The organism is Propioniciclava soli (assembly GCF_038502305.1).
Lineage (GTDB): Bacteria > Actinomycetota > Actinomycetes > Propionibacteriales > Propionibacteriaceae > Propioniciclava > Propioniciclava soli.
Map to the genome: position 1 here is coordinate 3,321,678 of NZ_CP115965.1, position 113,511 is coordinate 3,435,188.

The 113,511-nt window shown below is 72.4% G+C and carries 102 protein-coding genes, 3 tRNA genes and 1 pseudogene (2 of these 106 running past the window's edge); 50 read left to right on the plus strand and 56 right to left on the minus strand.

All coding sequences use genetic code 11. The features are described 5' to 3' along the window. Positions 1–594: the 3' end of an MFS transporter gene (locus PCC79_RS15005; RefSeq protein WP_342372306.1), read on the plus strand. It extends 924 nt beyond the left edge of the window; 594 of the gene's 1,518 nt are visible here — the last part of the coding sequence; its start codon lies off the left edge, out of view; the stop codon is at positions 592–594. 9 nt (positions 595–603) lie between these two features. Here the strand turns inward: PCC79_RS15005 and PCC79_RS15010 are convergent, their stop codons facing one another. Next, positions 604–3,210 carry a sucrose phosphorylase gene (locus PCC79_RS15010; RefSeq protein ID WP_342372307.1) on the minus strand — a complete coding sequence of 869 codons (2,607 nt, stop codon included), beginning with the start codon at positions 3,208–3,210 and terminating at the stop codon, positions 604–606. A gap of 81 nt (positions 3,211–3,291) precedes the next feature. On the opposite strand from PCC79_RS15010, the gene PCC79_RS15015 reads away from it, so the two are divergent. Next, a complete protein-coding gene (locus PCC79_RS15015) occupies positions 3,292–4,065 on the plus strand; it encodes a tyrosine-protein phosphatase (protein ID WP_342372308.1) in 774 nt (257 codons plus the stop codon). Positions 4,066–4,071: 6 nt separating this feature from the next. On the opposite strand, the gene PCC79_RS15020 is transcribed toward PCC79_RS15015, so the two are convergent. Beyond that, complete coding sequence (locus tag PCC79_RS15020; RefSeq protein ID WP_342372309.1) at positions 4,072–5,016, minus strand: nitronate monooxygenase family protein; 945 nt, start codon at positions 5,014–5,016, stop codon at positions 4,072–4,074. Positions 5,017–5,057: 41 nt separating this feature from the next. Here PCC79_RS15020 and PCC79_RS15025 point away from each other — a divergent pair, with 41 nt between their 5' ends. From PCC79_RS15025 to mmuM, 3 genes are read left to right on the plus strand one after another with little or no spacing between them, the layout of a single operon-like run. Further along, positions 5,058–5,363: a GNAT family N-acetyltransferase gene (locus tag PCC79_RS15025; RefSeq protein WP_232547268.1), complete on the plus strand. Its 306-nt coding sequence runs from the start codon at positions 5,058–5,060 to the stop codon at positions 5,361–5,363. After that, a complete protein-coding gene (locus PCC79_RS15030) occupies positions 5,363–6,016 on the plus strand; it encodes an SIMPL domain-containing protein (protein WP_342372310.1) in 654 nt (217 codons plus the stop codon). The genes PCC79_RS15025 and PCC79_RS15030 overlap by 1 nt, the downstream gene beginning before the upstream one ends. Continuing rightward, on the plus strand, positions 6,013–6,927 hold the full coding sequence (mmuM, locus tag PCC79_RS15035) for a homocysteine S-methyltransferase (protein ID WP_232547266.1): 915 nt from the start codon (positions 6,013–6,015) through the stop codon (positions 6,925–6,927). The genes PCC79_RS15030 and mmuM overlap by 4 nt, the downstream gene beginning before the upstream one ends. Positions 6,928–6,937: 10 nt before the next feature. On the opposite strand, the gene PCC79_RS15040 is transcribed toward mmuM, so the two are convergent. Further along, positions 6,938–7,762, minus strand: coding sequence for an exodeoxyribonuclease III (locus PCC79_RS15040; protein WP_232547265.1), 825 nt, complete (start codon positions 7,760–7,762; stop codon positions 6,938–6,940). Between the two features lie 34 nt (positions 7,763–7,796). Between PCC79_RS15040 and PCC79_RS15045 the strand changes: the two genes are divergently transcribed. After that, positions 7,797–10,268 carry a glycosyl hydrolase gene (locus PCC79_RS15045; protein ID WP_342372311.1) on the plus strand — a complete coding sequence of 824 codons (2,472 nt, stop codon included), beginning with the start codon at positions 7,797–7,799 and terminating at the stop codon, positions 10,266–10,268. A gap of 1 nt (position 10,269) precedes the next feature. On the opposite strand, the gene PCC79_RS15050 is transcribed toward PCC79_RS15045, so the two are convergent. Then, positions 10,270–11,310 carry a hypothetical protein gene (locus PCC79_RS15050; RefSeq protein WP_342372312.1) on the minus strand — a complete coding sequence of 347 codons (1,041 nt, stop codon included), beginning with the start codon at positions 11,308–11,310 and terminating at the stop codon, positions 10,270–10,272. Between the two features lie 50 nt (positions 11,311–11,360). On the opposite strand from PCC79_RS15050, the gene PCC79_RS15055 reads away from it, so the two are divergent. The 6 genes from PCC79_RS15055 to PCC79_RS15080 are packed head-to-tail and all read left to right on the plus strand — an operon-like array spanning position 11,361 to position 18,751. Then, on the plus strand, positions 11,361–12,266 hold the full coding sequence (locus PCC79_RS15055; protein WP_342372313.1) for a DMT family transporter: 906 nt from the start codon (positions 11,361–11,363) through the stop codon (positions 12,264–12,266). A gap of 10 nt (positions 12,267–12,276) precedes the next feature. Further along, positions 12,277–14,088 carry a sugar-binding domain-containing protein gene (locus PCC79_RS15060; protein ID WP_342372314.1) on the plus strand — a complete coding sequence of 604 codons (1,812 nt, stop codon included), beginning with the start codon at positions 12,277–12,279 and terminating at the stop codon, positions 14,086–14,088. A 34-nt stretch (positions 14,089–14,122) separates the two neighbouring features. Then, on the plus strand, positions 14,123–15,859 hold the full coding sequence (locus PCC79_RS15065) for a glycoside hydrolase family 13 protein (RefSeq protein WP_342372315.1): 1,737 nt from the start codon (positions 14,123–14,125) through the stop codon (positions 15,857–15,859). A gap of 14 nt (positions 15,860–15,873) precedes the next feature. Beyond that, on the plus strand, positions 15,874–16,638 hold the full coding sequence (locus PCC79_RS15070) for an alpha/beta fold hydrolase (protein WP_342372316.1): 765 nt from the start codon (positions 15,874–15,876) through the stop codon (positions 16,636–16,638). Positions 16,639–16,692: 54 nt separating this feature from the next. Then, the gene (locus PCC79_RS15075; protein WP_342372317.1) at positions 16,693–18,162 is read left to right on the plus strand and encodes an MDR family MFS transporter; all 1,470 of its coding nucleotides are present in this window, start codon (positions 16,693–16,695) and stop codon (positions 18,160–18,162) included. A gap of 1 nt (position 18,163) precedes the next feature. Next, the gene (locus PCC79_RS15080) at positions 18,164–18,751 is read left to right on the plus strand and encodes an HAD hydrolase family protein (RefSeq protein WP_232547256.1); all 588 of its coding nucleotides are present in this window, start codon (positions 18,164–18,166) and stop codon (positions 18,749–18,751) included. Positions 18,752–18,758: 7 nt separating this feature from the next. On the opposite strand, the gene PCC79_RS15085 is transcribed toward PCC79_RS15080, so the two are convergent. Then, the gene (locus PCC79_RS15085) at positions 18,759–19,574 is read right to left on the minus strand and encodes a uracil-DNA glycosylase (RefSeq protein ID WP_332836128.1); all 816 of its coding nucleotides are present in this window, start codon (positions 19,572–19,574) and stop codon (positions 18,759–18,761) included. Positions 19,575–19,655: 81 nt separating this feature from the next. Here PCC79_RS15085 and PCC79_RS15090 point away from each other — a divergent pair, with 81 nt between their 5' ends. Continuing rightward, positions 19,656–20,198 (plus strand): type 1 glutamine amidotransferase domain-containing protein, encoded by a 543-nt coding sequence (locus PCC79_RS15090; protein ID WP_232547254.1) that lies wholly within the window; start codon positions 19,656–19,658, stop codon positions 20,196–20,198. Here PCC79_RS15090 and hisC read toward each other — a convergent pair. Genes hisC through PCC79_RS15105 form a run of 3 tightly spaced genes read right to left on the minus strand, consistent with a single transcriptional unit; the run spans position 20,189 to position 22,856 of the window. Next, positions 20,189–21,292, minus strand: a complete 1,104-nt coding sequence (gene hisC / locus PCC79_RS15095) for a histidinol-phosphate transaminase (RefSeq protein ID WP_232547253.1) — start codon at positions 21,290–21,292, stop codon at positions 20,189–20,191. The two genes, PCC79_RS15090 and hisC, sit on opposite strands and share 10 nt — an antisense overlap. 10 nt (positions 21,293–21,302) lie before the next feature. Continuing rightward, positions 21,303–21,695, minus strand: a complete 393-nt coding sequence (locus PCC79_RS15100; RefSeq protein ID WP_232547252.1) for an MmcQ/YjbR family DNA-binding protein — start codon at positions 21,693–21,695, stop codon at positions 21,303–21,305. A gap of 3 nt (positions 21,696–21,698) precedes the next feature. Beyond that, complete coding sequence (locus tag PCC79_RS15105; RefSeq protein ID WP_342372318.1) at positions 21,699–22,856, minus strand: VanZ family protein; 1,158 nt, start codon at positions 22,854–22,856, stop codon at positions 21,699–21,701. Between the two features lie 380 nt (positions 22,857–23,236). Between PCC79_RS15105 and PCC79_RS15110 the strand changes: the two genes are divergently transcribed. From PCC79_RS15110 to PCC79_RS15125, 4 genes are read left to right on the plus strand one after another with little or no spacing between them, the layout of a single operon-like run. Next, positions 23,237–23,464, plus strand: coding sequence for a ribbon-helix-helix protein, CopG family (locus PCC79_RS15110; protein ID WP_232547250.1), 228 nt, complete (start codon positions 23,237–23,239; stop codon positions 23,462–23,464). After that, on the plus strand, positions 23,464–23,811 hold the full coding sequence (locus PCC79_RS15115) for a type II toxin-antitoxin system PemK/MazF family toxin (protein WP_269778961.1): 348 nt from the start codon (positions 23,464–23,466) through the stop codon (positions 23,809–23,811). Before PCC79_RS15110 ends, PCC79_RS15115 begins: the two co-directional genes overlap by 1 nt. 36 nt (positions 23,812–23,847) lie before the next feature. Next, positions 23,848–24,180, plus strand: coding sequence for a hypothetical protein (locus tag PCC79_RS15120; RefSeq protein WP_232547249.1), 333 nt, complete (start codon positions 23,848–23,850; stop codon positions 24,178–24,180). A gap of 16 nt (positions 24,181–24,196) precedes the next feature. Next, positions 24,197–24,871: an aspartate/glutamate racemase family protein gene (locus tag PCC79_RS15125; protein ID WP_342372319.1), complete on the plus strand. Its 675-nt coding sequence runs from the start codon at positions 24,197–24,199 to the stop codon at positions 24,869–24,871. Between the two features lie 79 nt (positions 24,872–24,950). Here the strand turns inward: PCC79_RS15125 and PCC79_RS15130 are convergent, their stop codons facing one another. The 5 genes and pseudogenes from PCC79_RS15130 to xylA form a co-directional block, all read right to left on the minus strand. Then, positions 24,951–26,543 (minus strand): DUF222 domain-containing protein, encoded by a 1,593-nt coding sequence (locus tag PCC79_RS15130; protein ID WP_342372320.1) that lies wholly within the window; start codon positions 26,541–26,543, stop codon positions 24,951–24,953. Between the two features lie 192 nt (positions 26,544–26,735). Then, positions 26,736–27,455, minus strand: a pseudogene (locus tag PCC79_RS15135) (ABC transporter ATP-binding protein); the annotation flags it as partial. Between the two features lie 26 nt (positions 27,456–27,481). Further along, positions 27,482–30,169 (minus strand): FtsX-like permease family protein, encoded by a 2,688-nt coding sequence (locus tag PCC79_RS15140; protein ID WP_342372321.1) that lies wholly within the window; start codon positions 30,167–30,169, stop codon positions 27,482–27,484. A gap of 12 nt (positions 30,170–30,181) precedes the next feature. Next, positions 30,182–31,588: a xylulokinase gene (gene xylB / locus PCC79_RS15145; protein ID WP_232547245.1), complete on the minus strand. Its 1,407-nt coding sequence runs from the start codon at positions 31,586–31,588 to the stop codon at positions 30,182–30,184. Between the two features lie 4 nt (positions 31,589–31,592). Further along, a complete protein-coding gene (xylA, locus tag PCC79_RS15150) occupies positions 31,593–32,765 on the minus strand; it encodes a xylose isomerase (protein ID WP_232547244.1) in 1,173 nt (390 codons plus the stop codon). 136 nt (positions 32,766–32,901) lie between these two features. Here xylA and PCC79_RS15155 point away from each other — a divergent pair, with 136 nt between their 5' ends. The 3 genes from PCC79_RS15155 to cobA are packed head-to-tail and all read left to right on the plus strand — an operon-like array spanning position 32,902 to position 35,520. Further along, entirely contained in the window at positions 32,902–34,077 is a 1,176-nt protein-coding gene (locus PCC79_RS15155) for an ROK family transcriptional regulator (protein ID WP_232547462.1), read from the plus strand. A gap of 2 nt (positions 34,078–34,079) precedes the next feature. Next, on the plus strand, positions 34,080–34,715 hold the full coding sequence (locus PCC79_RS15160; RefSeq protein WP_342372322.1) for an IMPACT family protein: 636 nt from the start codon (positions 34,080–34,082) through the stop codon (positions 34,713–34,715). Between the two features lie 58 nt (positions 34,716–34,773). After that, complete coding sequence (gene cobA, locus PCC79_RS15165) at positions 34,774–35,520, plus strand: uroporphyrinogen-III C-methyltransferase (protein ID WP_342372323.1); 747 nt, start codon at positions 34,774–34,776, stop codon at positions 35,518–35,520. On the opposite strand, the gene yaaA is transcribed toward cobA, so the two are convergent. Further along, positions 35,517–36,320 carry a peroxide stress protein YaaA gene (gene yaaA, locus PCC79_RS15170; RefSeq protein WP_342372324.1) on the minus strand — a complete coding sequence of 268 codons (804 nt, stop codon included), beginning with the start codon at positions 36,318–36,320 and terminating at the stop codon, positions 35,517–35,519. The two genes, cobA and yaaA, sit on opposite strands and share 4 nt — an antisense overlap. A 53-nt stretch (positions 36,321–36,373) precedes the next feature. On the opposite strand from yaaA, the gene PCC79_RS15175 reads away from it, so the two are divergent. Continuing rightward, a complete protein-coding gene (locus PCC79_RS15175; RefSeq protein ID WP_342372325.1) occupies positions 36,374–37,942 on the plus strand; it encodes an S-layer homology domain-containing protein in 1,569 nt (522 codons plus the stop codon). A gap of 1 nt (position 37,943) precedes the next feature. Here PCC79_RS15175 and PCC79_RS15180 read toward each other — a convergent pair whose 3' ends face one another. Further along, positions 37,944–38,693, minus strand: a complete 750-nt coding sequence (locus PCC79_RS15180; RefSeq protein ID WP_232547239.1) for a DUF3152 domain-containing protein — start codon at positions 38,691–38,693, stop codon at positions 37,944–37,946. Positions 38,694–38,759: 66 nt separating this feature from the next. Here PCC79_RS15180 and PCC79_RS15185 point away from each other — a divergent pair, with 66 nt between their 5' ends. Then, on the plus strand, positions 38,760–39,785 hold the full coding sequence (locus PCC79_RS15185) for a ketopantoate reductase family protein (protein ID WP_232547238.1): 1,026 nt from the start codon (positions 38,760–38,762) through the stop codon (positions 39,783–39,785). Positions 39,786–39,803: 18 nt separating this feature from the next. Here PCC79_RS15185 and PCC79_RS15190 read toward each other — a convergent pair whose 3' ends face one another. Beyond that, positions 39,804–40,853 carry a Gfo/Idh/MocA family protein gene (locus tag PCC79_RS15190; protein WP_232547237.1) on the minus strand — a complete coding sequence of 350 codons (1,050 nt, stop codon included), beginning with the start codon at positions 40,851–40,853 and terminating at the stop codon, positions 39,804–39,806. A gap of 68 nt (positions 40,854–40,921) precedes the next feature. Here PCC79_RS15190 and PCC79_RS15195 point away from each other — a divergent pair, with 68 nt between their 5' ends. The 4 genes from PCC79_RS15195 (at position 40,922) to PCC79_RS15210 (ending at position 46,794) form a co-directional block, all read left to right on the plus strand. Next, positions 40,922–43,042 carry a glycoside hydrolase family 3 N-terminal domain-containing protein gene (locus PCC79_RS15195; protein WP_232547236.1) on the plus strand — a complete coding sequence of 707 codons (2,121 nt, stop codon included), beginning with the start codon at positions 40,922–40,924 and terminating at the stop codon, positions 43,040–43,042. 5 nt (positions 43,043–43,047) lie between these two features. Then, the gene (locus PCC79_RS15200) at positions 43,048–43,752 is read left to right on the plus strand and encodes a cytochrome b5-like heme/steroid binding domain-containing protein (RefSeq protein ID WP_342372326.1); all 705 of its coding nucleotides are present in this window, start codon (positions 43,048–43,050) and stop codon (positions 43,750–43,752) included. A 33-nt stretch (positions 43,753–43,785) separates the two neighbouring features. Next, complete coding sequence (locus PCC79_RS15205; RefSeq protein WP_232547234.1) at positions 43,786–45,474, plus strand: glutamine--tRNA ligase/YqeY domain fusion protein; 1,689 nt, start codon at positions 43,786–43,788, stop codon at positions 45,472–45,474. A 132-nt stretch (positions 45,475–45,606) separates the two neighbouring features. Continuing rightward, a complete protein-coding gene (locus tag PCC79_RS15210; protein WP_232547233.1) occupies positions 45,607–46,794 on the plus strand; it encodes an MFS transporter in 1,188 nt (395 codons plus the stop codon). A gap of 10 nt (positions 46,795–46,804) precedes the next feature. Here PCC79_RS15210 and PCC79_RS15215 read toward each other — a convergent pair whose 3' ends face one another. Continuing rightward, a complete protein-coding gene (locus PCC79_RS15215; RefSeq protein WP_342372327.1) occupies positions 46,805–48,007 on the minus strand; it encodes a DUF480 domain-containing protein in 1,203 nt (400 codons plus the stop codon). Positions 48,008–48,505: 498 nt separating this feature from the next. Between PCC79_RS15215 and PCC79_RS15220 the strand changes: the two genes are divergently transcribed. From PCC79_RS15220 to PCC79_RS15240, 5 genes are all read left to right on the plus strand, one after another. Then, positions 48,506–51,616 (plus strand): S8 family peptidase, encoded by a 3,111-nt coding sequence (locus PCC79_RS15220; RefSeq protein WP_342372328.1) that lies wholly within the window; start codon positions 48,506–48,508, stop codon positions 51,614–51,616. 125 nt (positions 51,617–51,741) lie between these two features. After that, complete coding sequence (locus tag PCC79_RS15225) at positions 51,742–52,179, plus strand: hypothetical protein (RefSeq protein ID WP_342372329.1); 438 nt, start codon at positions 51,742–51,744, stop codon at positions 52,177–52,179. 6 nt (positions 52,180–52,185) lie between these two features. Beyond that, positions 52,186–52,542: an iron chaperone gene (locus PCC79_RS15230; protein WP_342372330.1), complete on the plus strand. Its 357-nt coding sequence runs from the start codon at positions 52,186–52,188 to the stop codon at positions 52,540–52,542. A 44-nt stretch (positions 52,543–52,586) separates the two neighbouring features. Continuing rightward, positions 52,587–53,630 (plus strand): glycerophosphoryl diester phosphodiesterase membrane domain-containing protein, encoded by a 1,044-nt coding sequence (locus tag PCC79_RS15235; RefSeq protein WP_342372331.1) that lies wholly within the window; start codon positions 52,587–52,589, stop codon positions 53,628–53,630. A gap of 48 nt (positions 53,631–53,678) precedes the next feature. Beyond that, the gene (locus tag PCC79_RS15240) at positions 53,679–54,188 is read left to right on the plus strand and encodes a GNAT family N-acetyltransferase (protein ID WP_232547227.1); all 510 of its coding nucleotides are present in this window, start codon (positions 53,679–53,681) and stop codon (positions 54,186–54,188) included. 25 nt (positions 54,189–54,213) lie between these two features. On the opposite strand, the gene PCC79_RS15245 is transcribed toward PCC79_RS15240, so the two are convergent. From PCC79_RS15245 to PCC79_RS15260, 4 genes are all read right to left on the minus strand, one after another. Beyond that, positions 54,214–55,635: a TIGR01777 family oxidoreductase gene (locus PCC79_RS15245; protein WP_342372332.1), complete on the minus strand. Its 1,422-nt coding sequence runs from the start codon at positions 55,633–55,635 to the stop codon at positions 54,214–54,216. Between the two features lie 25 nt (positions 55,636–55,660). After that, on the minus strand, positions 55,661–57,409 hold the full coding sequence (locus PCC79_RS15250) for a DEAD/DEAH box helicase (protein WP_342372333.1): 1,749 nt from the start codon (positions 57,407–57,409) through the stop codon (positions 55,661–55,663). Positions 57,410–57,579: 170 nt separating this feature from the next. After that, positions 57,580–58,203, minus strand: a complete 624-nt coding sequence (locus tag PCC79_RS15255; RefSeq protein ID WP_342372334.1) for a DUF305 domain-containing protein — start codon at positions 58,201–58,203, stop codon at positions 57,580–57,582. Between the two features lie 50 nt (positions 58,204–58,253). After that, the gene (locus PCC79_RS15260) at positions 58,254–58,718 is read right to left on the minus strand and encodes an NUDIX domain-containing protein (protein WP_232547223.1); all 465 of its coding nucleotides are present in this window, start codon (positions 58,716–58,718) and stop codon (positions 58,254–58,256) included. 78 nt (positions 58,719–58,796) lie between these two features. Between PCC79_RS15260 and PCC79_RS15265 the strand changes: the two genes are divergently transcribed. Next, positions 58,797–59,009, plus strand: coding sequence for a DUF5302 domain-containing protein (locus PCC79_RS15265; protein ID WP_342372335.1), 213 nt, complete (start codon positions 58,797–58,799; stop codon positions 59,007–59,009). 53 nt (positions 59,010–59,062) lie between these two features. Here PCC79_RS15265 and PCC79_RS15270 read toward each other — a convergent pair whose 3' ends face one another. The 4 genes from PCC79_RS15270 to PCC79_RS15285 all read right to left on the minus strand — a co-directional run bounded on the left by PCC79_RS15270 (position 59,063) and on the right by PCC79_RS15285 (position 60,775). Beyond that, a complete protein-coding gene (locus tag PCC79_RS15270) occupies positions 59,063–59,287 on the minus strand; it encodes a hypothetical protein (RefSeq protein ID WP_232547221.1) in 225 nt (74 codons plus the stop codon). A 95-nt stretch (positions 59,288–59,382) separates the two neighbouring features. Continuing rightward, a complete protein-coding gene (locus tag PCC79_RS15275; RefSeq protein ID WP_232547220.1) occupies positions 59,383–59,838 on the minus strand; it encodes a hypothetical protein in 456 nt (151 codons plus the stop codon). Between the two features lie 128 nt (positions 59,839–59,966). Beyond that, positions 59,967–60,428: an adenylyltransferase/cytidyltransferase family protein gene (locus PCC79_RS15280; protein WP_342372336.1), complete on the minus strand. Its 462-nt coding sequence runs from the start codon at positions 60,426–60,428 to the stop codon at positions 59,967–59,969. Further along, the gene (locus PCC79_RS15285) at positions 60,395–60,775 is read right to left on the minus strand and encodes a hypothetical protein (RefSeq protein ID WP_232547218.1); all 381 of its coding nucleotides are present in this window, start codon (positions 60,773–60,775) and stop codon (positions 60,395–60,397) included. Before PCC79_RS15285 ends, PCC79_RS15280 begins: the two co-directional genes overlap by 34 nt. Before the next feature lie 289 nt (positions 60,776–61,064). Between PCC79_RS15285 and PCC79_RS15290 the strand changes: the two genes are divergently transcribed. After that, positions 61,065–61,607, plus strand: a complete 543-nt coding sequence (locus PCC79_RS15290; RefSeq protein WP_342372337.1) for a sigma-70 family RNA polymerase sigma factor — start codon at positions 61,065–61,067, stop codon at positions 61,605–61,607. Beyond that, the gene (locus PCC79_RS15295; protein ID WP_232547216.1) at positions 61,604–62,689 is read left to right on the plus strand and encodes a hypothetical protein; all 1,086 of its coding nucleotides are present in this window, start codon (positions 61,604–61,606) and stop codon (positions 62,687–62,689) included. Before PCC79_RS15290 ends, PCC79_RS15295 begins: the two co-directional genes overlap by 4 nt. Positions 62,690–62,799: 110 nt before the next feature. Here PCC79_RS15295 and PCC79_RS15300 read toward each other — a convergent pair whose 3' ends face one another. Further along, on the minus strand, positions 62,800–63,927 hold the full coding sequence (locus PCC79_RS15300; protein WP_342372338.1) for a ScyD/ScyE family protein: 1,128 nt from the start codon (positions 63,925–63,927) through the stop codon (positions 62,800–62,802). 215 nt (positions 63,928–64,142) lie between these two features. Between PCC79_RS15300 and PCC79_RS15305 the strand changes: the two genes are divergently transcribed. The 3 genes from PCC79_RS15305 (at position 64,143) to PCC79_RS15315 (ending at position 65,334) form a co-directional block, all read left to right on the plus strand. Continuing rightward, positions 64,143–64,637: a VOC family protein gene (locus PCC79_RS15305; protein WP_232547214.1), complete on the plus strand. Its 495-nt coding sequence runs from the start codon at positions 64,143–64,145 to the stop codon at positions 64,635–64,637. A gap of 80 nt (positions 64,638–64,717) precedes the next feature. Then, on the plus strand, positions 64,718–64,945 hold the full coding sequence (locus tag PCC79_RS15310) for a FitA-like ribbon-helix-helix domain-containing protein (RefSeq protein ID WP_232547213.1): 228 nt from the start codon (positions 64,718–64,720) through the stop codon (positions 64,943–64,945). Continuing rightward, on the plus strand, positions 64,942–65,334 hold the full coding sequence (locus tag PCC79_RS15315) for a type II toxin-antitoxin system VapC family toxin (protein ID WP_342372339.1): 393 nt from the start codon (positions 64,942–64,944) through the stop codon (positions 65,332–65,334). The genes PCC79_RS15310 and PCC79_RS15315 overlap by 4 nt, the downstream gene beginning before the upstream one ends. 168 nt (positions 65,335–65,502) lie before the next feature. Here PCC79_RS15315 and PCC79_RS15320 read toward each other — a convergent pair whose 3' ends face one another. Continuing rightward, positions 65,503–67,212 carry a hypothetical protein gene (locus tag PCC79_RS15320; RefSeq protein ID WP_342372340.1) on the minus strand — a complete coding sequence of 570 codons (1,710 nt, stop codon included), beginning with the start codon at positions 67,210–67,212 and terminating at the stop codon, positions 65,503–65,505. 111 nt (positions 67,213–67,323) lie between these two features. After that, positions 67,324–67,917, minus strand: a complete 594-nt coding sequence (locus PCC79_RS15325) for a TetR/AcrR family transcriptional regulator (RefSeq protein WP_342372341.1) — start codon at positions 67,915–67,917, stop codon at positions 67,324–67,326. 149 nt (positions 67,918–68,066) lie between these two features. Here PCC79_RS15325 and PCC79_RS15330 point away from each other — a divergent pair, with 149 nt between their 5' ends. After that, positions 68,067–69,770 carry a 3-ketosteroid-delta-1-dehydrogenase gene (locus tag PCC79_RS15330; RefSeq protein WP_342372342.1) on the plus strand — a complete coding sequence of 568 codons (1,704 nt, stop codon included), beginning with the start codon at positions 68,067–68,069 and terminating at the stop codon, positions 69,768–69,770. Between the two features lie 347 nt (positions 69,771–70,117). Then, positions 70,118–71,656 carry a hypothetical protein gene (locus PCC79_RS15335; protein ID WP_342372343.1) on the plus strand — a complete coding sequence of 513 codons (1,539 nt, stop codon included), beginning with the start codon at positions 70,118–70,120 and terminating at the stop codon, positions 71,654–71,656. Between the two features lie 204 nt (positions 71,657–71,860). On the opposite strand, the gene PCC79_RS15340 is transcribed toward PCC79_RS15335, so the two are convergent. After that, positions 71,861–71,933: transfer RNA gene (locus PCC79_RS15340), tRNA-Arg, on the minus strand. Between the two features lie 197 nt (positions 71,934–72,130). On the opposite strand from PCC79_RS15340, the gene PCC79_RS15345 reads away from it, so the two are divergent. The 4 genes from PCC79_RS15345 to PCC79_RS15360 all read left to right on the plus strand — a co-directional run bounded on the left by PCC79_RS15345 (position 72,131) and on the right by PCC79_RS15360 (position 77,329). After that, positions 72,131–72,859 (plus strand): class I SAM-dependent methyltransferase, encoded by a 729-nt coding sequence (locus PCC79_RS15345; protein WP_342372344.1) that lies wholly within the window; start codon positions 72,131–72,133, stop codon positions 72,857–72,859. After that, entirely contained in the window at positions 72,856–74,061 is a 1,206-nt protein-coding gene (locus PCC79_RS15350; protein ID WP_342372345.1) for an FAD-dependent oxidoreductase, read from the plus strand. The genes PCC79_RS15345 and PCC79_RS15350 overlap by 4 nt, the downstream gene beginning before the upstream one ends. A gap of 145 nt (positions 74,062–74,206) precedes the next feature. Further along, positions 74,207–76,075, plus strand: coding sequence for a phosphoenolpyruvate carboxykinase (GTP) (locus PCC79_RS15355; protein ID WP_342372346.1), 1,869 nt, complete (start codon positions 74,207–74,209; stop codon positions 76,073–76,075). Positions 76,076–76,132: 57 nt separating this feature from the next. After that, a complete protein-coding gene (locus PCC79_RS15360) occupies positions 76,133–77,329 on the plus strand; it encodes a hypothetical protein (protein WP_232547204.1) in 1,197 nt (398 codons plus the stop codon). A gap of 88 nt (positions 77,330–77,417) precedes the next feature. On the opposite strand, the gene PCC79_RS15365 is transcribed toward PCC79_RS15360, so the two are convergent. Together PCC79_RS15365 and PCC79_RS15370 are read right to left on the minus strand one after the other, a co-directional pair. Next, entirely contained in the window at positions 77,418–77,675 is a 258-nt protein-coding gene (locus PCC79_RS15365) for a hypothetical protein (protein WP_232547203.1), read from the minus strand. A 232-nt stretch (positions 77,676–77,907) separates the two neighbouring features. Further along, a tRNA-Ser gene (locus PCC79_RS15370) sits at positions 77,908–77,997 on the minus strand. Positions 77,998–78,101: 104 nt separating this feature from the next. On the opposite strand from PCC79_RS15370, the gene PCC79_RS15375 reads away from it, so the two are divergent. Beyond that, complete coding sequence (locus PCC79_RS15375) at positions 78,102–79,769, plus strand: LCP family protein (RefSeq protein ID WP_342372347.1); 1,668 nt, start codon at positions 78,102–78,104, stop codon at positions 79,767–79,769. 21 nt (positions 79,770–79,790) lie between these two features. Here PCC79_RS15375 and PCC79_RS15380 read toward each other — a convergent pair whose 3' ends face one another. Both PCC79_RS15380 and PCC79_RS15385 read right to left on the minus strand, forming a co-directional pair. Further along, the gene (locus tag PCC79_RS15380; RefSeq protein WP_342372348.1) at positions 79,791–80,237 is read right to left on the minus strand and encodes a hypothetical protein; all 447 of its coding nucleotides are present in this window, start codon (positions 80,235–80,237) and stop codon (positions 79,791–79,793) included. 1 nt (position 80,238) lies between these two features. Beyond that, a tRNA-Ser gene (locus PCC79_RS15385) sits at positions 80,239–80,323 on the minus strand. Between the two features lie 44 nt (positions 80,324–80,367). On the opposite strand from PCC79_RS15385, the gene PCC79_RS15390 reads away from it, so the two are divergent. Genes PCC79_RS15390 through PCC79_RS15400 form a run of 3 tightly spaced genes read left to right on the plus strand, consistent with a single transcriptional unit; the run spans position 80,368 to position 83,306 of the window. Further along, the gene (locus PCC79_RS15390; protein WP_342372349.1) at positions 80,368–81,339 is read left to right on the plus strand and encodes an NAD(P)H-quinone oxidoreductase; all 972 of its coding nucleotides are present in this window, start codon (positions 80,368–80,370) and stop codon (positions 81,337–81,339) included. A gap of 42 nt (positions 81,340–81,381) precedes the next feature. Then, complete coding sequence (locus tag PCC79_RS15395; RefSeq protein ID WP_342372350.1) at positions 81,382–82,611, plus strand: MFS transporter; 1,230 nt, start codon at positions 81,382–81,384, stop codon at positions 82,609–82,611. Further along, positions 82,608–83,306 (plus strand): hypothetical protein, encoded by a 699-nt coding sequence (locus PCC79_RS15400; protein ID WP_342372351.1) that lies wholly within the window; start codon positions 82,608–82,610, stop codon positions 83,304–83,306. Before PCC79_RS15395 ends, PCC79_RS15400 begins: the two co-directional genes overlap by 4 nt. A 13-nt stretch (positions 83,307–83,319) precedes the next feature. Here the strand turns inward: PCC79_RS15400 and PCC79_RS15405 are convergent, their stop codons facing one another. The 5 genes from PCC79_RS15405 to PCC79_RS15425 all read right to left on the minus strand — a co-directional run bounded on the left by PCC79_RS15405 (position 83,320) and on the right by PCC79_RS15425 (position 87,901). Beyond that, positions 83,320–84,174: an ABC transporter permease gene (locus PCC79_RS15405; protein ID WP_232547197.1), complete on the minus strand. Its 855-nt coding sequence runs from the start codon at positions 84,172–84,174 to the stop codon at positions 83,320–83,322. Then, positions 84,174–85,028: an ABC transporter permease gene (locus PCC79_RS15410; RefSeq protein ID WP_342372352.1), complete on the minus strand. Its 855-nt coding sequence runs from the start codon at positions 85,026–85,028 to the stop codon at positions 84,174–84,176. Before PCC79_RS15410 ends, PCC79_RS15405 begins: the two co-directional genes overlap by 1 nt. Further along, positions 85,021–85,962: an ABC transporter ATP-binding protein gene (locus PCC79_RS15415; protein ID WP_425325642.1), complete on the minus strand. Its 942-nt coding sequence runs from the start codon at positions 85,960–85,962 to the stop codon at positions 85,021–85,023. The genes PCC79_RS15410 and PCC79_RS15415 overlap by 8 nt, the downstream gene beginning before the upstream one ends. A 79-nt stretch (positions 85,963–86,041) precedes the next feature. Beyond that, positions 86,042–86,500 (minus strand): DUF1707 domain-containing protein, encoded by a 459-nt coding sequence (locus PCC79_RS15420; protein ID WP_342372354.1) that lies wholly within the window; start codon positions 86,498–86,500, stop codon positions 86,042–86,044. A gap of 63 nt (positions 86,501–86,563) precedes the next feature. Further along, complete coding sequence (locus PCC79_RS15425; protein WP_342372355.1) at positions 86,564–87,901, minus strand: DUF4921 family protein; 1,338 nt, start codon at positions 87,899–87,901, stop codon at positions 86,564–86,566. A gap of 115 nt (positions 87,902–88,016) precedes the next feature. On the opposite strand from PCC79_RS15425, the gene PCC79_RS15430 reads away from it, so the two are divergent. Continuing rightward, on the plus strand, positions 88,017–88,988 hold the full coding sequence (locus PCC79_RS15430) for a magnesium transporter CorA family protein (protein WP_342372356.1): 972 nt from the start codon (positions 88,017–88,019) through the stop codon (positions 88,986–88,988). Positions 88,989–89,111: 123 nt separating this feature from the next. Here PCC79_RS15430 and PCC79_RS15435 read toward each other — a convergent pair whose 3' ends face one another. Next, positions 89,112–90,629 (minus strand): DUF222 domain-containing protein, encoded by a 1,518-nt coding sequence (locus PCC79_RS15435; RefSeq protein ID WP_342372357.1) that lies wholly within the window; start codon positions 90,627–90,629, stop codon positions 89,112–89,114. Between the two features lie 484 nt (positions 90,630–91,113). Continuing rightward, the gene (gene serS / locus PCC79_RS15440; protein WP_232547190.1) at positions 91,114–92,388 is read right to left on the minus strand and encodes a serine--tRNA ligase; all 1,275 of its coding nucleotides are present in this window, start codon (positions 92,386–92,388) and stop codon (positions 91,114–91,116) included. A gap of 94 nt (positions 92,389–92,482) precedes the next feature. Here serS and PCC79_RS15445 point away from each other — a divergent pair, with 94 nt between their 5' ends. Then, a complete protein-coding gene (locus PCC79_RS15445; RefSeq protein ID WP_342372358.1) occupies positions 92,483–94,054 on the plus strand; it encodes a diacylglycerol kinase family protein in 1,572 nt (523 codons plus the stop codon). 4 nt (positions 94,055–94,058) lie between these two features. On the opposite strand, the gene pheA is transcribed toward PCC79_RS15445, so the two are convergent. From pheA to aat, 7 genes are all read right to left on the minus strand, one after another. After that, on the minus strand, positions 94,059–94,976 hold the full coding sequence (pheA, locus tag PCC79_RS15450) for a prephenate dehydratase (protein ID WP_342372359.1): 918 nt from the start codon (positions 94,974–94,976) through the stop codon (positions 94,059–94,061). 9 nt (positions 94,977–94,985) lie between these two features. Then, complete coding sequence (locus PCC79_RS15455; RefSeq protein ID WP_342372360.1) at positions 94,986–96,602, minus strand: hypothetical protein; 1,617 nt, start codon at positions 96,600–96,602, stop codon at positions 94,986–94,988. Then, positions 96,599–98,947 carry a polysaccharide pyruvyl transferase family protein gene (locus tag PCC79_RS15460; protein WP_342372361.1) on the minus strand — a complete coding sequence of 783 codons (2,349 nt, stop codon included), beginning with the start codon at positions 98,945–98,947 and terminating at the stop codon, positions 96,599–96,601. Before PCC79_RS15460 ends, PCC79_RS15455 begins: the two co-directional genes overlap by 4 nt. Before the next feature lie 52 nt (positions 98,948–98,999). Next, complete coding sequence (locus tag PCC79_RS15465) at positions 99,000–101,936, minus strand: pectinesterase family protein (RefSeq protein ID WP_342372362.1); 2,937 nt, start codon at positions 101,934–101,936, stop codon at positions 99,000–99,002. A gap of 114 nt (positions 101,937–102,050) precedes the next feature. Next, positions 102,051–102,977, minus strand: a complete 927-nt coding sequence (locus tag PCC79_RS15470; protein WP_342372363.1) for an S-layer homology domain-containing protein — start codon at positions 102,975–102,977, stop codon at positions 102,051–102,053. 135 nt (positions 102,978–103,112) lie between these two features. After that, a complete protein-coding gene (locus PCC79_RS15475; RefSeq protein ID WP_269778998.1) occupies positions 103,113–103,967 on the minus strand; it encodes a DNA-formamidopyrimidine glycosylase family protein in 855 nt (284 codons plus the stop codon). Between the two features lie 45 nt (positions 103,968–104,012). Continuing rightward, positions 104,013–104,690 (minus strand): leucyl/phenylalanyl-tRNA--protein transferase, encoded by a 678-nt coding sequence (aat, locus tag PCC79_RS15480; protein WP_232547181.1) that lies wholly within the window; start codon positions 104,688–104,690, stop codon positions 104,013–104,015. 82 nt (positions 104,691–104,772) lie between these two features. On the opposite strand from aat, the gene PCC79_RS15485 reads away from it, so the two are divergent. Continuing rightward, positions 104,773–105,447, plus strand: a complete 675-nt coding sequence (locus tag PCC79_RS15485) for an EcsC family protein (protein ID WP_232547180.1) — start codon at positions 104,773–104,775, stop codon at positions 105,445–105,447. A gap of 17 nt (positions 105,448–105,464) precedes the next feature. On the opposite strand, the gene PCC79_RS15490 is transcribed toward PCC79_RS15485, so the two are convergent. The 9 genes from PCC79_RS15490 to cls all read right to left on the minus strand — a co-directional run. Next, positions 105,465–105,683 carry a PF20097 family protein gene (locus tag PCC79_RS15490; RefSeq protein WP_232547179.1) on the minus strand — a complete coding sequence of 73 codons (219 nt, stop codon included), beginning with the start codon at positions 105,681–105,683 and terminating at the stop codon, positions 105,465–105,467. A gap of 39 nt (positions 105,684–105,722) precedes the next feature. Further along, positions 105,723–106,349 carry a metalloregulator ArsR/SmtB family transcription factor gene (locus tag PCC79_RS15495; RefSeq protein ID WP_232547178.1) on the minus strand — a complete coding sequence of 209 codons (627 nt, stop codon included), beginning with the start codon at positions 106,347–106,349 and terminating at the stop codon, positions 105,723–105,725. A 123-nt stretch (positions 106,350–106,472) separates the two neighbouring features. Continuing rightward, positions 106,473–107,642 carry an alanine racemase gene (gene alr, locus PCC79_RS15500; protein ID WP_425325643.1) on the minus strand — a complete coding sequence of 390 codons (1,170 nt, stop codon included), beginning with the start codon at positions 107,640–107,642 and terminating at the stop codon, positions 106,473–106,475. Continuing rightward, a complete protein-coding gene (locus tag PCC79_RS15505) occupies positions 107,620–108,270 on the minus strand; it encodes a DUF4282 domain-containing protein (RefSeq protein ID WP_342372364.1) in 651 nt (216 codons plus the stop codon). The genes alr and PCC79_RS15505 overlap by 23 nt, the downstream gene beginning before the upstream one ends. 20 nt (positions 108,271–108,290) lie before the next feature. After that, on the minus strand, positions 108,291–108,737 hold the full coding sequence (locus PCC79_RS15510) for a hypothetical protein (protein WP_232547171.1): 447 nt from the start codon (positions 108,735–108,737) through the stop codon (positions 108,291–108,293). A 166-nt stretch (positions 108,738–108,903) separates the two neighbouring features. After that, entirely contained in the window at positions 108,904–110,388 is a 1,485-nt protein-coding gene (locus tag PCC79_RS15515) for a dihydrolipoamide acetyltransferase family protein (protein WP_342372365.1), read from the minus strand. Positions 110,389–110,398: 10 nt separating this feature from the next. Beyond that, positions 110,399–111,376: an alpha-ketoacid dehydrogenase subunit beta gene (locus tag PCC79_RS15520; protein ID WP_342372366.1), complete on the minus strand. Its 978-nt coding sequence runs from the start codon at positions 111,374–111,376 to the stop codon at positions 110,399–110,401. Further along, positions 111,376–112,491: a pyruvate dehydrogenase (acetyl-transferring) E1 component subunit alpha gene (pdhA, locus tag PCC79_RS15525; RefSeq protein ID WP_342372367.1), complete on the minus strand. Its 1,116-nt coding sequence runs from the start codon at positions 112,489–112,491 to the stop codon at positions 111,376–111,378. The genes PCC79_RS15520 and pdhA overlap by 1 nt, the downstream gene beginning before the upstream one ends. An 88-nt stretch (positions 112,492–112,579) precedes the next feature. Next, positions 112,580–113,511, minus strand: the 3' portion of a protein-coding gene (cls, locus tag PCC79_RS15530; RefSeq protein ID WP_232547167.1) for a cardiolipin synthase. It continues 535 nt past the right edge of the window; only the last 932 of its 1,467 coding nucleotides appear in the window; its start codon lies off the right edge, out of view; the stop codon is at positions 112,580–112,582.

Consider the following 113,511-nt stretch of genomic DNA (forward strand, 5'->3'; position numbering starts at 1 on the left):
GCCGCGGTGGCGCTGGTGGCGACCCTGCTGGTCCGGTCGATTCCGCTGCGCGACTCCTTCTCCTCACCCGAGCGCACGGGCCGGGAGATGCTCGACTCGACCGCCCTGTCGGCCACCGACCGGGAGATGACGCTGCTCACCCCCCGCGAGTTCCACGAGCGCAGCAAGGAGCGGCTGCTGGCCGCCCACCTGTTCCTGCTCGCCGAGCAGGTCGGGCGCGGCGAGAACGACCTCCTCCGGGCCGCGGTCACCGATTTCGGCGACGGCGACCTGGAGCGCGGCCTGCAGCTGATGCGCTCCACCAGCGTCATGCTCGAATCGGAGGATCCGTCGGTGATCGACGCCCACGAGGGCTACGCGGTCGAGCTCTCCGAGCGCGGCAAGCGCCGCGCCATGCTGTCGGACGCCCTCACGGCCCGCCTGCACGACGTCGCCTCCCGGGTGGCCGAACAGCCGACCGGGCCGCCCACCAAGCCGCACCTGGCCTCGGCCCAGGGCATCGACTCCGCAGCGCTGAGCCGCGCGGTCGACATGCTCAACGTGGCCCTGATCGCCGATCTCGCGAACCGTCGCTGGCCGGACGCAGACGACTGACCGGTCGTCTCAAGCCTGCGTGTGGCTGAACGTCTCGGCGCCGTCGGCGTCCGTGGCGCGGACGGTGAACGCGCAGGTGGTCAGGTCGGCGTCCAACACCGCCGTGTGGCCCGCCCGGGTCCAGGTGATCGAGAGCTTGTCGGGGTCGGTGTCGGCCACCGAGCAGGTCGCGTCGAAGCCGAACGCCGGGCTGGTGTTGCGGAACCGCAACAGGGCGAGCTGGTCGCGCACGACCGGCTTGCCGAGGCCGTCCACGATGTCGGCGTAGGAGAGGTTGGTCCGGTTGATCTCCTTGTGGGCGTCCTGGCCGAGTGCCTCGACCGCCGCGGTGTCGTTCTCACCGGCGAACAGGTCGAGGTACCAGACCTGCGGCTTGCCGGGCATGAACAGCTGGATGGCGCGGGCCAACACCATGCGGGCGTCGTCGGCGCCGAGGGCTGAGTAATAGGTCGCGTTGACCTGGTAGTAGATGTTCTTGGCGCCGTGCAGATCCTTGACGCGGCCGCCGCGGCCTTTGACCGTCTCGATGACCGCCTCGATCCGCTCGTCGCTCAACAGCCCCTTGAGATCGAGCAGCGGGATGCCGTCATGGCAGCCGAGCATGTTCACCGTGACGATGCCCCGGTCGGTCATCTCGCCGATCCAGCGGCGCAGCACGGTGGTGTCGCGCCGGTCGAAGGCGTCGATCAACAGGCCGGGCAGGAAGAAGTCATAGGTCATGAACCCCTTCTCGGCGAGGGTCTCGTGGATGCGCTCCTCGTAGCGGGAGTGGATTTCGGGCAGCAGCGAAACCCCGTGACGGTCGGCGAGCCCCTTCACGCGGTCCAGCAGCTCCCAGGTGCCCGGGTCGTTGAGGAAGTTCTTCTCCCCCGGCTCCTTGGGGGCGTAGGCGAAGGCGTCCAACCGCACGATCGTCGCGCCGTACCCGGCCAGGCGGGCGAGGGTGTCGGCGTAGAAGTCCCACACCTTCTCCGAGCGGATGTTCAGGTCCATCTGCCCGAGATAGCGGCGTCGGGACTCGTAGGCGGCCACGATCGCGGTCTGCGCGTCGGCGAGACCGGTGAAATCTGCGGACGCCGGCCGCCCACCCGCGTCGAGGGCCGCGTTGACGCGGGCCGCGGCCAACAGGGCCGCCCCGTACTGCAGGCCGGCGGCGGCCATGAGGTCCTGGGCGTCGAGACGCGGGTAGGAGACGTGCTGGTAGAACGTGTTCCAGTAGGGCTTTTCCGTGCCGTCAGGCAGCCGGACCATCAGGATCGGCAGCCCCGGCTTGCGGAAGAACATGTTCTTGATGAGCTCGGGATCGGGCTGGATGTAGCCCTCCTCGGTCATCGTGCCGTGGCCGGCCCAGAACTTGTTCCAGTCGATGAAGAAATCGGCGTACGCGGACGCCTCGCCGTGGGCCAGGATGTCCTGGAACTGCGGCGACAACACCGAGGCGTGGTTGAGGATGAAGTCGAACTTCAGGTCGATGCCGAGCTCCGACAGCGCGGCGAGGTCCGCCGGGGTGGCGTACACGTCGCTCAGGTCGTAGCTGATCACCGAGAAGCCCCGGTCGAGGTCGGTGTTGAACACGCTCGGCAACAGGTAGGCCGAGCTGAACACGCCGTTGAGGGCCGGCGCGCGGAGGAAGTCGACCAGATCGGCCAGCGTGCCGCCGAGGCTGTCGGGGTAGGCGTTCAGCATGGGGCCGGCGTCCGGGCCGGCGTGGCCCATGCGGCGCAGGTAGGCGGCGTGGTCGATGAGCTCGCCCGACTTGGCGAGGATGATCCGGGCGCGGGAGGACTGCGCGTGCAGCTTGGCCTGCTCCAGCGCGAGCACCAGCGAGGTGAACGGGCTGTCGACCGCCCCGTCCCGGGCGCGCGAGCGGCGGTGGGCGAGCGTCTCCTCCGGGGTGCTGTTGAGCAGGATCGGGATGTCCACGCCCTCGACGAGCTCGTTGTTGCCGTGCGTCCACTCCACGACGAGCACGCGGACGTCGGAGACGTCGACCAGGTCGTACCAGAGGTCGCCCTCTTCGCGGCCCATGCGCTTGAGCGTCAGCACCGGCTCGCCGGCCTTGAACGCGGCGAGGATGCCGTTGATCTCGTCGAAGTCGATCTCGCGCTTGCTGCCGAGGTACGCCGCGAGCGTGCGGCGTCCGGCGTCGAGGTAGGCCGCGAGCCACGGGTGCTCGGCCACCTGGCCGGCGTCGGCGTCCAGATCGGCCGCCTGCAGGTCCGCCAGCTCCTGGCGCACCTGCGGGTCGTACTGCCCGGACTTCACGAGCCCCTGCACGGCGCCGTTGCGGAACTGGCGCAGCCGCTCGGCGTCGTTGGCCGCCGGGACGCGGCGCGGGTAGTTGTCGCCGGAGAGGATGTAGGCGCCGACGCCGTTGTGGTTGAGGTAGTGCGCCAGCAGCGAGCCGGTCTCGGACTTGCCGACGCCCGACCCGCCGTGGACGGCCACGACCGCCTTGCCACCGTCGGCGAGCAGCGGGGTCAGCTGGTCCCACAACACCGGGAAGATCGCCTGCGCCCCGCGCACGTGCCCCTCGGTGATGTGCACCTTGTCGCCCGGCATGTCCCCCACGGGAACGGTCGAGACGTCGTCGATGACGGGCAGGGTGGGCTTCACGCGTCCTCCTCGTGGGTGCTGGGCGCTCCAAGGCTAACGGGCAACGCGCTCGCACGGGGCAGCTCAGCCTAGGCTGGAGCCATGACCCTGCGCGTCGACGGCCTGCTGAACCTGCGTGACCTGGGCGGCATGCCCACCGGCACCGGAGCGACGGTGCAACCGGGGCGGCTGTGGCGCTCGGAGAACCAGACGCTGCTCACGCCGGCCGCGCTGGACGCGCTGGTCGAGCAGGGTCTGAGCGACGTCATCGACCTGCGGACGGACTTCGAGGTGAACGGCTCCCCCTCCCCGTTCGCCGAGCGCGCGGGGGTGGCCTACCACCACCTCAGCTACTTCCCCACCGCGGCCGACGACGACGCCGACGTGCTCGACCAGGCGTTGCCCTGGGTCGACAACGAGCTGAAGGTGACGCCGGTCACCGGCAACGAGCACGCCGACGGTTACCTCATGTTCCTCGCCATGCGCCCGGACTCGGTGATCGCCGCCCTGCGCGCGATCGCCGGCGCCGAGGGCGCGGCGCTCGTGCACTGCGCCGTCGGGCGCGACCGGACGGGCTTCACGGTCGCCCTGGCCCTCGCCCTGGTCGGGGTCGCCGACGACGTCATCGCCGCCGACTACGCGCGCACCGCGGACGCCATCGTCGACGTCATCGCGAACCTGTGGAAGGACCCGACCTACGAGGCCGAGGCAGGCGGCCGCATCGACCCGGACGCCGTCCGCCCCACCCCCGAGCCGATGCTCGCGATCCTCGACCACCTGACGCGCACCCACGGCAGCGTCCGCGCCGCGCTCACCCCGTTGGGCTGGACCGACGCCGACCAGGCCGCTCTCGAACGCCACCTGTTGGACGCCTGAGCGCCCTCAGCCGGACGCCAGCCGCGCCAGCGCGGCGTCGTACTCGCGCTCCAGCCGAGTGACGAGCTCGGCGACGCTCGGCACGTCGTCGATGCCCGCCACGCCCTGCCCGGCCGACCAGATGTCGCGCCACGCCTTGGCGTCGTCGGGGGTGGGGTCGGTCAGGTGGGTGAGGTCGGGGCGCTCGGGGGTGGGCAGGGCGTCCGGATCGAGACCGGCCGCGACGAGGCTCGCGCGCAGGAAGTTCGCCGGCACGGTGCTGACCCCGGGGGTCAGCACCACGTCCTCGGCGCCGGCCGCGACGAGCATCTGCCGGTAGGCGTCGGACGCCATCGACTCGGTGGTGGCGATGAAGCGGGTGCCGAGGTGGGCCAGGTCGGCACCCATCGCGCGGGCGGCCAGCACGTCGGCGCCGGTGCTGAGGCCGCCGGCGAGCAGCAGCGTGCCGGAGAAGTGGCGCCGCACCTCGGCGAGCAGCGCGAACGGGTTGACCGCGCCGGCGTGCCCCCCGGCCCCGGCCGCGACGCACACCAGGCCGTCGACGCCGGCGTCCGCCGCCTTGGCCGCGTGGCGGGCGTTCGTGACGTCGTGGAACACCACCCCGCCGTAGGCGTGCACCGCCGCGACCACCTCCGTGGCCGCCCCGAGCGAGGTGAACACCACCGGCACCCGGTGGGCGGCGATCACGGCCAGGTCGTCGGCCAGGCGCCGGTTCGAGGAGTGCACCACGAGGTTGACGCCGTGGGGGGCGTCGTTCGGGCCCTGGGCGTCCTCGATCTGCGTGAGCCAGTCGTCCAGGCCGGCCGTCGTGCGCTGGTTGAGCGCCGGGAAGCTACCCAGGACGCCCGCGCGGCAGCACGCCACGACGAGGTCGGGGCCGGAGACGAGGAACATGGGCGCCGCCACCACCGGCAGGCGGAGGCGACCCTCGAGCGACGCGGGCAGAGCCATGCGGGCAGTCTGGCAGGTCGGGCGTGGCTACGCTGGCGGGCATGGAGCTTGAGGTCGTCGACAACGAGGAGCGAGAGCGCTTCGAGATGCGCTCAGGGCGCAAGGTGATCGGCTGGGCCGCCTACCAGGAGACCGCCGAGCTGATCGTCTTCACCCACACCCACGTGGACCCGGAGTGGGAGGGCCAGGGCATCGGCGGCCGCCTCGTGCAGGCGACGCTCGACCACGTCCGCAGCCAGGGCATGCCCGTGCTGTCGACGTGCTCGTTCGTGACGGCGTGGCTGGACCAGCACCCCGACTACGCGGACCTGCGCTACCGGGCGCCGCAGAGCCAGGTGACCGACTGATGGAGATCACCGTCACCGGGCGCCACAGCTATCGCGTCCCGCCCGAGACCGGGCTGGTGTCCCTCGGCCTGGTCGCGGAGGCCCCCGCCGCCCGCGAGGCCGCCGACACCGTGTCGGCGTTGGCCCGCGAGCTGGCCGAGGAACTCGCCGGGCTGGCCGGCCCGGGCGGCCCGGTCACCTGGCACACCGTCGGAGCGATGACCACCTCGTCGTGGCGCCGGTACGACCCCGACGGCGCGCCGCTCGCGCCGCGGCACTCCGCGTCGGTGACTGTGCGCGCCCGGTTCGCCGACCTGCCCGCCCTGGCCGCCTTCGTGTCGGCGTGGGCCCTGCGCGACGCCTGCCAGCTCAACGGCGTCGACTGGGAACTCAGCGACGCCACCCGCGCGGAGTTGGAGGACGCCGCCCTCGCCGCGGCGGTCGCCGACGCGCGCCGGCGGGCCACGGTGATCGCCGAGGCCGCCGGCGCCGGCGCGGTGCGGCCGGTGTCGTTCCGCGACCCGCGCCCCGACCACACGCCCGGCTTTTTCGCGTATGCGCCGATGCCCGCCAGCCTCGGTGCGCCCGACGGCCCGAGCCCGCTGGTGGTCAACGACATCGAGGGCGCCGTCGCCGTGGAGGCCACGTTCGCGGCCGATACCGTGGCGTCATGACCCACGGACCGCTCTCCCGCGCCCTCGCCGACGGCCCCGTCATCCTCGACGGCGGGCTGGCCACCCTGTTGGAGGCCCGGGGCCACGACCTCGGCTCGGCGCTGTGGTCGGCCCGGCTGCTCATCGACGACCCCGGCGCGATCGTCGCCGCCCACGCCGCCTACTTCGAGGCCGGCGCGCAGGTGGCGACGGCGGCGTCCTACCAGGCGTCCCACGACGGGTTCGCCGCGCTGGGGCTCGACCGCACCGAGGCCAACCGCATGCTGCGGCGCTCGGTGAAGCTCGCCCGCACGGCGCGCGACGAGGCGCAGCGCGGTGGCTGGGTGGCGGCGTCCGTCGGGCCCTACGGCGCCGTGCTCGCCGACGGCTCGGAGTACCGCGGCGACTACGGGCTGACGGTCACCGAGCTCCGCGACTTCCACCGCCCGCGGCTGGCCGTGCTGGCCGACGCCGAGCCCGACGTCCTCGCCCTGGAGACCCTGCCCTGCCTGGCCGAGGTGGAGGCCGTCCTCGCTGAGACCGCACAGCTCGGCATCCCGGCTTGGCTGTCCGTGACGGTCGCGAACGGCCGGCTGCGCTCCGGGGAGTCCGTGGCCGAGGCGTTCGCCCTGGCCGCCGATGCGCCCCACGTGCTGGCCGTGGGCGTCAACTGCTCCGCGCCCGGCGAGGTGCTGGGCGTCGTCGAGCAGGCCGTCGCCGTCCGTCCGGGCGTCGCCTACCCGAACTCCGGGCAGCAGTGGGACGCCACCGCCCGCGCCTGGGTGGGGGCGTCCGCCTTCGACCCGGCCCTCGTGCGGGGGTGGGTGGACGCCGGCGCCCGCCTGGTCGGCGGCTGCTGCCGGGTGGGGCCGGCCGAGATCCGGGCCATCGCCGACGCCCTGCACGCCGGCGAGGCCGGCTTCGACATCTGAGCCGGACGCCTCAGCGCGCCGACGGCGGCGGCACCATCGGGCCGAGGTCGCCGTCGGGGGCGTCGTCGAGATCCACCATCACGGGCGCGTGGTCGCTCGGGCCGGTGCCCTTGCGGGCCTCCCGGTCGATCCAGGCCGCCGCGACGCGTCCGGCCACCCCTGCCGACGCGAGCACCAGGTCGATCCGCATGCCGCGGTTCTTGTGGAACATGCCGGCGCGGTAGTCCCAGTAGGAGAACACGCGCTCGTCGGGCCAGCGCTCCCGCACGACGTCGGTCAGCCCGAGGTCGAGGAGCGCGCCGAGGGCCGCCCGCTCCGGCGGCGTCACGTGGGTGTGGCCCACGAAGGCGGCCGGGTCGAAGACGTCGGCGTCGGTGGGCGCGATGTTGAGGTCGCCGCAGAGCGCCACGTCGGCCGGTCCGGCGGCCACGGCGTCCCGCAGCGCCGCCAGCCAGGCGAGCTTGTAGCGGTAGTGGTCGGAGTCCGGCTCGCGTCCGTTCGGCACATAGAGGCTGTGCACGCGGACGCCGCCGCACGTCGCGCTGATCGCACGGGCCTCTGCGGTGGCGAAGTCGGGCTGGTCTGCGAAGCCGCGCTCCACGGCGTCCAGCCCCACCCGCGAGAGCAGCGCCACGCCGTTCCACTGCCCCTGCCCGTGGCTGGCGAACGCGTAGCCCAGCGCGTCCAGTTCGGCCGCGAAGAGGTCGGCGAACGCGGCGTCGGTGAGCTTGGTCTCCTGCAGGCAGACCACGTCCGGACGCCGCTGCTCCAGCCACGCCAGCAGCCGCGGCGCGCGCTGTTTGGCCGAGTTCACGTTCCAGGTGGCGATCCTCACCCCGCGAGAGTAGCCGCCTCCTAAGCTGGGCGAGGTGGCACCCCTGACGCCTGAATCGCCCGGCCTCGCCGCCCTGCGCGCGGGGTTCGCCGACCCGCCGCGCGCCGCAGCACCGATGATGCGCTGGTGGTGGTTCGGGCCCGACATCACCACCGAGGGGGTCGAGCGCGACCTGACCGCGATGGCCGAGGCCGGCCTGGGCGGCGCCGAGATCGCCTTCGTGTACCCGATGCGGGTGCTCGAGGAGGAGGCACCCTTCCTCTCCCCCCGCTTCCTGGCCGCGCTCGACCATGCCGTCCGCTTCGGGGCCGCGCTGGGGCTGCGCATGGATCTCACGCTGGGCAGCGGCTGGTCCTTCGGCGGCCCCCACGTCACCGACGACCTCGCCGCCCGCACGCTGGTGTGGGAGCGCCGCCTGCTGCCGCCCGGCGCCCACCGCGTCCCCGTCTCCCCCACCTTTCCCGGTGACGTCGTCGTCGGCGGTTACCTGACCCCGCTCGAGGGGCCGGCCGAGCCCGTCCACCTGCCGGTGGTCGACGGCCACCTCGACGTGCCCGACACCCCCGGCCCGCGCCAGCTCCTGCTCGCCACCACCCGGCGGACCGGCCAGAACGTCAAGCGCGCCGCGGCCGGTGCGGAGGGTCCGGTGCTCGACCACTACGACGCCGAGGCCGTCCGCACCCACCTGCGCGCCGTGGGCGACGTGCTGCTCGACGCCGTCGATGCGAGCCTGCTGGGCGCGGTGTTCTGCGACAGCCTCGAGGTCTACGACGCGAACTGGACGCCCGCGCTGCCGGCCGAGTTCGCCGCCCGGCGGGGCTATGCGTTGGTGCCCCGGCTGGCCGAGCTGGTGGTGGACACCCCCGGCAGCGACTCGTTCCGTGCCGACGTCCACCGCACCCTCACCGAGCTGTACGAGGAGCACTTCGTCGACGTGGTGTGCGCCTGGGCCGATGATCGCGGCGTCGCGTTCCGGCTGCAGGGCTACGGGGTGCCACCGGCGTCGGTCTCCAGCTACCGCGACGTCGCGATGATCGAGGGCGAGGGCTGGGGCTGGCGGGAGCTGACGTCGGCGAAATGGGCCAGCTCGGCGGCCCACGAACGCGGCACGCCGGTGGTGTCCGCCGAGGCGTGGACGTGGGTGAACAGCCCGTCGTTCCGCGCCACCCCGCTCGATCTGGCCGGCGAGGCCCACGAGCACCTGCTGGCCGGCGTCAACCACGTCGTCGGCCACGGCTGGCCGCACTCCCCCGCGGACGCCCCCGGCCTGGGCTGGATCTTCTACGCCTCCGGCGCCCTCGACGACCGCAACGCCTGGTGGCCCGCCGCGCCCGCGCTGTGGCGCTACCTCGCGCGGCTGGGGTGGCTGCTGCGCCAGGGCGAGCCCGTGCGCGAGGTGACGCTGTTCGTGCCCGGGCACGACGTGTACGCCCAGCTCGCCCCGGAGCTGGATCTCTTTCGCGCCGTCCGCCGCCACGTCGGCGTCGCGCTGACCGCCGCCCTGCGCACCGCGGGGCACGACTACGTGCTCGTCGACGACGCCGTGCTGGACGCCGCCCCCCGCCCCCGCCCGGTCATCGTCGTGGCCGGCACCACCGACGCCCGGGCCGAGTCGTGGCTCGCCGAGCAGGCCGCCGTCGGCAGCCGGGTGCTGCGCGCCGCCGAGGTGGTCGCGGATCCGGACCTGGTGGGCGATCCCGACGTGGGCATCGAGGGCGGCGAGGGGGACGTCGGCGCCGTGCACCGCCGGATCGACGGCGTCGACGTGTGGTTCGTCGCCAACACGGCCCCCCGCGAGCGCCGCGTCCGCGTCCGGCCCCGGGACGCCGCGCCCGGGCTGGAACGCTGGGACGCCCACACCGGTCGGGTCAGCGCGACGTGGGAGACCCCGTTCGCCGACCTCGCGCTGGCCCCCTACGAGGCGGCGGTGCTGGTGGGCTCCTCGGCGCCCGCCACGCGGCTCACCCTGGCCGACTGGACGCTGCGCGCCGGCGTCCACGGCCCCGCCGCGCGGGAACGTCCGGTCACCCTGCCGCACGTGTGGGAGGACGACCCCGAGCTCGCCCGCTTCTGCGGCAGCGTGACCTACACGGCGACCGTCGCGCTGGACGCGGCGCCCGCGCGCGCCGAGCTGGACTTCGGCTCGTCGGCCCCCAGCGACGGGGCCTTCGCCGGCGACTCGGGGCTGCCGTCGTTCCGCGCCGCGGTCGAGCCCCCGGTCGGCGCGGTGGTGCAGGTGCGGGTCAACGGCACTGACTGCGGCGTCCTGTGGGCCCCGCCGTTCCGCCTCGACATCGCGCCGGCCCTGCGCGCGGGGGTCAACGAGCTGACGCTGGTCGTGTCCAGCACCTCGGCCCACGCGCTGGCCGACGACACCCACCTCGGCGAGGCGGTGGCCGCCGTCGCGCGCCGCTACGGGTGCCGGTTCGTGTTGCAGGACCTCGACCAGGCCGACGCGGCCGTCCGCTCGGGGCTGCTGGCGACGCCCACGCTGCGGCTGAGCTGACTCACCACCACGGCTCGTCGGTGAGGCGCACCGCCTCGCCGCCGGCCGCTCCGCGCTCGATGGCGAAGCCGATGGCCGCGTCCTGGCAGCCCTCGCGCAGCGGGTAGGGCTCCTTGCCCTCGCCGTCGGCCCAGCGCGCCGTCGCGGCGAGGAGGTCGGCGGTCGCGAGCTGGTCGTCGGACCAGGCCTTGCCCGGCCACGGGTTGCGCCACAGCACGTCGGCGCCGTGAGCGAGCGTGCGGGTGGCGAAGCCGGACATGTCGAGGTCGTGGCCGGCCTGGCGCCGCTCAATGCGGCTGGTGAGCACCGTCTCGGGGCCGCCCCAGGCGACGACGTCCTCGCCGTCCAGCTCGCCGTGGGTGCCGCGGACGACCAGGCGGCGGACGCGGAGCAGGTTGCGGGTCTGGTTGTCGGTGAAGTCGTACACACCGCTGCGGCCGTCCTTGAGGTCGATCACGGCGTGCGTCGTGGTGGCCGGCTCCGGCTCGGTGGCGCCCGTCCAGCCGGCGCGGGTGAGGGGCTGCAGCAGCGGCGCGGTGGTCGTGGTGGCGCGCACGGTGGCCGGCCCGGGAGCGACGCCGAGGTGGAACCGCATCAGCGCGGCGGCGTGGTGAAGCTGGGTGGATGACACCTGGGCCTGGGTCGGCGTCCCGATGATCCCGGACGCGACCAGCGCCCGGCGGGCCGCGTGGGAGGGGTAGCGGGGGTATTGCTCGGCCACCTGGACCAGGTCGCTGGCGCCCACGTCGGCCCACAGAGCGCGCAGGCGGTCGGGGTCGGCGGCGGGCGGGGTCTCGGTGAGCACCCCGACGCCGGCCGCCACACAGGCCCGGACCACGTCGGGCGCGGCGGCGGCGTCCACCGAGGCGACGACGAACCGCGCCCCGGTGGCGGCGAGGGCGTCTTCGAGCGAGGTGAACGTGGGCGCAGGGGTGGGCCGCGGCGTCCGGACGACGACGCCGAGGCACTCCACCCCGGTGCCGCGGGCAGCCTCCCACCAGGCGCGCGAGCGGTAACCCCAGCCGACGAGGAGGAATCCCATGCCGCCAGCGTAGGGCGGCCGGACGGCGGCCGCGTGGGAGACTGGGCGCCGTGCGCTCCGCCCCTGCCCCCGGCCTCGGGTGGCTCGTCCTCGCCGGGCTCACGTGGGGCACCTCGGGCACGATCGGCACCTTCCTCCGCGCCGAGACGGGCTTGGCCTTCCTTGCCGTCGCCGGCTACCGCATCTTCGTGGGCGGGCTGCTGGTGCTCGCGTTCGTCTGCGCCACCCGCAGCGCCCGCTGGCCCCGCACCCGGGCCGGCTGGCGGCGGGTGGCGGCCATCGCCGCCGCATCGGCGCTGTTCCAGTTCGGGTTCTTCTCGGCGCTGGAGTTCGTCGGGGTCGCGGTCGCCACCCTCGTGGTGATCGGCGCCACGCCGCTGGTCGTCATCGCCGTCGAGGCGGCCACGGGCCACCTGCGCCCCACCGCGCGGCTGGGGCTCACGCTCGCCCTCGCGTTGGCCGGGCTGGCCCTGTTGGCCGGCGCGCCCGCGCCCACCGGGGCGGACGCCGGCCGCACCCTGACCGGGCTGGCGCTGGCGCTGCTGGCGTCCGCGAGCTTCGCCGCGATCAGCCTGCTGGGCGCCCGGCCAGTGGCCGACTACGACGACGCGACCGGCACCGCGGGCGCGTTCCTCGCCGGCGGCACCGCTGTGCTGGGCGTGGCCGCCGCCACCGGCGGCATCGCGTTCACGCCCACCCCCGCCGCCCTCGCCTGGCTGCTCGCGCTCGGCCTCGTCCCGTCGGCCGTCGCGTACCTCGCCTATTTCCGCGGCCTGCGGACCCAGTCGAGCACCACCGGGGCGCTGGTCTCGCTGCTCGAACCGGTCACCGCGACGGTGCTGGCCACCGTGGTGCTCGGCGAGCGGCTGGCGCCCAGCGGGTGGGTGGGGGCCGGCCTGCTGGTGCTCGCCGTCGCGCTCACGACGCTCGCCCCCCGGGACGTGCGGGGCGGCTAGGGTCGGCACCATGCGCAGCACCGCCGACGCCGACGACCGCGCGTCCCTCCTCCGCTCCCACCCCCGCCCCACCCTGGCCCGACCGGGCTGGGCCAGCCTCGACGGCGACTGGGAGTTCACCACCGGCGCCCCCGGCGACAACCCCGCCGACCTGACGTTCGACCAGAGCATCGTCGTGCCGTTCCCGCCCGAGTCGGCGGCGTCCGGCCTCGGCGTCGACACCTGCGAGGAGCCGCGCTACCGGCGCACGTTCACCGCCGACCCCGCCCCCGGCCACCACGTGCTGCTCCACTTCGAGGGGGTCGACCACGACGCCCGCGTGTGGGTCAACGGCCACCTCGTCGGCGGCCACGCTGGCGGGTACACCCCGTTCGCCCTCGACGTGACCGACGCGCTGCGCCACGGCGAGGGCGACACCCACACCCTGGTCGTCGCGGCGTCCGACGACGCGCGCGACCTGGAGCTGCCGCGCGGCAAGCAGGCCTGGACGGCCGACCCGGAGGTGATCTGGTACCGGCGCAGCTCCGGCATCTGGCGCAGCGTGTGGCTGGAGGAGGTGCCGGCGCTGCGGATCGCGTCGGTCGCCTGGACGCCGCTCGACACCGATGGCACGCTGGCCGGCAGCATCGCGCTGGCCGGGCTGCCGCGCGGGGCGTCCGGGAGGCACAGCGTGGAGGCGACGTTCACCCACGACGGGGTGCTGCTGGCCCGCATCACGCTGCAGGCCACCGGGCCGAAGGTCGAGTTCCAGGTGCGGCTCGGTGACGCCCGCACCGTGCCCATCGAGCGGTTGCTGTGGACGCCCGAGCACCCGCGCCTCATCGACGTCGACGTGAAGCTGGTCAGCGACGGCGCGGTGGCCGACGAGGTCGCCTCCTACACCGGCCTGCGCACCGTGCGGGCCGTGCGCGGCGCCGTCCGCATCAACGAGCGGCCCACGTTCCTGCGGCTCGTGCTCGAGCAGGCGTACTGGCCGGACTCCCAGTTCACCGCCCCCTCCCTGGAGGCGCTGCGCGCCGAGGCGCAGCTCATCGCCGACCTGGGTTTCAACGGGCTGCGGATGCACCAGATGTCGGCCGACCCGCGGTTCCTGCGCGCCTGCGACGAGCTCGGCCTGCTCGTGTGGGCCGACCTGCCAGCCGCCCAGCTCTTCACGCCGGCCGCGCTGGAGCGGACGACGGCCAACCTCACCGAGCTGGTGGCGCGCGACCGCAACCACCCCAGCCTCATCGCGTGGGTGCCGTTCAACGAGAGCTGGGGCATCCCGCGCGTGGCGCGCGAGTTGCGGCAGCAGAACGCCGTCGTCGCGCTGCAGGCCCTGGCCAAGGCGCTCGACCCGACGCGGCTCGCGCTCGGCAACGACGGCTGGGAGCACGTCACCGGCGACGTCATCGGCGTCCACGACTACTCCCACGAGCCGGCCAAGCTCAAGCGCCGCTACCTGCCGGGCGTGATCGCCGCGACGCTCGCGTGGCGCCGGCCGGGTGCCCGCCGGCTGGTCGTCGGCGCGCCCCGCCGCCTGGGCCGCACCCTGGCCCTGGAGGGCACCCCGGTGGTGCTCAGCGAGTTCGGCGGGGTGTCGCTGGACAGCGACCAGGCGGCGTGGCGCGGGTACGGACGCGTGCGCTCGGCGTCCGCGCTGGTGGAACGGGTCAGCGCACTGGTGGACGCCGTGGGACCCGACTCGGGTTTGGCCGGCTGGTGCTGGACGCAGCTCACCGACACCCTGCAGGAGCAGAACGGCCTCACCTGGCCCGACCGGACGCCCAAGGCGCCGATCGCCGACCTGCGCGCGGCGATCACCGAGAGCGCGCAGGCTTGACCTGACCGCCGCGGCGGTGGTGGGCTGGTGGCACGTGACCGACTCTGCCGCCGCGCCGCCGAACCCGCACTTCCTCGCCGCCGACTGGTGGCGCCACGCCGTGGTGTACCAGATCTACCCGCGCTCGTTCGCCGACGCGAACAACGACGGCACGGGCGACGTCGCCGGCATGATCGACCGGCTCGACCACCTGGCCGATCTGGGCGTCGACGCGGTCTGGGTGAGCCCGTGGTACCCGTCGCCGCTGCTCGACGGCGGCTACGACGTGGCCGACTACCGTGACATCTCCCCTGACTTCGGCACGCTCGCCGACGCCGACGCGTTCATCGCCGGCGCCCACGCGCGCGGCCTGCGCGTGCTCATCGACCTGGTGCCCAACCACGCGAGCTGGGACCACCCGTGGTTCCGCGCCGCGCTGGCCGCGACGCCGGGCTCGCCCGAGCGGGCGCTGTACCTGTTCCGCGACGGCCGCGGCCCCGGGGGCGACCAGGCTCCCAACAACTGGGGCTCGCTGTTCGGTGGCCCCGCCTGGACGCGGACGACCAACCCCGACGGCACGCCCGGTCAGTGGTACCTGCACCTGTTCGACACCTCCCAGCCCGACTGGAACTGGGAGAACGAGGCCGTCCGCGCCGAGATCGACTCCGTGCTGCGCTTCTGGTTCGACCGGGGCATCGACGGCTTCCGCATCGACGTGGCCGACTCGATGGTGAAGGATCCGGCGCTGCCGGACGCCCCGCTCGACCCGGCCACCGGGTACGGCACGAACACCAAGCGCCCCGGCATGCCGCACTGGGACGTCCCGGGCCTGGACGACGTGCAGCGCCGCTGGCGCCGCGTGGCGGACGCCTACGCCGACACCGAACTGGGCGGGCGCGTGTTCGTTGCCGAGGCCTACCTCGACCCGATCGAACGCCTCGTCTCCTACGTCGAGCCTGATCGGCTGCACACCACCTTCAACTTCGATGCGCTCATCTCGGAGTGGTCGGCCGCCTCGCAGCGCACCGTGATCGCCACGACGCTGGCCGCGCACGCCGAGGTCGGCGCGCCCACCACCTGGGTGCTCGGCAACCACGACAACACGCGCGTGGCCACCCGCTACGGCAAGCCGGTCACCGGGCGCGACTTCACCCAACCCAGCGATGCCGCCGGCGATCCGATCGACCTCACCGCACAGTTGCTGGCGTTGCCCACCGACATCGAACGGGGACGCCGCCGCGCCCGCGCCGCCGCGCTGCTGGAGCTGGGGCTGCCCGGCGGGGCCTACATCTACCAGGGCGAGGAGCTGGGGCTCGACGAGGTCGAGGACCTGCCCGAGGCCGTGCTGCAGGACCCGGTGTGGGAGCGCTCGGGCCACACGATCCGCGGTCGCGACGGCTGCCGGGTGCCGCTGCCGTGGTCGGGTGACGCCGCCCCGTTCGGGTTCAGCGCGGACGCCGACCCGTGGCTGCCCATGCCTGCGCACTGGGCCGAGCTGACCGTCGAGCGCCAGGCCGCCGACCCCGCCTCGACGCTGAACCTCTACCGCCGCGCGCTGCACCTGCGCCGCGACCTGCCCGACCTGCGCACCGACGCCTTCGCCTGGCACGCCCTCGACGGCGGCGAGGTGCTGGCGTTCACCCGCGGCGCGGTGGTGGTCGTGGTCAACTTCGGCGCCGAGCCGGTCGAGCTGCCCGCCGGCGAGGTGCTGGTGGCGTCCGCGGAGCTGACCGACGGCCGATTGGGCACCGACGCGGCCGCGTGGGTGGGCCTCGACGGCGTGACCGGCTGACTACGCTGCCAGGCGTGCCGAAGAAACGCTCCGGGGGCCTGCGCCTGGCCCTCCTCGTCGTGCTGGTGGGCCTGCTGGGGTACGGCATCGGCATCCTGCAACCCCTCGTCGTCCGCGCGCCCCTCGTCGTGGGGCAGGACGCGGTGGTGGCGGACGCCGCCCCCTCCCGGGCACGGCTCGCCGACGCCGGCGGCACCGTACTGGTCGTCGAGCCCACCGACCGCCCGGCCACCCTGGCGTTCGTGCTCTACCCCGGCGCGCTCGTGCGGCCCCAGGCCTACGAGTGGATCGGCCACGCGCTGGCGTCCGGGGGCGTGACGACGCTCATCCCCGAGTTCGGCGCCGACCTGGCCTTCACCGGCATCGACCGCGCCGAGACGGTCGCCGCCTCGCTGGCGCCGGGGCTGCGCGTCGTGGTCGGCGGGCACTCCCTCGGCGGCGCCATGGCGGCGCAGTACGCGGCCGGCCACAAGGACGCCGTCGCCGGGCTCGTGCTGCTGGGCGCCTACCCCGGCAACGGCGTCGACCTGCGCGACGCCGCCTTCCCCGCCCTGACGTTGCTCGCCGAGCACGACGGCGTCATCAATCCCGAGGGCCTCGAGGCCGGGCGCGACCGGCTCCCGCCCGTCCACGAGGAGGTCGTGGTGGCCGGGGCCGTCCACGCCTTCTTCGGGCGCTACGGGCCGCAGGCCGACGACGGCGTCCCCACCGTCACGCGCGCCGAGGCCGAGCGCCAAATCACGGCAACACTGTTACGTTTCACCGGCGGCGTGGCCTAACCTGAATCGTGGCCGCTTCCGGCCGCTTCCCGTTTTCGTCTCGAAGGGACGCCCATGTCCGCCGCCCCCACGCTCAGCGACGCCCCGGCCCCCACGGCGTCCGGCAACCGCTCGATCATCGCGATCCTGCTGGTGGCGGCCTTCACCGTCATCCTCAACGAGACCACCATGAACGTCGCCCTGCCCGCGATCATGGCGTATTTCGACGTCACCGAGCGGATCGCGCAGTGGCTCACCACCGCGTTCATGCTCACCATGGCCGTCGTCATCCCGATCACCGGGTGGCTCATCGACCGCTTCACCACGCGCCAGGTGTTCGTCACCGCGATGGTGCTGTTCTGCCTCGGCACGCTGGTGTGCGCCGTGGCGCCCTCGTTCGCGCTGCTGCTCACCGGCCGCATCGTGCAGGCGTCCGGCACCGCGATGATGATGCCGCTGCTCATGACCACGATCATGAACCTCGTGCCGCCCCACAGCCGCGGTGCGGTCATGGGCAACATCTCGCTCGTGATCGCCGTGGCCCCCGCGGTGGGCCCCACGCTGTCGGGCTTCCTGCTGCAGCTCGGCTCGTGGCACTTCATCTTCCTCACCGTGCTGCCCATCGCGCTGCTGATGCTCGCGCTCGGCGTCTGGAAGCTCCGCAACACCGGCGACCACCGCCTCACTCCCCTCGACCCCGCCTCGATCGCCCTGACCGCGCTCGGCTTCGGGCCGCTGATCTTCGGCATGAGCATGCTCGGTGAAGGCGGCGGCGGTGAGGGGGGCGCCGCCTGGGAGGCCCCCGTGGCCCTCGTCGCTGGCCTGGTGTTCCTGGCCCTGTTCGTGTGGCGTCAGCTCCGGCTGCAGCGCACCGACACCGCCCTGCTCGACCTGCGCGTCTTCCGCCACGGCACCTTCACCGTCGCGCTCACGATGATGGCGCTGGGCATGATGGCGCTGTTCGGCTCGGTCATCATGCTGCCGCTGCTGCTGCAGCGCAGCTTCGGGCTCGAGCCGATCCAGGTCGGGCTCATGATGCTGCCGGGCGGCATCATGATGGGCCTCATCGGGCCGATCGCCGGACGCCTCTACGACCGCTTCGGCCCGCGCGTGCTCGTCATTCCCGCCAGCTTCGTCGTGCTCGGGGTGTTCTGGTTCTTCTTGACGCTCACGCTGGCGACGCCGTGGTGGGCCGTCATGCTGGGCCACATGACGCTGAGCACGTCGTTCGCGTTCGTGTTCACGCCGCTGTTCACCGTCGCGCTCGGCTCGCTGCCGCGTCCGCTCTACTCCCACGGCTCGGCCGTGGTCGGCACCATCCAGCAGGTCGCCGGCGCCGCGGGCACCGCCTTGTTCGTCACGGTGTTCTCCACGATGTCGGACGCCGCCCTCGCCCAGGGCCTGCCGGACGCCGCCGCCCTGCTCTCCGGCTCCCACTGGGCGTTCCTGTTCGCCGGGGGCGTCTGGGTGCTGGCCGTCGTCGCGAGCTTCTTCGTCCGCAAGCCGGCCGATGTCGACGGCGACCTGCCGGTCGGCGTCCACTGACATGGCCCGCCGCATCCTGTTCCTGGATGTCGACGGCACGCTGGTCGACTACCACAACGACCTGCCGGCCTCCGCGGTCGCCGCGATCAGGCAGGCGCGCGCGGCGGGGCACCTGGTGTACCTCTGCAGCGGACGCGCCAAGCCCGAGGTGTCGGCCGACCGCGTCGTGCTGCACGGCATGGTGTTCGGCGGCGAGCTGTACCGCGCCGACGCGATGAAGGTCAGCTACCTCCTGGGCTCCCCGGACGACCACACCGCCTGCGTGGCCGCCTTCGGCCACCTGCAGCACGGCACCTGGGGCGGCCGGGGCGCCGAGGCGCTGTTCGGCGACGTCGGCGTCACGGGTGTCACCAAGGCGTACGCCGTGGACGCCCTCCTGACCCACCTGGGTGCCGACCGGGCCGACACCGTCGCCTTCGGCGACGCCACCGTCGACCTGCCGATGTTCGCCGCCTGCGGCACGGCCGTCGCCATGGGCAACGCGAGCCCCGACGTGCAGTCCGCCGCCGATCTGGTCACCGACGACGTCGAGGCCGACGGCCTCGCGCACGCCTTCGCGCGGCTGGGCCTGCTGGGCCCGCCCCGCTGACTGCGGCTCACACCAGGGCGAACACCGCGTCCAGCATGGCCTCGGTGAGCCGGCCGGTGAACGTGTTCTGCTGGCTGACGTGGTAGCTGCCGACCAGCCGGACGCCGCGTCCGGTGGGCGTGGCCACCTCGGCGACCGCGCCGTGGCCGAACCGCGGCTTGGGGCGGGGCACCTCCCACCCGCCGCGGCGCAGGGCGACCAGCGCCGCGTCCCAGCCGATCGAGCCCAGGCACAGGATCGAGCGCAGCTGCGGTTCGAGGAGCTGCAGTTCCCGGTCGAGCCATGGGCCGCAGGTGGCCCGCTCGGCCGTGGTCGGCTGGTTGGCCGGCGGGGCGCAGTGCACGGCCGCGGCAATGCGGACGCCGCGCAGTTGCATCCCATCGCCGGTGTGCGTGGCGCGCGCCTGGGACGCGAAGCCCGCGCGGTGGAGGGCGGCGTACAGCCAGTCGCCGGAGCGGTCGCCGGTGAACATGCGGCCCGTCCGGTTGGCGCCGTGCGCCGCCGGGGCGAGCCCGACGATCAGCACCGACGCCGCCGGGTCACCGAAGCTGGGCGCGGGGCGTCCCCAGTAGGGCTCGCCTGCGTAGGCGGCCCGCTTGGTCGCCGCCACGGACTCGCGCCATTCCACCAGCCGGGGGCACGCGCGGCAGACCGACACGGCGGCGTCCAAGGCCTGCGTGCTGGCGGCGGCTGCGGCGAGCGCGGCCACCCCGGCCGCGTCGTGGGCGACGGGGGTGGCGGCGTCCGCCGGGTCGCCGGGCCAGCCCGCCCCGGGCGGCACGGGCGAGCCGAACGGCTGGCCGGTGATCGGATGGGGGTGCACGCCGGCAACCTACCCCACCTGCGGGTGGTGTCCGCCGACCGCGGACGACCTACGGTGGAGGAAGACGAAGGGAGCACCACCATGTCCGACCTGTCCGGAAAGAAGATCGCGTTCCTCGCCAACCGCGGCGTCGAGCAGCCCGAGCTGACCGACCCGTGGAAGGCCGTCAAGGACGCCGGCGGCGAGCCGGTGCTGGTCAGCAAGAAGCCCGGCACGATCACGGCGCTGAAGGGCGACTGGGACCGCGGCGACGACTTCGACGTCGACGTGACCCTGGCCGACGCCGACGCGGCCGACTACGACGCGCTCGTGCTGCCCGGCGGCACCATCAACGCCGACGACCTGCGGGTGGATGCCGACGCGCAGAAGTTCGTCACGGCCTTCATGAGCGCCGGCAAGCCGGTCGCCCCGATCTGCCACGGCGCCTGGATCCTGGTCAACGCCGGTCTGGTGGAGGGGCGCACCCTCACCTCGGTGGAGAACATCAAGGCCGATCTCGTGAACGCGGGCGCCACGTGGGTGGACGAGGAGTTCCACGCCGACGGCAACCTGCTCTCGAGCCGGACGCCGGATGATCTGCCCGCGTTCAACGCCGGGATCGTGAAGGCGTTCGCTCAGGCCTGAGCTCGTTCGCCGGCCCTGAGGCCGTTGGTCAGACCCGAGGCGGCGAGTTCGGCCGCGGCGGCCAGGATGGCCTCGCTCGCCTCGGGTTCGGCAATCGTGACGCGCAACCCCTCGCCGGGGAAGGCGCGCACGATCAGGCCGTGGCGCGCGAACACCTCGTTGGCGGCCAGCGTGTCCTCACCCAGGCCGAACCAGATGAAGTTGGTCTGCGAATCCGGGAGGCGCCAGCCGTCGGCGGCGAGCGCGTCGGTCACCCTGGTGCGCTCGGCGACGATCCCGCGGACGCGCTCGTCCAGTTCGTCCTGGGCCGCGAGGGACGCGAGCGCCGCGACCTGAGCGAGGGTGGTCACCGCGAACGGCATCGCCACCTTGCGGAGCGTCTCGGCGACCTGGGGATCGGCCAGCGCGTAGCCCACGCGCAGCCCCGCCAGCCCGTGCGCCTTGGAGAACGTGTGGGCCACGATGACGTTCGGGTGGCGGCGCAGCAGCGCGACGCCGGGGTCGGCGTCCAGGCCCCGCTGGAAGTGGAGGTAGGCCTCGTCGATGAGGACCGCCACGTCGTCGGGGATTGAGGCGACGAAGTCGGCCAGCTCGGACGGCGCGATGGCGGGGCCGGTGGGGTTGTTGGGGGTGCAGAGGATCACCAGGCGCGTCCGGTCGGTGATCGCCGCCCGCAGCGCCGACAGGTCGTGGCGGCCGTCCTCGGTGAGCGGCACCGGCACCGGCGTCGCCCCCGCGCCGACCACGAGCAGCGGGTAGGCCTCGAACGAGCGCCACGCGTACACCACCTCGTCACCGGGGCCGGCGACGGCCCGGATCACCTGCGACACGCTCTCCACCGAGCCGCCGCCGAACACGACGTGCTCCGGGGTGAGCCCGTGGCGCTGCGCCACCGCGTCGGCCAGGGCGGACGCCGCCGCCTCCGGGTACCGGTTCACCTCGGCCGCGGCCGCGGCGATGGCGTCCACCACGCTGGGCAGCGGGCCGTGGGGGCTCTCGTTGGAGGACAGCTTGAAGACCCGCTCGGTTGTGTCGGGGATGCGGCCCTGCTTGTAGGCGGGCAGCGCGGCGAGGTCGGGGCGCAGACGGATCACGGAGCCGATCCTAGGCCTCGAGCTCGCGCACCAGTGCCGGGGGTGCCGTCATGCGGAAGGACTCCTCCAGCAGGTCCCGCACCTCCTCGGCGCTCGGCTCCCACGTGTCGAGCGCGAGGGCCAGCCAGCCGTACGGACCGTCGTAGGCGGGCACGACGAAGCGCTCATCGCGGAGCAGGAGGTCGCGGTGGTCGGCGTCGGGCTTGAAGAGCAGGGCCCGGCTGAGCGAGGTGTCGCCGTGCGATCCCTTCACGTGCCCGCCGTAGGACGCGAACGTCTTGCGCGTGAACCACACCGGACGCCCGTGGCTCACCTTCTCCTGCGCACCGGGGAAGGACAGGGCGAGGTTGCGCAGGCCAGCCAGGAGGGCATCGTCGTCGTCGAACATCTGCGGGTGCGTCATGGTTCAAGCGTGCCCCTCGTCGGGGAGGTCGTCCGGGATGTCGTCCAGCGTGCGGAGGTCGACCATCTCGGCGCGGGTGAGAACGCCGCTGAGGGAGCGTCGGGTCCGGGTGAAGGGGACGAGGAGGACGGCTGCGGCGACGACGAGCACCCACAGGAGGCTCCACCCCGGCCCCAGACCCAGCCCTTCGTCGAGCACCAGCGTCACCAGCATCGGCCCCGGCACGACGTGCGCCCGCGCGAGACGCCGGGCGAGCGTGCCGCGGGTCAGGTTGCCGGTCGAGTCACGCCACAGGGGGGTGAGCCACACGGCGTACTGCCCGCCGGAGGCCGCATGACCGCCCCAGGGCGGGATGACGAAGCAGACGATCCAGGGCACCCCGACCGTGATGGCAAAGCCCAGCCAGCCGAGCGAGGCGATGCCGGCGTCCGTCTCGATGCCGAGCACCAGCGCGCCGACCAGCGTCAGCACCGAGAGGATCGCCGACAGCACCATGAACGCGAACGCGTCGGTGAGCATGCCGAGCCAGCGTCTCGGCGCCGTGACCGGGCGCGGGACGTGCCGGTGGGCCGCGAGCTCCCGCGCCCGCGGCATCCAGGCCAACAGGAGCGGCGCGACCAGCGCGCCGAGAAAGGCACCGAGGGTGTTCGTGATGAGGTCGTCCACGTCGAACGTCCGGTAGGCGCAGGGGTAGATGCCGAACAGACCGGTCAGCTGGGCCGATTCGATGAACGCGGACGCCGCCAGCCCGCTCAGCGTCGCGGCGAGGATGCTGCGGTGGAGGAACCGGCGAACGATGACGCCCCACGGCACGAAGAGGATCACGTTGAGCACCACCTGGAGCACCGTGAACGACCACAGCCCCTCCGGCAGCCCCACCTCGGACACCGCCCGTTCGATGTCGTCGACGAACGCGAACGGGACGAACCGCGGGCGCGGCGCCGCCGAGCACACGAGGCTGTCACGCTCGGGCAGCGGAAGCCAGGTGTAGGTGAGCAACGCGGTGGTGTAGGACGCCAGCGCGAACGCCCCCAACAGCCGCGCCGCGTTGGGGCGGCCGTAGCGGCGGTACTGCCACGTCACGACCGGCACGAACGTGACGACGAACACGATCAGGGCGTTGATCAGCGCGAGCTGGCCCTGGGCGATCCAGGTGGACACGCTTCGCCTCCTCGGGGGTGAACGGTCCCCGAGCGTAGTGGTGTCCTGGGCAGGGTGGGGTCAAGGCCAGGGTCAGCGCACTGGGGGTCGTCACGAGTGTCGTGTCGGGGGTCGTGTCGGGTGGGGTGGCGGGGATCGTGCTGTTCGGGCGGGCCGGTTCGTCAACCCCCGGCATCGGCTGCTCAACCCGCCCGACGCGGTCGTCGCGGCGGTGAAGCTCGCCTCGGACCGGTCCCGTGACGTGATCGTGCGGCTCTACGAGAGCTCGGGCGGACGGTCGGCGACCGTGGTCACCCCCGGTTTCGCGGCGTCCGGCGTCGAGGTGATGAACCGGGAAAGTGGTACTACCGTGGTAGGAACATCCGGAGTACCCTCGTGGCATGAGCCAGGTGAAGTTGAGCGTGAGCCTCTCCGAGAGCGACGTCGCGGCGCTGGACAAGTACGCCGCTGCGGCTGGCATCACGTCCCGATCCGCCGCCATCAAGCAGGCGATCAGACTGCTCAGGGATGCCGAACTCCAATCCGCCTACGAAACGGCGTGGGCGGAGTGGGAGAGCTCAGCGGACGCCGACGCGTGGGAGTCCGTCACCATGGATGGTCTGGCCTGATGCTGCGCGGTGAGATCAGGCTGGTCGATCTGGAGCCCGCTCGACCGGGCGAGGCCAACAAGCGCCGGCCGGCCGTGATCGTGAGCAATGACAACGCCAACGCCACGGCCGCGCGGCTGGGACGCGGCGTCGTCACCGTTGTGCCCGTGACGAGCAATATCGCGCGCATCTTCCCCTTCCAGGTGCTGCTTCCGGCCCACGAGACAGGCATCCACGCCGACTCGAAGGCCCAGGGCGAGCAGGTTCGCGCGGTTTCGTTGGAGCGGCTCGGTGCGACCGTCGGGCGGCTCCCGACACACCTCATGGCCCAACTGGACGACGCGCTGCGGCTCCACCTGCACCTCTGAATTCGCTGCTCCCGGAGATAATCAGGCGCCGCGGCGGTGAATCTGGGCCCGCGCCCCCTCATCGACGCCCAGGCAGGTTTGGCCGGCGGACGGGTCGGGGGGCTCACGCTCATCGGCCAGCTGCTGCGCCGCACCCGGTGTTGGGCGCGCATCAAGGCCACCCTCGCGGACGTCCAGACCCGGGACGGGAACGCCGCCGAGCCCGTCGCGTCCGCCGCCGCCCTGTTGGCGCTCGTCCGCGCGGGCGCCACGGATGCCGAAACCACCCTGGCCACCACCCCCGTCACTCCCTTCGTCCACCGCGCCGACGCGTTCCGCGTCCGGCTCGGGCAGTTCATCGATGCCGCCACCCAGCAAGGAGCCCCATGAACCCCAGGAGCAAGACGTGACCCCGGGCGGCCAGCGCGCCGGCCGCATCGTCGGCCTCATCCACACCGCACCAGACAACGCGGTGCGCTTCGACGCGCTCGTCCGTGAACGGATGCCCGACGCCGAGCAACTCCACGTCGTGGACGCCTGGCTGCTCGACGAGGCGGTCCGCCACCGAGTCGACGGCCGCCACGACGAGCGGATCGCCGCCCACGTCGAACACCTCACCGAGCGGGGGGCGGCTGCGATCCTCGTCACCTGCTCCTCGATCGGCGAGGTCGGCGACCGCGTGGCCCTGGACGCCCGCGTGCCCGTCCTGCGGGTGGACCGGCCCATGGCCCGGCGCGCCGCCGCGCTCGCGAAGGCGGGTGGCGGCCGCATCACAGCGCTCGCCACCCTGGCGTCCACGCTCGAGCCGACCACCCGGCTGCTCACCGACGAGGCGGGCTCCGGGATCGAGGTGGCCGGACGCATCGTGGAGGGCGCCATCCAGGCGCGCCACGTGGGCGACACGGCGACCTTCGACCGGCTCATCGGCGAGGCCGTCGACGCGGCCCTCGCCGATGGTGCCGTCATCGTGCTCGCCCAAGCGACGATGGCGAACGCGCTGGGCGGCGACGACCGGGGCGGGTGCGTATTGTCCTCGCCGGCGTCGGCGGCCGACGCGCTGGCGGAGGCTGCGGACGCCTGATGCGTGGCGCCCCCGGGCGCAGTGGTGACCGCCCGCAGGGGTGCATTTGGGGCGCAGTGGTGCCCGCCGCAGAGGTGGCTCAGACGGCGGTCAGCGCACGGGTGTCGTCGCGGGGGTCGCAGTGTTCGGGTGGGTCGGGCTCGTCCAGCCAGCCGGGCGGCTCGACCGTCCACCACTCCCCCGTCCGGGGCGGGGGCCTCCGGACCAGCGTGGTGCCGGTCGGGGTCACCAGATAGCGGAACCCCGCCGGTGATTCCCAGCAGAACACCCCGGGCATCGGCTGCTCGACCCGCCAGCCCCCATGGGTCTTCACCCGGTGCGTGAACGCACCGAGTGGGCCGAGGTTGTCGGGCCGGGTCTGCCCGGCACCGGACGGGGCGTCATGATCGAAAGGAACCGTGTGGTCCAGCTGGCACGCCCGCGCCCGCGCCGTACCCCACGGGAACACCTCCACCGGGTTGCGGACCTCCACCGCGTGCCGCATCCGCTCCGGAACGCCGTAGGCGTCCGTGGCGGGGAGCCGGCCGGGGTCGATCACCGGCCGGCAGATCACCGTCGCGTCCTTCAGCAGCCCGCCGAGCTGGTCAGCCAGCAGCACACCCCAGCCCTCCACGGTCGCCACGCCGCGCTCGGGGTGGCGCAAGGCGTCGGCGTCGAGGTGGATGACTAGCTCGCGCGTCCGCGGCTTGGTGGCGCCGATCAGCTGCGTGAACCAACCCGCCGCAGCGTCGGTCACCGACTCGTCCAACCCAGCAGCATCCGCGCCGGTGTCGCCGTCCGCGCGTCCGTCGGCCGGGGTTCGCCGCGGCGCGGCGAAGCCCGCGGCGTCCACGACGAACACCGTGGGATCGTCGTTGCCCCCTGCGCCCCGGCCCGTGCCGGGGCCGCCGGGCGCGAGCGACGCGACGTCGGGCAGTTCGTCCTGACCCAAGGCGTGCCGCGCCAGCATGCCCAACGACAGGGCGCGGCGGTGCTGGAAGTCCAGGTCGGTGGGCAGCTGCTGGGCGAGTTGCCCCAGCGCGTCGTCCAAGTCAACGCCATCGCGGGCGTCGAGCTTGCCACTCAGCGCGGTCGCACCCTCGCGGATGGGCTCGACCCTCACCCCACGCCACCCCGCCGTTCGCTCGGCGCGCTCGTGTGCGAGTTCGGTGTCGGCCAACAGGATCCAGCCCGCCAGCTGATCGCGGACGCGTCCGAACGGCTGCATCGCGAGCGCCACGGCGCAGTGCCCGTCCACCACGGCGCAGGCCTGCTGGGAGATCCCGGCCTCGACGCACGCGTCCGCGACCCACACCGCCTGCCACACGCGGACCAACCCGCGCATCGTCAGATCCCACAACTGGGGGTGCCGGTGGCGCAGGTTCAGCGCCTGCGCCAGCCGGCGCTTCGCGGCGCCGGGCCCGATCCGCAGCATCGCGCCGACCTCCGCGGCGAGGAACTCCCCCACCTGCGGCGTCCCGTCCCCGCCCAGGGACACCAGCCGCTCGCACCCGTCGACGATGACGGCGGCGTCGATGCGGTGGAGGTCGCAGGCGTTGGCCAAGCAGATCAGCTGCGCTACCTCGGCCGATTCCAGTTGCGCGGTGGCATGGTCGAGCGCGGCGAGGTTGTCGGCAGCGGCCGCGCTGATCACGCCACCCACCGCCGCCGCTCTCGCCTTATTCGAACTCATGTACCTATTCTAGAGCGATCGAAGCGCGCGCACCAGAGGGGTGAGGCAATCTGTGGGCAACTTTTGCGGCCGCTGCCCACCCGGCCGGCCGCGCCACCCGGGCCGGGTAACCGGACACCCCGGCCCCGGCCCAACCCATCTGCTCCGGTGCAGCAGATGGGTGGGGCCGGGCATCGGTCAGGCGGGCATTGGTCAGGTCGGCGCGCCCGAGCGCTCGGGGCGCCCAGAAGTCCCGATGTCCGTCACCGGCACCGTCCGGCCATCGGACAAGTGCACCTCGCGATGCGCGTAGGACGCCGCGTGGGCGTCGTGGGTGACCATGATGACCGTCTGCCCCAGCTCATCGACGCACTGGCGCAGCAGCGCGAGAATCTGCTCGCCCGTGTGGGAATCCAGAGCACCGGTGGGCTCGTCGGCGAACACCACATCCGGCTGGGTGATCAGCGCCCGGGCGATCGCGACGCGCTGCTGTTGCCCGCCCGAGAGCTCCGACGGCCGGTGCTCCAGCCGATCCCCCAACCCCAACGGCGCCACCACGGAGTCCAGCTGCTCCCGCCCGACGCGGCGGCCCGCCAGCTCCGCGGGCAGGGTGATGTTCTGCCGGGCCGTGAGGGTGGGTAGCAGGTTGAACGCCTGGAACACGAAGCCAATCCTGTCCCGCCGGGTGCGGGTCAGCGTGCGGTCGTCCATGCCCGCCAGATCGACCCCACCCAGCAGCACACGGCCGGACGTCACCCGATCCAGCCCCGCCAGACAGTGCATCAGGGTGGACTTGCCGGAGCCCGACGGCCCCATGATCGCGGTGAAGGAGCCGCGGGCGAATCGCGCGCTGATGCCGTCGACGGCCCGGACCGCGCGGTCGCCCTCGCCGTACACCTTCACCAGATCGATGGCCTCGGCCACCACGTCCTCACCCATGGGCGCTCCCTCCTCGACCCTCATCCGATGTCCGCTAACGCCTCGACCGGGGTCGCCCGGGCTGCGCGGCGTCCGGGTAGGACGGACGCCAGCGCCGCGGCCGCGACGACGAGCGCGCAGGTGAGCAGCGTGGCCGGCCAGTCGACGACGAGCGGCGGGGTGCTGAGCCCGAACGCCTGGGCGACGGCGGCCGCGCCGGCCCACCCGAACAGGAGGCCGGACGCCAGCCCCACCGCGACCGCGACGAGTGCGATCGCCAGCGACTCCAGCAGCACCATGAGGCGGACGCCCGACCGTTGCAGACCCAGGGCGCGCACCAGCGCAAACTCGCGGCTGCGCTCCAGCACCGACAGCCCGAGCGTGTTGCCCACCCCGATCAGCGCCACGAGCGCGGCCACGGCGAGCAGCCCCGTGAGGAACGCCGTGACGTCGTCGAGCAGGGTGCGCAGCATGGCCTTCTGCACGGCGCTCCCGCTCACCTCGAGGCCCGGGTTGTCCGCCATGAGCTGCGCCTGCAACTGCCGGACGACGCCCACGCTGTCGTCCGGGTTCTGCAGCCGCGCCAGAATGAGGCCGTCGCGGGTGTGGGCGCGCAGGGCAGCCAGGGTGTCCGGGTGGAGCACCGCGAGCGACGGGCCGAGATTGCTCTCCACCACCCGCAGCGACGGCTCCCGGTCCCCGGTGAGCGACTGCAGCATCACGATCGAGCCCACCTGGATCTGCAGCAGTGAGATGACCTGGGCCGGGAGACCGACCTCGCCCGGACCCACCTCGACGGGAGCGTTGAGCAGCCGCTGCGCCCCCGCCGGCACGACGGCGGCGGGCAGGAAGCGCATCATGCCCGTGCCGGTCCACAGCAGGAGCGGCTCGGTGGTGGTGAGCAGCTCGGCGTCCGCCACGCCGGGGGTGGCGCGGACGGCGTCCAGCCCCCCGGGCGCGAACCCCCTCAGCCGGCCGGTCGCGTCGCGGCGGCTGGGGCCCGCCCAGGCGCCGTTGGGATTGGCGAGGTCGGGTTCTGCGACGGCGGACTGCAGCGCGAGATCGACCGGGTAGCGCTCGTCCATCCGCGCGAACGCGCTGGCCCGCCCCGAGGCGCTGCCCACTTGCACGGTGACGATCAGGCCGACGGCGAGCATGACGGCCGTGGCCGTCGCACCGACCCGGGCAGGGTTGCGGACGGCGTTGGCGACGGCGAGGCGCGCCTCCGGCCACCGGCCCACCACGGGGGCGCCAAGGAGCCGCACCAGCGGTGGCACGTACAGCGACGACGCGCCCAGGACGCCCACGCTGACGCCAACCGCGCCCACGGCCACCACCACGACGCGCACCACCGGCCCCCAGGCCTCCGAGCCCACGCCGGCCCAAGCCCCCAGCCCCGCCGCCATCACCGCCGCGCCGATCGCCACCGGGGCGGCGCACACCACACCCCGCACGACGGACCGGCGGGCCGCCTGGGGCACCGCGTCCACCGGCTGGAGCGCCGCGAGCGGCGGGACGCGGGTGGCCCGGGACAGCGGGATGAGGGACGCGAGAACGGTGACCCCGACGCCGAGCAGCGCCACCCCGGCCAGCGTCAGCCACGGCACGACCAACCCGTGGACCAGCGACCGCGTGGCCCAGCCCGACACCGCGGCGGCGAGCCCCACCCCCACCGGCAGCCCGAGCACCGTGCCCAACGCGCCGAGCACCCCCGCCTCGGCCACGAACCGGGCCAGCACCTGACCGCGCGTCGCACCCACCGCACGGAGCAGGCCAATCTGGCGCTGGCGCTGGGCGACGAGGATCGTGAACGTGTTGGCGATGATGAGCGTGCCGACGAGCACGGCCACGGCACCGCAGCCGGTCACCAGCAGGCTGAGCCAGCCGGCCCCGCCCGCGACGGCCCCGGCCGCCTCGGCGCGGACGACCGCAGCCACCTTGGGCTCGACGATGATCTTGAGGAAGCCGGCCCGGTACAGCGCCTGCTGGGTCTTCTCGACGACCGCCGACGCCACGTCCGGGCTGGCGGTGCGCACGAGCAGTCGGACGCCGACGCCGCCGCTGGACGCGCCGGGGGTCTCCCGGGCGGTGGTGGCCGGATTGATGAGGATGCTGTAGTCGGGCGGCGGCAACAGGGTGCCCGCTCGCTCCAGCAACGCGTGCATCGCGTAGGCGGGCGGGTCGTCGTAACCGCGCTCGTCGGTGAGCCCAACGACGGTCAGGGGCAGGACGTCGGCCAGGTTGAGCTGCACGGTGTCGCCCAGCCCGACACCCAGGTCGGCGGCCGTGTCACGGGTGAGGACGATCTCGACGGCCGTCTCCGGGTAGCGGCCCTCGCTCGGGGCGTACCACCGCAGCTCCGGATCCATCGGCGAGGTGGTGAGCTTGACGCCCGCGAACGCGTCGCGGCTGCTCAGGTGCGTGTACAGCTGGCTGAACCGTTCGAAGGACACCACCTCGGGCTGGTCGCGCAGGGTCTCCTCCGCCAACGCCAGGCCGCCATCGCGTTGGAGGCGCGCGTCGGGCCAGTGCCACAGGTGGGAGTCGACCACCACATCCGCGCGCGAGGCGAACAGCATCTCGCGCTCGGTGATCGCGTTCGACTCGGTGGCGGCGAACACCTGCGTGGCGGCCAGGAACGCCACCGAGAGCACGATCGCGGTCAGCGTCGCCGCGAAACGGGCCGGGTGCAGGCGCACCTCCTGCCACGCCTGCGCCAGCACACCCATGCGGGCAGCTTCTCAGACTCCCTCGGCCTCGGCCAGGGCCTCGGCGAACCGCTGCCGGATGAAGGGGGTGTCGTCGCCCGCGAGGGTCTCGACCCCCGCCAAGGGCCAGACGGGCACCTCGGCGGCACCGGACGCCACCCACGCGGCCTGCTTGGCCGCGCCCAGGGCGACGTATTCTCCGTCCGGCGGCACGACGACCTCGACCCCGAGGATCGACGGCGCCAGCTGGCGAATCGCGGCGGACTTCGCCGCCCCGCCCACCAGCGACACACGCTCGACGGCCACGCCAAACGAGCGGACGGCGTCCAGGGCGTAGGCCATATGACCGAGGACGCCCTCGAACGCCGCGCGCGCCAGGTTGGCCCGCGTGGAGTTGGCCATCGTCATGTGGCGCAGCGAGGCCGTGGCGTCCGGGAGGTTGGGCGTCCGCTCGCCGTTGAACAGCGGCAGCAGCACCAACCCGCCCGCGCCCGGCTCGGCGCTCAGCGCGAGCTCACCGAGCGCGCGGTGGTCGACGCCCAACAGGCGAGCGAACACGTCGAACACCTGGGCGGCGTTCAGCGTGCAGGCCAGGGGCAGGTACTCACCCGTGGCATCGGCGAAACCGTTGATCGCACCCGAGGCGTCCGCGACCGGCGTGGTCGAGACCACCGCCACCACCCCGGACGTGCCGAGCGAGAGCGACGTCTCCCCCGGGGTCAGCCCCAGCCCCAGGGCCGCGCCGGCGTTGTCGCCGCAGCCCGGCCCCAGCGGGGCCCCGGAGGTGGCCATGGCCAACCCCGATTCCGCCGGCCCCAGCACGCGGGGCAGCACCACGTCGGCGGCGTCGCGGCGCAGCGCGAGGCCCAGCAGGTCGCGGCGATAGGCGTTGCCCACGGCGTCGAAGTAGGCCGTGCCCGAGGCGTCCGACCGGTCGGTGACCAACGCCTCGATGCCCGGCGCGCCGGCGAGCTGCCACGTGAGCCAGTCGTGCGGCAGGGCCACGGCCGCGACGGCGGCCGCGTGGTCGGGCTCCGCATCGGCAAGCCACCGCAGCTTGGTGGCGGTGAGGCTGGCCACCGGCACCGAGCCGACGGCGTCCACCCACGCCTGCGGCCCGCCCAGCTCCTCGGTGAGGTCGGATGCCGCCGGCGCGCTGCGGGTGTCGTTCCACAGCAGCGCGTCGCGGATCACCGCACCGGAGGCGTCCAGCGCCACCATGCCGTGCTGCTGGCCGCCGACCGACACCGCGGCGACGTCGTCCAGCCCGCCGGCGGACTCCATGGCCTCGCCCAGGGCCGTCCACCACGCCGACGGCGCCACCTCGGTGCCGTCGGGATGGGCGGCCCGGCCCTGGCGGACGACGGCGCCGGACTCGGCGTCGACGACCAGGACCTTGACCGACTGGGTGGAGCTGTCGATTCCGGCGACCAGCGTCACGGCGTCAGCCGATCAGGTGGGCCAGCGCCTGCTGGTACAGGCGGACGAAGTACGTCTCCCGCGCCCCGGAGGCCTCGGCGTCGAACTCCTCCTCGGCGGCCAGGAAGTCGGCCACCGACTCGCCCTGGGCCAGCGTGGGCACACCGAGCTCGAAGATGCCGGCGGCCTTCATGGTCTCCTGCACCTGCGGGTCGGCGCGGAACGCGCGGGCCTTCTCGGCGAGCAACAGGTAGGTCTCCATGTTGGCCTTCGCCGTGTCCCAGATGCCCTCCATGCCCTCGGTGCGCGAGGGCTTGTAGTCGAAGTGGATCGGGCCGTCGTAGGTCGGGCCGCCGTTGGGGAAGCCGTTGACCAGCAGGTCGACCGTGAAGAACGCGCTCAGCAGGTCGCCGTGGCCGAACACGAGGTCCTGGTCGTACTTCAGGCCCTTCTGGCCGTTCAGGTCGATGTGGAACAGCTTGCCGGCCTGCAGCGCCTGCGCCAGGCCGTGGGTGTAGTTGAGGTTCGCCATCTGCTCGTGCCCGACCTCGGGGTTGAGGCCGACGATGTCGCCGTGCTCCAGCGTGGCGATGAGGCCGAGGGCGTGCCCGATGGTGGGCAGGAAGATGTCACCGCGGGGCTCGTTCGGCTTCGGCTCCAGGGCGATGCGCAGGTCGTAGCCCTGCTCCTTGATGTGGGCCGCGACCGTGTCGAGCCCCTCGGCGTAACGCTGGTGCGCGGCGTGGAGATCCTTCGACGAGTCGTACTCGGTGCCCTCGCGGCCACCCCACATCACGAAGGTGGACGCCCCCAGCTCGGCCGCCAGGTCGACGTTGCGCAGCACCTTGCGCAGGCCGAAGCGGCGCACCGCGCGGTCGTTGGCGGTGAGGCCGCCGTCCTTGAACACGGGGTGGCTGAACGTGTTGGTCGTCACCATCTCGATGACCAGGCCGGACGCCTCCGCCGCCTTCTTGAGCGTGTCGATGCGCTCCGAACGGGTCGCGTCGTCGGCGTCGAAGGGGTACACGTCGTTGTCGTGGAACGTGATGCCCCACGCGCCCAGCTCGGCCAGCTTCTCCGCGTACTCCCAGGGCTCCAGGGCCGGGCGGGTGTCCGGGCCGAAGGGGTCGGTGCCCGTCCAGCCGATCGTCCACAGACCGAACGAGAACTTGTCTGACTTCTCCGGAGCACGAACCATGATGAGGCCTCCTCGCCATCGATATAAGTTTCACGACAAGACTAAACGCGCTCTCGCGTACAGTCAAGATGTGCAGCCATTGTCCTCCACCTCACCCCGCGGCGCACGGCAGTCGACGCTTCGCTCCTTGAATCTCGTGCTGGTGGCCCAGGCCGTGTTCGCGCGCCCTGGAGAATTCACCCGGGCGGACGTCGCGGGGGCCACGGGCATGACACGTTCGACGGTCTCCCGGCTCGTCGACCAGCTGGTCGCCGGCGGCATCCTGGCCGAGGACGACCCGGCCCAGCGCGGCCGGGGCCGACCCGGGGTGCCGCTGCGGCCGGCGCCGGGCACGTTCGTGGCGCTGGGCCTGGAGGCCAACGTCGGTCACCTCGCCTCCTACGTCATCGACCTCGCCGGCCGCGTGCTCGCTCGCCGGTTCGTGACCGACGACCTCGCGGGCTCGGACGCCGACGCCACCCTCGCGCGCCTGGCCGATCTCGGGGCCGAAACGCTCGCGGACGCCCCGGCCGGGGCCCACCTGCTGTCGGCCCACGTGGCCCTGCCCGGCATCGTCGACCACGACGCGGGCGTCCTGCTGCGCGCGCCGAACCTCGGCTGGAGCCAGGTCGCCGTGCTGCCCCACCTGGCGCGATGGGCGTCCGAACGCACCCTCACGGGGCTGGACAACGAGGCCGACTGCGCCGCCCTCACCATCGCCCAGCCCGCCCCGGGGTACCCGGGCGACCTCGACTCGTTCGTGTACGTCTCGGGCAACGTCGGCATCGGCTCGTCGACCGTGCTCGGCGGCCAGGTGCTCGCCGGGCGGCACGGCTGGGCCGGCGAGCTCGGCCACGTGTGCGTCGACCCGGACGGGCCGGTCTGCGGCTGCGGCGCGCGCGGCTGCCTGGAGGCCGTCGCCGGACGCCGGGCCCTGCTCGCCGCGTCCGGGCGCGACGACTGGGACGTCCTCGTCGCGGACGCCGCCGCCCCCGACCCCGACCCGGCCCTCGCCGCCGCCCTCACCCGCGCCGGCCGGGCCCTCGGCATCGCGCTCTCGGCGGCGCTCAACCTGCTCGACCTCTCCCACGTCGTGCTCGGCGGTCACCTCGCCGAGCTGGCCGACGCGCTCACCCCGGCCGTGCGCGCCGAGCTCGACACCCGCGTGCTGTCGGGGCCCTTCGAGCCGGTGCAGGTCAGCGTCCGCACCGCGGCCGAGGCCCCCGGGGCCCTCGGCGCGGCCTACCACGGCATCGCCACCCTGCTCGCCGACCCCGCGCGCGTGCTGGCCGACGAGGCGTCCGAGCCGGACGCCGCCGCGGCCCAGGCCTGACCGTGGCCGACCGGCTGCCGCTCGGGCACGTCCGCGAGGCCACGCTCGAGGTGAAGCGGTCGGTGTTCCTCGCCCGGGTCGAGCGTGTGGACGACGAGGACGCCGCCCGCGCCGTGGTCGCGGCCGCCCGCGCCCGAGCCCCCGAGGCCAGGCACCACTGCAGCGCCTTCATCGTCGATGTGGCCGATGCCCAGCCCATCGAGCGCTCCTCCGACGACGGCGAACCCGCGGGCACCGCCGGCACCCCGATGCTCGAGGTGCTGCGCGGCGCCGGGCTCACCAACGTGGTCGCCGTCGTGACGCGCCACTTCGGCGGCACGCTGCTCGGCACCGGTGGGCTGGTGCGCGCCTACTCCGACGCCGTCGCGCTGGCGCTGGACGGCGCGCCGCGCGTCCGGCCCGTCGTGCGTACGTTGGTGGAGCTGGAACTGGGCCCTGAGGAGGCCGGACGCGTCGACGGCGCCCTGCTCGCGCGCGGCGTCGAGGTGACCGACGCCACGTGGGGGCCGACCGTCGTGCTGCGCCTGGCCGTCGACGACCCCGCCGCGGCCGAGGCGCTCGCGGCCGAGGTGTTGCAGCGCCCCGCGACACTCACGCTGGCCGGGCACCAGGTCACCGAGGTCGCCGTCGCCGGCTGAACGCACAAGGCTCGGACGGCCCGCGGTGCGCGGCCCGCACTGGCCTACCCTGTCGGGCATGCGCTCCGAGCTCCTCCCCGGGTCCGTGACCCTCGTGGGCGGCGGCCCGGGCGACCCCGATCTGCTCACGGTCGCCGCCGCGCGCGCCCTCGGCCAGGCCGACGTGGTGCTGATCGACCACCTCGCGCCCGACCCCACCGCGTTCCTGCGCCCCGGCGCCCGGGTGATCGAGGTCGGCAAGCGGCCGCGCAGCAGCGACGCCACCAGCCAGGACGTGATCAACGACCTCCTCGTCGAGCACGCCCGCGCCGGCAGTCGGGTCGTCCGGCTGAAGGGCGGCGACAGCTTCGTGTTCGGCCGCGGCGGGGAGGAGTGGCTGGCGTGCGCGCGGGCCGGCGTCCCGGTCGAGGTCATCCCCGGCGTGACGTCCGCCGTCGCCGCCCCCGCGGCCGTCGGCATCCCGGTCACCCACCGCAGCCTGACCCAGGGGTTCACCGTGGTGTCGGGCCACGTCGCGCCCAGCGACCCGCGCAGCACGCTGGACTGGCGCGCCCTGGCGCACGCCGGCACCACGCTGGTCATCCTCATGGGCGTCAAGAACCTGCCCGAGATCACCGCCGAGCTCCGCGCCGGGGGCCTGGACGCCGCCACGCCGGCCGCCGTCGTCACCCACGCGTTCTCCGCGCGGCAGGACGTGGTGCGCGCCCCGCTGGCCGAGCTGGCCGAGGCCGCCGCCGGCATGGCCCCGCCGTCGGTGGTGGTGATCGGGGACGTCGCCGCGCTGGCGTTCAGCCCGGACGCCTAACCTCCGGCCGGCGCAGGCCTGTCCTCGAAGCGGCGGACGAACACCGGCTGGTCGGCCGTCGAGGCGTCCGCGTCGAAGCGGTACCCCGCGGCGTCGAACCCCCGCAGGGCCGCGACGCTCTGCACCCGTTGCTGCACCAGCCACGCCGCCATCGCCCCGCGCGCCCGCTTGGCGTAGAAGGACACCACCGACCGCTGGCCCCGCGCCGAGGTGTCCTCGAAGCGCGGGGAGATCACGCGGGCGGCCAGGTGCTCGACGTCCACCGCGCCGAAGTACTCCTGCGAGGCCAGGTTCACCACGGCGTCCGCGCCCGGGGAGGCGGCCAGGTCGTCGCGCAGCGCGTCGGTGATGCGGCGTCCCCACCACGCGTACAGGGACGCGCCGCGCTCGGTCCGCAGCCGCGTGCCCATCTCCAACCGGTAGGGCTGCACGAGGTCGAGGGGGCGCAGCACGCCGTAGAGCCCGGAGAGGATCCGCACCGTCTTCTGGGCGCGCGTGAGGTCGCGGGTGTCGAACCGGCGGGGGTCCATCCCCTGGTACACGTCACCCGCGAACGCGAACACGGCCGGGCGCGCGTTGGCCGGCGTGAACGGAACGGTGAACTCGGCGTACCGCTGGGCGTTGAGGGCGGCGAGCTCGTCGGAGATGTCCATCAGGGCACCGACGTCGGCCACCGACAGGCCGCGCAGGACGTCGATGAGGGCTTCCGACTCGCCCAGCAGGGTCGGTACGGTGTGCCTGCGCGTCGGCAGCGGCGTGTCGAAGTCGAGCGACTTGGCGGGCGAGAGCAGGGCGAGCATGCCCCGCAGGCTACCCCGCCCGGACGCCCATCCGTCGGCCCCTGAGGAGCACCATGCCCGTCCTTCGCCCCCTCCGCGCGCTCGCCGCCGCGGCGGCCGCCCTGGCGGTCGGGCTGGCCGGCTGGGCCGCACCGACGCCGGCGTCCGCCGCCTCCCCGTTGGACGGCTTCGACCCCGGCAACCTCATCTCGGACGCCGCGTTCTACCGGCCGGGCGCGATGACGCGCGCCGAGGTGACCGCGTTCGTCACCCAGATCGGCGCCGCCTGCGTGCCGAACGCCGACAAGACGCCGTGCCTGAAGGACTACACGGTGCCCACCCCCGCGCTCACCGCCACCGCCTACTGCGCAGCGCTCGCGGCCAACCCCGCCAACACCGGGGCGGGCATCGTCGCCGACGTGGCGACGGCGTGCGGCATCAACCCGCAGGTGCTGCTCGTGCTGATCCAGCGCGAGTCGAGCCTGCTCACCCGCTCGGGCAGCCAGCTCACCCGGCAGATGTACAACCAGGCAACGGGGGCCGGGTGCCCCGACTTCACCGGCTGCGCGCCGGACTGGGCGTCCTACTTCGCGCAGGTCTACGGCGCCGCCGAGCGCTTCCAGAAGTACCGGCAGCACCCGGAGCGCTACAACCACCGCGCCGGCACCACCGTGCAGATCGCCTACCACCCCGAGACCACGTGCGGGAAGGCGTCGGTGTACCTGCAGAACCAGGCCACCGCGGGGCTGTACAACTACACCCCCTACGTGCCGAACCAGGCCGCGATCGCCGCGGTGTCGGGCACCGGCGACGCGTGCTCCACCTACGGCAACCGCAACTTCCACCGCATCCTGCGCGCCTGGTTCCCCGCGACCGCCTCCGGCTCGACCGCCCCGCCCATCGCGCCCTCGCCCCCGGCCACCGTCACCCCCGCCCTCACCGAGACCCTCGCGCGGGCGTCCCAGCTCACGGCCGCCCGGACGGGCAACGCGCTGGCGCCGATGACGTGCACCGCGGCCGGGGTGTGCTCGAAGCGCTACGCGAACCTGACCATCTGGTGGACGGCTGCGCGCCGGACGACCCTCGGCGTCGCCGGCGTGACCGCCCCACCGGCGCCCTACACCGATGCGGCCAGCTCGGGCTTCCGCAACGAGGTCGAATGGCTGACTGCGCGCCGCATCGCCACCGGTTGGCCGGACGGCACGTTCCGCCCGGCGCAGCCCATCGCCCGCGACGCGATGGCCGCGTTCCTCCACCGCGCCGCCGGTGCGCCCGCCTTCACCCCGACGCGGCAGACGTTCCGCGACGTGACGCCCGACAACCCGTTCTACCGCGAGATCGAGTGGGCCGCGTCGGTGGGCATCACCACGGGGTACCCGGACGGCACGTACCGGCCGCTCGAACCCGTGCGCCGCGACGCCATGGCCGCCTTCCTGCACCGTGCGAGCGGCTCCCCGGCCCTCACCCCGCCGGCGCGGGCGACGTTCACCGACGTGCCGGCCGGGCTCCCGTTCCGCGCCGAGATCGAGTGGCTGGTCGCCAGCGGCGTCACCACCGGCTACCCCGACGGCACCTACCGGCCGTGGGATCCGGTCAGTCGCGAGGCCATGGCCGCCTTCCTCTACCGGCGGGCGGGCGGCTGAGTCAGTCCGCCTCGCGGGGCCACGCGTTGGGCAGGCACCCGCCCAGGTCGATGCTCTGCTGCATCATCACCGGGGCGACGCTGCCAGCCGCGGGGCACTCGACGTGCCCCAGCCCGAGGTAGTGCCCCACCTCGTGGTTGACCAGGTAGGCGCGGTACGCGGCGAGGTCGTCGTAGGTGGGCGTCATGTACAGCCAGCGGTCGGTGTTCAGCACGACGTTGGCGCCGTTGCGGCAGTTCCACGTCCGCGCGATGTCGAGCGGGGCGCACAACTCCTGGGCGCTGTCGGGGGCGGCAAGGTACAGGATCATCGCCGCGGCCGACTCGTGCGTGACCGCCCGGAAGGACGTCCGGCCGTACCCGGCCCAGCCGCGTTCGTCGTCGAACACGGCCTGGATCTCCCGGGCCGCCTCGTCGGGGTCGATGTCGGGCACCGTGGACTCGACCTTGACCACATAGTCGACCACCCGCTCGTGCGCGACGGCAGGCTCGAGGGCGACCGTGTTCAGCCGGTACTCCCCCGAGGAGGGGGTGTCGGACGTCCAGACCTGCTGGCGCGCGATCTCCGGGATCGCGGGGGTCGGGGTCGGCGTGGGCGCCGGCGTCGTCTCGACGGGCACGGCGTCCGGCGACGGGGGACGCGGCACCACATAGGCCCACACCACCCCGGCCGCCACGGCCAGGAGCAACAGCACCAGCACGAGGCGCCACAGGGTCGTGCCGCGGCGGGGCGCGGGGTGGGCGGTGCTCATGGCAGCCAGCTTAGGGAGACCGACCGACAACGGGTCGCTAGGCTCGGCGCGGAAAGGCGGTGGGCGATGAAGTTCCTGTTCCTGGGAGCCGGCGCGATCGGCACCTACATCGGCGGCTCGCTCGCCGCGTCCGGCCAGACGGTGGCGTTCGTCGAGCAGCCGGCCACCGCAGCGGTGATCCGGGAGCGCGGCCTGCGCGTGACCACCGCGGGCGGCGTCCGCGCCGTCGACACGGTCACGGTGTACGACAGCCCGGCGGACGCCCTCGCCGCCGGCCCGCACGACGTGGCCGTGGTGGCGCTGAAGTCCTTCGACACCGCGGACGCCATCGACTCTTTGGTGGCCACCGGGGCGTCGCTCCCGGCGATCCTCAGCCTACAGAACGGCGTCGACAACGAGGCCACGATCGCCGCGCGCGTGGGGGCGTCCGGGGTGATCGCGGGCACCGTGGTGTCGGCCGTCGGCAAGCCGGGCGTCGGCGAGGCCGTGGAGGAGAAGCACCGCGGCATGGGCGTCGCGCTCGGCCACCCGCTGTCCGATCGGCTCGTCGCGGCGCTGGACGGCGCCGGGCTCGCCTGCCGCGGGTTTGCCGACGCGGACGCGATGAAGTGGTCGAAGCTACTCACGAACCTGACCGGCAACGCCACCTCGGCGATCCTCGATCTGCCGGTGGCCGCGCTGTTCTCCGACGCCGATCTCTACCGCGTCGAGGTCGAGGTGCTGCGCGAGTGCCTGCGCGTGATGCGCGCGATGGGGCTGCGACCGGTCGACCTGCCAGGCACGCCCGTCCGCCTGCTGGCCCTGGCCGCGCAACGGCTGCCCCGGGTGATCGCGCAGCCGGCCCTCACGCGGGCGCTCGGCTCCGGGCGCGGGGACAAGATGCCGAGCTTCCACATCGACCTGCACTCGGGGCGGGGCCGCTCCGAGGTCGAGTTCCTCAACGGGGCCGTGGTGCGCCACGGCGCCGCCCACGGCGTCCCCACCCCGGTCAACGAGGTGCTGACCCGCACCCTGCTCGCCCTGACCGACGGCACCGAGAGCATCGAGCGGTTCCGGCACCGCCCGGCCGAGCTGCTGGCGCTGCTCCCCTGACCTCGGCCGTGCGGTCTCCTACTCCCCCGGATACCGCACGCCGACCTGCGCGCGCACGTCGTCCATGGTCGTCATGACGGCGACGGACTCCTCCGGCGACAGCAGGGGCGATTCGGTGCGGCCGTCCGCGATGAGCTGGGCGAGGTGGGCGACCTGGTGGCACAGCCCCTCGCTGCCGGTGATCGCGGGCTGCTCGGACTCGACCGCGTCGCCCTCGGCCGTCACGAGCCGCACGATGCCCGGGGAGTAGAACACGCCAGGCAGCTCGACGCGGGCCGCCGAGCCGGAGACGGACGCGGCGCACGGCGTCTTGGCCGCCAGGGTCGTCGACAGCGCGGCCTGCGCGCCGCCCGGGGCACCCAGCACCATGGTCACCTGCCGGTCGACGCCCGTCTCGGTCAGGGTGCCGCGGGCGTCGACGTCCGCCGGGGAGCCGAGCACGAGCTGGGCGAACGACACCGGGTAGACGCCGAGGTCGAGCAGCGCGCCCCCGGCCAGCTCCGGGTCGTGCAGGCGGGGCGCGTGCTCGGCGGTGATGCGCTGACCGTGGTCGGCCAGCACGGTCTCGACCTCGCCGAGCGCGCCGTCGTCCAGCAGCTGGCGGACGATGTCGTAGCGCGGGGCGAACCGCGGCCACATGGCCTCCAGACAGGCGACGCCGGCCTCGCGGGCCGCGTCGAACACCGCCCGCGCCTCGGCGGCGTTGCGCGTGACCGACTTCTCGATGAGCACATGCTTGCCGGCCTCGATGGCGAGCAGCGCCTGGGCGCGGTGCTCGCTGTGTGGCGAGGCGATGTAGACGACGTCGACCTCCGGGTCGGCGACGAGTTGTTCGTAGCTGCCGTAGGCCCGCTCGATGCCGTGCTCGCGGGCGAACGCCTCGGCCCGCTCGGCCGAGCGGGATCCGCAGGCCACGAGCCGCTGGCGGGTGTGGGTGCGCACCGCGTGCGCCAGGGCGCCGGCGATGTTGCCGGGAGCGATGATGCCCCAGCGCAGCGGCGGAGCCTCGGCGGGGTCGGGGGTGCGGGGGGTCGGCAGCGTTGGCGTCCTGGATCCACTCGGCGTCATGGCTCCACTCAACCATGCCGGCCCCGGTGGCCGTAGGCTCGGGGGCAGACCGGATCGAGGAGGACCCCATGGTTCAGCGCTTCACCAACCCCGACGGGCCGACGATCTCGACGGCCACGGGCCGCGTCGTCGAGATCGACGGCCGCTGGTTCCGCGACCTGGCGGGCACCGGCGAGCTGATCCCGGCCGGGGACTGGCGCCTGGACGCCACCGCCCGCGCCCGCGACCTGGCCGGCCGCCTCAGCCTAGAGCAGATCGCCGGGCTCATGCTCTACTCGCGGCACCAGACGGTGCCGTCACTGCCCGGCGGGCCGTTCTCGAGCACCTACGGCGGGCAGCCGTACGACCCGGACGTCCACGCCCCCGACGATCTCACCGACGGCCAGCGCGAGCTCATCCTGCGCGACAACATCCGCCACGTGCTCGTCATCACCTTTGCCGACGTGCCGACCGCCGTCGGCTGGCACAACCGCATGCAGCAGCTCGCCGAGGAGCAGCCGTTCAGCGTGCCGGTGAACTTCTCCACCGACCCCCGCCACGGGGCGTCCGACTCCGGCGCGGAGTTCAAGTCGAGCGGCGCCGCGGTGTCGAAGTGGCCCGAGGGCATCGGGCTGGCCGCGATCGGCGACGTCGAGACCGTGCGGCGTTTCGCCGACACCGTCCGCCAGGAGTACCGCGCCCTGGGATTCACCACCGCGCTCGGCCCGCAGATCGACCTGGCCACCGAGCCGCGCTGGATGCGCGCCGTGGACACCTTCGGCGGCGACGTCGAGCAGGCCGTCGCCTTCACCCGCGCCTACGTGGACGCCCTGCAGACCACCCCGGACGCCGAGGGCGGCTGGGGGCCGGGCAGCGTCATCGCGATGGTCAAGCACTGGCCCGGCGGCGGCACCGGCGAGGGTGGACGCGACGCCCACTACCGGTTCGGCCAGTACAACGTGTACCCCGGCGGCAACGCGGACGCCCACCGCCGCCCCTTCGTGGAGGGGGCGTTCGCCCTTGACGGGCCAACCGGCAGCGCCGGAGCCGTGATGCCGTACTACTCGGTGTCGGTCGGGCAGAACGAGGGCGCGTTCGGCAACGCCTACAGCGAGCAACTCATCAAAGACGAGCTGCGCGGCGAGCTCGGCTACGACGGCGTGGTGTGCACCGACTGGGGCATCACCGGCGACCCCGGGCCGATGGACTCCTTCGCCGCCCGCTGCTTCGGGGTGGAGGACCTGAGCGTGGCCGAGCGTCACCTGCGCCTCATCATGAACGGCGTCGACCAGTTCGGCGGCAACAACGAGGTGGCGCCGGTGCTTGAGGCGTACGCGCTGGGTGCCGAGTGGTACGGCGAGGACGTGATGCGCGCCCGATTCGAGGAGGCGGCCGTCCGGCTGCTGCGGGGCATGTTCCGCGTCGGGCTGTTCGACGACCCCTACCTGGAGCTGGCCGAGAGCCTCGCCGTGGTCGGCAATCCGGCGTTCGTGCAGGCCGGCCACGACGCGCAGCTGGCGTCCGTGATCGCGCTGAAGGGCCTCGACACGCGGTTGCCACGCGGCGCGAAGGTGTGGATCCCGCCCCGGCACACCGACGCCCACAAGGGCTTCATGCGCAATCTCGTGCCCGCCGCCGACAGCGACGCCCTGCAGCCGGCGGTGGTGGCGGAGTACTTCGAGGCGGTGGACGACCCGGCGGACGCCGACGCCGCCCTGGTCGTGATGGAGAGCCCGCACGCCGACCCGTACGTCGACGGCTTCCGGCCGATCAGCCTGCAGTACCGGCCCTACCGCGCCGAGACCGCGCGCGAGGCGTCCCTGGCGGGTGACCGCAGCTACCGCGGCGCGGACGCCGTGATCTCCAACGCCTCCGACCTCGACCGGTTGGAGCAGGCCCGGGCCGCGATGGGCGACCGGCCGGTGGTCGCGGTGGTGAAGCTGGACACGCCGGTGGTGCTGGCCGAGGTGGAGCCGCTCGCCGACGCGCTGTTCGTCCACTACGGCGTCTCGGATCGGGCGCTGCTCGACGTGGTGACCGGCGCCGGGCACCCCGGTGGCCGGCTGCCCGCCACCATGCCGGCCGACATGGCGACCGTCGAGGCGTCCTGTGAGGACGTCTTCGACGACTACGAGCCCTACGTGGACGCGGCGGGGAACGCCTACGCGACGGGCTTTGGGCTGGGTGCCCCCCACCTGGCGGCCGACTGACGCGCATGCTCGGACTTCCCCTCCACCCCCTGGTCGTGCACGCGGCCGTGGTGCTGGTGCCGTTGGCCGCGCTGGCCGTCATTGCGGCGGTGGCGTCCGCCAGGTGGCGCGAGCGTCACGCCGGGCTGACGCTGGTGGCGGTGGTTGCCGCGGCCGTGGCCGCGGTGGCGGCGCGCTTCTCGGGCGAGGCGTTGGCGGCGCAGCTCACCGAGCCTGAGGCCCACGCCCGGTGGGGCACCCTGACGATGGTCGGCGCGCTGGTGCTGGCCATCCTCACCGGTGGTTGGTGGGTGCTGCAGCGCCGGGACGCCGCCCGCCCCGGCCAGCGCGGCGTGGGCGTCCTGGCCGTCGGGGCGCTCGCCGTGGGTGCGGCCCTGGCCTGCCTGACGTTCGTCGTGCTGGCGGGGCACTCCGGCTCGACCGCGACGTGGACGCAGCGGCTGGCAGCCCCCGCCGCGGCCGAGGCGTCCCCGGCAGTGGCGTACTCGCTGGCCGAGGTGGCCACCCACGCGGACGCCGCGTCGTGCTGGGTGGCGATCGACGGCGGCGTCTACGACCTCACCGAGTGGGTCGGGCGTCACCCCGGGGGCGCGCCACGCATCCTTGGGCTGTGCGGTACCGACGCGACCGAACGCTTCCGCGCCCAGCATGCCGATCGAACGCGACCGAACGCCGCGCTGGCGTCGTTCCGCATCGGGGACCTCGCCTGAGCGACGCGTGAGCGCCGTTGGTAGCCTTCGCGCATGACCGATTCGCCGTCCGGGGCCCACGATTTCATCCGCGACCTGATCCGTCGCGACAACGAGGCGGGCACCTACGGCGGACGCGTCCAGACCCGGTTCCCGCCCGAGCCGAACGGTTACCTGCACGTGGGGCACGCGAAGGCGATCGTCACCAATTTCGGCATCGCGGAGGACTTCGGGGGCGTCTGCAAGCTGCGCCTGGACGACACGAACCCCGACACCGAGGAGGCCGAGTACGTCGCGTCGATCGTCGACGACATCGCGTGGCTCGGGTACACCCCCGATTCGGTCTGCCACGCCTCGGACTACTTCGAGCAGCTCTACGTGTGGGCCGAGCACCTGGTGGAGGCCGGGCTGGCGTTCGTCGACGACTCCGACGCCGACACCATCAGCGAGCAGCGGGGCACGTTTTCGACGCCGGGCGTCGAGTCGCCGAACCGCAACCGGACGCCAGAGGAGAACCTCGACCTGCTGCGCCGCATGCGTGCCGGTGAATTCGCCGACGGTGCGCGCGTGCTCCGGGCCAAGATCGACATGGCGCACGAGAACATGCAGATGCGCGACCCGGTGATGTACCGCATCCGGCACGCCCACCACCACCGCACGGGCGATGCGTGGTGCCTCTACCCGACCTACGACTGGGCACACGGCCAGTCCGACGCGATCGAGGGCGTCACCCATTCGCTGTGCTCGCTGGAGTTCGAGTCACATCGCCCCTTGTACGACTGGTTCCTGGCGCACCTGCCGCTGGACGGCCCCGCCCCGACCCAGCGCGAGTTCGCACGGCTGGAGCTGACGCACACGATCACCTCGAAACGTCGGCTCCGCACGCTGGTGGAGGACAAGGTGGTGTCGGGCTGGGACGACCCGCGCATGCCGACCTTGCGTGGGCTGCGCCGGCGCGGCTACCCGGCCGCCGCGCTGCGTGCGTTCTGTGAGGCCGTCGGCGTCACGCGCACCAACTCGCGCAAGGCAATCGAAGAATTCGAGTCGTTCGTGCGCCGCGAGCTCAACACGACGGCCCAGCGGCGGATGGCCGTGCTGCGTCCGCTCAAGCTGGTGCTCACGAACTGGCCCACCGACGCCGACGGCAACCCGGTGGTGGAGCACTTCGAGGTCGCCAACCATCCGGACGATCCCGAGGCCGGGACGCGCCTTGTCGCGTTCAGCGGCGAGCTGTGGATCGAGGCCGACGACTTCGCCGAGGTGCCGCCGCCGAAGTTCTTCCGGCTCTCGCCGGGCAGGGAGGTGCGCCTGCGGGGGGCCTATTTCGTCACCGCGACCGACGTGGTGACCGACGAGGCGGGCGAGGTGGTCGCCGTCCACGCGACCTACGACCCGGCCAGCCGCGGGGGCAACTCCCCCGACGGGCGCAAGGTGAAGTCGACGATGCACTGGGTTTCGGCGCACCACGCGGCGGATGCCACCGTGGCCCTGTACGACCGGCTCTTCACCACCGAGGTGCCGGGTGAGGCGACTGGTGAGCCGCTGGACGACCTCAACCCGGCGTCCCTGGAGCTGCTGACGGGCTGCAAGGTGGAGGCGGTGCTGGCGGAGACGGAGCCCGGCGAGGTCGTCCAGTTCGAGCGCCTGGGTTACTTCGCCGCCGACACCACGGAGCCGCTGACGTTCCACCGCACGGTCGGCCTCCGCGACGAATGGGCGTCCGTCCAGAAGCGCCAGGCCTGAGCCGCCCGCCCGAGGGGCGCCGACACGCTCCCTTGGGTCTCAAACTCCGGGTTCGGAGCCGGAGTTTGAGACCCAAACCGGAGTTTCACGCAGTTCGACTTCTCTCCGACGCCGCCCGTACGATCCTGAATCGTGTCACCATCGTCGACCCACCCCGTGCGCGCCCGCATCGGCATCTCGTTGCTCTTCTTCACCAACGGCTTCGCCCTGTCGAACCTGCTGCCGCGCTACCCCGAGATCATGGCCCTGTTCGGCCTCACGAACACCCAGTTCGGCGTGCTCATCGCGATGTACCCCTTCGGGGCCCTCTTCTCGTCCTGGCTGCCCGCCCCGCTCATCCGCCGCTTCGGCGCCGCGCCCACCGCCTTCGGCAGCACGGCCGTCCTCACCGTCGCCTTCGGCATCATCGGCTTCGCCCCCCACGTCCTCGTCCTGGGCGCCGCCATGTTCCTCGCCGGCTTCGCGGACGCGGTGACCGACGCCGCCCAGAACGTCCACGGCCTCCTGGTCGAGGACCTCTACGGCAAGTCGATCATCAACTCGCTGCACGCCCTGTGGAGCCTGGGCGCCGTGACGGGTGGCGCCGTCGCCACCTTCGCCGCCAGCCAGCGCGTCCCCCTCCAGATCCACCTCGTCGCCGCCGCCCTCGTCGGGCTCGCCATCGCTGGCCTCGCGGTCTGGCTCGCCCGGCTCCCCGCCGATTTCCGCACCCAGCGGAGGGAAGAGTCCAACCACCCCGCGTCCACACGGCTCACGAAGTCCATGTGGTTGGCCATCATCCCGCTCGCCGTGCTGGCGATCGTCGGCGTCCTGCCCGAGGAGGTCGCCATGAACTGGGCGGCCCTCTACCTGGTGCAGATCGTCGAGACCCCCATCGGCATCGCCGGCATCGGCTTCGTCGTCATGATCGGTGCCCAGACGGTCGGCCGCTTCCTCGGCGACCTCGCCACCGATCGCTGGGGCGTCGTCCCGGTGATGCGCCTCGGCGGCCTCATGATCGCCATCGGCGGCGTCCTGGTCATCGCCGTGCCGGTACTGCCGGCCGTCCTGATCGGTTTCGCGCTGGCCGGGTACGGCAGCGCGACGGTCGTGCCCGCTGCGTACGCCGCAGCCGGACGCCTCCCCGGGCTGCCCGAGGGCGCGGGCGTCACCATCGCGAGCTGGCTGCTGCGCATTGGGTTCTTGGCCGCGTCGCCACTCATCGGCTTGGTGTCGGATTTCACCAGCCTGCGAGTTTCCCTGGCCCTTTTGGCCATCGCCGGGTTCGCCGTCCTGGCGTTGGCCGGACGCGCCGCGCCGCCGGCCGAGGCGCGCGTCTAGCCGTCGACCATCACGGACGCCGCGCCAGCACGAGCAACCGCTCGCCCTCCTCATCAGCCTGTGGACCGCGGATGTACCACTCGTCCACGCGCAACCCGGCCGCGGCGAGAGCATCGCGCACCGCGCCAGCATCGTGCCGCACGAACGTCAGGTCGACGCTTCGACCCCACGCCTGCGTGACGTGGCGAACCTCATGTCCGATTTCCACGTTGGCGACGAACCAGCCCCCTGGGATCAGCGTGCGGGCCAGCGTCGTAAACACCCCCGGCAGTTCGGACGCCGCCAGGTGCGCGAAGGCGTTCCACGCCACGAGTGCGGCCCACCCCGGGTTGCGCGGCGGCCTCAACAACTGGGCGAAATCCCCGACCTGGAACGTGAGGTCGCCGTAGTCGGCCTGCGCGCTTTCGATCATCGCGGGTGACAGGTCCACCCCGGTGACCTCCGCGCCGGCGTCCGCCAAGAAGGCCGCCACGTGCCCCGGCCCGCACCCTACGTCGACCAGCGGGCCCGCCGGCGCCTCGTCCGGGATCCGCTCCAGCAGCCAGCGGTCGAACGGTTTGTCGTTGAGGTCGTCGGCGGTGGCGTCCGCGTACGCGTCGGCGGCCGCGTCGTACGCGTCCCGCACCGCCGCGTCGCGGGCGGCCGGCCCTGCTGCGAGCACGACCTCGCGGTCGATGGACCCGCTCGCCGGAGCAGCGGCGGTCGCGTCCGGCACCGGGCCGAGCAGGTGCGACCAGCGCGGATCCTGCTGACCGGCGCGGCGTTCCAGCTGAGCCGCCAGCGGGGGCGTCCGACCCGCCAGGCGGGTGAGGCAGTTCTCGACCTCGGACCGGTCGGTGAACGTGTGGAGCCGCTCGGTGCGCGACTTGAGCTCACCCGCGGCCTGGGGCCCTCGGAGCAGCAGCACGGTGAGCAGCGCGCGCTCGGCGTCGTCGAGGGCGAGCGCGTCGGTGAGCCGCTGGTGGTACTTCAGCGTGCGCGACCCCTTGCCCGCCCACACCACGCGGAGCAACTCGCGCTGCTTGAGGCGCCGCGCGATCTCCTCCAATTCAGCATCGGAGTAGTCGGAGACCGGCTCGCGGCTGGTGGTCTGGTTGCAGGCGGTGCGCAGCGCATTGAGCGACAGCGGGTAGGACGCCGGCACCGTCCGTTCCTTCTCCAGCAGGGCCCCCAGCACGCGTTGCTCGGCCGGGTCGAGAACGGGACGCTCCATGGCGTCAGTCTGGCCGCCCCCGGACGCCGGCGACAACCCCGAACCGGACGCCGTCGCCGGCTTGGGTGGGCCCCACCCCACTGCGCTCCCTGGCCATCGCAGCGCTCTTCCTGCACGGAGAGCCCGGTGGCGGGCGAGGAGCGAAGCGCCTGACGGACGGGAGCAGCGCCGCGTCCGGGGAGCGTCCCTGCACCCAAGGAGCGCCGTCAGCCGACCCCACACACGGCGACTCACCAGCCCCCCACAGGTCGCCCCTGCAGCGCCCATCCCAGGGCCGATCCACCCCGCCATCTCGCTCAAACTCCGGTTCATGGCTCAAACTCCGCGACCGGAACCGGAGTTCGGAGCCGGAGTGTGCGTGTCGGCGCCAGAAAGAAGGTATCGATTTTGTGACAAGGGGCGACAGGGACCCTGAGAGCAGTTTAGCCTCTCCTCATCTTGGCTCCAGGGCTGGGGCCGCCCCCACCGAAAGGGATCTCCGTGAAACACCCCTCCAGAGTGATCGCAGGCGTCGCCGCGCTGGCGATCGCCGCGACCCCCATGGTCGCCTACGCCGCCCCGGCGACGGCGACCGGTGCCGACCGGTTCGAGAAGACCCAGGCCGGGCTCGTCGACACCGCCATCATGCCGACGTCGCTCACCGACACCGAGCCGGTCGACGTCATCGTCGAGATGGCCTCCGATCCGGTGGCTGTCGTCCAGGCCAAGCAGGGCAGTCTCTCCGAGCGGCAGAAGGAGAACGTCCGCTCCAAGCTGCGCGGCGAGCAGGCCGCGGTGGCGGACGCCGCCGAGGCCGAGGGCGGCGAGGTGCTGGCCCAGATGCAGGACGCCTACAACGGCGTCAAGGTGCGGGTCTCGAAGCAGGAGCTCACGTCGCTGGCTGAGAAGCCGGGCGTCAAGGCCATCCACGCCGTCGAGATCCACGAGCGCACCAACCACATCAGCGTCCCCTACCTCGGGGTTCCCGAGGTGTGGGAGAGCACGGGCTACACCGGCGCGGGCATCAAGGTCGCGATCATCGACACGGGTATCGACTACACCCACGCCGACTTCGGCGGCCCCGGCACGGTCGAGGCCTTCGAGGCCGCTGAGGCCACCAGCACCGAGCCGGCCGATCCGGCCCTGTTCGGCCCGAACGCCCCCCGCATCAAGGGCGGCATCGACCTGGTGGGCAACGACTACGACGCCGGCGAGGCGGATTCCGTGCCCCAGCCCGACCCCAACCCGCTCGACTGCAACGGCCACGGCACGCACGTCGCCGGGTCGACCGGCGGCGGCGGCGTCACGGCGGACGGCCAGGCCTACTCCGGGCCCTACAACGCGGCGACGGCTGACCAGGACTGGCTGATCGGCCCGGGCGTGGCCCCGGAGGTCGACCTCTACGCGGTGCGTGTGTTCGGTTGCTCGGGCAGCACGGACGTCACCGTCGAGGCCATCGACTGGTCGGTCGCCAACGGCATGGACGTCATCAACATGTCCCTCGGCTCGTCCTACGGCACCGCCGATGACCCCTCCGCTGTCGCCGCCGCCAACGCGGTGGGCGCGGGCGTGGTGGTCGTGGCGTCCGCCGGCAACTCCGGCCCGAACCCCTACCTGACGGGTTCCCCGGGCACCGGACGCGGCGTCATCAGCGTCGCCGCCAACGACGCCACCGAGAGCTTCCCCGCCGCGCGGATCACCCTGCCCGACGGCAGCTCCATCGACGCGATCAACGCCAACGGCGCCGCCCTGCCGAGCGGCCCGGCGCGCGTCGTGGTGCTGAAGGACAACCCGGCCACCGGCGAGAACGAGGCCCTCGGGTGCTCGGTCAACGCCTACACCAGCAACGGCATCACGCCGGGCTACAACCAGGTGGCCGTCAGCCAGCGGGGCACGTGTGCCCGCGTGGCGCGTGCCATCTACGCCCAGCAGGCCGGCGCGGTCGCCGCGGTCATGGTCAACAACACCGCCGCCTTCCCGCCCTATGAGGGCCCGATCGTCGAGAACCCCGACGACGGCACCCCCTACACCGTCACCATCCCGTTCCTCGGGGTGCGCGGCGTGCTGGGCACGGCTCCCACCGACGACGGTGACCGCCTGGTCGCCGCCGCGGGTGGCAGCGTCACCATGACGGCCAGCACCCTGGCCAACCCGACGTTCTCCGAGTACGGCTCGTTCACCTCGGGCGGCCCGCGCACCGGTGATTCCGGTGCCAAGCCGAACGTCACGGCCCCCGGCGTCTCCATCCGCTCGGCCCAGGTCGGTGCGGGCAACGGCTTCTCGTACAAGTCGGGCACGTCGATGGCGGCTCCGCACGTCGCCGGCGTCGCTGCCCTCGCCGTCGAGGCACACCCGACCTGGAACGCCCGGGCCCTCTCGGACGCCCTGGTGAACACGGCGGACGCCGACGCGATCGCCAACTACCGCCTCACCCTCGGTGGCGCCGGCCTCGTGGACCCCGCCGGGGTGGTGGCCGCCCGCGTGACGGCCTCCGGTGACCAGTTCACGACGACCAGCGGTGTCTACCGTGAGCCGTCGCTGAGCTTCGGCTTCGCGGAGTCCACCAAGCGTGACATCACGGGCGTCAAGCGCGTGGTGCTCACCAACCACACCAACGCGCCGGTGACCTACACGGTCAGCACCGAGGCCTCGCCGCAGAGCAAGCCGGCGACGGTCTCCGTCAACCGCCAGCGCGTCACCGTGCCTGCCAACCGGACGGCCAACGTGCAGGTCACCCTGCGCGTCCCGGTCGAGACGATTGGCGGTGCGCTGGAGGGCGGCTTCGCGATGCACGAGGTCTCGGGCAGCGTGGTCTTCACCGGGCCGGACACCATCAAGGTGCCGTACCTCCTCGTGCCCCGCGCCGACTCCGACCTCACGGCCAACGTCCGCGGCCGTGTCGAGCGGAACAACGTGTCCATCAACCTCCGCAACCGCGGGGCCGTCGAAGGCGTCGCCGACGTCTACCAGGCCGGTCTCGAGGACGCCGAGGGCGACGCCACCCTGGCGGGCCACCCCGGCACCGACGTGCGCGCGGCCGGCGTGCAGTCCTTCGAGAGCGACGGCAACGACCAGCTGCTGGTCTTCGCCATCAACAGCTGGGACCGCTACTCCAACGCTGCCCGCAACAACACCCAGGTGATCATCGACACCAACGGGGACGACGAGGCCGACTACGTGGTGTACGCCACCGACTCCGGCTTGGTCCGCACCGGCGATGTGAACGGCAGCAACGAGGTGTTCATCCGCGACGTGGCCAACGCGCGGACGCTCGCCGCGGGCTACCTGGCCCAGTCGCCGACCGACAACAGCACCGTGCTCATCCCCGTCCGGGCCAGCTCGCTGGGCCTGTCGGCCGAGGACGGCGACTTCACCTACACCGCCTACGTGAGCTCCATCACCGACAGCGGAGCGAACGACTCCTTCGACGGCAGCGCGCGGTTCAACCCGTGGGCTCCGGCGCTGGAGACGGGCCAGTACGAGCCGGTCGCGGCCGGTTCGAACTCGTCGCTGCCCATCACGATCGACGCCGACGCCCTCGCCGACCAGCAGCCGCTGGGTTCGATGGTCGTCGTGCTCGACAACGCGGCGGGCGCCGCCGAGGCACACGTCCTGCAGCTGCAGGGCTGACCCAACCACCGATGCCCCCGTCCCGGCCCAAGCCGGGGCGGGGGCATCCCCTTCCCCCCCGGCACTACCCCAATCAACCGGCCCTGGTTAGACGTCCCCCATCTCCCCGCAGAAGGGCCACCGCCATGGGTTTCGAGCACGTACTGCCCCACCGCGCCGTCGCCCTGGCGGGAGTCCTCAGCAGCTTGGTGTGGGGCACCGTCCTGTGGGGCGGTCCCAGCCGCGTGGTCTCCCTCGGCGCGGGCATCGGCCTGGCGTGGGCCCTCTTCACGGTCACCGCCGGCGTCCTGCTCGCCCGCACCCGTGAGGCGCGGGCGTTGCCGCGCACCTTCGGTCTGCTCTGGGCGCTGCTCGCGCTGATCGTCGTGACGCTGCTCGTCGCCTTCGAGCCGGGCGGGTTCCTGCCCGTGCTGGCGGGCCTGTGGTTCGGGACGCTCGGCTTCCTCATCTGGGCGCTGCTCCCCGCCGTCGTGGCGTCCCACAGCCTGATCTTCGGACGCCGCACAGCGCGGCCCGAGGTGCCCGCCGCCACCCCCGCACCGGCGACGACACCGTTGGGCTGAACCGCGATGTCGGTCATCGACGACTACGTCGCCGCGCAGGAGGCGTCCCACCAAGCCCACCTCACCCAGCTCGTCGGCTTGGTCCGCGCGCTGGCCCCCGACGCCGGGGAGAAGATCAGCTGGGGCATGCCCACCTGGACGCTGCACGGCAACCTCGTCCACGTCGCGGCCGGCAAGCACCACGTCGGCCTGTATCCCGGGGCCGACGGGGTGGCCCACGTGGCGGACGCCTGCACCGAGCTCGGCCTGCGGCACAGCAAGGGTGCCATCCAGCTGCCGCTCTCCGCGCCGATCCCGGTGGAGCTCGTCACGCGCGTCGTCAAGTTTCGCCTCGCCCAGCAGCGGGCGAAGGCCTCGGGCTGACCAAGCCCTAGGATCGCGGGTGAGATCTACCCGAGGAGCAACCCGTGACCACCCCGACCCTCAAGCAGGGCACCCTGACGCTCGCCGATCACTTCACCGGCACCTTGCACACCTACAAGGCCAAGTTCTGGCTGTTCATCTCCCTCGCGCTGGCCCCCATGGCGGTGCTGGTGGCGGCACTCGTCATCGTGTCGCTCATCGTCGCGGCCGCCCTCGCCGCCACCGGCGTCGATGCGTCGGGGCCGTCCCTCGGGATCCTGCTCCTGGGTGGTCTGGCCTTCTTCGCCGTGCTGTTCGGCGTGATGCTGTTCCAGTACCGCTGCCAGGCCATGACGTCCCTGGCGACGCGCGACCTCAGCGCCGGCTACGAGCCCGGGTGGCGCGACCTGATGGAACGGACCCGCGGGTTCTCCGGGCGTATGGCGCTGCTCCTGCTGGCCCTGCTCGCTGCGGCCTTTGCGGTCTACGCGCTGCTCGCCGCGATCATCGTCGTGCCCCTCATCCAGGCGAGCGTCACGGGTGACGACGAGGCGGCCGTCGCCGTGCTGGGCACCATGGCGTTCGTGATGCTGCTGTTCCTGGCGTTGGGTGTGGTCGCGGTGTTCCTCAACGTCCGGTGGCTCTACCTGATCCCTGCCATGGGCATCGAGCAGGTCTCCGGCTTCGACGGGCTCCGCAGCTCCTGGCGGCTGACGCGTGGCGCCTTCTGGCCCACGCTCGGCTACTACCTGCTGATCGGTCTGGCGATCAGCATCCCCAGCTACGTCATCTCGATGCTCCTCCAGGTCTTGCTGATGCCGCTGACCGCGGCGTCCCAGACCGGGAATGACGTCTCGGCGGCGGCCATCGTCGGCGCGGTCGTGGCCGGCCTGCTGCAGTTCCTGCTCACGGTGGTGCTGCAGCCCGTCACGGCCATCTTCATCACGGTGATGTATCTCAACCGCCACCGCCAGCTCGCGGGCGAGCCGCCGAGCTACGCCTACGGGCAGGGCTTCGGCCCGGGGCCCGGGCCACAGGGGTATGGGCCGCAGGGGTATGGGCCGCAGGGATATGGGCCCCAGGGTTCCGGGCCGGCCCCGCAGGCCTGACGGCAACTGGGTTTGCCACGGCGCGGCCCGAAGGGGTCCAATCGTGGCATGGAGATTCTCGCGTACCTCGACGACGTCTCGATCGCCCGCGCGACGCGCGACGACGTGGACATCATCGAGCGACTCCTGGCCGATGACCCCACCTCGCCGAAGCACGTCGCCACCACGACCCTGATCAGCGACGACATCCTCGGCGAGGCCCATGAGACCTGCGGGCTCGCCACGGCGTTCGAGCGGATCGATCGCGACCCGAACCAGCTGCTGGCCGTCGTGCTCGACGACACCGAACGGGTGATCGGGACGTTCCAGCTGTCGTTCCTCAGCACGATGGCCCGCGGCGGCGCGATGCGCGCCATCGTGAACGGTGCGCGCATCCGGGCTGGCGACGACTCGGTCGCCGTTGGGCGCGATGTCTTCCGCTGGATCAAGGAGCGTGCCCGCACCGAGGGCGCCCGCGTCCTGATGGTCGCGACCGAGAAGGACCGCAGCCACGTCCACGGCTTCTACACCACGATGGGCTTCCGCCCCACCCACGAAGGCCTCACACTGGTGCTCTGACCCCGTGTTCGGTGACCCGGACGCCTCAGCGCATCAACGCGTGCCGCAGCGCATCGCTCAAGGTGTGCTGGGCGAACCGGAACCCGCTGTCGGCCAGCACGCCGGCGCTGACGCGCTGGTCGGTGTCGATCATCTGGTCGTACCCCTCGGCGCCCAGCACGGCCGTCGGCCCCACCGCCGGCGTCGGCAGCATCGCGGGGCGGTGCAGCACCCGGCCCAGCGTCTGCGCGAACTCGCCGTGCGTCACCGGGCGCGGGGCCACCGCGTTGACCGGGCCGGTCAGCTCCGGGGTCGCCACGGCGTGGACGACGGCGCGCGCCAGGTCGTCCAGCCCGATCCAGCTGAACCAGGCGTCGCGGCGCGTCAGGCGTCCGCCGAGGCCCACCGAGAACAGTGGCACCTGCGGCAGCAACGCGCCGCCGCCCTCGCTGAGCACGATGCCGATCCGCAGGAACGCCGTGCGGACGCCGGCGTCCACCGCCGGGAGCGCCGCCGCCTCCCACTGCTGCACCACGTCGGCCAAGAACCCCTCACCGGGCAGTGAGCCCTCCGTCAGCAGCTCGTCCGGCCGCCGGGCGCCGTAGAGGCCGATCGCGCTGGCCTGGACGAGGCGCTTCCCCTCGGGGTCGGACGCCAGCGCAGCGGCCAGCGTGCCCGTCGCCTGCAAGCGTGACTCCAGCACCTGCTGCTTGTGACGCTCCGTGAACCGCCCGCCGATCGAGTGCCCGGCCAGGTTCACCACCACGTCCACCCCGGCCAGGGCGTCCGCCGGCAGGTGCCCCGCCGCAGGATCCCAGGTGACGGCGTCGGCGTCCGCGCTGGCGGAGCGCACGAGCCGGCGCACCGTGTGCCCACCGGAGGTCAGCAAGGCGCACACCTGGGTGCCGATCAGGCCCGAGCTACCCGCGACGGCGACCGTGAGCGGTGCGGCGTCCGGGCGGGCGGCCAGGCGGGCATGCAGGGCGAGGTCGGCGCGCAGCTGGCGCTCGCGGAACGCGAAGAGCCCCGCCAACTGCATCTCGACCAGCGGGGCGGCCAGCCGGTCGGGCACCACGGGCAGCTCCCAGGTGACCCGGTCGGTGATCACCGTCGACCCGCCGGGCCCGTCGGCGAACTCATGCTCGTGGCGCCACGCCTTGAACGGCCCGCTCACCTGCTCGTCGACAAAGCGCACCCCCGGCTCGAGCTCGACGTGCCGGACGCGCCAGTCCACGCCCACCGGGCCGCGGCGTCCGCGCCAGGAGACCTGGGGCAGCAGCCCGGAGACCAGCGGGTGGGAAATGCGCAGCGTGATCTTTGAGCCGACGTTGATGCCGTCGCTCGGACCCTGCAGCAGCGTCGCCATGCCGGGCGGGGTGAGCCGCACGAACGCGCCGGGGCGGGTGTGCCAGGCAAACACCTCCGCGCGGGGGTCCGGGTAGCGCGACACGTGCTCGAAGACAGGCATGCAGCCCAGCCTAGAGTGCCGCCGTTCAGGGACGCGCGTGCCAGGTGCGCAGCATCGTGATGCGGGCGTCCACCTGGTCGCTGCTGGCCTGCGCGAGCGAGGGACCGCCGCACTGGCGGCGCAGCTCGGCGTGGATGTGGCTGTGCGGCACACCCTTGACCCGCGCGTACTGGGCGACCAGCGTGTTCAGTTCCTTGCGCTTGGTGGCCAGCGCCCGGTGCAGCGAGACCTCGGGGGTCACCCGCTCGCGCCGCTCGGCCCGCTCGTGGCGGTTCACCTGCCGCCGCTGCCGCTCGCGGAGCAGATGACCGATCTGGTCAGGCTCGAGCAGCCCGGGCAGGCCCAGGTAGTCGGCCTCGTCGTCGGACGTGGGCACCGCGTGCATGCCGAATTGTTGGGCGTCGAAGAGCACGTGGTCGAACACCGCGTCCGACCGCAGCGCCTCGAAGCTGCCGATGAGGTCGTCGGACGCCGCCTCGCTGCGGTTCGCCTCGTCGACGAGGGCGTCCTCGGCCCAGTCATCACCGCGCTTGGGCGCGCCGAGCACGTGGTCGCGCTGCCGCTCCAGGGCGGACGCGTGGGCGAGGATGATCGGCACGGTCGGCAGAAACACGGTGGCCACCTCGCCGCGGCGCCGCGTCCGCACGAACCGGCCGACGGCCTGGGCGAAGAACAGCGGCGTGGACGTGGCGGTGGCGTACACCCCCACCGCCAGGCGCGGCACGTCGACGCCCTCGGACACCATGCGCACCGCGACCATCCAGCGGTTCTCGGACGCGGCGAACTCCTCGATGCGCTTGCTGGCGCCCGTGTCGTCGGAGAGGACGAGCGTGGGGCGCGCCCCCGTGTGCTGCTCCAACACGCGGGCGTACGCGCGGGCGACGGTCTGGTTGGTGGCGATGACGAGGCCGCCGGCGTCCGGCACGTGGCGGCGCACCTCGGTCAGCCGCCGGTCGGCCGCGCCGAGCACCGCGGCGATCCACTCGCCCTTCGGGTCGAGCGCGGTGCGCCACGCCTGCGCGCTGACGTCCCTGGTCAAAAGCTCGCCGAGGTTCGCCTCGATCTCATCGCCAGCCTTGGTGCGCCAGCGCATCGGGCCGCCGTAGTTCATGAACACCACGGGGCGCACGACGTGGTCGCGCAGCGCGTCGGCGTAGCCGTAGGTGTAGTCGGCCTTCGAGACGCGGACGCCGGCCTCCGACTCGTCGTAGGTGACGAAGGGGATGGGATTCTCGTCGGACCGGAACGGAGTGCCCGTCAGCGCCAGCCGCCGCACCGCGAACTGGAACGCCTCGCGGATCGCCTCGCCCCAGCTCAGCGCGTCGCCGGCGTGGTGCACCTCGTCGAGGATCACCAGCGTCGGGATGTCGGTGGCCATCGCCTGGTAGCCCCACACGGACGCCGCCACCCCCGCGTAGGTGGCCGCCACACCGTCGTACTGCCGCGACCGGCCGCGCGTGCGGCCCCCGGTGCCCGGGTCGAGCTGGATGCCGACCTTCGCGGCGGCGTCCGCCCACTGCACCTTGAGGTGCTCGGTCGGCGCGACGACGATGACGCGGCGCACCGTGCGCTCCTGGAGCAGCTCGGCGGCCACCCGCAGGGCGAAGGTGGTCTTGCCCGCGCCGGGGGTCGCGACGGCGAGGAAGTCGCGCGGGGCGGCGGCGGTGTACTTCTCCAGCGCCTCGGCCTGCCACGCGCGCAGCGACGCTGACGTGCCCCACGGCGCGCGCTGGGGAAAGGCGGGGCTGAGGCGTTCGAAGGCGGACTGGCTCACGGGTGCACCCCTCCCCCGGTCGCGGGGTCGGACGCCGCGTGGCGCCGGAGGGATCGGCACGCTGCCGGGGTGGTGGACATAGGCCCTCGACCCTAGCCGGACGCGGCGCCCCGACGAACCCCCGGCCGGCGTGTTGGCCGAGTGTTGGCCGCGTGTTGGCGGCGAGTGGCTCAGAACCCGACCTGGAGCTCGCGCATCAACTCGATCTCCTGGGTCTGCGTGGCGATCACGTCCTCGGCCATCTGCCGCACGTCGGGGTCGGTGCCGGACGCCAGCTCCTCCTCGGCCATGGCGACCGCTCCCTCGTGGTGGCCGATCATCTGCTCCAGGAACAGCTCGGACGCGGCGAGGGTGTCGGCGTCGCGGAGGGCGTCCAGCTGGTCGGCCGACACCATGCCGTCTATGCCGGTGTGGCCGGCGTGCGCGCCACCCTCGGGCTCACCCCACGCGGCCAGCCAGGCGCGCATCTGGTCGATCTCGGGCTGCTGGGCGTCCTTGATCGCGGTGGCGAGATCGGTCATCTCGGTGCCCAGGCCGGGCTTGGCGAGCAGGATGTCGCTCATCTCGATGGCCTGCTCGTGGTGCGGGATCATCATCTGGGTGAACATCACGTCGGCCTCGTTGTGGGCCTGCTGCTCCGACGCCGGCGCTGTGGTGGCGGGCGTGACGCCGGCGTCCGGGGAGGCCGCAGGCTGACCCGCACAGCCGGACAGCAGTGCCGCTCCGGCAGCCAGGGACGCAGCGAGAGCGGTGAGCAACGAAGCGGAGTCACGGCGACGAGTGGGGGAGGTCATGCATCCAGCGTAGCCCCCGGCACACTGCCTGGCTGGGCGCCTCGATGGCCTCACCCGATGATGCGCTCGAGGGAGTCGATCAGCGGCACCTGGCCAGCGGTGAGTTTCGTGCGGGCCACGTCGAGGCCGAACCAGCCCGCCCGGTCGACCTCCGGATAGGTGCGCATGCGCCCCGAGCGGCGGGGCCACTCGACCTCGAAGGTGTTGGACGTCACAAAGGCGAGGCCGGCGTCCGCTGCGACCGCGAAGCCACGCACCCGCTTGCCGGAACTGAGCCGCACCTCGCCGAGATCGATGAGTTCACCAGCCGGCGCCGGGATGCCGACCTCCTCGGAGAACTCGCGCCGCGCGGCGTCCTCAGGGGTTTCCTCACCCGGGATGTACATGCCCTTGGCCAGCGACCAGCCGCCGTCGTCACGGTGGCCCCAGAACGGGCCACCCATGTGGACGATGAAGACCTTGACCTCTCCACCGGCATCGTTGAAGGGCAGCAGCCCCGCGCTGTGCAACGGCATCCCCCCATGCTAGACGGCCCCCCGGCCCGGGCTTCGTCCTCTGGACGCCAGCACCCCCCAGGTGCCACAGTGGGCGCCATGAGCACCACCGATGACACTGGCCGGGCGCAGCCCTCCGAGGCCGCGGACCAGCCAGACCCGCGGGAACAGATGAAGGCGGCGCTCGAGGCCAAGAAGAACGCCCAGCACGGCAGCGCGGGCGGTCCGGCCGGGTCACCGGGCCGGGCGTCCGGCGGGCCGCACGGCCAGCAGGGCGGCAAACGTCAGTTCCGGCGCAGGTCGGGCGGCTGACCGCCCGCGCGGCCTCCGCTCACCGGGCGCCGCGCTGATTCAGGCGCGCTGATTCAGGCGTTGTCGCCGGGCTTCTCCGGCTCGAAGTCGGTGGCGTCGGGCTCGCGCTCGGCCCACGCCTGCGCGGGCGACTCCTCGCCCACCTCGAGGTGACCGAAGTAGTCGGGCTGGCGGAGATCCTCGGGCACGGCCGCGTCCGCGATGCGGTCCCCGGCCTGCTTGGCCTCGTCGATCGCCTCGTCGGCGCGATGCAGCTGCTCGTCGTTGGCCTCGGTCATGGCTGGCTCCCTTCGTCACCCGTGCACCGGCGGACGCCGCGGGCACTGGAGTGTCTACCCCACGCGGCGCCCGCCGCACAATGCCTGCGTGCCGATCAGATGGCCGCGACGGCCACGACGTTGGCGACGACCGTCGGCAGCCCGCGACCCATGGCGGCGCCGATGACCCTGTTCCACAGCCGCGCGAGGGGGCCTGTCAGGACGACGCGATGCGTGATGCGGCACAGCTGGGACGGCGCGTCCTGACCCTCCACGTCGGGGGCGTCGGGGTCCGGACGGTCGAGCTCGTGCTCGAGGCGGAGGGTGCACAACAACAACTTGCACTCGATCGCGAAACGGCCACCCATCCGGTCGACCTGGGCGAAACGAAACGTCGCCCGGGGGCCACCCGCAAGCTTCACCTGACCGACCGCGCCGACGGCGATGGGGCCGTTCAGCGTGGCCCGCTCCACCTGGGGGTCGTCGACCGGCCAGTGCTCCACCTGGGTCCACCGATCCCACACCACGGCCGGATCCACCGCCGCCTCCGCACTGTGCTCGTGGACGATCACCGTTGCCCCCTCATTGATCCTGCACCGTCAGCCCTGCGCCGCCAGCCCTGCATCGGGACGCCTCCGGCTGGTGCGGCGTCCGGACCGGCACGCCAACACCCATTGTGCAGCGTGCGAGAGGTCGAGCGTCAGCCGCCCAGCACCCGGCGGAGCACCGTCGAGGACGTGTGGGCGGTGTAGGGGAAGTAGAACACCGTGACGCCGACGGACTCCATGGCGGCCTCCAGCCGCTCCCCCTTGGGCGTGCCCTTCCAGTCATCGCCCTTGAACAGGACGTCGAAGCGGACGCGCTCCCACACCTCGCGCTTGTCGGAGGAGAAGTCCACGACGACGTCGTCCACCATGGCCAGGGCACGCACGATCTCCATGCGTTCCTCGAGCGGGACCATGGGGTACTTGCCCTTGGCGGCGAACAGGGCCTCGTCGGTGACGACACCAACGACGAGGCGCTCGCAGTTCTCGCGCGCGCGGCGGATGATGTTGAGGTGCCCGATGTGGAACATGTCCCACGCCCCTGGCACATAGCCGAGGCGGTAGCGGGCGGGCTGGGCGTCGGTCACGCCGCGCCACTCACCGCCGGCGCCTGCCACCGGCGCAGGATGGCGCTGGCCGAGGTGCGCATGCCGCTGAGCCGTGCGGCGTCCCACCCGGCCGGCAGCACCTCGTCGTCCGCGGCGAAGAGGACGGCGTCGGAGTCCAGCTCAAGCGAGGTGCTCTCCACGGTGACCACCGAGTCCACACCCTGCAATTCCGCAGCGATGGCCACGCGCTCGTTCACGGGGACGACGGGCAGCCGTCCCGTCATCGCGAGGGACAACTCGTCAGAGGGAACGAGCAGCACCAACTGCTCGCAGGCCTGCGACGCCTGGGCGATGAGGTCGAGGTCGCGGATGTTCACCATGTCGAACCGCCCCACGAGGTACCCCGTGCCGACCATCTCGCTCCCCCCAGTGTCCGATGCACCCGGGTGGATGCATCACTCGTCAACTGTTCACCCTCCGTTGGGTGAACGGCAACTTTGAGCGGCGTCGTGACGCCGGTTGCACGGGCACCCCCGCCCCCCACGCCGCGCACGGGCGCCTCGACCCTGCGCTACGACGGGAGGCATCGGACAAATCCATCACTGATGGCCTGGGGGCGCAAGTCCCCCCGGGTGGGAAACACTGTCCACCACCCGGCGGCGCACCGCCGGTAACACCTGGGGATCGACCGGACAGGAACAGGGTGTGAACGCACAATCAGAGCCCGAGCGCTTCCGGGGAGTGTTCCGGGCCGCCCACCCCGACGTCCTGCGCTTCGTGCAGCGTCGCACCACCCCCGACCGGGCAGAAGACGTCGTCGCCGACACCTTCATGGTGGCGTGGCGTCGCGTGGCCGACCTCCCCGTCGACCTCGACGGCGCCCGCGCCTGGCTGTTCGGCATCGCGCGCAACCAGTTGCTCAACCACCGTCGGGGCGAACGGCGGTCGGACGCCCTCGCCGTCCGCCTCGCGGACGCCGCCGCGCTGCACGGCGACCGCACCCCCGACACCGCGGACGCCGTGGTGGCGCGCCTCAGCGTCGCGGACGCCTGGCATCAGCTCTCCGAGGCCGATCAGGAAGTGCTGGCCCTCGCCGTCTTCGAGCAGTTGACGTCCACCCACGCCGCCGCCGTGCTGAACATCTCACCGGGCGCCTACCGCGTCCGACTCTCCCGCGCCCGGGCGCAACTCCGCCGCCACCTCGGCGCCGAACCGACCACCCTGCCCCTGGAGGAGGCCCACCCATGAACACCATTCACCACGACCCCGTCGACGACGCCCTGCGCAGCCTGGACGCCGCCTCACCCCTGACGCCCGACCAGCAGGCCCGGGCCGACGCCCTCCTGGCGTCCATCCTCGCGACGGACGCCACGGGCGGTGCTGACGGCGCTCGGGTCGTCCCGCTGCGCCCGCGCCGGCTCGCCCGCTGGTTGGTGCCGGCCGCGGCGGCGTCCGTGTTGGCCGTCGGCGCCCTGGTGTGGCCCTGGAACCCGAGCCTGAACGCCGCGTTCGCCGACTGGACGGACACGCCATCGTCCGTCGAACCCGGGCTTCTCGCCAAGGCGACCGAGGGCTGCCGGGCCTTCATGGGCACCTGGGAGGTGCCGGATGCGGGACACGCCCGCGTCGGGCTCGCCGAGCAGCGCGGAAGCCATGTGTTCGTGGCGCTGCGCGCCGACGACGGGTCAACCGCCGAGTGCCTGGTGGAGGCCGAGAACGGCCAGGTGCGCGGGGGGACGGGCGGCGGCCCGGGCCCGTTGGCCCCCCTGGGGCCCCGGGACGTGGAGATGGACGGCCCCGGCATGCAGAGCGGCCCGGGATATGCCTTCGCCTTCCTGCGAGGCCGGGTCGGGGCGGAGGTCGAGGCGGTCACGCTGCACGCCGACGGCCGGGCCATCCACGCCACCGTCGCCAACGGCGAGTTCGTGGCCTGGTGGCCGACCACCCCGTGGGGGCCCGACGACACCCTCGGCCCGTTGGACGTGACGGCTGACGTCACCTACACCGACGGGACCGTCTCACCCCACCACAGCACGGGGCCGGCGTCCGCCCTCCCGGCGCCGACCTCGGTCGCGCGGGTGGCCCAGGGCGGCGGGGTCGTGGACGGCCACGAGGTGGGCACCATCGAGGGCCTGGCTGGTGAGAACGTGGTGGCGGTGAGCGTTCACGCGCACGGGCTCGTCGTGCCGGCCACCCTGGAGGACGGAGCCTTCAGCGCCTCCTGGCCGCTGCCCGAGGGCGTCAGCCTGGAGGACCCAGCCCCTGACGTCACCCTCACCCTCACGCTGTCCGACGGGTCCGTGATCGAGGACGTGGCGGTCACCGGCTGACGCCGGCCGAGGGGGTCGCCGCGTCTTGGGCACGGTGGCGCGGCGACCTCACCGGTGCGTGGCGCATGCCGACCTCGACGTGAGACCGGCGGGGGACGGCGAAGGAGGCTTCAGCGCAGCGCGACCTGGATGACCTGGCCGGCTCCCGGCGCCACGGATCCCGTGGTGACGTAGGCCTGCCCCCGGCGGATGGCCACGCCGTAGGGGGCGAACAGGTCACCGACCACGGTCTGGTGGGCCCCGGATCGGTCCACGCGCACCAGCGAGCCCTGGACCCCGCTCAGCAGACCGGCGTCGGAGATCTGCACGGCATAGAGCGTGCCGCGGTCCCAAGCCAGGTCGGTCACCGTGGTCAGGCCGGTGGCGTACGCGGTGCGCGACCCGTCGCGGGCGATGCGCCAGATCGTCGCCTTGCCCGGTTGGAACGGGAAGCCGGTGAGCTCGGAGACGTACCAGGCGCCGTCGGGCCCCTGGGCGACCGCGGTGGGCACCGACTGTGCGGGGAAGGGGGTGGGCCAGCCTGGGGGCGGTCCTGGAATCGGGGGCGGATCCATGAGCACCGGCTGGTCGAACACGGCGAACTCGCGGACGCCGCGCCGCGGCCCGGTGAGTCGCAGGACGCTGTTGCCCCCGGCATCGACGGTGAGGATGTGGCTGCCGTCCCGGACGACGTCGACCGGGTTGCTGTCCGCGCCGGCGGCGTCCGGGTCCCGGTCGGCCTCGTAACGCGCCAGATCGGCCAGCACGGACGTGCGCTGCCGCCCACCTCTCGTCTTCACCTCGACGACGGTGCCGAGGAGATCCGCATCGCTGCCGAGCAGCGACCTGAGCTCAGGCGTCCCGCCGAGCCCCATCGCCACCGTGAGGGTCGTGCCGAGGGCGACGACGTCGGAGGCGCCCGTCGCCTCGCCGTCCGCGTTGACGATGGCGGGCAACCCGGTGACGGGGCGCGACTGCCGGCCGGTGCGGTCCAGCAGCGTGATGGACGAGGTGTGTGCGAGGCAGACCTCCCCGAACTCGGGGTGATCCGCGCACGCACCCGCGTCGGCCGAGGGCGCCCCGGACTCGGCGATGTAGAGGTCACCGTTGCGTGCGAAGGAGAGGTGGCGGGGGCTGTTCAGCCCGGAGGCCACGACGGTGTACGGCTGATCATCGGCGGCGAGGGCTGGCTGCGCCAGGGCTGCCAGGGCGACCGCGGTGAGCGCGGCGCAGGCGCGAGCGTGCAGTGCAGTGGTCATCGGAGTCCTCCTGTGGTCCTTGGCCCACCCCCAAGGAGCACCCGCACGACACTGGTGATACATGACCCACCGCACTCGTGGGTACCGGCCCCGGGCGCTCGCGCGCCACCAATGCCCGCCATGCCCTGGACCAGCGTCGCCGGTCCGTTCACACTGGAGTTGCTCGAACACGGGCCGGCGCCACGTCGGGGGAGCCGCACGGAGAAGGAGTCACGGTGACGCGCTACGGAACCGTCCTGTCGTTCCAGGGCAATCTTGAGGAGATCGTCGACCACTACGCCTCGATCCTGCCGGATCTCAGGAGAACGGTGGTCCTCCCGCACAGCGAGGTCACGGGCGGAGAACCCGGGACCGCGCTGCTCGTGGGGTTCACGCTCGGCAGCCAGACCTTCACCGTGATGCAGGGCCTGCCTGATGAGTTGAGCCCCGCCGTCTCGATCGAGGTCCGCACGGACTCCCAGGAGGAATCAGACCGGATCTACGAAGCCCTCCTCGAGGGTGGCTCAGAGATGGCCTGCGGCTGGCTCACCGACCGTTACGGGTTGAGTTGGCAGGTGTCCCCCCAGGAGCTGCTGGACCTGGTGAGCGACCCCGATCCCGCACGGGCACGCGCAGCGAACAGGGCCATGCAGCAGCAGAGGAAGATCGACATCGAGCCGATCCGCGCTGCGGTCGAGGCGGTGTCCGGGCCGTCAACCCCTAGTCCTTGACAGCACCCCCGCGGTGTCCATGATCTGCCGCTCACCGTCCGGCACCGAACGCAGTGCTTGCAGACTGCTAGCATGAAGGCGTGACCATCCTGTACATCCGCGACGTCCCCGAGGCTGTGGCCGCGACACTGAAGGAACGCGCCGCTGCGCAGGGCACGTCGCTGTCCTCCTATGTGGCAGCGGAGCTGGCCAGGATCGCCGCCCGCCCCACCAACGAGGACGTGGCCGCTCGACTTCGCGCCAGGGATCGCGCCGAGGGTCCGAGCAGAGCCGAGATCGTGGCCGCGGTCGAGAACAGCCGCCCGTGATCGTCGTTGACGCCTCGGCCATGGTCGAGGCGCTGGTCGGGCGCGATGCGGACGCGGCGCTGTTCGAGGCTCTCGGCGGAGACCTGTATGCCCCACACCTTCTGGATGTCGAGGTGTTGTCCGTGTTGCGCGGCCTCACCTTGTCTCACAAGCTCAATCCACTGGACGCGGACCGGGCTCGCGAGGACTACTTCGCCCTGACGATTCACCGGTACGAGATCGCCGGGTTGGCTGAGAGGATCTGGCAGCTGCGCCATCAGTTCACCAGCTACGACGCCAGCTACCTGGCCCTGGCCGAAGCGCTCGGGTCGCCACTGCTCACCTGCGACGCGAAACTCGCCACCAGCGGTCACCACGCCGAGATCCGTCTCATCGCGCAGGGCTCGTAGCGCCGAAGCCAAGGCCTGGTCGAGCGGCAACATCGAGACAAGCCCCGCCCAGGCGCAGGTTGTGCACCCACCGGATCCTCTGGTGCCGGGCACTGCTGCGTGAGTGCGCGCTCGGGGGGATTCGACCCCCCACCTGCTGATCCGGCATCGATGCGGCGATCCCGCTGGTCAGCAGCCCACCCCGTTCAGAACGTTGCCCGTGACGGTGGCGCGTGAGTCGAATGACACGTCCTCCTGCGTGGTGCACGCGCCCGGGACGTCGACGGCCGTGACCGAGACGGCGTTGCCCGTGACCGAGCCCCTCGCTGGCCCCCAGCCCAGTCCACCCGCGACGAGCACGGCTCCCTGCCCACCGGACGGGCTTTGGATCGTCAGCCCGCGGATCTCGTTCTGCTCCACCCCAGCGTCACCGGCGTCGAAGAAGTTGGCGTCCGTCGCATAGAGCGTCCCGCCCGCGACCACGACCTCGTGCACCGCTCCGCCCGCACGGTTGCCCCGGATCTCCAACCCCTCGATCGTGTTGGACTTGCTAACCCCCGCCGTCCCCCAGTTCAGCACGGGCGTGGCCAGGATGCCTGTGGTGCAGCCGTGGGCGGTGTTGCCCGTGATGGACGCGTCACGCACCGCGATGCCCTCACCCGGCCCGCCACCCATCTCGGTGAAGGCACCGGCAAGCAGGATGCCGACGTCGCATGTCTCGACGGCGGAGATCTCATTTCCCTCGAGCTCGATCCCGTCCAGGGCGACGCTGTCGGACCTGGTGTTGCCTTGGAGGAGGTGCTCAACTCCGGCGACGAGCACCACGTACCCGTTGCCGGCGATCTGGTTTTCGGCGATGCGCACGTCTCGAACCGTCACGTCGGTCACGTGCCCGTCCATGTTCACCGCTCCCCAGATGTAGACCGCCGGATCGCCAGCGCCTTCGGGCATCGCGATCGTGTTGCCCTCGATCACCAGGCCGTCGAGTGCCCCGCGGGCATTGCCCCCTCGGGACTGGAGGGCTGCGATGGTGAACCCGCCCTGGAATCCCCGGACATCGTTGTCGGTCAGGGAGAGCCCACGAATCGTGGCGGCGCCAGCTCGGTCCGAGGCGGTGAGCAGCGCCGCGTTTCCGCCGACCGCACTGTGGATCTTCCGGGGGAAGGTCTCCCCGAACTCGGGGGGCCCGAAGATGTCGTTGCCCGTGATCGTCACAGCAGAGACGGTGCTCTTCGAGCCATCGACAGCGGTGGCCGTGATGTCGATCCCCCCGCCATTGAGAAACGCGTTGTCGGCCAGCGTGACTCCGGTGAGCTCACCGGCCCCGACGGGCTGGATGCTCACCATCTGCGCGAAGCGCTCGAAGGTGACGCCCTCGACGGACACATCGGAACTCGACACCTTGAGGGCCAGGCCACCAATGGGGCCGTCGACGGGCCCGTTCGCGATGATGACTCCCCCACCGACGATGCGGTCGCCCGTGTTGTTCTCCAGCCGCGGCAGGCGCGTCTCCGCAGGTGCCGGCTCCCACTCGAAGCCCCAGGGGACCGTCTGCTCGGGCACCTCAATCCGCCCACCGTCGACGTCGAATCGGATCTCGTCGCCACTGCCAGCCCCCGGGACCCCGTCGAGCTGGGCTCGTTCGGCCGCGGACAGGGTGCCGTCGCCGAGCGCTCCGGAGGCCAGCTGGAGCGCTTCAGTCAGGGACAACCGCTCATCACCGACCTCGCCCACCGCGTCGGGGTCGTTCACCACCAGCGTGCTCGCTCCCGTCAGCTCGACCGAGGTCGCTGGCGCCGTCGCGGTCGGCACCAGCGTTGGTTCGGCGGGCGGACCCGCCGTCTCGCCGGCACTGCAGGCCGGGACGGCCACGACCAGTCCCAGCAGCACTCCACCCACGCACGCCCGCCTCGCGCGACGCTGGCCCATGGAGATTCCCCTTCCTGGCCGAAGGATTGCTAGCACGCGCTAGTTTACCGTTCGATGTCGTTCACTTCGAGATCCGCCCACTCACCGGACTGGCGCGTTCGGCGTCCCGCTCGCCGCGGACGGGGGGACCAAGAGGGCTCTGCCGATCTGGACGAGCTCCCTGCGCAGCGCGACGTCCTCGACCTGCGCGCAACGAGGGTCAACGGCGGGGCCCATGAGGCCGGAGAGGAACACCGACACGCGGACCAGCGAGGCGTCCGTACCTGCAGACGCGCCAGCGAGGACGTCATGGAGCTGGTGGAAAAGACCGGCAATCTCGGCGTCGTCGCTGATCAGCTGCCCGACGGTCACGTCACCCAGGAGCAGTCCGTAGAGCCGTCGGTGGACGACAGCCTGGTCGGCCAATGCGACCACGGCAGCCTCGGTGCGTCGAACGGTGTCATCGTGACCCTCAACCACGCGGAGAAGCGTCGCGAGCCCGTCCATGGCTGGGTGCAGGACGGCGAATACGATGGCTGCCTTCGTGCGGAAGTGGTGGTAGACGGCCGCCTTCGTCACGCCGAGGCAGTCGGCGATGTTCTGCAGGGAGGTGCCGGCCACCCCTTGAAGGGCGAAAAGTTCTTCAGCGGCCGCGACCACCTGGCCGCGGGCCGCCGGGCCGCCACTTCCTGGCATGAGGACCCCTTCCCTCGTTGTGTCGCTCCGACTAGCCAACCGTGTTGCCCAAACTAGCCGATCGGCTAGTGTGAGAGCACGATCCGGCCGAGGACACGTTGTCAGTGTCAGCGCCCCCCCGGCAAAGCCCAGCCATGAAGGAGCCAGCCATGAACACCGCCACGATCCCCGCCGGCCCCACAGCCGTTGACACAGAGGTGGACCTCCTCGTCATCGGCAGCGGCACTGGCATGGCCGCCGCACTCGCCGCGCACGAGCTCGGCCTGTCCACGCTCGTCGTCGAGAAGACGAGCACGGTGGGCGGATCGACCGCTCGCTCCGGCGGAGCCTTCTGGATCCCTGCCAACCCCGCGCTCGCCGAGGACGGCGCTGCGGACTCCCTCGCCCGCGCCCGGGAGTATCTCGCCGCGGTCGTGGGGGACACCACACCCGAGCAGCGGTGGCTGGCCTTCCTGGAGCACGGACCCGCCGCCGTCGCGATGCTGGGACGCACTACCCCGATGAAGTTCTTCTGGGCCAAGGGATACTCCGACTACCACCCGGAGAACCCGGGCGGAAGTTCACAGGGCCGTACCTGCGAGTGCACACCGCTCGACGTGACAGAAGCCTTGGGCGAGGAGCGCGGTCGGTTGCGCCCAGGGCCTCTGGCTGCGCCCATTCCCATGCCGGTCACGGGCGCGGACTACAAGTGGCTCAACCTCATGGCCAAGGCGCCGGCCAAGGCCCTGCCAAGGATCGTCAAGCGCGCCCTCCAGGGCGTCGGCGGCCTGGTGATCCACCGCGAGTACGCCGCGGGGGGGCAAGCACTCGCGGCCGGACTGTTCTCCGGGCTGATCCGAGCAGGCATCCCGGTGTGGACCAACACCTCCGTGGTGGATCTCATCGTCGAGGATGCCCGGGTGACAGGTGCCGTGCTGGATCAGCGGGGCACGACGGTGAGCGTCCGGGCCCGTCGGGGCGTCGTCCTCGCGGCCGGTGGCTTCGACCATGACCTGCAGATGCGGCAGGCCCACCAGTCGCCCTCCCTCACCCACGACGTCAGCCTCGGCGCCGAGGGCAACACAGGCGACGCCATCAAGCTGGCGCAACGGTACGGCGCCGACATCGACCTGATGGACCAGTCGTGGTGGTTCCCGGCCGTCGCACCCATGGGAGAGGATGCGCCGCAGGTGCTGCTGGCCGAGCGGTCACTGCCCGGCTCGTTCATGGTCGACCAACACGGACGCCGCTTCATCAACGAGGCCGACGACTACATGACCTTCGGGCAGGGCGTCCTGGCCCGCGAGCAGGCCGGCGACCCCGTCGAGCAGATGTGGCTCGTGTTCGACCAGGCCTACCGCAACAGCTACGTCATGGCGGGCGTCCTGTTCCCCCGCATGCCCATCCCCCAGGCGTGGTACGACGCGGGCATCTCCGCCAAGGGCTCGGACGCCGCCACCCTCGCGAGGGCCGCCGGGCTGCCCGAGGGCACCTTCGTGGAGGCCTTGCAGCGCTTCAACACGCTCGCCGCCAACGGCAACGACGAGGACTACCATCGCGGGGAGAGCGCCTACGATCGGTACTACGGCGACCCCACCGTCACCCCCAACCCGAACCTGCGACCCCTGCGCGGCATGCTCTATGCGGTCAAGGTGGTGCTCAGCGACCTCGGTACCTGCGGGGGTGTTCGGGCGGACGAGCGGGGCCGGGCCCTCCGCGCCGACGGGTCTCCGGTCGAGGGCCTGTACGCCATCGGGAACACTGCAGCCAACGCGTTCGGGGCCTGCTACCCCGGTACAGGAGCCACGATCGGCCAGGGGCTGGTCTACGGCTACATCGCCGCCCGGGACGCCGCGGGCCATCCCGCCGACTAATCTGCCCGGGCGACCCAGCGGGGCCAGCGGATCTCTTCGGGGGAAGGTGACCTTGACGGCGGCTACCAGACCACACGGTTGTGGCGGCGGGGGGCCGTGAGGCAACGCAACACCGGGCGTGTGCGGCCCCGGCCCCCTACCCAGCCTCCTGCCGCCCGCAGGCGTGGGCCGCCGCGTCCGCTGCGGTGCTCGTCCGCGCGCTCGGCTGAACGGGGGTCCCGGCCAGGGACAGCTTGCCCGGCTCGTCGACGCGACGCCGGACCACATGGTGAACACGCACGTGCTCTCGTGGGCCCACCCGGCGCACGCTGATGCCAACCACAACGGTGCGGCCGAAGGAGTCCCCCATGATTGCCCTGCACACCGTGATCGCCATCCTCGCGATCATCGTCCTCATCATCAGGGTCAAGGTCGACCCGATCATCGCGCTCGTCCTTGGCTGTCTCTACCTCGGGCTGGCATCGGGCACCGGCTTCGTCGCGACCGTCGAGGCGATCACGACCGGCTTCGGCGACATCATGACGAAGATCGGCCTGCTCATCGGCTTCGGCGTCCTGATGGGGGCCCTCCTTCATCGCATGGGGGCGTTCACGGTCATGGTCGAGGCGCTCGTCCGGGTCGTGCCCGCGAACAGGCTGCCCTACGCGTTGGCTCTCGCGCTGACAACCATCGCGCCGTCCATCTACGTCGATGTCCAGGTCGTGCTCGCCGCTCCGGTCGCCCGCTCGTCGGCGAGGTACATCGAGAAGAACGGCCTCGCGTGGCTGGCCGGTGCACTCGGAACGGGCATTTTCGTCGGGTACGTGTTCGTCATCCCGGGGCTGGCAGCCATCTCGACGGCGGGCTTGCTGTCGGTGCCGCTGGGGCTCTACATGCTCTACGGCGTCGTGATCGGGGTGATCACCTTCCTTGTCACCGTCTGGATCTTCCGCCGGATGCTGACCATCGGCTGGTGGAACGCGGCCAAGGACGAGGAGCACTCCGAGGCCCTCGAGGAGGTCGAGGCCGCGGACGCCCTGCCCCGCGGCGCGAGGCGTCCCTCGCTGTTGCTCTCACTGCTGCCCATCATCGTGCCCCTGCTGCTGATCGCCTTCGGCGCCTTCGCTGAGCTCGCCGGCTTCACCAACGACATCATCGCCTTCTTCGGGAACGCCAACGTGGCCCTGTTCCTCGGCCTGGTCGGTGCCTACGTCATGGCCCGTCGCTACGTCGGTACCGAGCAAACGGCGGACGCCTTCGGTGACGGCCTCAAGACCACCGGCGACATCCTGCTGGTGACCGGTGTCGGCGGCTCGCTCGGCGCGGTCATCAAGGCCACCGGCCTTGCTGACCTGCTCGGCGGACTCTTCGCGGTGGACTCCGGCGCCCCGGTCATCGTGTCGATCCTCCTGGCGTGGTTCATCGCGGCCCTGTTGCACCTGGCCATCGGAGGTGTCGGTCGGTGCCATCACCGCCGCCGGCATCATCGCGCCGATCGCCGGCCAACTGGACGTCGCCCCCGTCATCCTCGCCCTGGCCATCGCCTCCGGTGCCATGTTCGCCCTCCAGGTGAACTCGAACTTCTTCTGGATGTTCAAGTCCCTGCTCGGGCTCACCACCCAAGGCGCACTGAAGACGATGACCACGGTGACGTCCATCGCCTCGGTCGTGTCGCTACCGCTCGTGATGGTGGCGGCACTGATCGCCGGCTAGGCACCGGTCACGGACGCCGCCCCGACCCGGACCGTGCGCCCAGACGTACGGCGTCATGGGCCAGCCGGGCGGGCGATTCGTGCTCGGGGCCCAACAGGGCATCACCTGGCGCAGTGAACCAGGACGTGGCGCACCCAAACGCGACCTGGCGCGGTGGAGCCCACCCGGCGGCCCGTACAAGGCCCTCCACGTGAGCTCCGCTGCGCCAGGTGAGGTTGAGGTGCGCCACGTGATGCCGCCGTGCGCCACGTGGGGGCCGCCCGCGGGTTCGAGCCGAGTCCGGGTGGCCCGACGGCCACTGGGCCCCTGAGCCGGAGGCCCTCGACCCCTGGTGGACCGCGACGCAGAAGAACAAGAGCCCCGCACCACTTGGTGCGGGGCCCTTGATCCATCAGCGGCGCGCTCGGAGGGATTCGAACCCCCAACCTGCTGATCCGTAGTCAGCTGCTCTATCCGTTAAGCTACGAGCGCTCGGTCGTGAACCGGAGAACCACTCTACCCTCCCGGCCGCACCGCGTCCAAAACGCGACTCAGGGGCGTCCGAACCGCACATCGCTCGCGGCCCAGCCTGAACGGCCCTCTCCGACCCACCAGGCTGCGCCGGACGCGGCGTCCGGCTAGGTTGGACACCCGGCCACCGCGGCGTCCCCCAACCCCTCGGGAGAACGATGAGCGAGCACGTCACCCGTGCCTTCGACGCCGGCGCACGCCGGTATGACCTGCTGACCTCACTCAACCCCGGGTACCACGCCCATCTGCGCCGGGCCGCGACGGCGCTGGCCGAGGCCGTGCCGCACGCGCGCACCATCGTCGATCTGGGGTGCGGCTCGGGCGCCTCGACGCGCGCGCTGCTGGACGCCTTCGGCGCGGGTGTCCGCATCATCGGTGTGGACGCCTCCCCCGGCATGCTCGCCGAGGCGCGCGCCAAACAGTGGCCCGCGAGCGTCACCTTCCAGCAGGGCCGCGCGGGCGCGTTGGGCGATGTGCTCGACGGGCCGGTCGACGGCGTCCTGGCCTGCTACCTGTTCCGCAACGTGCCCGCCGACGCGCGCGACGCCGCGCTCCGCGACACTCACGACCACCTCGCCCCCGGCGGCGCCCTCGTGGCGCAGGACTACGCCCTCGACGGCTCGCCCGCGCCCCGCGCGGTGTGGACGACGGTCGCCCTCGGGGTCGTCCGTCCCCTCGCCACCGTCACCGGCGGCAACCGCGCCCTCTACTCCCACCTGCACCGCAGCGTGATCGACTTCGATGCCCCCGCCGCCTTCGCCGACCGCCTCGTCGCCGCCGGCTTCGACGACGTCGCCCGCTCCACCGTCACCGGCTGGCAACACCAGATCCTCCACCTGTTCCGGGCGCGACGCCCGGCGCAGCCCGTCGAAGGGAGCCTCCCATGACCGATGTCCTCATCGTCGGCGCCGGCCTCGCCGGTCTGCGCGCGGCGAGCGTGCTCCGTGCGGCCGATCTCGAGGTCCGCGTGCTGGAGGGGTCGTGCCGCGCCGGTGGTCGCATCGCAACCGACTCGGTCGACGGCTTCCTGCTCGATCGCGGTTTTGCCCTGGTGAACCCCGCCTACCCCGAGCTGCGCTCCGCGATCGACGTGGACGCCCTGGCGCTGCAGCGCTTCGGCCGCGGCGTGGCGGTCGCGACCGACGCGGGTCAGACCGTCCTCGCGGACCCACTCCGGCACCGCTCTCGCGTCGGTGAGACCCTCGGCTCGGGCATCGTGACCCCCCGCGACGCCGTGGCGCTCGCTCGCTGGTTCGCCTCTCGCGGCCGCGACCGCGACCTGCGCGGCTCCCTGGACGCCGCGGGCGTCACCGGCCAGCTCCGCGCGGTGCTCGACGGGTTCCTGTCCGGCGTGCTCGCCGACACCGCCGGCGTCACCTCCGCCGCGTTCGCGCGCACCCTGGTCGGCTTCTTCCTACGTGGGACGCCCGGTGTGCCGCGGGCGGGCATGGGGCACCTGGCGGAGTTGCTGGCCGAGGACGTCGCAGTCGAGATCGGCCGCCGCGTCACCGCGGTCGAGCCCGGGGAGCGCCCGGCCGTGGTGGTGGACGGCGAGCGGCTGGGGGCGTCCGCCGTCATCGTGGCGACCGACCCCACCACCGCCGGCGAACTCACCGGCGCGCCCGTGCGCCCCATGCGTGGCCTCACCACGTGGTGGTTCGCCCCGGACGCCGCGCCCGTCGACCACCCGTTCATCGTCGTCGACGGCATCCGGGGTCGCGGCCCCGTCGTCAACACCTGCGTGATGACCAACGCCGCCCCCGGGCACGCCCCCGCCGGGCGCCACCTCGTGCAGGCCTCGACGGTGCTGGACGACCTCGCCCCCAGCGAGGCGGACGTCCGCGCGCACGTGGGCCTCCTCTACGGCACGGACGCCGCCGCCTGGCCCCTGCTGCGCCGCGACGTCCTGCCGCATGCCCTGCCCGACCTGCGCGCCGGGTGGCAGCCCGGCACCGCGGAGGTGACGCCCGGCGTCCACCTCGCCGGCGACCACATCGGGGGTGCCTCGATCAACGGGGCCTTGGCGAGCGGACGCCGCACCGCGGAGACCCTGCTGGCCGCGCGCGCCGGCCACCGCCACGGCCGTTGAGGCGACCCCGGCACACATCGTGAGATGAACGCGTCCAGGGGGTGATCGACTCGCTCGAAGCGTTTGCGGTGCGCCGTACCGGACGGGGCATGATGGGGTCCTGAGCCGGCGACGGTGCCGGCGCAGTGGAGCGAAGGAGCACCCCGTGTCCGTGGAGACCACCACCGCCCCCCCTGCGATCGCGCCCGCCGACCTGGTCGCCTGGGTCGAGGAGATCGCGGAGCTGACCCAACCCGACGAGATCGTCTGGTGTGACGGCTCAGTCGAGGAGCGCGACCGGCTCTACGACGCGATGGTCGCCAGTGGCATGGCGATTCGGCTCAACCCCGAGCTGCGTCCGGACTCCTATCTCTTCCGCTCCGACCCCTCCGACGTCGCGCGCGTCGAGTCGCGTACGTTCATCTGCTCCGAACGCGAGAGCGACGCCGGCCCGACCAACAACTGGGCCGAGCCGGCCGCGATGAAGCAGACGCTGCGCGGGCTGTTCGCCGGCTGCATGCGGGGCCGGACGATGTATGTCATCCCGTTCTCGATGGGCCCCCTGGGCGGCACCATCAGCCGCCTGGGCGTGGAGCTCTCCGACAGCCCGTACGTCGTGGTCAACATGCGCATCATGACGCGGATGGGCACCGAGGCGCTCGCCGCCATCGCCGAGGGCGGCGACTGGGTGCCGGCGATCCACTCGGTGGGGTACCCGCTGGTGGACGCCGACGGCGCGGCCCGCCCGGACGTGGCCTGGCCGTGCAACGCCGAGAAGTACATCACGCACTTCCCCGAGACCCGCGAGATCTGGTCGTTCGGCTCCGGTTACGGCGGCAACGCCCTGCTCGGCAAGAAGTGCTACGCGCTGCGCATCGCATCCGTGCTGGCCCGCGACGAGGGCTGGCTGGCCGAGCACATGCTGATCCTCAAGATCACCGGGCCGGACGGTCGCGTCTACCACCTCACCGCGGCCTTCCCGTCGGCGTGCGGCAAGACCAACCTGGCGATGCTGCGCCCGACGATCCCGGGCTGGACGGTCGAGACCGTCGGCGACGACATCGCCTGGATGCGCCCGGGCCCCGACGGCCGGCTCTACGCCATCAACCCCGAAGCGGGCTTCTTCGGCGTCGCACCGGGCACCTCGCTGAAGACGAACCCGACGGCCCTGGAGGCCCTCGACCACGACACGATCTTCACCAACGTGGCCCTGACCGACGACGGCGACATCTGGTGGGAGGGCATGACGGACGAGCCCCCCGCCCACCTCGTCGACTGGCTGGGCAACGACTGGACGCCCGAGGACGAGCGACTCGCCGCCCACCCGAACAGCCGCTTCACCGTGCGCGCCGACCAGGCGGCGTCCATCAGCGACAACTGGGACGACCCGGCCGGCGTGCCGATCGACGTCATCCTCTTCGGCGGACGCCGCGCCACCAACATTCCGCTCGTCACAGAGACCTACGGCTGGGAGCACGGCGTCTTCGTGGGCGCCACGGTGAGCTCGGAGCAGACCGCTGCGGCGGAGGGCTCGGTGGGGGCCCTGCGCCGCGACCCGTTCGCGATGTTGCCCTTCTGCGGCTACAACATGGCCGACTACTGGGCGCACTGGCTCGATCTGGGCAACAGCCTGGGCGAGGGGGCACCCAAGGTGTTCCAGGTCAACTGGTTCCGCAAGGACGCCGACGGGTCGTTCCTGTGGCCGGGCTTCGGCGACAACGCCCGCGCGATCGAGTGGGCCCTGCGCCGCGTCAACGGCGAGGTCGAGGCCGTCGACCGCTTCAACGGCCGCCTCCCCCGCCCCGAAGACCTCAACACCGAGGGCCTGGACCTGCCCGAGGAGCGCCTGACCGCACTGTTCGACGTCGACCACGCCGCGTGGAGCGAGGAGTGCGACCTCACCGAGGCCTACTTCGAGCAGTTCGGGGAGAAGCTGCCCCAGGCGTTGATGGACGAGCTGCATCACATCCGCGTCCGCATCGCGGAGGAGCTCGGCGAGGAGCCGCCGACCTTCCCCGAGGCGTCCGCTCACTGACGGCCACACCGGCGGCGCGGGGCGTCCGCCCGGCCGCGGGTGTGCTTCCATGGGGGCGTGGACGAGGCGAGAGAGGTCGAGCGGTGGTTCCGCCGCCGGGGCTTCACCGCGCTGCTCGACGGCACGGCGATGCACCGCAGCCCCGCCACGCTGGCCCGCGTGCTCACCGTGTTGCTCGCCGTCACACTGCTCGTGCTCATGCCGCTGGAAGCACCCCACCCCTGGATCGCCCTGGGGGTGGGAGTTGCCTTGCTGCTGGGCGCCTGGGTCGGCCTGAACCTGGCGCGGCGTCGGCGTCCGCTCGCTCCGCCACGGGTGGTCGGTGTGCCGGAGCGGGTGGTGTTCGTGCTGCTGCCCGCCCTCGCCTACGCGCTCACCCCGCGCGGCGGGGACGCCGACGCCGGGATTCCCCTGTCCGCTGCCTGGTTGGTGACGCTGCTGGCCTCGGCGCAGGTGGTGGTGCAGCTCGTGGTGCTGGCCGTCGCGCCCCTGATCGTGCGCAGCGGCATCCTTGCGGTGTTCCCGTGGCTCGGGCGGCAGGTGGCCCTGGCCTTCCTCTCGGCCGGGGTGGCCCTGGGCCGGACGCTGCCGCTCCTGCTCGGCGTGGTCGGCCTGTTCTACTTCACCGGGGAGATCTGGCAGTCGGTCGGACGCCTCGCGAGCTGGGCCTACCTCGGGGTGCTGCTGCTGTTCGGCGTGCTGTCGTGGATGTTCATCCACAGCCGCCAGCACCTCGACCTGACCGCGCTCGCCACCTTCGACGACGCCGACGAGATCGACCGGCTCCTGGCGGCCACCCCCCTGGCACCGCGGGCGGGTGAGATCGTCGCCCCCGTGCGGACGCCGCTGGGGGACCGCCACGAGCACGACCTACGGCTCGTGGTGACGTCCTCGCGCGTGACCGTGGTGACGGTGATCAGCGCGGCGGTGTTCGCGTTCTTCATGCTGCTGGGCTGGCTGGCGATCAACGCCGAGACGGTGCGCGCCTGGATCGGCGCCGACCCGGCCGTGCTCTTCTCGTTCGAGACCAGCCGCCACCGCTACGACCTCACGTGGGAGCACCTGCGCGTTGCCGGCTTCTTGGGCGTGTTCGCCGGCTTCTACTACGCGGTGGTGTCCCGGACCGACGCGGCCCTGCGCGACAGCATGGTGGACACGGCGGAGGACACGGTCCGCGAAGCATGCGCCGCCCGGCTCGTCGCGCTCACTCGTTACCCGCGCGTCCCCGACGCCCACGCCGATCCGGCGGCCTGAGCCGCGACGCAGAAGTGGGGCGGACCCGACGGTCCGCCCCACTCCTCCCCCCCTGCTCGGCCGCGGATTGGGGCGCGGCCGAGGTCTGTTACGAGGAGGCCTTCTCCTGCTCGTCGGCGTCGCGGGAGGCCTGCTTGCCCGCCGTGCGCAGCGCATCGGTGACCGTGCGGACGTTGCTCGTCAGCCGCCCGTTCCAGTCGTTGCGGAACCGCTGCGCGTCGTTGCCGACCCACTTCACAGAGTTGAGCTGCTTGGTGATCGCCTTGGCGGCGTTGTCGATCTCGTCCGCCTTGCTGAGCATCAGCTTCGACAGCGCACGAACGCCAGCAATGTCCATTCCGACCATGCCCGACATGGTGTCTCCCTTCGTCTGTCGGCCCCCACCGGAGCCTCTGGTTCTGTGTCTCGATCGCGACCCGGTGTCGCTTCGATGACTTCAACCTAGGGGCGGGTCGACGGGGGCGCCATGGGGAGGACTCCCCACCGGCCAGATCTGTGGACAACTCTTCTTGAGGGGCTGCGGTGCCCCCAGAAACAGGACGCCCCGCCGGCTGACGGGCAGCGGGCGGGACGCGCGGCGGAGGTGGCGGGATTTGAACCCGCGATGGGGTTAACCCCCAAACCCGCTTAGCAGGCGGGCGCCATAGACCGGACTAGGCGACACCTCCTCGGCCAAGAGCACAGGCTACCCGGGCAGGGAGCAGGCAGGCAAAACCTGCCGAGGCGTCCCCGAGTATGCTCACGATCATTCACCGATCCCGAACGGAGCGGCATGGCCACCGAGGCGAGCAGCGAGGACGACGCGACGCAGGCGTCCGATGCCGACCCCGCCCCTCAGCGCGCCCTGCCGGACGAGCCCGCCCCGATGCCGCACGCCACCCGCGCCCGCAGGGTGAGGGACCGCTGGACGTTCCCCGCGGCCCTCGGCTGGACCCTGCTCGGCGCGGTGCTGCCCGGGGCCGGGCTGCTGCGCACGCGCTGGCGCTCCGTCGGGGTCGTGATGCTGGTCGTGGTGGCGCTGCTGGCCGCCGTGGTCGGCTTGCTGTGGCTCGGCGGACGCGACCTGCTGCTCACCTCCGCACTCGACCCTGATGTGCTGACCGTGGTCGGCGTCGCGATCCCGCTGCTGGGGCTGGTGTGGGCTGCCTCCGTCGTCGTCACCCACCTCGCGTTGCGGCCGGCCGCGCCGACGGGCGTCCAACGGCTGCTGGGCTCGGTGGTGGTCGGGGCCCTGGTGCTGGCCATCGTGGCCCCCAGCTTTGTGGCGGCCCGCTCGGTCTACGACACCCGCGAGCTGATCGGCGGGGTGTTCACCGATGACGAGCCGGGCGCGACGCCCGAACCCACCTTCGGCACCGCCACCGACCCGTGGGCGAGCAAACCCCGCCTCAACATCCTGCTCCTGGGGGGTGACTCCGGGGAGTCGCGGGACGCGGCGCTCGGCATCCGCACCGACACCGTCATCCTCGCCTCCATCGACACCGAGACCGGCCTCACCACGCTGTTCAGCCTGCCCCGCCAGATCCAGCGCATGCCGTTCCCGGAGGGCTCGGCGCTGGCACAGCGGTGGCCCAACGGGTTCACCGACGGCTCGTCCTTCAACCCCGAGTACTCCCTCAACGCCCTGTACAACAACGTGCCGGCCATGGCCCCCGATCTGGTGCCCACCGGCGTGCGTGACCCGGCGGCCGAGATCCTGAAGATGTCGGTGGGGACGGCGCTGGGCCTCGACGTCGACTACTACGCCATGGTGAACATGGACGGCTTCATCGAGTTCGTCAATGCCCTGGGCGGTGTCACGGTCAACATCAACGAACCGGTTCCGGTCGGCGGCAGCGACGACGCCAACCGTCCGCCGGACCGCTGGCTCCCGCCCGGCCCCTCCCAACACCTCAACGGTACCGACGCCCTGTGGTTCGCCCGGGGCCGGTACGGCTCGGAGGCCGGCAACTACGCCCGCATGGCCCGGCAGCGCTGCGTGATCCAGGCCGTGGTGCAGCAGGCCAACCCCACCACCGTGCTCACCAACTACGAGGCGCTCTCCAAGGCGGGCCGCAACATCGTGCAGACCGACGTGCCCAACAGCCGGCTGCCGGCGCTGCTCGTGCTGGCCCGCAAGGTGCAGGGCCAGGCGCTGCAGAGCGTCAGCTTCGAGAACGCCGTCGACGGCTTCTCCACCGCCCGGCCGGACTGGGATCTCGTGCGCGCCCGCGTCCAAGAGGCCCTCGCGCCGCCGCCGGCGCCCGAGCCGGCACCGGAGGCGACGGTGACGTCCGCTCCGACCACGGCCCCGGCGCCGACCGAGACGGCCGCACCCGAGGCGTCCGACACCGCCGCGCCGGAGGCCACACCCACGCCCGAGACCGTGACCGACGAGTGCGCCTACAACCCCGCCTCGGCGGTGGTGACCCCCTCCCCCACGCCCACCGCGCGGGGCTGAGCCACCCGCGGAGCGCTGCGCTCAGATCAGCGTCGTGTACCCGCGGCTGTTGTCGAGCCGCTGCGCGATGTCGGCGGCGACGGCGTCCAGCGCCTCGGCCCGCTGCGGTGAGGCGACCAGGTGGACTCGCTCGTTGTCGCCGTGGTGCAGCGTGAGGCGTCCGGGGGCGCCGGTCATCCGCGTCACCTCCGCCCAGGCGCCGGACCGCTCCCCGCCGGGCTCGACGATGCGGTAGCCGTCGTTGTCCAGCTCCACCGTCACCTGCTGGCGCCGCGCGGCGGCCCAGGCGAGCGCGACCAGCACCAGCGCGAGCACGATCACGACCAACCCGACGACGCCCCAGGCCAGCGGCCAGCCCCAGGCGGACGCGCCGACGGTCAGGGCCGCCCCGGCGAGGGCGAGCGCGGCGGCGAGCCCGAACGCCCGGATCGCCGGGCTGGGCCTGAGGACGTGACGGGTCGACTCCACGCGGCGAGGGTGGGATTCGAACCCACGGAGCGTTGCCACTCGGCCGCTTTCAAGGCGGCTGCACTAGTCCACTATGCGACCTCGCCAAGGACGGCCTCATCCTACCGACTCGACACGTAGGCTCGAACCCATGCGAGCTGTGGTGAGGACGGCGGACGGCGGACCCGACGTGTTGCGCGTCGACGAGGTGGACACCCCGAGCCCGGGCGACGGTGACGTGCTCGTGCGCGTGGCGGCGGCCGGGGTCAACCGGGCCGACCTGCTGCAGCGCCGCGGCCACTACCCGCCGCCGAAGGGCGTGTCGGAGACCCTCGGCCTGGAGGTGTCGGGCCACATCGAGGCCGTTGGCGCCGGGGTGACGACGTGGTCGGTCGGCGACCCGGCGGTCGCCCTGCTGGCCGGCGGTGGCTACGCGGAGTACGTCGTCGTCCCGGCCGGCCAGGTCACGTCGCCGCCCGAGGGGGTCGACCTCCTGAGCGCGGCGGGTCTGATCGAGGTGGCCGCCACGGTGGTCTCGAACATGGACCACGCCGGCCTGCGCGACGGCGAGACCCTCCTCGTGCACGGCGGCACCGGCGGGGTCGGGAGCTTCGCGATCCAGTACGCCAAGGCCCGCGGCTGCACGGTGGCGACGACGGCCGGTTCGGACGCCAAGCTGGCCGTCTGCCGCGACCTGGGCGCCGACATCGCCCTCGACTACCACGGCGACTGGGTGGCCGAGCTGAAGGAGGCCACCGACGGCCGGGGCGTCGACGTGATCCTCGACATCATGGGCGCCAAGTACCTCGGCCCCAACGTCGCCTCGCTCGCCCGGGGCGGACGCCTCGTCGTCATCGGGCTGCAGGGCGGCGTGAAGGGCGAGCTGAACCTCAACGCGCTGCTCACCCGCAACGCCACGGTGACGGCCACTTCGCTGCGCTTCCGGCCCACCGAGCAGAAGGCCGAGATCGTGGCGCGGGTCGCGGAGTCGGTGTGGCCGCTCATCAGCGACCAGACGATCCGCCCCGCCGGCGAGACGCGGTTCGCCCTCGACGACGTCCGCGCCGCGCACGAGCACCTCGAGAGCGGCGACAACGTCGGCAAGGTCATCCTGGTCGTCTGACGCGCGTCCGGGCGCCCCCGGCGCCTGTGAGAGGCTTGCGCGGTGCAATTGTCGGCGTATCGCGCGGTGTGGGCGCACCCGGTGGTGCGTCAGGCCGCGATCCTCGGGTTTCTCGGCAAGGCGCCGTGGTTCGGCGCCGCGATCATCCTCACCCTGCACGTCGTGGACGGCCTCGGCCGCAGCTACGCGGCCGCCGGGCTGGTCACCGCCGTCTTCACCCTCGCGACCGCCGTCAGCTCGCCGTGGCGCGGCCGGTTGCTCGACACCGTCGGGCTGCGGCGCACCCTGATCCCCAGCCTGGTCGTCCTCCCGGTGGCGTTCCTGGCCGCCCCGTTCGTCGGCTACGGCTGGCTGCTGGTGGCGATGGCGGCCGTCGGGCTCCTCGCCGTGCCCTGGTTCGTCATCACCCGGCAGATGACCCTGGCGGCCGTGCCGGTCGAGCAACGCCGGACGGCGCTCGCCCTCGACTCGGTGCTCACCGAGCTGGCGTTCATGTTCGGGCCGCTGGCCGGCGTCCTGGCCGCCACCACGTGGGACACCGGCTGGGCGCTGGTGACCTTCGCCCTGCTGAGCCTGCTCGGCGCGCTCGGTTTCGTCGTGGTCAATCCCCCGCTGGTCGCGCCCGTGCGTCCGGACGCCGCCGCCGACGCGACGCCGCGCGCCGGGATGCGCACTTGGCTGAACCGCGCCGTGGCGACGACGTTCGTGGCGAACGTGGCCATCGCGTTCACCCTCGCGGGCTCCGACCTCGCGATCGTCGGCGCGATGCGCGCCATGGGCACCACCCACCTGCTGGGCGTCGTGCTGGCGGTGTGGGCGTCCGGCTCGCTGATCGGCGGACTGATCTACGGGGGGCTCACCGGCCGGACGATCCCCCTCACCTTCTTGGTGGCCGGCCTGGCGCTGACCACCCTGCTCGGGTCGCTGGGAGTGACCTGGTGGCTGCTGAGCCTCGCCATGATGGGCGCCGGGCTGTTCTGCGCCACGAGCCTCGCGGCGGCGGTCGAGCGCATCAGCCACCACGTGCCCGAGCGGTACCGCGGCGAGGCGCTGGGCTGGCAGGGAACCTTCGCCACGGCCGGCAACGCCTTGGCTCCCCCGGTGGTGGGGTGGGTCATCGACCACCAGGGCTGGCAGGCCGGTTTCCTCGCCACCGGGGGCGTCGGGTTGCTCCTCGCCGCGCTGGGCTGGCTCGTGCTCGTGGCCGGGGTGCGGACCCGCCGCAGAATCCACGCAACCCAAAGGGGGCGTCCTTCGTCGTTGTCGGCATGAGTATCTCCACCGGCCGTCGTGCCATCGCCGCCACCCTCACCGCCATGACGCTCATCGCGCCCCTCACCGCCCCCGCCGCCGCCGTCGCGACCGAACTCTCCGCCAGCTCCACCGTCACGACCACCACGGCGACCTCCGGCATCAGCCTGGTGCCCGATTCCGCGCGCCGACCCAAGGCGAGCACCGTGGTGCCCGGCCGCGTCGCCCTCCGCGCCCGCGACTTCACGGTGCGCCAGGTGCTGGGCTTCGACAGTGGCCAGAGCCCGCTGCAACCCGCCGCCGGGGGGCAGTACTGCGACACCAGCAACAACGGCGCCACCGGCCTCGAGCCAACGCCGCTGGGTGGGCGGCAGTGGTCCTGGTACGCCACCGACGGCAGCGTCGGCACGACCCACGTCGTCACCGCGTGGGCCGACGGTGACGGCGCGCTGGCCGACCTCGCGCACGACACCGGCGCCTGCCGCTTCGACACCGCCGGGGTGGAGGACTACGCCGTGACGCTCGCCGACCACGACGCGTTCGCCGCCACCTACCGGGTCGGTGAGGTGCACACGGCCGTCCACACCGTGCTGGTGCGCAACACGTTGGTCTCGGTGACCGTGGACGACTGGACCGGCGCCCTCGACGAGGCGGCCGAGGCGCAGCGGCTGGCCGAGCGCAGCGCCAAGGTCGTGGCCCGGACGCGGCTGCCCTGACGCGGCGGGCGGCTCAGCGCAGGAACAGCTTGCGCAGCCGCAGCGTCACCGCGGTGATGCCGATCACGCTGATCACCACGAAGTACAGCGCGTGACCGGCCGAGGCCGCGGTGACGTAGCCGACCGACAACTGCCGCATGAGCTCCACGCCGTGCCACAGCGGCATCGCCATCACGAACCACTGCACCGGCTCGGGGTAGACCGTGATCGGGTAGAGCGTCGCCGAGAACAGGAACATCGGCAGCAGCACCATGGGCACCAGGTCCAGCTGCTGGAAGCTCTTCATGTAGCTCGTGACCGCCATGCCGACGGACGCGAACCCGAGCGCGATCAGCACCGCCACGGGGATCATCGCCAGGGCCCACCAGCTCGTGACGAGCCCCATCACGGTGAGCACCCCGAGGAAGCCGACGGCGTACAGGAAGCCCCGGAACAGGGCCATGAAGATCTCGCCGATGGCGACGTCCATGGGGCCGAGCGAGGTCTGCAGCATGCCCTCGTAGAGCTTGGAGTAGCGCATCTTGAAGAACACGTTGTTGACCGAGTCGTACACCGCGCCGTTCATCGCCGAGGTCGCCAGCAGCGCCGGCGCGATGTACATGGCGTAGCTGACCGGCTGGCCGTCCGGGCCAGGCACGCTGCCCACCAGGGCCCCCATGCCGACGCCCATGGCGAGCAGATAGAACACCGGCTCGAAGAACCCGGTGGCCACCACGCCCCAGTTGGCGCTGCGGATGACGCGGAACCCGCGCGCGATCACGGCGCGCGCGTTGCCCGCGTAGAGGTTCGCGATCCACCCCGGACGCCGCCGCAGCCGCTCCTTGGTGGCGGCCATGACGTCGGTGGGCCCGGTGCTCGGGGCGTCCATCAGCCCACCAGCCGCTTCGCGAACGTGCGGCCGGCCCACCACTGCCCGGCCAAAATCAGCGCCAGCGGGTACAGCACGTGGACGGCCGTCAGCCACGGCGGGTTCGCCATGCCGTAGGACGCCATCCGCGCCAGCTGGGTGCCGTGCCACATCGGTGAGATCCACCCGACCCACTGCAGGTACGCCGGCATGACCGACAGCGGGAAGAAGGTGCCGGCGAACAGGAACATCGGCATCACCACGAGCCGCTGGATGAAGTTGAACTGCAGCCCCTCGTTCTCGACGGTGGCCGAGTACGCCATGAGCAGGGTGAACATCGCGAGCCCGGCCAGCGTGACCGCGGGAATCGCCAGCAGCGCGGACGCCGACGGCCACGCCCCGAACAGCGCGGCCATGAGCCAGAAGATCACGGCCTGCAGCACGAGCCGGACGCCGATCGCGGTCGTCTCGCCGAGGGCCATCTGCCCCGGCTCCAGGGGCGTGGAGTACCCCGCGAGGTAGTTCTTCTGCCACTTGAAGCCGCCGAAGATCGGCCAGGTGCCGAACTGCGCCCCGGTCGTCGCCACCGTGGCGGCCAGCAGGCCGGGCGCGACGAACGTGAGGTACGAGACGCCGTCCACGTCCCCCTGGACGATCGCGCCGAGGCCGAGGCCCATCGCGGCGAGGTAGAGCACCGGGTTGCCGAACGCGACGGCAAGCCAGGTGGCGAGGAACGGCGTCTCGGCGACCTGACGGTAACCGGCGTACTGCAGCCAGCCCCAGCGGCGGGTCCGGGCGGCCAGGGCGTGGTGGTCGAGGCCGGTGAAGGTGACGCGGGGGCCGGCGTCCGCCCCCGGGGTGCCCGTGTCAGTCAATGAGGGACCTCCCCGTGAGGCGGAGGAAGACGTCCTCCAGCGAGGTGCGCCGCACGAGCTGCGTCAGCGGGTTGAGGGCACGGCGGTTGATCTCCTCCAGCATCGCCTCACCGTCGTCGGTGTAGAGCAGGATGCGGTCGGGCAGCACCTCCAGGCCGGCCCGGCTGCGCTGCCCGTCGGCCACCAGCGCGGCCAGCTCGGCCTGCATCTCGGCGTTGCGGGCCGAGCCGAAGCGCACCTCGACGACCTCCCGGGTGGTGTGCTCCTGGATGAGGCCGCGCGGGGATCCCTCGGCCACGATGCGCCCGTGGTCGACCACGACGAGCCGGTCGCACAGCTGCTCGGCCTCGTCCATGAAGTGGGTGGTGAGCACGAGCGTGACCCCCTGCTCCTTGAGGCGGAACAGCCGGTCCCACAGGATGTGACGCGCCTGGGGGTCGAGGCCGGTGGTCGGCTCGTCGAGCAGCAGGATGCGCGGCTCGTTGATGAGGCCGCGCGCGATGGTGAGGCGGCGCTTCATGCCACCGGACAGGGCCGTGACCTTGGCGTCCGCCTTGTCGGTGAGCTGGGCGAACTCGAGCAGCTCGGGCACCTTGGCCTTCAGGTAGGCCCGCGGCAGCCCGAAGTAGCGGCCGTACACGTAGAGGTTGTCGCGGGCGCGCAACTCCTCGTCCAGCGCATCGGCCTGCGGGACGACACCGAGGGACGCCCGCACCTCCGGCCCGTGGCGCTCCGGGTCGAGCCCCAGCACGCTGAGGGTGCCCGCCGTGCGCAGCGACGTGCCGCCGATCATGCGCATGGTGGTGGACTTGCCGGCCCCGTTGGGGCCGAGCAGGCCGAAGGACTCCCCCGGCGCCACGTCGAACGAGATGGCGTCGACGGCGGTGAAGTCACCGTAGGTCTTGGTGAGCTCTCGGGCCTCGATCACGGACACGGCGGTGACGCTACCGCCCGCCTCCGACATTGGCCAAAGGGTTCCGGTGCGCCCTACGCTGCCGTCGTCCCGACCGTGGTCAATCGCCGCGTTCTGCCTGGCGGTCGGGGAACAGGTAGGCGACCACCACGGGGATTCCCGTGCCGATCATCGGCCAGATGGGCCAGTAGTAGAACGGCTCGCTGCCCGACAGCAGCCAGCTCATCAGCCAGATGACGTTGAACAGCACCGCGAGCCCGAGCCACGACCGGATCGCCGCGCCCCGCACCCGGCGCACCGGCGTCTGCGGGGGTTGGGGGCGGGCCGCCACGGTGATGTCGCCCAGGAGCGGCACGAGCTCCCCCAGCCGTTTGGCCTGCAACACCCCGGCGAGCCGCTCGCCGTGCTCGATCGAGTCGAGGCGTCCGTCACTGAAGGCGGCGTTGATGACCTCGGCGGCCACGTCGCGGTCGGCGTCGCTCGCGCGCATGTCGCCGTGTGTGTGCGGGTCGGCGCTGAAACGCGACCACAGGGGGCGTTCGGGCAGGGACTCAGACATGCAACACCTCTCCGTCGTCCTGCGGCGAGCCTAACGCCGCCGCCCGCCCGGGGCCGCCCCCGCTCAGCGTGAGGGACGGGCGTAGCGCAAGGTGTTGGGCCGGCAGGGGGCCTCGAAGGCGATCTTGAGGTCGTCGGCCACCCTGTGCTCGGCGCGCAGCGCGAACAGTCGCTCCACCACGCGATCGCGCAGCATCACCGGCGTGATGGTGTTGAGGTAGATCTTGGTCGCCCCCTCGAACCCCGCCAGCGTCGAGATGCGCCACTTCAGCATGACGCGCCACGGCATGGCCAGGTCGACGTCGATGGGGCGGTAGTGCCACTCCTCATTGCACGGGATGTCCGCGCCGGTCGCGGCCTGCATGGCGTGGATCATGTCGGCCATGCCGCGCAGTTCCTCCGGCCTGAGCTCCCACGGGTCGGAGGTGGGTGAGGTGCTGTAGATCTCGATGGTGGGGAACCGGTGCCCGAAGCCCGCGAACGCGATCGCGTGATCGTTCTCGGCGATGACGAGGTTCTTGCGCGCGGCGTAGTTGGTCGCCACGTCATTGAAGAGGTTGGGATTCTGCCGCAGCTTGGCCAGCGTCGCCTCGTGCTGGACGCCGCGCTCGTCGATCGCCACGAGCTGCTTGTGCAGGTGGTCGAACGACGCCCCCGCCGGCTTGAGCCAGTTCTGGAACACCGTCACGTACCGCGCGTACCGGTTCAGCTCGTACAGCGCCTTCACCGACTCCACGGTGAACCGGATGAACTCCCGGTGCTCCTCGATCGACAGGGTGCCCGAGGACGCCAGTTGGGTGGTGTCGGTGGCGCCGTCGACGTAGTGGCGCCGGGCGACGATGAGATCGTGCCCGCCCCCGAAGAAGCCGGACGCCGCCGCCACGACCTCGTCGCGGCCCAGGGCGTTCACCTCCGCCTCCCCGAGCCCGGCGGCGCGCAGCTTCATGGCGACCACCCGTCGCACGTGCTCCCAGCCCGCGGGCGAGGCCAGGTACGCCTCCCGGCGCGCCGCGACCCGGCTCGGCAGCGCATAACCGTAGTTGAGGTGCCAGTACTCGTAGCTGAGGATCTCGAAGAGATTGGAGACGCGCCGGAACGCCGCGGTGGTGGCGTGGAGCTCCTCGGCCGGCGTCCGGTAGTGGGTCTCCCAGGTGTCGTTGCCGCGGTGGACCACGCGCGCCTTCTCCGGCGGGGTCTCCAGGTAGCGCTTCTCACAGAAGGCACAGTGCGCGCCGTCGGCGTCCGGATCCAGCGGCAGCGCCGGCCCGGACGCCCCGCCGAGCGGCCGGTTGCCGCGGCCCGGCACGGTCCACACCTCCGTGCCCGTGAACGGGTTGAGCTGTTTGACGGTGCCATCGGCCAGGGTCGTCACATACTCCGGCTCGCGCTGGTAGGGCTGCATCGGGCTCCTCACTCCGGCCACGGACGCCACGCTAGCGCGGCCACCTCCGACCCCGGGGCGGCGCGCACGCCGCGTCGCACCCCCGGCAAGCGCCGGACGGCAGGAAGATGGACGCATGGATTCGTTGGTCTCGGCCCGCGCGTGGCGCGACGGCGTGCCGGTCGAGCACGCGATCACGCGCAACGACCTCGTGACGGCCGCGCACGACCCGGACACCCTGGTGTGGGTCGACCTGCTCGCGCCCGAGGCGTCCGAGCTGGCGGAGGTGGCCGAGGAGTTGGGCCTGCCCGTGACCGCGGTGGAGGACGCCCTGGCCCCCAAGGAGCGCCCCAAGCTGATCCGGCACGAGTCGCACGTGTTCTTCACCGTCTACGCGGTGCACCGGGACGGAACCCGGCTCGGCTTCAGCCGCGTCTCGGGCTGGATGCTGCCGCATGCCCTCGTGACGATCCGGCTCGACGAACTCTTCGACGTCAGCACGGTCGAGCGGCGCTGGAAGGACAGCCCCGCCCTGCTCGCGGCCGGCGCAGGCGGGCTGGTGCACGGCCTGCTCGACACGGTGGTGGACGGCCACTTCGCCGCGATCCAGACCCTGGACGACGCCCTGGAGGCCATCGAGGACACGCTGTTCGACGACCGGCCCACGAGCACGGCGTTCGCGCGATCCGTCTACGCCCTCCGCAAGGATCTCGTCGCTCTGCGCCGCATCGTGCTGCCCATGCGGGAGGTCGTGAGCGGGCTGCTGCGGCACCCCGGCACGGACGCCCCCGTCCTGCGGCCCTGGTACGACGACCTGTACGACCACGTGCTGCGCGCCTCGGAGTGGACCGAGTCCTTGCGCGACCTGGTGACGAGCGCTTTCGAGACAAACCTGTCCCTCACCGACGCGCGCCTCAACACGATCATGAAGAAGCTGGCGGGCTGGGCCGCGATCATCGCCGTCCCCACGGCGATCACGGGTTGGTTTGGGCAGAACATCCCGTTCCCCGGCGACGGGCAGCCGCTCGGCCTGTGGTTGTCCGCCGCCCTGATCCTCGTCTGCAGCCTGGCGCTCTACGTCGCCTTCCGCCGCCGCGACTGGTTGTGATGACGCGCACGAGCGTGGCTGAGTTGCATGGCCCCACGACCGAGTGGCTCAGTGGGTGACGTGGCTCAGGGCGCGGGCATGACAGCGCCCCCCTGCGCTCACACGCAGGGGGCCGGGGCTTCCTCAGGCGGGGGGTTCGGGTTCCAGCGGCGGCGGCTCCTCGCGCAACCACCACCGGTCACCCGGCGCAGTGGGCCGCCGGGCCATCACCGTGCCGGCCGCCGAGACGGTGTACTCATAGCCGGCGCGACTGCGCCAGCAATACGTCCCCGGCGTCGGCTGGGTCACCTGCCAACCACCGTGGGTCTTCACTCGATGGCTGAAGCGGGCGAGCGGCCCGAGATTGGTGAGATTCGTCTGCCCAGCCCCGGGTGGCGCCCCGGCGTCGAACGGTTGGGTGTGGTCGGTGTCGCAGGCCCGAGCGGCGCGCGTCCCGAAGGGGAAGACGTCCACCGGATTGCGCTGGTGGAGCGCGAACCGCATTACCTCGGGCACCTCGTAGGCGTCCGAGGGAGCGAGCGCCTCCGGATCAAGGATCGGCCTCACCGTCACCTGACAACCGGACAACACCTCGCGCACCTGCGAGGCGAGCACATGGCCCCACCGCTCCACCTCGGCCACCCCACGCTCGGGGGCCGGCAGGTCGACGCGGTTGATGTGGACGACGACCGTCGCCCGGCGTGGCTGCCCTGCCGTGAGGTGATCACCCAGACGACCGAGCACTGCCAAACCGTCGTGGGCAGCGGTGGCGGGCCGCTCTGCTCCGAGCATCACTGCCGAGGGGGCCGCTGCTGCGAGCACCAGTGCCGAGGGCGCCTCTGACGTGGGCGCCTCTGAAGTGGACCCCTGTGCCGTGGGCAGCTCTTCCGCGGGCACCTCTGGTGCGAGGAGCGCGTCCTGGCCGAGGACGGCGCGCGCCAGCACGCCCAAGGCGGTCGCGCGCCGCACCTCATGGTCCTCAACGACGGGAAGCGCGGCGGCGACGACCGTGAGCGCATCATCGAGGGCGAGGCCGTCTCCCGCGCTCAGCCGCGCCGAAACGCCGCACGCGCCGTCCACGATGCCCTCCACGCGGACGTAGCGGCTGCTCTCCGCCTGTGCTGCGCGCTCAGCGGCCGCAGCCGGATCGGCCGCGAGCACCCAGCCCTCGACCTGGCGCATCACCCGGGGGAAGGGCTGCAGGCACGAAGCGATGGCGACCTGCGCGTCCACCCACAGGCAGGCATCCTGCGCGAGGCCCGCGCAGGCGTCCGTGACGAGGAACGCCTGCCACACGGGCACGAGGCCCGCGACCGTCGCCTCCCACAGCTGGGGGTGCCGATGCCGCAGGTTGAGAGCTCGGCGCACCTGCGCCCGGGCCGTATCGGTGCCGCACCGCATGAGCGCCGCGAGCTCGGCCACCACGAACTCCCCCACCTCCGGCGTCCCGTCGCCGCCGAACCGCACCAGGCGCTCGCAACCCTCCACGACCGTGGTGCCGGAAATGGCGTACGCGTCGCAGACGCGGCACAGCGCGATCAACTCGGCCACCTCGTCGGCCCGCTTCGCCGCGTGGGCATGCTCGAACGCGCTGTAGGCATCCGAGAGCACAGCCGGCACCACCGCGATGGATGCGGCGATAGAGGTGCGGGACTGGCTCATGACTCTAGATTAGCACCTGTGTTCGATTCCTGCAAGCGCATGAGCATCTCCCTGCCCGCGGCCGGGGCGAGACCGGTGATCGTCTCATTGCGAAAAGCGATCGGGGGCGTCGAATGAGCGCGGGGAGAGCGAGAGCCGCACTCACATGTTGCCCATCGCGACCCGCCGGAGCCCCTGGCCCCAGGCACGGCAACCAGCACCGGCGGCGGCTCCTCGTGGCTCAGCCCGGCTCACCTGGCGAACGTCGACCCCACGCTCGGCATCGCCACCTGGCGCACCTCAATCCCACCTGGCGCAGCGCGGCTCACCTGGAGGGCCGTGCAAGGCCCGCCACGTGAGCCCCGCTGCGCCACGTGATCAGCAACCCCGCCACGTGGGGCCAGCGGGCGCCACGTGATGGCCACGACGCCCCGATCGGCCCAAACCCCTGCCGCCAAGACCCTGCCACCAAGCCCCGGACCGCCAAACCCCTGCCGCCGAGCGCCTAACCGACCGGGGTCAGGGCGTCCCGGCCGCCGAAGTAGGGCCGCAGCGCCTCGGGCAGCCGGACGGAGCCGTCGGCCTGCTGGTGGTTCTCCAGGATCATGATGATCGTGCGCGTCATGGCGCACAGCGTGCCGTTGAGCGTGGCCAGCGGACGGGTGCCGTCGGCGTCCTTCATGCGCATGTTGAGCCGCCGGGCCTGGAACTCGGTGCAGTTCGAGGTCGACGTGATCTCCCGGTAGCGCTCCTGGGTCGGCAGCCAGCCGTAGCAGTCGTACTTGCGGGCGGCCGACGAGCCGAGGTCGCCCGACGCCACGTCGAGCACCTGGTAGGGAATCTCCAGCGACTCGATGAACTCCTTCTCGAAGCCCAGCAGCTTCGCGTGCTCGGCCTCGGCGTCCTCCGGGGCGCAGTGGACGAACATCTCGGCCTTGTCGAACCAGTGGACGCGGAAGATGCCGCGCGTGTCCTTGCCGTAGGCGCCGGCCTCACGGCGGAAGCACGACGACCAGCCGACGTAGTGCCGCGGCAGGGTCTCGGCGGGCAGGATCTCGTCGGCATGGTAGGCCGCCAGCGCCACCTCGGAGGTACCGACGAGATACAGGTCGTCGCGCTCGAGGTGGTAGACGTCCTCGGCCGCCTGGCCGAGGAAGCCGGTGCCCGCCATCGCCTCGGGCTTCACCAGCGAGGGCACGATCATCGGCGTGAATCCCCACGACGCCGCCTTGGCCATCGCGTGCTGCAGCAGCGCGAACTCGAGCTGGGCGACCTGCCCCTTGAGGTAGTAGAAGCGGGAACCCGACACCTTCGCGCCCCGCTCCATGTCGATGCCGTCGAGCAGCTCGCCGATCTCGAGGTGGTCGCGCGGAGTGAACCCCTCGGCCGCGAAGTCGCGCGGCGTGCCCCAGGTGTCGATGACGTACAGGTCGTCCTCGCCACCGGTCGGCACCCCGTCGATCACCAGGTTGCCCAGCGCCCCCATCAGCGTCTCGTAGGTCTCCTTCGCCCGCTCGGCCTCGGCCTGGGCCTCCTTGACCTCGGCCGACAGCTCCCGGGTGCGGCCGAGCAGCTCCTGCTTCTCCTCGCCCTGGGCCCGCGGGATGCGCGACGACAACGCCTTCTGCTCGGCCCGCAGCCCTTCGGAGGTGGCGATCAGCTCGCGGCGACGCTCGTCGGCGGCCAGCAGCTCGTCCACCAGCTCGACGGACTCACCGCGCGCCGCCTGGCTGCGGCGGATGCGGTCGGGGTCGGTGCGCAGAATCTTCGGGTCGATCACGGTCCCCGAGTCTATCGCCGGACGCCGGCGCCACGGCGCGTCCAGAACGGGCCCCGTCACGCGGACTGTCGGCCCCGGGTGCCACACTGGGGGCATGCGCGCGAAGATCGGCCCCGCCCACGTGTTCTTCCTTGTCACGACCGCCTTGTTCATCCTGTGGACGTGGCTGACCCTGGGCACGTCGGCGCTCGCGGGTCTGGACGCACTCTCCGATGGCCCGGGCGTCGATCCGGCCTCGCCCTGGGGTCAGGTGCTGGCCGCGATCGCGGTGGTGACCGTGCCGGTCGTCCAGTTCGTCGGGCTGGCCCTCCTGGCGTTCTGGGCCTCGCGCCGCCGGCTGAACAACCTCGCCTGGGCCGCAGGCCTGGCCATCCCGTTCACGTTCGGCGCCTACCAGGGCCTCAAGGCCCTCTTCGCGCGGCCCCGCCCGGCCGGCGTGCCCCCGCTGATCACCGCCGAGGGGTACTCCTACCCCTCGGCGCACATGGCCGCCCTCACGGTGCTGTGCGTCATGCTCGTCGCCGGGCTGATCCTCGTCCGTCAGCGTCACCTCTTCATCTGGCTCGCGGCCGCCGGTCTCACGCTCTTGTGGTGGTTCATCGCCTACGACCGATGGGCCCTGCGCGCCCACCACCTCACCGACATCATCGGCGGCGGGTTCCTCGGGGGCGCGTTGGCCTCGCTGGCTCTCGCCCTCGCCGGCGTCCACGTGGGCAAACTGCCGGAGCTCACGCGGGCCGCGACCAAGGACGACAAGCCCACCCGCCTGGCCGCCGTCATCTACAACCCCACGAAGATCCCCGACCCCGTCGTCTTCCGCCGCCACGTGCAGGGCGAGTGCGCCGAGCGCGGTTGGCAGGTGCCCTTGTGGCTGGAGACCGAGGCCGACAACCCCGGCGAGTCCGCCACCCGGCGCGCCCTGCGGCGCAAGGCCGACCTGGTGATGGTGGCCGGTGGGGACGGCACCGTGCGCGCCGTGTGCGGCGCCATGTCGGGCTCCTCGACACCCGTCGCGATTCTGCCCGCCGGCACCGGCAACCTCCTGGCCCGCAACCTGCACGTCCCCCTCGACATGGCCGACGCGCTCACCACGGCCTTCGACGGCACGCCCCGCACCATCGACCTCGTCGAGATCAAGGCCGACGACCAGGCTGCGGAGGCGTCCGCCGTGATGGCCGGCATGGGCACCGACGCCGCGATCATGGGTGACACGAACGAGGACCTGAAGAAGGTCGTCGGCCCCGCCGCCTACGTGGTCGCCGCCGCGAACGCGCTCAACCGGCCGCCGTTCGACGCGCGCCTGGAGGCCGACACCAAGACCCCCGAACAGGTGACGGCCTCCATGGTGCTCATCGCGAACGTGGGCCAGATCCAGGGCCAGCTCGACGTGGCCCCGGACGCGAGCCCCGACGACGGGCTCCTCGACATCCTCGTCGCGACCCCCCAGAACGTGGGCGAATGGGCCGCCATGGCCACGAGCATGCTCACGAAGTCCGACACCCGCGGCGTCCACCGCGCCCAGGCGAAGACGCTCGTCATCGAGACGTCCGAGCCCGTCGCCTACCAGCTCGACGGCGACGCCGTCGGCGAGTGCCGCCGCCTGGAGGCCACCATCGTCCCCGGCGCCGTGCGCGTGATGACACCGGCCAGCACACCCCGGTCGTAAGCGCTCAGGCGCGGTGCGGGCGGCCGAGCAGGTCGTCCATCCAGTGTTCGGCGGCGTCGTAATCGGCCGCGGTGAAGCCGCGGGCGATCTTGGGGCGGACGCCGTCGGCGCGCGGGTAGCTGCCCAAGAACGTCACCTCGCGGCACACCCGGTGCAGCCCCTTGAGCGTGCCGCGCATGCGGGGCTCGCCAACGTGCCCCTCCGCGTCGATCGAGAAGCAGTACTCGCCGTAGGCCTTCTTCGTCGGGCGGCTCTCGATGCGCGTCAGGTTCACCCCGCGCATCGCGAACTGCTCCAGGATCTCCAGCAGGGCGCCCGAGCGGTCGGCGTGCATGTAGGCCACCAGGGTCGTCTTGTCCGCACCCGTCGGCGCGGGCGTCTCCCCCGGCAGGCGCACGAGCACGAAACGCGTCACGGCGTCCGGGTTGTCCGCGATGTCGGACGCCGCCTCCTCCAGCCCGTAGAGCTCCGCGGCCACGGCGGCGCAGATCGCCGCGTCGTGCCGGCTCTCGGGATCGGCCACCTCTTGGGCGGCGGACGCCGTCGAGCCCCCCTCGGTGACGAGCGCCCCGGGGAGGTGGTTGGCGACCCAGGCCCGCGTCTGCGCGTGGGCGTGGGGGTGGGTGAGGACGCGGCGGACGTCACCCAGCGCCGTGCCGGGCCGCACCGCCAGGACGAACGACACCGGCATGATCACCTCCTGCGCGATCACCAGCGGACGCCCTGAAGCCAGGTTGTCCAGCGTGGCCGTGACGCCGCCCTCGACGGAGTTCTCGATCGGCACCAGCGCCGCGGTCACCTCACCGTCGCGCACCGCGTCCAGGGCCCGCGGCACCGTGGCGAACGGCAGCGCCTCCTCCGTCGTGATGCGCCGCAGCGCCTGGTGGGTGAAGGTTCCCGCAGGGCCGAAGTATCCGAGCACCGCAGCAGTCTAGGGCCGCCGCACCGCCCGCACGCGCGGGGGCCGGGCCGTCCCGCGCAGCAGGTCGGCGACACCGCCGGCGACGAAGGCGCGCGACGGCCACTGCCGGTTCCGCGTCCAGAACCAGTGAATGATCGCCGCCAGCACGAACCACTGCACCGCGGTGCACAGCGTGTCGCGGACGACCACCGCCCCGAGGAACAGCATCTCGTCGCTGAACCCCACGGTGCGCCCCGTCACGTAGGCCACACTCAGCGCGGTGCCGCGCAGCACGAGGAGCCAGTCGAGGCGGTTCGGCACCATGAGCGCCAGCGGCACCCAGACGATGAGGTCGTACCACGCGAGCGTGTACGGCGACGTCACGAGCCAGGCGGTGCACAGGATCACCGCCGTGCGGAGCGCGATGGTGAGCGGATCCCGCTCCGCCGGGCCGATGGCCCCGGGGGCGGGGTGCCAGGGCAGCACGCGGGAGAGCATCCAGGCGATCACGACCAGCCCGACCCAGGCGACGGCCGCGGTGATGCTGAAGGCGGGCCCCGGGCCCAAGATCCAGGCGAGCACCTGGTACAGCCACGGCGCCCAGGAGCCGCCCGACATGTAACCGGTGTTGCGGCCCGCGGCGAGCAGCGCCTCGGGGGCGAACACCCCGTAGAGGATGGCGATGGGCAGCAGGGCCCCGGCGCACAGGGCGACCACCTTGCGCCAGTCGTGCCGGTAGCCCCAGATGAGGGCCAGACCGTAGAAGACCAACGACACCTTGACCGCGCCGCCCAGCCCAATGAAGATGCCCGTGACGAACGCCGAGCGCCGCACGAACCACAGCGCGATCACGGCGAACACCAACGTGAGCGCCTCGTTGTGCGCGCCGGCGATCACGGCCCAGATCAGCAGCGGGTTGAGGACGGTGAACAGCACCGAGCGTGTCTGCACCGCGGCGTTGCCGTGGGCCAGCTTGATCATCACCGCGCAGATCACCAGGAACGGCACGGTGTTCATCACCTGCAGCCAGAACACGACCGCGTGCATCGAGTCACCGCCCAGCAGGTTGGCCAGCCATTGGGTGGCCGACGCGATCGGGCCGTACACGCTCGGCGTGTCCTGCCACGGCCGCTCGGTCCACACCAACACCGGGTCGTAGGACTGCCGGAAGATCTCCGCGGGCGTGATCTGGTACGGGTTCAGGCCTTGGCGCTGCAGCCGGCCGTAGGCGGCATACATCAACACATCGGCGCTGGTCAGCGGCGGCACCAGCGCGGTGCCCACCGTCAGGGCCGCACCGAGGCCGAACAGGCGATGGATGGACGGACGCCAGCCCAGTTCGATCGCCCGCCAACACACGAGCAGACCGACCGCCCCGACCAAGAGACCCACCCACAGCGCGGGCACCACGACCCACTCCGAGAGCGGCAGCCCGAGGCGCTCCCCCACCTCGGTGGGGATGAACCAGGGCGGCAGCGGGCTGGACGCCGGCCCGACGTTCAACGTGACCGGCGACGGGCCCAGCAACCCGACCACGATCGTGGTCAGGCAGCTCGTCACGATGAGTCGCAGCCCCAGGCGTCCGTCGTGGGTCCAGCCGCGCTCACCGAGGTGGCGCCACCGGGCTGCCGCCCTGGCGGTGCTCACGCCGGTGGGGTGACCAGGTCGACGTAGCGGTACATGAAGGCCGCCATGGCGTCGCGCAGCACCGGGGTCACCGGTCGGTACGTCCGGTCGGGGTAACCGGTGGAGATTCCCGCGTCGTACATCCACGCCATTTCCGCGTAGAACTGGGTGTCCGGCGTCACGTCGCCGAACGGCGAGACGTCCCGCGCGGGGTAGCCGTCGAACCCGCTCCGCTCGCTCAGGCGGGAGAAGAAGGCGGCCATGGCGTCACGGTTGACCGGGGCGTCCGGCCGGTAGGTGCCGTCGCCGTACCCCGTCGTGACGCCGGTTGACGCCATCCACTCAATCTCGCGGAAGAAGGGGTGGGAGCGGGGCACGTCGGTGAAGGTCGGGGTGGCGGGCAGGGTGACGTCGGGGCTCCCGGACAGGCGATGGAGGAAGGCGGCCATCGCGCCGCGTTCCACCGGCTCGAAGGGGCGGTACGTACCGTCCGGGTAGCCCGTGGAGATGCCTGCCCACGCCGTCCAGTCCATCTCGGTGGAGAACTGGAGCCCGTCGTAGAGGTCGCTGAAGCCGAAGCCTGCGGCGCAGTCACGGCCGTACAGCGAGGGGGTGTAGAAGTGCTCGGACGGATTCGAGGTGTCCCAGACGCGGAAGGCGCCCCGCGGGGCCGTGGCCGTCACGACGGTGGGTTCGGCCGGGTCGTCGGTGACGGGCACGTCCACCGCCACCTGATCCGCGGGCAGCGCGTCTGGGGCGGTGAGGGCGTAGCTGCCGGCGGCGTCCGCGCCGGTGACGTTCACGAACGCCAGGGTGACGACCGCGCGCGTACCCACGCACTCGACCCGGTAGTCGGTCAAGATCACGCCGTCCGACAGGAGGGATGCCGCGGCGCCGGATGCCACGGTCGAAGCGGCGGCCATGGGGCTGATCCGCGTCGCCGCCGTGGCCGGCGGGGCCGGCACGACCGTCAGGAGGCTGACGGTCACCAGCCCGGCCGCGAGGCCGGGGAGGGAACGCTGCATGGGACTCGCCTTCTCGAAGGGGTTGGTGCCTCGCACGCTAACAAACAACGCCGGGGCCGGGGGCCCATCTTGTGAGCCCCCGCCCCGCAGCCGGCGATAGAGGCGGCGGGCGTCCTGGCGGCGGCTGCGGAGCCAGTGCCGCGCCAGCTTGCGGCGCCGACCGTGGTCCGAGCCCAGCGCGTGGGCCACGTCGTCCCACCACTGCGCGTGCACGGTGGCGAGGTGGGGGGCCGGAGTGGCGCTGCGTTCCAGCGGCGCCAGCCACGACGACCGGACGGTGGGGGCGGCGATCAGGTCGTCGAGCCCGATCACGGCCGGCTCCCTGCCGACGCGCCCGAAGGCCCCCTCAATGCGGACGCGCCCGTACTCGTCCGGCACCACGGCCAGGACGCTCACCCCGTCGCTCAACGCGAACACGACCGGGTGGTAGCGCGAGGTCAGGACACCCCGGGCGCGGGCCGCCACCGCGGCGCTCTCAAGGGCGGACGCCACCGGCGCCAGCTCGTGCCCCACGGTCAGGTGCGCCGCGATCTCGGCGTGGAAGGCCTCGTCGCCGTCCCCCTCACCCGGCGTGGCCATGTGGGGCACGAAAAGCACCGGCGCCCCCACCCGGCGCGCGGCCGCGTCCAGCAGGCGGGCGTAGGCGCGGGCCGCCGCGTCACGCTCGACGCCCTCGGGCGCGGCGAACGTCGCGGCCAAGGGCGCCGGACGCCGCTCGGGCACCGGCACGGGCGGGTCGGGCAGCTCGCTGGCGTCGTCGAAACACGGCCGGAGCCCCGGGTGGTCCGGCGTCAGCTCCCGGGCGAGGCGGAGGGAGGCGTCCTCCCGCAGCCCGACCAGGGAGGCGTTGCGGAGCAGGTTGGCCAGCGTCGAGCGGTCGGCGTCCGAGAGCTCCGGACCGAGCGTCTGCCCGCCGATGACCACCTGCTTGCCCAGAGCGACCGCGATGTGCGCCATCGCCGCGCGCTCGTACAGCAGCCAGCCGTAGCGGGAGTTCATGTTGCCGCCCCCGGCGATGAACAGCGCGTCGACGCCGCGGAGCGTCTCGATCACGCCGAACACCTGGTCGTGCGCGGGCAGCACGTCGGGCTGGCCGGCCATGACGGCCTTGATCTCGGCCAGGTAGCGCTCGCGATCGACCGGCGGCCAGGGGAACACCAGGGTGCGCGCGACGTCGACCCCGGGGCCGAAGTGCCGGCGGGTGTGGTCGAGGTCGCGCGTCAGCAGCACGACGTCGGTCACTCCGCGGGCGCCCAGCTTGTCGAGGGCACCGTGCACCATGGCCTCGTCCCCGACGTGGTAGACGGGCTGACCGATGTCACCCTGGATCGCCACCCGCATCCGCCGCTCCTCCCCACCCACGTCGCGAGGAGTCTAGTGACGAATGCCCCGATCAGCCCAGAACGGGATCCCACCCGTCGGACCCGGCCAGGTAGGCCCGGGGTGTGGCGTCGGACGCCTCGGCGTCGGTCAGTTGCGGCCGGGTCGCCGGATCGACGATCGCCGCACCGGCGCCGGTGTTGCCGAACTCGGCGAAGCGGCCGTCGGTCCACGCCAGCGGGGTCATGTCGGCCCACGGCTGGGCCGTGCGGATCGCCGCCGAGAGCTCGGTGTTGCGGAACGTCACCTGGCCCCGGCTGTTGTACACGACACCGCCCTTCGTGTAGCCGTCACCCCAGCCGCGCCAGGGGCGTCCGAGCGACACCGTCCCGGCGGGCGCGTCGGAGGTCACCCTCGAGTTGACCACCAGGAACCCGAACGGGTTCTGGTCGGACGTGCTGGCGGCGGTGAGGTAGCCGTTGTTGGAGTTGCTGCCGCGGCTCAGCGCGTGGATCGTGCTCGCGTCGAACACCGCGGTCGCCCGGCCGAAGATGAAGTCCACGTCGCCCTCGATGTAGGAGTCGTAGAAGTACACCCGCGACACGACGTCGGCGTCCGGGGAGTTGGCGAGCAGCGTGTCCTGGTTGCCGAGCAGCCGGACGCCGGTGAACACCAACCGGTCGCCGGTGGTGTGCAGGGCGACGGCCTGCTCGGCCTGGTAGTCGTGGGCCGCCTCGTCGAATGCGTTCTCGATCGTCAGGTCGCGCACCGTCACGTCGCTGCCGGTGATCTTCACGCTCTGGCTCTTCGACGTGCCCAGGGTGCCCCCGCCGGCGGTGGGCGTCCCCGAGGCGTTGTCGTAGGTCAGCACGACATCTGCGGCCTTCCCCGTGGTGCCCAGCAGCGTGAGGTGCGACTGCGCCACCGTGACCAGCTCGTGGTACACCCCGGGCTTGATCGCGATGACCACCGGGTCGGACGCCGTGCCCGGTGCCGTCGCGTCGAGCGCGTCCTGCACCGTCGTGTAGTCCCCCGAGCCGTCGGCGGCGACCAGCACGTCGTGCGCCGGCAGGACGGCCCCGACCGGCGTGGCGGTGACCGCCGCGGAGGGCGCCGACGCGTTGCCGGCGGCGTCCACCGCCGTGACCACCCACGTGTAGGCCGTCTGGTTCACGACCCCGCGGTCGCGGAAGGAGGTGTCGGTGAGATCGGTGGCCACGGCCGTCGCCGAGGCGAGATCCACCGGACCGGCGCCCTCGACGCGGTAGAGGGTGTAGCCGGCCAGGTCGGCGTCCGTGACCGGCTGCCAGGTCAGCACCACGCTGCCGTCGGACGCCTCCGCCACCAGCCCGGTGGGGGTGGCCGGCGCCGTCACGTCGGCCGGGGCTTGCTCACCGGTCGGGTTCCACCCGTCGGGGCCGGCGAGGTAGGTGAACTTCGTGTGGTCCGCCGCCTCGACGGTCGTGAGCTGCGGCCGGTCGGCGTTCACGACCGCCCCCGGGCCCGTGTTGCCGTACTCGGCGAACCGGGCGTTGCGCCAGGAGAAGGTGCTGGTCATGTCGGTCCAGGGAGCCGGCGCGATGGCGTCCGGGAGCACCGTGTTGCGCACGACGACCTGGGCGATGGCCTGCGCGTCCCCGCTCGGCTGCCAGGGACGGCCGAGGTGGAACGTGCCCGCCGGCGCGTCGGAGGTGATGGTCGAGTCGGTGATGAGGAAGCCGTACGGCAGCGACACGTCGGTGCTGGCCGCCGTCACGTAGCCGTTGTTGCTCGTGCTGCCGCGGTCGCTCGCGTGGAGCGTGCTCCGGTCGAACACCGCGGTGCCCCGGCCGAAGATGAAGTCCACATCCCCCTCGATGAAGGAGTTCACGTAGTAGGAGCGCGCGAGCCGGCCCGCGGCGGGTGAGTCGGCGTACAGGGTGTCTTGGTCACCGAGGAGGCGCACCGTGTCGAACACGAGGCGGTCGCCCTGGGTCTTCAACGCGACGGCCTGCTCCGAGGCGTAGTCGTGGGCGGCCTCGTCGAACGCGTTCTCGATGGTGAGATTGCGCACCGTGACGTCGTTGCCCGTGATGAGCATGGTGGCGCTGCCGGTGGTGCCGTAGGTGCCGGAGCCGTCCGGCTTGGGCGTCCCCGCGGCGTTGTCGTAGGTGATGACCACATCGGCGGGAGACCCCCCGCCGCCCAGCAGGGTGACGTTGGAGCGGCGCAGTTGCACGACCTCGCGGTAGGTGCCGGGGCGGATGCCGATGCGCCACGCCGAAGCGTCGGACGGCGCCTGCGCGATGGCCTCGGCGACGGTGGTGACGTCGCCGGAGCCGTCGGCGGCAACGACCACGTCGGCGTCCGCGAGCGGGTCGGCGGCGAGCGGGCCCGGGCGGCCGAGCGCCGTGACGGCGCGGTACAGGAAGGCGGCGATGGCGTCGCGGGCGATCGGCTGGACGGGGCGGAACGTGCCGTCGGGCCACCCGGTGCTGATGCCGGCGTCGGCCAGCCATTCGATCTGGGTCACGTACTGGTTCTGGGATGCCACGTCGGTGAAGACGTCCCCCGATGCCGTGTACGAGGGCGCCCCCCAGGCGCGGTGGAGGAAGGCGGCCATCGCGTCCCGGTTCACCGGCTCGTAGGGGCGGAACGTGCCGTCGGGCCAGCCCGTGGCGATGCCCGACGCAGCCAGCCACTCGATCTCGCGGTAGAACTGGTTGTCGGGAGCCACGTCGGAGAACGTCTGCCCCGTGGGGGTGAACTCCGGCTCGTCGAACAGGCGGTACAAGAAGGCCGCCATGGCGTCACGCGCCACAGGGGCGTAGGGCCGGAAGGTGCCGTCGGGCCAGCCCGTGGCGATGCCACTGTCGGCCAACCAAGCAATTTCGGTGGCATACATGTTGTCGTCACCGACGTCGGCGAATCGCGATGCCGCCGAGGCCGGAGAAACACCCACCAGGGTGAATCCCAGTGCCACACTGAGCGTGAGAATGAGGGCGCGCAGATGCGCCCGAACGTTGATCATGAAGTTTTCCCCCCTTGGCCTCACGGGCCGTTGCGCCCATTGCGGCGCCACCCTCGACGCTACCGCGGCCCAGTTCGTTCCACACGTCCCCTCAAGGGGGGATGAATTGTTCGCTCAGCCGACGGTGACCCAGAGCGTCGCCGGCTCGGACACGACGCCGTACCGCGAGACCGCGATGACCCAGTAGTGCGTGTCGCCCGCCGGGGCGGTCGTGTCGGTGTACGTCGACTCCGTGACCTCCACCGGGCCAAACGTCGGGTCGATGTCGTTCTGCCCCCGATACAGGTCATAGCGGATGACGTCGCGCTCGGGGCTGGGGTTCCAGCTGAGCACCACGTCGGAGCCGGTGACCGTGGCCGTCAACCCGGTGACGGCGGCCGGGGAGTCCGGAAACAGCGGCGGGATGCCGAAGCGCTGCACGGCCCGGAACAAGAACGCGGCGATCGCGTCACGGGCGATCGGCGCCGTGGGCCGAAACGTCTTGGACCCGTCCGGCGCCACCCAGCCCGTGGTGATGCCCGTGGACGCCAGCCACTCGATCTCTGTGTAGAACTGGTTGTCAGGCGTCACATCCGTGAACGTCTGCCCGGTGGGCTCGTACACGCCGCCGTCGCAGTAGATGCGGAACAGGAACGCCGCCATGGCGTCGCGGTTGACCGGATCGAGCGGCCGGTACGTCCCGTCCGGGTACCCGGTGGCGATGCCCTCGGCCGCCACCCACTCGATCTCGTGGTGGAACTGCAGCCCCATGGGCACGTCGGAGAACGTCTGCCCCGGGGTGTCGAACTCGGGCGATTCGTGCAGGCGGTACAGGAAAGCCGCCATGGCGTCCCGGTTCACCGGGTCGAGCGGCCGATACGTGCCGTCTGGGTAACCGGTCGTGATGCCGGAGGCGGCCAGCCAGTTGATCTCGTTGAAGAACTGGGCGTGCTCCGGGACGTCACTGAATCGCTGGGTGGCGGCGTGCGCCGGCAACGCGGTGAGCACGGCCAACGACATGGCAATGAACGCAGCAATGAGCCGCGCGACAGACGATTTCATGGTAATTCCCCCCGCATCTCCAGCATGGAGACACATTGACCAGGCCCGTCCGGGCGCTGGAAAGGGAGTCTACGCCGCCCATTGCGTGGCGAAACGTCCCCGCACGGGGGAATCCTCCGCCCCCGCGGGTGGTTGCTATTTCAACAGCTTGGAAAGGCGCCGATCTGCCAAGAGCTTGCCGCCGGTCTGGCAGCCGGGGCAGTAGTTGAGGAAACTGTCAGCGAAACTCACCTCGGCGACGACCGTGCCGCACACGGGGCAGGGTTCACCCTTGCGTCCGTGGACGCGCAAGGAGGAGCGCTTGCCGTCCTTGAGCTCGGCCGGCGGCAGGCCGACGGCCCGCCCGATCGCCGCCGTGAGCTCCTTCCGCACGGCCGCGTACAGCGCGGACGTCTCCTCCCCCGTCAGGCTGCCGGCCAGTTTGAACGGGCTCAGCTTTGCCGCCTGGAGGATCTCGTCGGAGTAGGCGTTGCCGACGCCGGCGAGCAGCGACTGATCCTTCAGCAGACCCTTGATCTGGGTGCGGGCGTGCTCGGCCAGCACTGCACCGAACGCGGCCTCGTCGAAGTCGTCGGCCAGCGGGTCGGGCCCCAACCGGGCGATGCCCGGCACCTCGCCCGGGTCGGCGACCACGTACAGCGCCAGGTGCTTCTGCGTGCCCGCCTCGGTGAGGTCGAACCCGCCGGCGGGCTCCGCGACGAGGCGGAGGGCCAGGGGTCCCTTGCCCGGTTTGGCCGGGCTGGCGGGCGCCTGCTCGTACCAGCGCAACCAGCCCGCCCGGGCCAGATGGAACACCAGCCACGTACCGCTGACATCGAGGCAGAGGAACTTGCCGCGTCGCTGCACCGCGGTGATCTCCTGCCCCAGGAGGGCGGAGAGCGGGAGCGTGAACGTCTTCAACGCGCTGAAGGCGGCGAGCTCGGCCCGCGTCACCGTGGCGCCGACCAGCCGCTCGGCCAGGAACGCGCGCAGCCCCTCCACCTCGGGCATCTCGGGCACGGCCACCACCCCTTCGTCCTCGACGTGGCGACCAGCCTAACCTGCCCCCCAGGCGGGGGCCGGCAGGTCGAGGGCGTCGGCGAGCAGCCGGAGGTAGTCCACCCGGTCGACCTCCACGGCGCCCAGCGAGGCGAGGTGGCCCGTGACCCACTGCACGTCGAGCAGCCGGCCGTCCACCCCGTCGTCCAGCACCTCGCACAGCCCGAGCAGCGCGACCTTGGAGGCGTCCCGCCCGATCACCGGGTCGTGGAACATCGACTCCCCCGCGAAGAGCCCTCCGAACCCGACGCCGTACAGCCCCCCGGCCAGGTCGCCGGCCGGCGTCCAGGCCTCCACGGAGTGGGCCACGCCCAGCCGGTGCAGCTCGGTGTAGACGCCGACGACGGCCTCGTCGATCCACCCCAACGGACGCGACGGGTCGGCACAGCGGGCGATGACCTCGTCGAAGGCCGCGTCCACCGTGACGCTGTACCGCTTCGCCGACTGGCGCAGCGACCGGGTGACGCGCACGTCGTCCAGCGGGAGGATGCCGCGGTGCACGGGCGACCACCAGCCCATGGCGTCCGGCGGCAGACCGGCGTCGTGCAGCGGCATGGGGAACGCACCCGCCAGGTAGGCCTCCGCGACCAGGTCGGCGTCGAACTCGGACGACAGGGCGATGAGGTCCTGGTCGGGCCATTCGCGCCACGGCCCGAAGACGCCCGACAACCTCATGGGCGCAGTGTGGCACCGGTTCAGGGTCGCATGGGGGAAGCCCTCGTTGGGCGGACGCCGGCGTTGCGCCTAGCCTTGGGCCATGGCCAACGCACGGGACGTCAGCAAGACGCTGGCGGCGCGCGGCCCGGAGATGGGCGGCAACGTGCTGCGCCAGCTCCTGGAGACCGCGATCAACGGGATGGGGGTCGTGCCCGGCGCGAAGGCGACGGCTGCGAACCACCTCGTCAAGCGCAACGGCGTCGAGGACGCCCTGGACGCCCTGGTGCGCACGCATGTGGGGCTCGCGACGGCCCAGGGCGTCGTGACCAATATCGGCGGTCTCGCCACCCTGGCGGTCGCCCTGCCGACGAACATCGCCGGCGTGGCCGTGCTGCAGATCCGCCTTGTGGCCGCCATCGCCCACCTGCGCGGCTACGACATCGACTCCCCCAGCGTTCGCACGGCGCTCACCCTGTGCCTCATGGGGGCGGAGGGCACCCAGCGCCTCATGGACGCGGACGTCCTGCCGGCCAGCCCGCTCGTGATCGCGACCGCACCCGTGTTCGACGCCTCCCTCGACCAGGTGGTGTGCGAGAAGGTGTTCGCCGAGCTCGCCTCCCGCATCGGGGGCCGGCACGCGGCCGTCCTCATCGCTCGGCGCATCCCGCTGATCGGCGGCGGCGTCGGCGGCACCCTGGACGCCTTCAGCACGCTGGCCGTCGGCACCTACGCCCGCGAGCAATTCGTCAACCGCCGGCGGATCACCCAGAGCTGAGGGGCTGACTCCTGGACTCAGGTGGGGTCGTCCTCGCCGTAGGCGATCGTGACCAGCTCACACGCCCGGCACAGGTACCCGGGTAGCGTGGCGGCCCCGAAGATCGACCGGGCGACCCGCACGTCACCCTCAGCAAGCGAGGCCAACAGGCGCCGCGGTTCGCGAACCCAGGCCAGGTGGCCGGTGGACTGGACGAGTCCCTCCTCCATGACCTTGCCACACCGGGGGCAGTTCATCGGCGGATCCCTTCGTCGGTTCGATGAGCGGTGCATCTGTCAGCCTGCCACAACGCCACGGACCAGCTGACCGAGCCACGCCGCCTCACCGGCGGGCACCTCCTGGGCCTCGTTGGCATCACGGTCGGGCACGTCAGGGTTGACCCAGTAGACACCGCCCTCACGCGCGAGGTAGCGGTAGTCGACGAGTTCGCGGCGGAGGAAGGCGACGTCGTCGTGGGCCTCGCGCAGGAGCGCGTTGACCTCGGCCTCCGCGTAGCGCCGCCCCGGCTCGAAGCGGCGCAACAGCTCGAGCAGCACGCTGACGCGCGCCTTGCGCTTGGCGGGGATGCTGCGCAGGCGCGGCCCGTCGAAGAAGATCCGGACGTGGCGCGCGTGGTCGGGGTCGGCGATCGGGGCAACCGTGGCGGTCGCCGCGGGCGCGGCCGCCGCGTCCAGCAGACCGGCGTTGAGCGCGTAGAGCCGCCGCGTGCCGTCCGGGGTGACGCGGACGATGCCCACCTCCACCAGGCGCGCCATGTGGTGGCTGATCGTCGGCGCGCCCAACCCGAGGGCCTCGGCCAGCTGGCGTCCGCTGCGCGGCTCCTCGGCGAGCAGCCCGAGGATGCGCAGTCGCGTGGCGTCCGCGATGGTCTTCAACAGGTGGACACGTGCGTCCAGGTCCATGGGTCACTCCTTCGATGTGCATCGAAGTTTAGGAAGCGGCGTCCCGTTTGGCAAGGGTCTCCATCCCGTCGTGCGGCCTTGAGGTGACCGGACTCGCAACCACTCTCCGGCCACCGACGGCACTCAGCTGTGGCCCGTGACCGTCCGACCCACCCTGGCTGCCACCAGGCAGGTGACCTCGTAGGTGATCGTGCCCATGAGGTCGGCCAGCTCCTGGGCGGTGATCGCGTCCGAGCCCTGCTCCCCCAGCAGCACGACCTCGTCGCCCACCTGCGCTGAGGCGTCCGGGCCGAGGTTGACCATCGTCTGATCCATGCACACCCGGCCGACGACCGGGCACGACCGGCCCCCCACCAGCACCCGGCCGCGGTTCGAAAGCTGCCGGCTGTAGCCGTCGCCGTACCCCACCGGGATGGTCGCGACGATCGTGTCGGACGCCGCCGTCCACGTCCGGCCGTAGCCGACCGTCTCCCCCGCCGCCACACGCTTCACGAACGACACCCGCGTCGTCCAGCGCAGGGCCGGCCGGAGGTCGACGGTGGGGTCGGTCGTGGGGTCGGGCAGGTTGCCGTAGACCATCACGCCGGGCCGCACCAGGTCGAACCACGTGCCCGGGTGCATCAGCACGCCACCGGAGTTGGCCAGGTGAACCAGCTCCACCCGCCCGCGGGCCGCGGCGACGGCGTCCGCGACCGCGGCGAACCGCGCGGTCTGCTCGTCGGTGAAGGCCCGGCCGTCCTCGGTGTCCGAGACGGGTAGGTGGGAGAACAGCCCCCGCAGGTGGAGGCCGGCGGCGTCCGCGCGCCGGGCAAGGTCGGGCGCGGCGTCCGGTGGGCAGCCGATGCGGCGCATGCCCGTGTCCACCTTGAGGTGCACCGACGCCGGAACCCCCGCCTGGGCGGCGGCCCTGCTCACCTTGTCGAGGGTGTCGGCCGAGGCGACGGTGAGGTCGACTCCCGCCCGGACGCAGGCCAGGGCCGCGGCGTCCGAGACCACCGGGCTGAAGATCAGCATCGGCAGGCGGACGCCGGCCTCCCGGAGTTCGAGCGCCTCGGCGGCGGTGGCGACGCCGAGCCAGTCCGCGGCGGCGGCCTGATCGATCATGCGGGCGACCGCGAGCGCGCCGTGGCCGTAGGCGTTCGCCTTCACGGCGGCCAGCACCAGCCGGTCGCCAACGCGGGCCCGCACCCCGGCGAGATTGTGCCGGATCGCCCCCAGATCGGTGGTCGCCGTGCTGGTGGACGCAATGTTGGTGGACGCCGCGGCCATGTCAGGCGGCGGAGGTCCCGGCATCCGAGGAATCCCCGGCATCGTCGGCCGTGCGCTCCGCCCGCTCGTGGGTTCGGATGAGGGCGAGGACCCCCTCCAGACCCGCGCGGACCAAGCAGATGCCCAGCAGCGCGGGCACCCAGCCGAACAGCAGGGTGAGGAAGGGCGAGGCCATCGCCACGGGGTACCCCTGCAGACCGTTCAGCACGTCCCCCAGCCAGCCGCCGACGAACGCCACGATCGCGAGGATGTAGATGGCCTTCGCCGCAGCGGGCGTCGCGTACGTGGCGAACGAGAAGTCGAGGAGGCCGCCGAGAGCGTTGCCCCGCTGCGACGGTGTCGGCGCGGGGCCATAGGCTGCGCCGCCGGCGTAGGCGCCCGGAGCGTAGGGCTGCTGGGCGGGGCCATTCTGCGGCGGATACGTGGCCGGGGGGTAGCCGGGCTGCGGCGGGTGGGGTGGGTAGGGCGCGGATGGCGCGCTGGTGGGGTAGGCCGAGGCCCCGCTCGGCGGGGGCGGAGTGTGCGACGGCGCAGCGTAGGGGTTGACGGCCTGCGGAGGTGCCGGCGGTTCGTCACCCGGCGCGGGGGGGGGTGGGGCCCAGGGGTCCGGATGGGGTTGGGAGCGCTGCCAGGGGTTGGGGTCGTCCGACATGGCGTCCATTAGACCAGAGGTCACCGGGGGCCGTCGTGGCGACGCCGGGCCTCGTCGAAGGCAGCCCTGAGGTCGGGCCGGGCGCGCAGCGCGTCCGCCAGGAGTTGCTCCTTGCGGCGCAGCCGCAGCACCGTGGGCAGCATCCCCGTCGCGATGACCGCACCCGCACCACCGAGGCACGCGGCCAGCACCAGGCGCCCGGCGGCGTCCAACTGCGGCGCGATCAGGGCGAACGCAACCGCGAGGAGCGCCAGGAGCACGGCCAGGATCGTGAGGGTCGAACGCAACAGGTGCGGCGGCCGCACGGGCGCGCCGCGCGGCAGCAGCACCGGATTGCGCCGGAGCGTGCCGGACATCCACCAGGCTGTGGCGCCGAACAGCACCGTGGCGACCCAGCCCACGACCCCACTCGCCCAGCCGCCCGCGAACCCGGACGCCCCCGCGACGCATCCGCCGACCGCCGCCACCAGGGCCCACCCGGTCGCGACGGCCGCCGCGTCACGCTGCCCGAGGCGCTGGGCGTGGGTCTGGGCGACGTAGTTGCCTTACCCGGCGGTCTTTCCCATCCTCGTCATGCCGTTCACCTCCTGACGCTTCCCCGCCGTGACGGAAGCCGACGTGTGGTTGGCCGACTCAGTAGAGCAGCGCCAGGCCCGGATCGGTGAGGATCGTGGCCACGTCGGCCAGGAAACGCGACGCCTGCTCCCCGTCCAGCACCCGGTGGTCGATCGACAACGTGAGCTTCGCGACCGACCGGATGACGATGCGCTCGTCCGCCCCCTCGCCCACGACCCACGGTCGCCGGTTGAACGTGCCCAGCAACAGGATGGCCGACTCCCCCGGGTTGAGGATCGGCGTGCCCCCCTCGACGCCGAACACGCCGACGTTGGTGATGGTGAACGTGCCGTCCGCGGCGTCCGCCGGGGTGATCCGGCCCTCCCGCACGGTCGCGACCAGGTCGTTCAACGCCTGGGCGAGCTCCACCAGGTTGAGCTCGTTGGCGCGCTTGATGTTGGGCACCACCAGGCCGCGCTGCGTCGCCGCGGCGATGCCGAGGTTCACGTCGGGCCGCACGACGATCTCGCCACGCTCGAGATCCAGCGTGCCGTTCACGTCCGGGTGGCGCTGCATCGCCAGGCACACGGCCTTGGCCAGCACGAGGATCGGTGAGATCCGCAGCCCCGCGAACTCCCGGCGTCCCCGCAGCTGTTCGATCAGCTCGACGGTGTTCGTGACGTCGACGTCCATCCAGACCGACGCCTGCGGCACCTGCAGCGACGCGGTCATCGACTGCACCATCTGCCGGCGCACGCCGCGCAGCGGGATCCGGGTGGTCGGACGCCGCCCCCCGGCCTCCCCTGCTGCCGCCTGCGCCACGTCGTTCGGCGTGATGCTGCCACCCGGGCCGGTGCCGGCGACGGTGGCGAGGTCCAGCCCGAGATCGCGTGCGAGCCGGCGCACGGCTGGCTTGGCCAGCGGACGCCCCACCGGGTCGGTCGGTGCCACCGCCGCCCCCCGGGCCCGCGCCTCGGACGGCTGCGGCAGCGGCGGCTCGGCCGGTTCGTCGTCGATGGGGCTGGTGTAGTAGACCTCGTCCACCTTGTGGGCCGGCGTCTCGTCCAGCCCGTACGACTCGTTGACCTGCCCGCCCTGCGGGCCCGCGTCCGGCCGGGCGACGCCCTTGCGCGGACGCCGCGTGGCTGGCGCCTGCGCCGCGCCGTAGCCCACGAGCAGCGCCCCGGACGCCTCCGGCGCCGCATCACCGGCGCCCGCGGCATCCGTCGCTGACTCGGTCTGGGCCTCGGCCGGTTCCCGGGTCGCGGACTGTCCCTCGGACTCGGCCCCGGTCGTCGCCCCGTCCGGCGGGTTCTCGCCCGGGTCGTCCGCGTCGACCACGGTCATGATGACGCTGCCCACCTCGACCACGTCGCCGACCTCGCAGCGCAGCTCACCGACGACGCCCTCGAACGGGCTCGGCAGCTCGACGACGGACTTGGCCGTCTCCACCTCGACGACAACGTCGTTGATCTTCACGGCGTCCCCGGGCGCGACGTGCCACGCGACGATCTCGGCCTCGACCAACCCCTCGCCGGGGTCGGTCAGCTTCATCTCGAACATGCGCGGACTCCTAGTGGGCGAGGCTGCGGTCGACGGCATCCAGGATGCGGTCGAGGTCGGGCAGGTAGGTGTGTTCGGCCTTGCTGGGAGGGTACGGCAGGTCGTGACCCGTGACGCGCAACACGGGGGACTCCAGCGCGTAGAAGCACCGTTCCTGGATGCGGGCGGCGAGTTCCGCGCCAATGCCGCCGGTGCGGACGGCCTCGTGGACGACGATCGCGCGCCCGGTGCGCTCGACGGAGGCGAGGACGGTCGCGTCGTCGAGTGGCGCGAGGCTGCGCAGGTCGACGACCTCGACGCTGCGGCCCTCGGCGGACGCGGCCAGCGCCGCCTCGACGCAGGTCTTCACCATCGGCCCGTAGGTGAGCAGGGTCACATCGTCGCCCGTCAGCACGGTGCGGGCGGCGTCCAGACGCAGTGGGGGCTCGGACAGGTCGACCTCGCCCTTCTCGTGGTAGCGGCGCTTGGGCTCGAGGAAGATGACGGGGTCGTCGTGCGCGATGGCCTGCTGGATCATCCAGTAGGCGTCCAGCGGCGTCGATGGGGTCACGACGACGAGACCGGGGGTGTGAGCGAAGTACGCCTCCGGTGATTCGGAGTGGTGCTCGATCGCGCCGATGCCCCCGCCGTAGGGGATCCGGACGACCATCGGGATGCTGAGGCGTCCCATCGACCGAAACCGCATCCGCGAGACCTGGGACACGATCTGGTCGAACGCCGGGTAGACGAAACCGTCGAACTGGATCTCGACCACCGGACGGTAGCCGCGCAGCGCCAGGCCGAGCGCCGTACCGACGATGCCCGACTCCGCGAGCGGGGAGTCGACCACCCGCTCCGGCCCGAAGTCGCGCTGCAGGTGCTCGGTGATGCGGAAGACGCCGCCGAGCTTGCCGATGTCCTCCCCCGCCAGCAGCACCTTCGGGTCGGCCTCGAGGGCACGGCGCAGGCCGGCGTTCAACGCCCGCGCCATCGTCATCTGCTCCCCCATCAGGCCTCCTCGAAGGACGCCTCGTAGGCGAGCTGATCCGCCCGCTGCGCCACGAGGGCGTCCGGCAGGGTGGCGTAGGTGTGGGCCCAGAGGTCCTCGAGCTTCGGCACCGGCAGCGCCAGGCAGCCCTCGCGGATGCGGACGCCGAACGCGTCCGCCTCGGCGTCGAGGGCGTCCAGCCACGCCTTGTCGATGGCCCCCTGCCCGAGCAGGTAGAGGGTGAGCCGGGCCACCGGATCCTTGGCGCGCCAGGCCTGCTCCTCCTCGCGCCGGCGGTACTTGGTGGGGTCGTCGGACGTGGTGTGCGCGCCCATGCGGTAGGTGAACGCCTCGATGAAGGTCGGCCCTTCGCCGCTGCGGGCGCGGTTCATCGCCCACTCGGTGACGGCCTGGACGGCGAGCACGTCGTTGCCGTCGACGCGCACCGCCGGGATGCCGAATCCGCTCGCGCGCTGGTAGAGCGGGATGCGGGACTGCAGGGCGATCGGCTCACTGATCGCCCACTGGTTGTTCTGCACGAAGAAGACGGTCGGCGTCGCATAGCTGGACGCGAACACGAGCGCCTCGTTGACGTCGCCCTGGCTGGTGGCGCCATCGCCAAAGTAGACGACGACCGCACCGTTGGCGTCCGGATCGTCGTTGCCGACCAGGCCGTCGCGCTGCAGGCCCATGGCGTAGCCGACAGCGTGGAGGGCCTGGGTGCCGATGACGAAGGAATAGAGGTGGAAGCGGAGAGCCTGGCTGTCCCAGTCCACCATCGTGGTGCCGCGGAAGGTGCCGAGCATGGTGACCGGGTCGACGCCCATCATCATGGCCACGGCGTGCTCGCGGTAGCTCGGGAACACCATGTCGTGCGGGCCCACGGCAGCGCCGGACCCCACCTGGGCCGCCTCCTGGCCGAGCATGGGCACCCAGAGCCCCAGCTCCCCCTTGCGCTGGAGTGCCGTCGCCTCGCTGTCGAATCGCCGCGCCAGCACCATCGTGCGCAGATGGTCGACCAGGACGGCGTCATCGTGACGCCAGGTGAACCGGGCGTGATCGACCCGCTGCCCGGTCGGCGTGAGCAGCTGGATGAGGTCGGCCGCATCCGGTGCCGAGACGTCGCGCGTGTCCATAGCCAAGATTCTACAGTTACGTAACCGTAGGTCACCAGTCATGGTCCGCCGCTGGCCACCCCTCGCCGTGACGTGGCGCACCCCGGCCTCACTGCAGCGCCGACGTCAGCCGGAAGACCGAATCGAGGTACCGCTGGTGCCACGGACGCTCGTCCCACGCCTCGCTAGTCAGCTCGATGCACTCCTCGCGGTACTCCGCCGCGATGCGCTGCAGCTCGTCCACCATGTCGCCCCCGTAGCCCAACAGGCTGATCTCGTAGTTGAGGCCGAACGAGCGCATGTCCATGTTCGACGACCCGACGACGCCGACCAGGTCGTCGACCGTGAAGAACTTGGCGTGCAGCACCGCCGGCTTCGGGTAGCGGTAAATGCGCACGCCCGCGTTCAGCAGCGCCCGGTAGTACGACGACTGCGCGTGGTCGACCATGAACTGGTCCGCCTGCTCGCTGACGAACAACTCCACCTGGACGCCCCGCATCGCCGTCGTCGTGATGGCGTTCAGCAGTGACTCGTCCGGCACGAAGTACGGGCTGCAGATCGTCAACCGCTCCTGGGCCAGGTGCATCAGGTTCACGAACAACCGCAGGTTCGGCTCGGTCTCGAACCCGGGGCCCGACGGTACGAGCTGGAACAGGTTCACCGGGCCCCCCACCGGCCGGTCCCCGATGTCGACGTGGCGCTCCGGCGTCGCCTGGTGGGTCTCGGTGTACCAGTCGACGGCGAACACCGCATCCAGCGCCGCGACGATCTCCCCGCTCAGCTCGACGGTCACCTCGTGCCAGTGCCGCCCGAGCTTCTGGTTCTTCCGAACAAGGTAGCTGGAGTCAATCATGTTGAGACTGCCCATGTGCCCCTCGCGGCCGTCCACGACGACGAGTTTGCGGTGGTTGCGCAGATCCGGGCGCCGCCAGCGTCCCCGCCAGGGCTGCAACGGCAGCATGAGGTGGGCGTCGATGCCGGCCGCGTGCAGGCGGGGCAGGAGCTGGCGGAAGCCGGGGTACTTGCGCGACCCGATGTGGT

What these genes read in the sequence shown, in the direction of transcription:
- PCC79_RS15425 (WP_342372355.1), bottom strand. Translation starts at nt 87,901, where the DNA reads ATGCAGCCCTACCAGCGCGAGCCGGAGTATGTGACGACCCTGGCCGAT.
- PCC79_RS15420 (WP_342372354.1), bottom strand. Translation starts at nt 86,500, where the DNA reads ATGTCTGAGTCCCTGCCCGAACGCCCCCTGTGGTCGCGTTTCAGCGCC.
- PCC79_RS15475 (WP_269778998.1), bottom strand. Translation starts at nt 103,967, where the DNA reads ATGCCCGAGGTGGAGGGGCTGCGCGCGTTCCTGGCCGAGCGGCTGGTC.
- PCC79_RS15345 (WP_342372344.1), top strand. Translation starts at nt 72,131, where the DNA reads ATGAGCGAGCACGTCACCCGTGCCTTCGACGCCGGCGCACGCCGGTAT.
- PCC79_RS15515 (WP_342372365.1), bottom strand. Translation starts at nt 110,388, where the DNA reads ATGTTCGAGATGAAGCTGACCGACCCCGGCGAGGGGTTGGTCGAGGCC.
- pdhA (WP_342372367.1), bottom strand. Translation starts at nt 112,491, where the DNA reads ATGGACACGCGCGACGTCTCGGCACCGGATGCGGCCGACCTCATCCAG.
- aat (WP_232547181.1), bottom strand. Translation starts at nt 104,690, where the DNA reads ATGAGGTTGTCGGGCGTCTTCGGGCCGTGGCGCGAATGGCCCGACCAG.
- PCC79_RS15025 (WP_232547268.1), top strand. Translation starts at nt 5,058, where the DNA reads ATGGAGCTTGAGGTCGTCGACAACGAGGAGCGAGAGCGCTTCGAGATG.
- PCC79_RS15325 (WP_342372341.1), bottom strand. Translation starts at nt 67,917, where the DNA reads ATGCCAGGAAGTGGCGGCCCGGCGGCCCGCGGCCAGGTGGTCGCGGCC.
- PCC79_RS15300 (WP_342372338.1), bottom strand. Translation starts at nt 63,927, where the DNA reads ATGACCACTGCACTGCACGCTCGCGCCTGCGCCGCGCTCACCGCGGTC.
- PCC79_RS15490 (WP_232547179.1), bottom strand. Translation starts at nt 105,683, where the DNA reads ATGAACTGCCCCCGGTGTGGCAAGGTCATGGAGGAGGGACTCGTCCAG.
- PCC79_RS15255 (WP_342372334.1), bottom strand. Translation starts at nt 58,203, where the DNA reads ATGACCTCCCCCACTCGTCGCCGTGACTCCGCTTCGTTGCTCACCGCT.
- PCC79_RS15295 (WP_232547216.1), top strand. Translation starts at nt 61,604, where the DNA reads ATGAACACCATTCACCACGACCCCGTCGACGACGCCCTGCGCAGCCTG.
- PCC79_RS15100 (WP_232547252.1), bottom strand. Translation starts at nt 21,695, where the DNA reads ATGACGCACCCGCAGATGTTCGACGACGACGATGCCCTCCTGGCTGGC.
- PCC79_RS15050 (WP_342372312.1), bottom strand. Translation starts at nt 11,310, where the DNA reads ATGGGATTCCTCCTCGTCGGCTGGGGTTACCGCTCGCGCGCCTGGTGG.
- PCC79_RS15030 (WP_342372310.1), top strand. Translation starts at nt 5,363, where the DNA reads ATGGAGATCACCGTCACCGGGCGCCACAGCTATCGCGTCCCGCCCGAG.
- PCC79_RS15445 (WP_342372358.1), top strand. Translation starts at nt 92,483, where the DNA reads ATGCGCGCGAAGATCGGCCCCGCCCACGTGTTCTTCCTTGTCACGACC.
- PCC79_RS15435 (WP_342372357.1), bottom strand. Translation starts at nt 90,629, where the DNA reads ATGAGCCAGTCCCGCACCTCTATCGCCGCATCCATCGCGGTGGTGCCG.
- PCC79_RS15205 (WP_232547234.1), top strand. Translation starts at nt 43,786, where the DNA reads ATGACCGATTCGCCGTCCGGGGCCCACGATTTCATCCGCGACCTGATC.
- cobA (WP_342372323.1), top strand. Translation starts at nt 34,774, where the DNA reads ATGCGCTCCGAGCTCCTCCCCGGGTCCGTGACCCTCGTGGGCGGCGGC.
- PCC79_RS15180 (WP_232547239.1), bottom strand. Translation starts at nt 38,693, where the DNA reads ATGAGCACCGCCCACCCCGCGCCCCGCCGCGGCACGACCCTGTGGCGC.
- mmuM (WP_232547266.1), top strand. Translation starts at nt 6,013, where the DNA reads ATGACCCACGGACCGCTCTCCCGCGCCCTCGCCGACGGCCCCGTCATC.
- PCC79_RS15390 (WP_342372349.1), top strand. Translation starts at nt 80,368, where the DNA reads ATGCGAGCTGTGGTGAGGACGGCGGACGGCGGACCCGACGTGTTGCGC.
- PCC79_RS15350 (WP_342372345.1), top strand. Translation starts at nt 72,856, where the DNA reads ATGACCGATGTCCTCATCGTCGGCGCCGGCCTCGCCGGTCTGCGCGCG.
- PCC79_RS15240 (WP_232547227.1), top strand. Translation starts at nt 53,679, where the DNA reads ATGGAGATTCTCGCGTACCTCGACGACGTCTCGATCGCCCGCGCGACG.
- PCC79_RS15245 (WP_342372332.1), bottom strand. Translation starts at nt 55,635, where the DNA reads ATGCCTGTCTTCGAGCACGTGTCGCGCTACCCGGACCCCCGCGCGGAG.
- PCC79_RS15215 (WP_342372327.1), bottom strand. Translation starts at nt 48,007, where the DNA reads ATGGAGCGTCCCGTTCTCGACCCGGCCGAGCAACGCGTGCTGGGGGCC.
- PCC79_RS15080 (WP_232547256.1), top strand. Translation starts at nt 18,164, where the DNA reads ATGGCCCGCCGCATCCTGTTCCTGGATGTCGACGGCACGCTGGTCGAC.
- xylA (WP_232547244.1), bottom strand. Translation starts at nt 32,765, where the DNA reads ATGGTTCGTGCTCCGGAGAAGTCAGACAAGTTCTCGTTCGGTCTGTGG.
- PCC79_RS15110 (WP_232547250.1), top strand. Translation starts at nt 23,237, where the DNA reads ATGAGCCAGGTGAAGTTGAGCGTGAGCCTCTCCGAGAGCGACGTCGCG.
- PCC79_RS15090 (WP_232547254.1), top strand. Translation starts at nt 19,656, where the DNA reads ATGTCCGACCTGTCCGGAAAGAAGATCGCGTTCCTCGCCAACCGCGGC.
- PCC79_RS15330 (WP_342372342.1), top strand. Translation starts at nt 68,067, where the DNA reads ATGAACACCGCCACGATCCCCGCCGGCCCCACAGCCGTTGACACAGAG.
- PCC79_RS15175 (WP_342372325.1), top strand. Translation starts at nt 36,374, where the DNA reads ATGCCCGTCCTTCGCCCCCTCCGCGCGCTCGCCGCCGCGGCGGCCGCC.
- PCC79_RS15140 (WP_342372321.1), bottom strand. Translation starts at nt 30,169, where the DNA reads ATGGGTGTGCTGGCGCAGGCGTGGCAGGAGGTGCGCCTGCACCCGGCC.
- PCC79_RS15520 (WP_342372366.1), bottom strand. Translation starts at nt 111,376, where the DNA reads ATGGGGGAGCAGATGACGATGGCGCGGGCGTTGAACGCCGGCCTGCGC.
- PCC79_RS15495 (WP_232547178.1), bottom strand. Translation starts at nt 106,349, where the DNA reads ATGGACCTGGACGCACGTGTCCACCTGTTGAAGACCATCGCGGACGCC.
- PCC79_RS15265 (WP_342372335.1), top strand. Translation starts at nt 58,797, where the DNA reads ATGAGCACCACCGATGACACTGGCCGGGCGCAGCCCTCCGAGGCCGCG.
- PCC79_RS15060 (WP_342372314.1), top strand. Translation starts at nt 12,277, where the DNA reads ATGCGCAGCACCGCCGACGCCGACGACCGCGCGTCCCTCCTCCGCTCC.
- PCC79_RS15115 (WP_269778961.1), top strand. Translation starts at nt 23,464, where the DNA reads ATGCTGCGCGGTGAGATCAGGCTGGTCGATCTGGAGCCCGCTCGACCG.
- PCC79_RS15505 (WP_342372364.1), bottom strand. Translation starts at nt 108,270, where the DNA reads ATGTCGGACGACCCCAACCCCTGGCAGCGCTCCCAACCCCATCCGGAC.
- PCC79_RS15470 (WP_342372363.1), bottom strand. Translation starts at nt 102,977, where the DNA reads ATGAAATCGTCTGTCGCGCGGCTCATTGCTGCGTTCATTGCCATGTCG.
- PCC79_RS15365 (WP_232547203.1), bottom strand. Translation starts at nt 77,675, where the DNA reads ATGGTCGGAATGGACATTGCTGGCGTTCGTGCGCTGTCGAAGCTGATG.
- PCC79_RS15485 (WP_232547180.1), top strand. Translation starts at nt 104,773, where the DNA reads ATGGCCAACGCACGGGACGTCAGCAAGACGCTGGCGGCGCGCGGCCCG.
- alr (WP_425325643.1), bottom strand. Translation starts at nt 107,642, where the DNA reads ATGCCGGGACCTCCGCCGCCTGACATGGCCGCGGCGTCCACCAACATT.
- PCC79_RS15465 (WP_342372362.1), bottom strand. Translation starts at nt 101,936, where the DNA reads ATGATCAACGTTCGGGCGCATCTGCGCGCCCTCATTCTCACGCTCAGT.
- PCC79_RS15200 (WP_342372326.1), top strand. Translation starts at nt 43,048, where the DNA reads ATGCTCGGACTTCCCCTCCACCCCCTGGTCGTGCACGCGGCCGTGGTG.
- PCC79_RS15375 (WP_342372347.1), top strand. Translation starts at nt 78,102, where the DNA reads ATGGCCACCGAGGCGAGCAGCGAGGACGACGCGACGCAGGCGTCCGAT.
- PCC79_RS15230 (WP_342372330.1), top strand. Translation starts at nt 52,186, where the DNA reads ATGTCGGTCATCGACGACTACGTCGCCGCGCAGGAGGCGTCCCACCAA.
- PCC79_RS15225 (WP_342372329.1), top strand. Translation starts at nt 51,742, where the DNA reads ATGGGTTTCGAGCACGTACTGCCCCACCGCGCCGTCGCCCTGGCGGGA.
- PCC79_RS15020 (WP_342372309.1), bottom strand. Translation starts at nt 5,016, where the DNA reads ATGGCTCTGCCCGCGTCGCTCGAGGGTCGCCTCCGCCTGCCGGTGGTG.
- PCC79_RS15285 (WP_232547218.1), bottom strand. Translation starts at nt 60,775, where the DNA reads ATGGTCGGCACGGGGTACCTCGTGGGGCGGTTCGACATGGTGAACATC.
- PCC79_RS15015 (WP_342372308.1), top strand. Translation starts at nt 3,292, where the DNA reads ATGACCCTGCGCGTCGACGGCCTGCTGAACCTGCGTGACCTGGGCGGC.
- PCC79_RS15190 (WP_232547237.1), bottom strand. Translation starts at nt 40,853, where the DNA reads ATGACGCCGAGTGGATCCAGGACGCCAACGCTGCCGACCCCCCGCACC.
- PCC79_RS15400 (WP_342372351.1), top strand. Translation starts at nt 82,608, where the DNA reads ATGAGTATCTCCACCGGCCGTCGTGCCATCGCCGCCACCCTCACCGCC.
- PCC79_RS15195 (WP_232547236.1), top strand. Translation starts at nt 40,922, where the DNA reads ATGGTTCAGCGCTTCACCAACCCCGACGGGCCGACGATCTCGACGGCC.
- PCC79_RS15130 (WP_342372320.1), bottom strand. Translation starts at nt 26,543, where the DNA reads ATGAGTTCGAATAAGGCGAGAGCGGCGGCGGTGGGTGGCGTGATCAGC.
- PCC79_RS15260 (WP_232547223.1), bottom strand. Translation starts at nt 58,718, where the DNA reads ATGCCGTTGCACAGCGCGGGGCTGCTGCCCTTCAACGATGCCGGTGGA.
- PCC79_RS15075 (WP_342372317.1), top strand. Translation starts at nt 16,693, where the DNA reads ATGTCCGCCGCCCCCACGCTCAGCGACGCCCCGGCCCCCACGGCGTCC.
- PCC79_RS15460 (WP_342372361.1), bottom strand. Translation starts at nt 98,947, where the DNA reads ATGCGGGTGGCGATCCAGGGTGACATCGGTCAGCCCGTCTACCACGTC.
- PCC79_RS15335 (WP_342372343.1), top strand. Translation starts at nt 70,118, where the DNA reads ATGATTGCCCTGCACACCGTGATCGCCATCCTCGCGATCATCGTCCTC.
- PCC79_RS15185 (WP_232547238.1), top strand. Translation starts at nt 38,760, where the DNA reads ATGAAGTTCCTGTTCCTGGGAGCCGGCGCGATCGGCACCTACATCGGC.
- PCC79_RS15430 (WP_342372356.1), top strand. Translation starts at nt 88,017, where the DNA reads ATGGATTCGTTGGTCTCGGCCCGCGCGTGGCGCGACGGCGTGCCGGTC.
- yaaA (WP_342372324.1), bottom strand. Translation starts at nt 36,320, where the DNA reads ATGCTCGCCCTGCTCTCGCCCGCCAAGTCGCTCGACTTCGACACGCCG.
- PCC79_RS15405 (WP_232547197.1), bottom strand. Translation starts at nt 84,174, where the DNA reads ATGGACGCCCCGAGCACCGGGCCCACCGACGTCATGGCCGCCACCAAG.
- PCC79_RS15270 (WP_232547221.1), bottom strand. Translation starts at nt 59,287, where the DNA reads ATGACCGAGGCCAACGACGAGCAGCTGCATCGCGCCGACGAGGCGATC.